Here is a 112,510-nt window from a genome sequence, read left to right as displayed (position 1 = left end):
CGTAGGCCACGCCCATGCGCGCGGCGAGGAAGGGGTCTTCGCCATAGGTTTCCTGGCCGCGGCCCCAGCGCGGGTCGCGGAAGATATTGATGTTCGGCGACCAGGTGTTGAGCCCGGTACCGATGCGGCCGGTGCGCCCCGTCTGCCGCGCCAGTGCATGCAGGCCGCGCACTTCGGTGCTGATCACCCCGGCCACGCGCTGCACCAGCGCATCGTCGAACGTGGCCGCAAGCCCGATGGGCTGGGGGAAGTTGGTGGTGGGCAGCGCGCCCATCGCGCCGTGCAGCGACTCGGTCCACCAGTTGTAGCGGGGCACGTCGAGCCGCGGGATGGCGGGCGCGGTGTTGAGCAGTTGCGCCAGCTTTTCGTCCGTCGTGAGCCGCGCGACGAGGTCGGCGGCGAGGGCCTCCGCATCGCCGCCGACCTGCGCGGGCCGGGCCTGCGCGGCGGGGATCGCGATCGCCAGGAGGGTTGAAACGGCGAGCGCGGTGAACGTGCCGCGCACGGTGTGGCGTGGAGCCTTCATGCAACCTCTCCGGTGGGGGTCCGGCATGGACGGTGGCCTGCGGACCGCAGCATCCCGCATTCCGGCGACCGGGTCCATGCGTGGCGGCCGGGCCAACGGGCGCGATGCAGCGGCGCTCCGTGGCCTGCGCATCGCACCGGGTGGCACGGCGCCGTGCGTTGCCTATACTCCGGCGACCTGCGACGGGGAGCGCGTGCGATGCGGATGGCGGTATTTGGCGCAGTGTGTGCACTGCTGGCGTGGTCGGGCCTGGTACATGCCGCCAAACCGTCTTTCGCATGGCCGAATGGCGCCAAGGCCGCGGTCAACCTGGCCTACGACGATGCGCTGGATTCGCAGCTGGACAACGCCATCCCCGCGCTCGACCGGCATGGCTTCAAGGGCAGTTTCTACCTCACGCTGGGCGCTCAGGTCGTGCGCACGCGCATGGAAGAGTGGCGCGCCGCCGCGCGCAATGGCCACGAACTGGGCAACCACAGCCTGTTCCACCAGTGTTCCGGGCGCGGCGCCGGGCGCGAATGGGTGGCGCCGCAGCAGGACCTGGACAGGACCACCGTCGCGCAGATGCGCGACCAGGTGCTGTTGGCGAACACGATGCTGCAGGCGATCGATGGCAGTACCGAGTTCACCTATACCGCGCCCTGTGGCGACCGGATGGCGATGGACGGCGACTACCTGCCGTCGATTGCCGATGCCTTCCTCGGCATCAAGCTGGTGGAAGGCACGGGTGTGGCGGACATGGCGGGCTTCGACCCGTTGGCCGCGCCGGTGGTGGCGCCGGTCGAGTTCACCGGTGCGCAGTTGATCGCGCTGGTGGAGGACGCAGGGCGCAACGGCACGATGATCGGTTTCACGTTCCATGGCATCGGTGGCGACCACCTGCAGACGTCGGTCGAGGCTCACGATGAATTGCTGGCGTACCTTGCGGCGCACCGCGACGTGTACTGGGTGGATACCTTCCGCAACCAGATGCGCTGGGTGCGCGACCAGCGTGCGACGGGGGGCGCGGACACCGCGGCCACGCCATGACGGGATCGTGATGCGGCGGGCGCTAGGGTGGCGGCCCATCGCGGCGTGGGGTGCACGCTTGCACGCGCCCCGTCCGCAGGTCCTCGAGCCCAACGCCAACCAGGAGCGACTGCATGGCGACCACCCGCGACGACGCCTTGATCCAGCTCGACCAGGTCGATACCGCGCTGGAGCAACCGGAAGCCGACAAGGCCGCGCTGCTGCGCGATGCCGAGGCCTGGTTGTCCGCGCATCCCGACCTCGAGCCTGCCGACGCCCTCTACTATCGCGAACGCCTGCAGGTCATCCGCGAGCGGCACGGGGGCGATTGAGCCGACGTCTGCGCGGCGGGGTGCACGACGCGCACGCTTGCGATCCAGTGGGGCGCCTGCACTGCCCGCATTGGATGGCCCCGCCATGCTGAAGACCTTGCGCCAACTGCTGGGCGGCCCGCGCTCCGCAAGCGCTCCCGTGACGGTTGCCACGCCGGTCGAGCGCGTGCCGGTGGCGATGGCCTGGCGCGCGGGCACCACCGTGCCCATCCCGGACTGGGAGGCGATGCACGCGGTGACGCCGGAGGGCGACGATGCACGCCGCCATGCGTACTGGCGTTCGGCGGCGTGGGGCTGGCTGGAGGCCCTGTCGGAACGCTCGGGGGGTGGATACACGATCCGCGAGTCGGCGGACTTCCTGCTGCTGTCGGCGCTGCCGCCGCGGCAGTCCGAATTGTTCCTCGCCTTCTGCCAGCGCGTGCTCAGGCGCGTGCGCGCCAACCTCGCGGAACTGGCCGACGATGGCGGCCACGGCCCGCACCTGGCGATCGTATTCGCGGACGAGGACGCGTACTACGACTACGTCTCGCATTACTACCCCGAAGGCGGCGAATACGCGATGTCGTCGGGCATGTTCATCCAGGACGGCTACGGCCATTTCGTGATGCCGCAGGGCGAGCTGGGCATGATGGAGCCGGTGATCGCGCACGAGCTGACGCACAGCCTGCTGTCGCACCTGCCGATCCCGGCGTGGCTCAACGAAGGCCTCGCGGTGAATACCGAGCACGCGATCTTCCCCGAGATGGCCGACCCGCGCACCCAGCTGTTCAGCCCGCGCGAACTGGCCGCGCAACACGTGCGCTACTGGGACGACGCCGGCGTGCAGGCGTTCTGGTCCGGAAAGTCGTTCCTGCGCACCGACGACGGCAATCGGTTGTCCTACGACCTGGCCGCCAGGATCACCGCGCTGGCCGCGCGCGACGAGGCCGCGTTCCGCGCCTTCGTGGCGCATGCGCACATGGACGATGGCGGGCTGTCGGCCGAACACCACCTCGGCTATCCGGTCGCCAACCTCGTCGAGGCGGTACTGGGCGAGGGGCCGTGGCAGCCGCGGCCCGCGGAATGGCGCGAGGGCGTGGAGCGCGGCCAGTTCCGGCGGGCGCGTAGCTGACCGGATGCGGTGCGCGCGGGCGTCAGGCCTTGCGCGCCGCCGTCTTCTTCACCGCGCGCTTCCTTGTCGCCGTCTTCTTCGTGGCCTTCTTGCCGGCGGGGGCCGCCTTCTTGCGCGTGGATGACTTGCGGGTGTTCTTCGCGGCCTTCTTCGTCGCCTTCCCGGTCGCATTCTTCGCGGGCGAGCGCTTTCGCGCCGCCTTGCCCGGGTGGTCGCTGCCCGCGGGCTTGCGGCTGCGCCCGGTGCGGACATCGACGATCCGGTTCTCGCCCATCACGTCGTCGTTGCCGGTCACGCGCGCGACGGCGAAGGTGATCGCCTTGCCGATCCAGCTGCCGGGGCCGTCCCAATACTCGATGGTGCGTGCCTGCACTTCGATCAGCACCAGGTTCGGATCGTCCTTGCCCTTGGGGAAGAACGCCTTCATGGCGTCGTTCCAGAACTCCTCGATGCGCGCGCGGTCGCGGCTGATGCGCGCGTCGCCGGCCACGGACAGGTAGGTGTTGGCGTCCTTCGAGGCATAGGCCAGGTTGACCTTCGCGTTGCGGCGGATTTCGGCGACCTTGGGGCTGTCGGCTTCGGTGAAGAACCACACGCGTTCGCCGTCGTAGGTGGCCGACTGCGTGGACAGCGGCCGGCTGGCGAGGATCCCGCCCTTGCCGACGGTGGTCAGCATCGCGATGTCGATCTTCTTCATCAGCCTGGCGAGGCGTTCGGTGTCCTGCTTGCGCGTGGCCATCGGCGTGGCTCCATGTGGGGGTGCGTCGAGTCTGGCGATGCCGTGCGGGGCGAGGCGTGAAGGCGCGATCGTGCGCCTGCGCCGCGGCCGCGTCCGCGATGACGCGCAATGCATTCACGCCCCCAACGATGGACGGATGCGAAGGTGGCGGCACGATGAACGAACCAACGCTCTACCTGGTCCAGCTGGAACCTCCGCCCGAGGCTGTGAGCCCGCCGGATGACATGGTGCGACTCGCTCCGGGCCTGTACCTGGTGGAATCGACGGCGTCGCGTTCGCGTCTCTACCACGCATGGAAACGACGGCACCAGCCGCGGCGATTGCTGGTGGCGGCGCTGGCGGACGCGCCGAAGTTCAAGGGCATGCAGCCGGGTGCGCTTGCGTGGCTGCGCAGGCGCTGCCCGGGATGATGCCTCGGTGCCGTGTGCAGGGGCGCATTCAGTCCACCTGCACGTCGGCGCCAGTACACTCTGCAAGCGTTTCCACCGCCGTCGCGTGCCCGCATGCCCCCCGTTTCCCGCCATCGCCTCTTCGTTTCAGCGCTTTCGCTGGCCGTGCTGTTGTCCGCCTGCGGCAGGGGTGGCAGCCACAAGGCCGGCGCACCGCCCCTGGGCGAGACTTTTGGCGCCGACGATACCTACTCGCGGGCCTACGATGCGCCGCCGGTGACTGCATGCGAGTCCGCGCGGCGCGCGCTGCTGGGGCAGGGCTACGTGATCGCCAAGCAGTCTCCCGAGGGGCTTGAGGCCACGAAGGTGTTCCAGCCGCAGTCCGACGTGCATACCCAGCTCAACGTCCGCGCCACCTGCGTGCCACAGGCCGCCGGCGGCTCGCTGGTGTTCATCAATGCCGTGCAGGACCGCTACGCGCTGAAGACGCAGGCCAGTTCCGCCAGTGTCGGCGTGAGCATGATCGGCTCGGTGTCGGTGCCTCTGCCGATCGGCAGCAACGTCAACCTGGTGCGCGTGGGCAGCAATACCGTGCAGAACCAGGATTTCTACAGCCGCCTGTTCGACCGGGTGGCGTTCTACCTGCCGGGCACGCCGGCCGACGCGCCGCTGCCCGAGGAGCCGGAGGGTCCGCCCGATCCGGTGATCGTGGAGCAGGCCGACGAATCGGGTGACGGTTCGTCCTGAGTCGCGTAGCGCCCGGCGATGTGCGGAGTCGATCCGCTCGGACGCGGACGCGTCTGACGACGGGCCGGTCGCCGGCGCACGGTATGCTGTGCGTCTTTCATTTCCGGGACTGAAGATGCAACAGAAACCGACCGACGAAGACGTGATGGTGGCCAAGCAGGCCGCCATGGAAATCGTGATGTTGACGATGATGCGGCCGCTTGCCGGCAACCCGAGGTTCTGGGCGGACATCGAGGCCATTGCCGATGCCTTCCAGAAGGCCAGCCCGGACGAAATCGCGGCGTTTCCGCAGCGGTGGGAGGCCACGCGCGGCTTCCTGCAGCAGTGGCGTCAAGCGTTGGGCGGTGCTCCGGGCCAGGTGTGATCCAAGGTGCCCTGTATCCCGTGCATCGTTCTACGGGGCGTTGGCCAGGATCGGATCCTGCACCGGGTGGCGACGGCTGTTCGGCGTGGCGGAGACCCGGGCACCTTCGCGCATTCCCTTACGCGGCCGCGTCGGATGGCGGCTCATCCGGCCATATCAACAACCTGACGTCCAGCCCTGCGCGCTTCGCACGTTGCGCGCAGGCGCTGGCGTAGTCGTTCGCGGCCTGCAGGCTGTTGAAATAGCCGTCGATGATGCGGTTCCGGGCAACGCTCCAACCGCCGTCGTGTTCCGGCTGTACTTCGATGTGTGTCGTGGGATTGGACATGGGCTCCTGCCGTTGTTCTCCGTGCGGTGCGCGCATCCTAGGCGCCATGGTGTCAATGCCGCGTTTCGGCGACATGAAAGGCAGATGTCACGGCGTGGACGTGCGCCACCGGTCACGTAGCTGCTACCGTGCGAACAGCCCCCACCGGAGTTCGCCGATGTCGATCCGCCGCACGTCCGTGGCCACATGCCTGGCCAGCGCAGCGCTCATCGCACTGCCTGCGTTCGCCGATGCCGGAAGCGCCGGCGACTGGTGGCAGCGCCTGCAGTCGTTGTGCGGCCATGCGTATGCGGGCGAGCTGATCCGCGCGCCGGCCGGCGACGACGCCTTCCGCAACCGACGCGTGGTGATGCACGTGCGCGATTGCACGGAAGACCGCGTGCGCGTGCCGCTGGCGGTGGATGACGACCATTCCCGCACCTGGGTCTTCACCCGGAACGCCGACGGCATCGAACTCCGGCACGACCACCGCCATCGCGATGGCACGCCCGATGCGGTGACGTTGTACGGCGGCCGCACCAGCAACAGCGGCAGTGCGGATACGCAGGTGTTCCCGGCCGACGACCAGACGCGCGACGCGATCCCCGGCAGCGGCCTGCGCAGCGTGTGGCTGGTCGAGATCCACCCCGGCGAGCGCTTCGTGTATGCCGCCAATCGCGTCGGCACCGAGCGCGGCTTCCAGGTCGACTTCGACCTGTCGCAAACGGTCGATGCGCCGGAGGCGCCGTGGGGCTGGGAGGATTGAGCGGGATGGATGCACGCGCAACGCGCGCTGGGGCGGTGCCGGTTGCAGTCCGGCCGCAGGCAGCGCGCTGGAAGATGGCGCGCGTCGCGTGCATCGCCACCGTCGCCTGCCTGCTGGCCGCATGCACCACGCCGGGCTTGCGTATCGATACGTCGCACACGTCGGTGGTGCAGGCCAGCCGCGTGCAGTTCCTGATCCTGCACTACACGGTGGCCGATTTCGACCTGTCGCTGGACATCCTGGCGCGGCAGGGACGCGTGTCCTCGCACTACCTGGTCCGGGAAGATCCGGTGGAGGTCTACCGCCTGGTGGACGAAAGCCGGCTTGCGCGACATGCAGGCGTCAGCGAATGGCGCGGGGTGACGTCGCTCAACGCGTCCTCGATCGGCATCGAAATCGTCAATCCCGGGTTCACCGACACGCCCGGGGGACGCGTATACGCGCCGTATCCGGAAGCGCAGATCGACGTGGTGGTGGAACTGGTCCGCCAGATCATGGCGCGCCATGACATCCGCCCCGAGTTCGTGCTGGGCCATGCCGACATCGCGCCCGGTCGCAAGCAGGACCCGGGGCCGATGTTCCCGTGGAAGCGCCTGGCCGACGAAGGTTTGGTGCCCTGGCCGGATGCCGCTCAGGTGGCCGCGCGCCTGGCGCACCATGCTGTCCAGCCGCTGCCGGACGTGGCGTGGTTCCAGCAGCAGTTGGCCCGCGTGGGCTATCGGGTCCCACGCCATGGCGAGCTGGACGAGGCGACGCGCGATGTGATCAGCACGTTCCAGATGAAATACCGGCCCGGCGACATCCGCGGCGAACCCGACGCGGAGACGGCGGCGCTCCTCGACGTGGTGGTGACACCAGGTGGGATGCGGGTCGCGCGCACGGCCGCTGCGCATTAGTCGATCGGGGTGCGCGACAGTCGTCGTGCGCTCGGGCATCATCGCGGTAGTTTGGGGGCAGGGGCACGACATGAAGGCATGGTGGCTGGCGACGCTGCTCGCGTTCGCACCGATGGCGGCTGCGCAGGACACGGCGCAGGAGGCAGGGCAGGCGGGTGAAGTGGAATGGCCCTTGCCGTGGGTGCAGGGGCGCACCCTGGTGTACGCCGACGAGTACCGGCAGGTGTCGACCCGCGACGGCATGGAGGTCACGATCGAAGGCACCAGCACGACCCATGTCGAGGGTGCGCCCAAGGGCGACGGCTACCGCCAGCGCTGGCGTAGCGAAAACATGGACATCCAGGTGCGCGGCATGGAGTCGATGGCCGGCGCCATCGACATGCAGGCGGTGATGACCTCGGCCGCCAAGGCGCTGGAAGGCATGGTGGTCGAGGTCGATCTCGACGGCGAGGGCGCGTACGCAGGCATCGCGAACCTCGACGCACTGGTCGGCAGGATGCGCAGCGTGATGCAGGGCATGTTCGACGACATGTTCAGCACGCTGCGCAAGCATGAACCGGTACAGCCCGGGCAGTGGCAGGCATTCGTCGAGGCGCTGCTGGCGCAGATCGCGTCGCCGGAGGTGCTGGAGGCAGGCCTGTCCGAAGCACCGCTGGCCTTCAATTACATGGCAGGTGGTGGCCTGGAGCCCGGCCGGACGTACTCGTTCGAGGATGAGGGTGAATTGCCATTCGGCAACGCGCCGGTCGCGCGCAGCCACCAGGTGCGCGTGGCCGCAGCCGCCGACGCGCCCGGCAAGTACGACGCGACCTGGACGGTTGCGCTGGACCGCAACGCGGTGCGTGACGCCGTGGTGGCGATGATGGACGAAGTGACGGCAGCCACCATGCCGGAACTGGAGGGCCTGGGCGCCGATGCCCTTGCCGAAGGCATCGATGTCAGCACGACCGTGGTCTATCGCATCGATGGCGCTACCGGCATCGTCGAGCGCATGCGCATGAAGACCACCAAGCGCTTCGCGGATCGACTGGAGGTGGAAACCCTTGGCATGACGCTGCGCGAAGTCCGCGGTCCGTGACCTGCACATGGTTGTCTGCGCCTGCACGGTGACCGCGGGCGTTGACCTGGCCATCGCGGCCGGATGGATAGGCTGGTGCCATGCCGGGAAAGCACGACAACCGTTGGCGGTCCCGTGCGCTGATCGCGCTGCTATGCGTATGTGCGTGCGCGACCAGCGCGGCGCATGCACAGCGGGCATGCGCGCGCACGGTGCTGGAATCGCTGGGTTGGCAATTCACCGTGGACCAGGCGATCGACGCGCCGCGAATCGAGGCGGGCCTGCCCTGCGAGCGCGCCGACCTGGATGCGGCACGCGGGGCTGGAGACCTGCGTGCGGTGCTGCCGGCCGGTTTCGGCGGTGCCGCGGCCGAGGCGTGGTACCGCGCGCTGCTCGATCATCCCGCCACCGCCTGCGCCTATGCGTTCGAACTGGGTACGGCGACGCGGCGCGCCGTGGACCGGCTGGTGGCGAACGACGGCTATCGCTTCTCCGCGCTGCAGCTGGGATGGATCGGGTTTGGTGCCGGCGGGTCGGCGCGCGCCGGCTGGCGGCCGATTGCGTCGTTCGGGCGCGGCTACGTGCCGCGCGACGGCAACTGGCGCGCCATCGAAGGCTTCTATACGGGGCACGTACGCGCCGAGTGCGGCGTGGGGCGACAGGTGGCGCAGTATGCCGCGCAGGCCGAACTCTACGGATCCGAGGGGTTCGACGCTGCCTTTGCCGCCGATGAAATCGTGATCGGGCGCTGGCACGTGCTCAATACCGGTAACGGCATCCTGCAGGGTGCGTCGGCCGGCGATTACGTGCGCGACGGCGAGGCACGCAAGGCGTCGTCACTGGGCCGGCAGGCCTTCGTCGGGGTGCCCGGCTACATCGAACACGTGTTTGCGCGGCACGCGCTGGATGACATCAACAACCAGGCCCAGAACTTCGTGGTGTACGACGTGGACGCGGCGGCGGCGTCCTCGCTGCGCGAGGCCGGGGGATTCGCCGCCTACAACGACAAGGCCCGCCTGCTGTGGCAGCTGTCGCAGGCATTCCCGCAGGCCCGTCCGCACGCCTTTTTCGAGCGGCTGCTGGTCGCGCGCGACGAGCGCCTGCACGAGGCGCTGGATGCCGGCCAGCGCGACCTTCTGGCACGCATGGCCGCCGTGCTGGACGATCCGTTCTTCAGCGGGTTCCGCATCTACGTCCACCGCCAGGGCGTGCAGTCGGTGGGGTACCACTTCGTCCGCATGCTCGACCGCAACCCGCGCACGCCCTTCCACATCGCCTTCGCCCTGCACAACGTGCACACCACGCTGCGGCAGCGGTACATGGCCCATCGGTTGGCGGGATGCGACGGCGCAACGCCGCCCGCCACTGTGCGCATGCGCGGGCAGGATGACGTTCGCGTCGCCGTCATCCGCCCGGGACGACCATCCCCGTCCATCCCCACCAACAAGGAGCAGGCCCATGTGGCGTCCCTGGACACTGGTCGGCAGCCTGCTCCTGGCGGTCGCGTCGCCGACGGCGATGGCCGCGTCCAACCTCCCGGTTCCTGAACTGGACATCGAGCGCTATTCCGGCACGTGGCACGAGATCGCGCGCCTGCCGATGTTCTTCCAGCGCAAGTGCGTGAGTGATACGACGGCAATCTATACCGCATTGCCCGATGGCGATATCGAAGTCCGCAATGCCTGTCGGACGCGCGACGGCGGACGCGATGAATCCGTTGGCGTGGCGCGGCGGGTGGAAGGCCATCCCGGTGCCCTGGAAGTCAGGTTCGCGCCACGCTGGCTGTCATGGGCGCCGGGGGTATGGGCCGACTATTGGGTCATCGCGCTCGATCCCGACTATCAGTGGGCGGTCGTGGGCAGCCCGTCGAAGCGCTACCTGTGGATCCTGTCGCGCAGCGCGGGCATGGACAAGCCATTGTTCGAGCGCCTGCTGGGCGAAGCCGAATCGCGTGGCTATGCGTTGGATGAGCTCGTCGTCACCGCGCCGGTGGATTGAACCTTGCGGCACGACTGCGGCAGGCGCTCCTGGCCCCAACCCCGGATCGGTGTCACTGCGGCCGTTCCGACGCCCGCTGGTCTCGCTCCACGCGCACCGCTTCGACTTGCATTGCGAGGCCGCCGCGCGCAGCCGCGGCGTTTTCGGCATGGGCGTCGGGCTGCGGCCACTCGCGCAGCGCGTGCGTGCGCTCCTGTTGCGTGTAGAGCAACGCGGTGAGATCGAAGCCCTGGCGTTCGGCATGGGCGAGGAACTCGTCGCGCAGGCCGGGATCGGGCTGGCGGGCCCGCGACAGCAGCCACAGCCGCCGCCGGTTGCGCGCCCCGATCAAGGCCATGGTGTAGTCCTCGTCGATGCGCAGGATCCAGTAGTCGCGATGGGTGAATGGCAGCCAGCGCAAGCTGTCGGGCACGAAACTCACGCTCAGCTTGGCGCGGCCTACGTCCTTCGTCGTCAACCGGCCTCCGTCGATGCGACTCAGGCCATCCGGGTTGATGCACGACCGCGAGAAACGGAGCGCGCCCTGCTCGTCGAGCGTGTAGTCGATGCGCACGTCGGTGCATTCATCGGACTGGTGTGGATTGGGGAGTCGGGCGATCTCGAACCAGCGCCCGAGGTACCTGCCCAGATCGACGTGCGCCGCCGTCTCGAGCGAATCATTGAACATCGGTCCTGCTCCTGTGTGCAGCTTGTCCATGTGCGCAGCCGGGGTGGGCATGCAGCGGGCGTGCGGAATCCTGATCCGCCGACGCCCGATGTCGTCCCGATGCCTTCGCCACCGCCCATCCAGGGGCATGGAGCGATTGCACCAGTTTGGCTGCGAGGCCGTCGGCCCCTCCTTTCCTGCCTGCGTTTTTTACCAATCCGGGCGTGAAGACACCGTCCGGCGGCCTGCGCGCCCGCGGATCACAGCGCCGCGCGAACTCGGCCGGGCAGCTTGCGCACCGCCTCGCCGTGAGACCAGCGCACCCAGGCGCGGAGGTCGATGGCGGGTACCCGCGCCACCTCGACCACGGTGATCCAGTGGTGACGGCCCAGCCAGCGGGCCGGGCGGATGCCGGGCAGGTCGGTGAGTTCCAGGAACCGGTCGCTGGGCACCTTCAAGCTGAAGCGCCACTGCTCGGGCGTGCTGGTCTTGAAATGCGCGAAGCGCTTGCCGTGCACGGCGTACACCAGGATGTTGGCCGGCGGGCCGACCTGCCTGGCCTCGGCCCCGGGCAGCGAGGCACAGAAGGCCTTCAGTCCCTCGACGTCCAGCCTGTTCACCAGGCGGCCGCGGCCAGCAGGGGCAATGGATGCATCCACCGCGTGCGGCCAGCCAGCGCGGACAGTTCGACCAGTACCGCGGCGCCGGCCACCGCCATCCCCTGGCGCTGGGCGAGGGCGACGGCCGCGGCCAGGGTGCCACCGGTCGCCAGCACGTCGTCCACCACCACCACGCGGCTGTGGGCCGGCAATGCATCGACGTGCACTTCCAGCCGGTCGCTGCCGTATTCCAGCGCGTAATCCTGCGCCAGCACGGGGCCCGGCAGCTTGCCCGGCTTGCGCACCGGCACGAAGCCGCAGCCGAGCGCCTGCGCCATCGCCGCGCCCAGGATGAAGCCGCGCGCCTCCACGCCCAGCACCGCCTGTGGCGGCGCGGCCCGCCACGGCGCGGCCATGGCCTCCACGGCATCGGCAAAGGCGGCTGCATCGGCCAGCACCGGGGAGATGTCCTTGAACACGATGCCGGGCTTCGGGAAATCGGGGATGTCGCGGATCAGGCGGGTCCAGTCGGCCATCGGTGTCGAGTCGCGGGGTGGGGGGGCACGATCCTACCGCCATCGCGCGCGGGCACGGACCGCGCTATCTTGGCGCCCCCGAAGCCCATCACGGAACCCGCCATGCGCCTTGCCGCCGCCCTCGCCCTGTCCGCCATTGCGGTCCTTGCCCATGCCGGCGATGTCGCCCGCCACGGCCAGCCGATGCCCGCCGGGGAGGCCGTGCCGGTGTCGACCGCGCTGGCCGACTTCGATGCGCATGCCGGCGCGCCGCGCCGCTTCAGTGGCCGCATCACCGAGGTCTGCCAGGCCATGGGCTGCTGGATGATGCTGGAGGACAACGGCCAGGCCGCGCGCGTGATGTTCGGCAAGCACGATTTCTTCATCGACAAGGACACCACCGGCACCGCCGTGGTGCATGGCGTGCTGGAACGCAAGGAACTGACGCCCGAGCAGGTGGAACATTTCACCGGCGACAGCGCGACCGGCCAGCAGGCGGCATCGGTGGAGTACCGCATCGTGGCCGACGGGATCGAGATCACGTCCTAGGCCAACCGCCGTCCGTTCGCATCGGCACCGGCCAGGCGCGCAGGGATGCAGGCGCGTCACGTAACCGGCCTTGCGATGATGGCCCTGGCCTGTGCGGGCGTCCTGCTGCCGGCGGACGCCGAGGCGCGCACGGTGTACCGCTGCGTGCGCGATGGCACGGTGAGCCTGGCCACTGCACCGGAACCGGGCTCGAAGTGCGAGCCGCGCGAGATCGACGACAACGCCGTGCAGACCCCCAACCTCTGGGGCGAGATGGGCGTGTTCAGCGGCACCCTGTACGAGCGCGAGCAGGATGGCCGGATGGTGTACAGCACCCGCAACCTGCCCGGGTCGCGCCCGTACCTGCGGTTCACCGTCGAGACGCCGCCCGGCGAACCGGCGCACGAGGGGCTGGGCAACATCGGCGCACCTCGGCTGGAACCCTTCGCAGCGACCTTCCGCGCCGCGGCGCGCACGCATGGGCTGGAGGATGCATGGTTGCGCGCGGTCGCACATGCCGAGAGCGCATTCGATCCCGATGCGGTGTCGGACAAGGGCGCCATGGGCGTGATGCAGCTGATGCCGGACGTGATTGCCGATTACGGCGTGCAGGACCCGTTCGATCCCGTGCAGTCCATCCAGGCCGGTGCCCGCCACCTGCGGGCGCTGCTGCGGCGCTACGACGGTGATCGCACCCTGGCCGCTGCCGCGTACAACGCCGGCATCGGCGCGGTGACCCGCTACGGCGGGGTGCCGCCGTTCCGCGAAACACAGGCGTATATCGCCAAGGTGGAAGTGCTGCGTGCGCGTTACCGAGAGGCAATGGGGCTGGTGGAAAAGCCCGCGCAGTAGCCGGAAACGAAAGAGGCAGCGCTTGCGCGCTGCCTCCGTCTGCCTGCGATGTGGCCGTGGCTCAGCCTTGCGGGGTGAGCTTCAGCAGGCGGCCATCCTCGCCGTCCTCGAGCAGGTACAGCGCACCGTCCGGTCCCTGGCGCACCGCGCGGATGCGATTGCCCATCGAATAGCGCGCGGACTCCCAGGCGCGGTTGCCGTCGAACGACACCCGCACCAGTGCCTGCGACGACAGGCCGCCGATGAACGCGTCGCCCCGCCAGTCGGGGAACAGGTCGCCGGTGTAGAACTCCATGCTCGACGGCGAGATCACCGGCGTCCAGGTGATCACCGGCGCGGCGAACTCGGGGCGTGTGTCGTGGTTGGGGATCGGGCGGCCGTCGTAGTGCTCGCCGTTGGAGACGATGGGATAGCCGTAGTTCTCGCCGCGCTCGACGCGATTGAGTTCGTCGCCGTTCTTCGGTCCCATCTCGTTGTTCCACAGCTGGCCCTGCGGATCGAAGGCGATGCCAAGCGGGTTGCGGTGGCCCAGCGACCAGACCTGCGAGGCGACCTCGCCCTGGCCTGCGAACGGGTTGTCCGCCGGCACGCTGCCATCGTCGTTCAGGCGCAGGATCTTGCCCATGTTCGAGGTCATGTCCTGCGCGGGATCGAACTTCTGGCGATCGCCGGACGCGATCCACAGCATGCCGTCGTCGCCGAACAGGATGCGGTGCGCATAGTGGCCGCGTCCGCTGACCTTCGGCACCTGGCGCCAGATCACCTCCACGTCCTCCAGCGTGCCGCCGCCGGACTCGTCCAGCACCAGCCGTGCTCGGGCCACGGCGCCGCCGGCGGTATCGCCATCGCCGGCTTCGGCATAGCTGATGTAGACCATGCCGTTGTCGGCGAACTGCGGATGCGGCACCACGTCGCCGAACCCGCCCTGCCCGCCATACAGCACGTCAGGCACGCCGGACACGTCGCCAGCCGCGCCGCTACCGAAATCGTAGAGCTTCAGCGCGCCGCGCTTCTCGCTGACCAGCAGGCGTCCATCGGGCAGGAACGACATGGCCCAGGGTTCGTCGAAGGCGGCGATGGCGGTGGCGGCGAACGGATTGGCGCTGTCCATCTTCACCGACGTGTCGGCGGGCTGGTTGCCCTCGCGCGGGCTGTTCGATGCATTGCCATTGGCGCCGCTGCAGGCCGTGAGCAGGGCAAGCGCCACGGCGGCGCACAGGGTCAGAGAGCGGGACATGTCGTCTCCTGGGGAAGTGGATGGGCGCCTTCATCATACGTTGCCGCATGCCAGGCCGCATTCATGCCCGCGGCGCGCGCGGACAGGCACGGTCCCGCAGAACGGAATGCGCAGCGCGTCGCGGTTCCGCACGACGACGCATCGGGCCGTGCAGGTGAAGGTTGCGTTGCCGTTCATGGCCGAGGCGACATGCCGATGTGCGAAAAACCCCTGTAAAACCGCGAGAATCCGGCAATTTCCGATGTCGCGCCGATGGCGCTCGAAGTGGCGCGTACCGCGTCGAACGACGCGTTAACGTTCTCCATGCACATTTCTTTATGCCGCCGCGGGCAGGGTGGCGGCGTGCGGAAGACGACCGATACGCAAACCACCGCGCAACTTGTCCAACTTGGAGACGACACCATGAAGAATGCACGCAAGCCCCTCGCTGGCCTGATCGCCCTGGGCGCCGCCCTCGCCATCCCGATGGCTTTCGCGCAGGACGCGTCGACCATGCAGCAGGAAGACCCGACCGCGACGCATGACGCGACCCCGCAGGAATACACCACGCCTGCACCGGAAGCCGCCTCGCAGCCGCTGACCTGGGCTGACGTGGACGCCGACGGCAACGGTACGTTGAGCCGCGAAGAGGCCGCCAACATTCCGGCCCTGGCCCAGGTGTTCGATGATGCCGACGTGGACAACGACGGTGAGTTGACCCAGGAGGAGTACCGCAACTACGTGGCGCAGGCCGACGCTGCCGCGCCGCAGCCGACCGACGGCGGTGGCGACGACTAAGCCACCCTTTCGGAAGTGAATCCTCCGGCCGGAGGACTCTCTCCACCGATTGGCGGCCTTCGGGCCGCCTTTCTTTTGGCGTTCTTTCGGGACTTCTTCCGAGTCCGGAAGAAAGGGGGTGCGGGCGATGACCCCGGTAGCGACACCGCCGCCCCTTGGCCATTGAAGAACGTGCGACGATTCGTCCAGCGCAGGCTCGATGCCACCGTCGCCAGGCGGGTGCCGAAGTGCGACTCGCAGCGCCACCGCGTGGCGGCGCCTCTCCCGTTTGATCGGGAGTAGCCGGCCGTGGATCGTCGCCGCGTGACCTGCTGAAGCCATGCGTCCGCCAATGCCGTGGATGACGCCAGGCGCACCGCGTGGGCCATACTTCGCCAATGACCGCGATTCGCATGGTCGGCTTCGACGCCGACGACACGCTGTGGCGCAGCGAAGATTATTTCCACGCCGCGCAGGATGAGTTCGAACGCATCGTCGGCGGTTACGTCGACCTTGCCGATGCCCGCGTGCGCGAGCGCCTGTACGAGGTGGAGACCGGCAACCTCGCCATCTTCGGCTATGGCGTGAAAGGCATGGCGCTGTCGATGGTGGAGGCGGCGGTGCAGATCACCGGCGAACGCATTGCCGCAGCCGACCTGCACCGCATCGTCGGCATCGCCAAGGACATGCTTCGGCATCCGGTGGAGCTGCTGCCGGGCGTGCGCGAGGCGGTGGAGGCGATTGCCGCCGAACATGCCATCGTGCTGATCACCAAGGGCGACCTGTTCCACCAGGAAGCGAAGGTGCGCGATTCGGGCATGGCGGCCCTGTTCCGCCGGATCGAGATCGTCAGCGAGAAGGACGACGCCACCTACCTCCGCCTGCTGCAGGAGTTCGAGGTGGGTCCGCGCCAGTTCGCGATGATCGGCAATTCGTTGCGCTCGGACATCGCGCCGGTGCTGCGGCTGGGCGGGTGGGGCATCCACGCGCCCTACCACCTCACCTGGGCGCACGAGGCCCAGGCCGACGTGGCTCCGGGCAGCGAGCGCCTGCAAGTGGTGCAAGCGCCCGCCGAGTGGCCTGCCGCGCTGTGCCGCATCGCCGAAGGCGTGCCGCGCTGACGCGTCGGCATGGGTTCATCCGGTGGCTGCGGGGCCCGCGCTATGATCGGGCACCTGAATACGTTGGTCCGGAGTCACCCATGCGCTCGTCCTTCCTTCTCCTGCCTGCGCTGGTGCTGGCCTTGGTCCTGGCACCTGCGCCTGCTGCCGCCAACACGCTGGAGTGCAGGCTGGACTTCAACATGTCCGGCTGGTCGGTGTTCTACAAGCGGTCCTCCGGCGAAGGCACGGTCCGCTGCAACAACGGCCAGTCGCTGCGCGTGAACATCCATACCGAAGGTGGTGGCCTGAGCTTCGGCAAGTCGCGGATCGAAAATGGCGTGGGTCGGTTCTCCGGCGTGCGTGATATCCGCGACGTGCTGGGTGGCTATGCCACTGCCGAGGCGCATGCCGGCGCGGTGCGCTCGGCCAAGGCGCAGGTGGTGACCAAGGGCCCCATCTCGCTGGCGCTGTCCGGGACCGGCCATGGTTGGGACCTGGGCGTGGCCTTCGGCAGCTTCATCATCTCGACGCGCTGATGCGCATGCCGCGCGCGAAACCCCTGTCGCCGACGCGAGCGCGGCTTGCCGCGGGCGGATGGTGGGTGGCAATCGCGCTGTCGATGCTGCTGCCGGCCTTCGCGCAGGAAACCGTCGAAGGGGACGCATCGCCGCGTACGGGTGACGCCTGGGTCGATACGCAGTTGCCGGATATCGACCGCTATGCGGCACGCCACCCGGATGCGTTCGTCGACGAGCTGGTGCGCTACCAGGGCGCGCCGCGCCTCGTGGTCGAAGAGGCCTTGCAGGCGGGCATGCCTGCGGGGCATCTCTACTATGCCTGTGCGCTGGCGCAGGCGGCTGGCCGTTCCTGCAGGAATGCCTTGGATGCCTGGCCTCCCGCGGGTGACGAGGGTTGGGCAGCCGTGGCGGAGGTCCTGGCGCCGGACCGTCCCGGTGAAGCGCAGCAACGCGTGAAGCGTGGCATCGTCGAAAGTTACACGCGCTGGGCACGTCCGATCACGCTGGATGCGTCCCTGCGTCGCGCGTTCCCGGACCACGCCAGCAGCGGGCGTTGATTCCACCGCCTCGCCTTACAATGCCGCGATGCGTGCGTCGCCCGCCATTCCCGCAGCCGCGTTGAAGCTGTCCGTCGCCCCGATGATGGACTGGACGGATACCCATTGCCGCGTGTTCCACCGGTTGCTGGCACCGAATGCACGGCTCTACAGCGAGATGGTGCACGCCAATGCGGTGATCCACGGCGACCGCGATCGCCTGCTGGCGATGGATTCCTGCGAGCATCCGGTGGCGCTGCAACTCGGTGGCAGCGAGCCAGCGCTGCTGGCGCAGGCGGCGCGCATCGGCGTTGCGCATGGCTTCGATGAAATCAACCTCAACTGCGGCTGTCCCTCCGATCGCGTGCAGGCCGGCCGTTTCGGCGCATGCCTGATGCGCGAGCCCGGGCTGGTGGCCGAATCGGTGGCGGCCATGGTCGGCGCGGTGGACGCGCCGGTGACCGTGAAATGCCGGCTGGGCGTGGATGACGACCATGACTGGCGCCGATTCCTCGCCTTCATCGATACCGTGGCCGATGCCGGCTGCCGCAGCTTCGTGATCCACGCGCGCAACGCCTGGCTCAAGGGGCTGTCGCCGAAGGAAAACCGTGAAGTGCCGCCGCTGCGCTACGACTGGGCCTACCGGCTCAAGCAGGAACGGCCCGAGTTGCAGGTGGTGGTGAACGGTGGCATCGCCGACCACGACGAAGCGCTGGCGCATGTGTCGCAGGTCGACGGCGCGATGCTGGGCCGCGCCGCCTATCACGACCCCTATCTGCTGCACCGGCTGGACGCCACCCTGTTCGGCACCCCGCTGCGCACGCGTGGCGAGCTGTTGCGTGCCCTGCGTCCCCATGTCGATGCGCAGCTGGCACGGGGCGTGGCGTTGAAGCACATTGCCCGCCACCTGCTGGGCCTGTTCCACGGCCAGCCGGGCGGTCGCGCCTTCCGTCAGGTGCTCAGCGAGGGTGCGCACAAGCCTGGCGCGGACTGGCAGCTGCTGGATGCAGCGCTGGCGGTGACGGGCGAAGCGCGCCGGATCGCGGCGTGATCACCCGCGACACCGCCGCATTCGTTGCGTTCGCCCGCGGCTGCCCGGAGGATTTCGGGCCGCCGACGGCGAAGGCGGCGTTTTTGGTGTCGCCCGATGGATTCGCGCGCGCCGACGAGTCCGCGCGCGACAACCACTACATGGCCGCGGATGGATTCGATGCCTGGCGGGCACTGCAGCAACACCGCGCGCTGCACGTGGCGCTGTCGGCGGACTTGCCGGTGGCGTGTTTCGCCGGCGATCCCGGGATGCCGGACGGGTTGTTCCCCAACAATGTGTTCGCCACCGTGCCCGGGCGGCTGGTCATCGGCCGCATGCGCCACCCGGTGCGCCAGCGCGAAGCGCTGCGCCAGGATATCCGCGCCTTCTTCCGCGACGCCTGCGGCTACGTGGAGACCGATCTGTCCACCCAGCCACACCCCTGCGAATTGACTGGCGCACTGGTCATCGATCGCGCCCGAGGCCTGGGTTTCTGCGGCTTGTCCGACCGTTGCGACGAAGAAGGTGCGGCGCTGATGCACGCCGCCTTCGGCCTGCGCGCCACCCTGCTGTTCGACCTGGCGCCGGGCGAGTACCACACCAACGTGGTGCTGGCCCTGCTGGCGGGCCGCGCGGCCGTGCTTGCACCGGGCGGGTTCGCCGACCCGGCCGTGGCCGAGGCGATCGCTGGGCTGTACGCGCCGCACGTTGCCCGGTTGTCGGCTGCGGAGCAGGCCGCCTTCGCTGGCAATGCGATTGCGCTGTCGCCGTCGCGGGCCTGGATGAGCCAGGCGGCCGCCGACGCGCTGTCGCCGGGGTCGCGGCAGGTCATTGGCGGGGCGGGTTTCGGGATCTCCAGCGTGCCGCTGTCAGCGATCGAAGTGGCCGGCGGCTCCCTGCGCTGTTGCGTTGCCGAGATCTTCTGAGCCTCCCGTTCAGTCGCGGGCGGGATCGCTGAACCCGGCTTGGTCAGTGAAAGAAAAGTTAAGGACCGATTCACCGGCGGCTTCCCAGAATCATCTTCCGTTTGCCATCCCGTTGATTTTGCATGTCTGCTGCCCCGCTCCATCGCATCCTGCTCGCCTTCTGCGCACTGGCCCTGCTGTCGGTGGGCTTGGTGGCGCCTGCGTGGGCGCAGGACCCGCCGCGGGACCGCAGCGAGCGTGGCCGTGGCCAGGAGCGTCAGGAAACGCCGCGGCAGGAATCCCGCGCCCGGGGCCAGGACAGCCTGGCCGATTCAGTGCGCCGCTTCGAGCGTGCCCGTGGCGATCGGGTGCTGAGCGCGGAACGGATGCAGGCCGACGGCCGTGACGTGAACCGCATCAAGGCCATGGACGAGCGCGGCCGGGTGCGTGCCTACGTGGACGACCCGCAGGGTCGTGGCGGACAGCCACCGCGGCGTGAACGGTCACGCGACGGCGACGACTGAATCGGCACTCTGTTCAGGAAAGGCTGGCCAAACTGGCCGCATCCAGAGAGACGGAGTCCAATCCATGCGTATCCTGCTCGTCGAAGACGAAGCCCCCCTGCGCGAGACCCTCGCGGCCCGCCTGAAGCGTGAAGGCTTCGCCGTGGACGCCGCCCAGGACGGTGAGGAAGGCCTGTACATGGGCCGCGAAGTGCCGTTCGACGTCGGCATCATCGACCTAGGCCTGCCCAAGATGTCCGGCATGGAGCTGATCAAGGCCCTGCGCGACGAGGGCAAGCAGTTCCCGGTGCTCATCCTCACCGCCCGCTCCAGTTGGCAGGACAAGGTGGACGGCCTGAAGCAGGGCGCCGACGACTACCTGGTCAAGCCGTTCCATGTCGAGGAACTGTTGGCGCGGATCAATGCCTTGGTGCGCCGTGCGGCGGGCTGGAGCAAGCCGACGCTGGAGTGCGGCGCGGTCACCCTGGACCTCGCCGCGCAGACGGTGAGCGTCAACGGCCAGAACGTCGACCTGACCAGCTACGAGTACAAGGTGCTCGAGTACCTGATGATGCACGCTGGCGAGCTGGTCTCGAAGGCCGACCTGACCGAGCACATCTACCAGCAGGATTTCGACCGCGATTCGAACGTGCTGGAGGTCTTCATCGGCCGCCTGCGCAAGAAGCTGGACCCGGAAGGGACCCTGAAGCCGATCGAGACCGTGCGTGGCCGAGGCTACCGTTTCGCCATCCCGCGCAACGGCGAGGCTTGAGCGCGCGGCCATGTCCCGACATGACCCGGACACGAAGGCCGCGCGATGCGGCCTTCGTTCTGTGGGACTCTTCCGTGGGACCCTGATGCGATGACGGCACGAGGCTGACGACAGGACGATGACGGCACGAGGACGCGAACTGCCCTGGCGGCCGCGCTCGCTGCAGGCGCGGCAGCTGATGGCTGCCAGCCTGTTCCTGCTCGGCTTCCTGGCGCTGGCCGGCTACGCGCTGGACCGTGCCTTCCTCGACGTGGCCAGCGACGGCCAGCGCGACCGGCTGCGCAACTACGTGTACGCCTATGCCGGCGAGATCGAGTTCCTGCGCAGTGGCGACATCTATCCGCCCGAGAACGCACCCGACAGCCGCCTGGAGCGCCCCGGCAGCGGCCTGTATGCCGAAGTGGTGCTGCTGGATCGCAACTGGCAGTCGCATTCGGCCAGCGGCCCGCAGCTGCCGCCCGCCGCGATGCTGGACGGTGGCGAAGAGCGGTTCGAAGGCCCGTTGCCGATGGTCCGCAGCAACGGTACGCCCGGCGAGGTGTATCGCTACGGCATCGGCTTCCTGGCCTCCGAAGGCGTGGCGCCGGGCGACGTGGAAATTCCCTACACCATCTATGTGATGGAAGACGCCGGCAACGTGCCGCAACAGGTGCGGGTGTTCCGGGCGGCGCTGTGGGGCTATCTCGGTATCGCCGGCCTGGTGATGCTGCTGCTGCAGGGCCTGGTGTTGCGCTGGAGCCTGTGGCCGTTGCGACACGTGGTGACCGAACTCAAGCGCGTGCAGCGTGGACAAGCCAATCGCATGGGCGAACGCCACCCGCGCGAACTCGAACCGCTGACCGACAGCATCAATGCGCTGATCGAGAGCGAGCGCGAGAACCTCGAACACCAGCGCAACACCATGTCCGACCTGGCGCATAGCCTGAAGACGCCGCTGGCAGTGCTGCGCGCGCGCCTGGACTCCGACACCGATGGCGCCGAGCTGCGCGACGAAGTGTCCACCCAGCTCGACCGCATGAACGACCTGGTGAGCTACCAGCTGGGGCGTGCCGCATCGAGCGGGCACAAGCTGTTCGCAGCGCCGGTGGACATCGAGCCGCACGCCGAGCAGATCGTGCGCGGGCTGGAGAAGATCTACGCGCGCAAGGGCGTGATCTGCGAATTCGAACTGGACCCGGTCGCGCGCTTCCACGGCGAGCCCGGCGACCTGCAGGAATTGCTGGGCAACCTGCTGGAGAACGCGTTCAAGTGGGCGCGCTCGCGCGTGCTGCTGACGGTGAAGGTGGGCGATACCGCGGCCAACCGCAGGCCCGGCCTGCGCATCACCGTCGAGGACGACGGCCCCGGCATTCCCGAGGAGCGCATCGCGATGGTCCTGCAGCGTGGCGTGCGCGGCGACGAGCGCGTGCACGGGCACGGCATCGGCCTGTCGATCGTGCAGGACATCGTGCGCAGCTATCGTGGCCAGCTGGAAGTAGGGCGCTCGCAGGAGTTCGGCGGGGCGTGTTTCTCGGTGAGCTTGCCGCCGGGGTTGTAGGGCGCTGTGCCCGCGTCCCGTCTGTACTCCCTGCTCTCCTTCCCGATCACTGGAATTCTTGCTCCGCTCTTGGTCGAAGGTGCCTCAAGGACAGGCAGGGAAGGCGCAGTGAGTCTGGATGGTCTGGGCGAATGCTGACGAGAGAGCAGGATCAACAGCTTCCGCCCGCGAGCGGGCGGGAAACTTTCTCTTGCTGGCCCAAGAGAAAGTCACACCAAAGAGAAGGGCCTTTCCCCGACGGTGCTCACCGGCCAGGTCGGGCCCGACGGGATTTTTCGACGGGACATCCCTGTCCCGTCGAGAAACGGCTGGCGTCCATGCCAGCCGCCCTCCGGGTCTGCCGGCAGCGCTGCGGCTCGACGTAGATCGATAAACCCCGAGGTGGTCATCCCGGCAACAGCGAAGCGGGACGTGACTATCCAGACCCATCGGCCGGCGCACACGGATGTGCGGCGTTTTCCGACCGAGCCGCGCCAAACGTCGTCTGCCGCCGCGACGAGGATGAGCGCGTCGCCACGCGCGACAGGATCAGCACGCCAGAAGGGCTGCTCTGTACCGAACCTGAAAATCCCGACGCACTGACCGTTGCAACTTGGCTCTTTCGAGGAAGCCCCTTTTCCTTTGTTCGTTTCCTTTGACTCGCACCTGCGGTGCTCGAGCATCGGGCCGACTTCACCGTTCGCATGCGCTGTGCGCATGCAGTGGGCCAGCAAAAAGAAATGAACTCGTCGAAGGCGGAAGCTCTTGCTTCCAAGCGATTCCAAAAGGCGTAAGCGTTCGGTGCATCGAAATCAAACCTGCGCGCCATCCCCATCGCGATTCAGCGGCGAACGCCCGTAGAACCGTTCCAAGTGCGCCGCCACTCGCGGCAGCACATCGCGCAACGTCGCCGGATCGCTGAAGTGGTACTCGCTGCACACGGCGAAGAATTCCTCCGGCGCTTCCGCGGCATATGGGTCGATCGCCACGTCGCGGCCGGCATCGACCGCTTCGACGAAGGCGTCGTAGTCACGCTGGAAGTCGCTCGCCCATGCACGCTGCCAGTCGCGGGGCAGGGCAGGGGTGCCATCGAGCACGCCGTCGAGGGCGTCGAGCTTGTGCGCCATCTCGTGCACGGCGACGCAGAAGCCGGCGTCGGGCTCGGCCAGGTCCGATTCGATGTCGGCCCAGGACAGGACCAGCGGGCCGTGCTCCCAGGCTTCGCCGATCAGTTCGTCCTCCCATTCATGCAGCACGCCGGCGGCATCCATGTGCGTGCGGTGCGCGCGGAAGGCGTCGGGATAGACGATCACCTGCGACCAGCCATGCAGGCCTTCGGCGCCGAACTCGAGCAGCGGCAGGCAGCACAACGCGGCCAGCGTGGTGCGCTGCACGTCGTCGAGCACCAGCCCGCCGACGGGGCTGATGGCCTTCTCGCGCAGGAAGCGCGCGACCAGCGACTGCAGCCGTGCTTCGCGTCCGGGATCGAGCGCCGACACCCAGCGCACGCGCCCGCGCATGGGCTGCCACAGGGCGGGATCGGGAAGGTCGGGGCCGCGCCGGAACAGGCGCTGGAGCAGGCCGGCCACGCGTTGCCGGTGGTCCTAGCGGAACATGCCCGGCAGGAAGCTGTGCCAGCGCGGCGGACGTGCGGCGGATTCGGCTTCGCTGCTGCGCCGCTGTGGCGGGGTGGTGCGCGTGGCCGGCGGTGCCTGCGCCGCGCGCTTGTCGGCCGTGCCGCGGGCAGCCTCGGCGTCGCTGGATTCTTCCTGGGCGATGGCGCAGCTGCCGCCGGGCGACAGCATCGAGGCTTCGCGCGCCATTGCCGGAAGGGCAAGGCAGCACAGCATCATGCAGAGCAGCACTTTGGAAGCCATGGCACTCATCCTGTAGCCGGGCGCGGAGGGAGTCAGCGCCGCACTATACCGTGGATGCGGCGGGGCTGCAGAAGGTTGCAGCGCTTGCACGATGCCGGTACGGCGGGTGCGCGGCAAGCCGTTCGCGACGAGTCGTGGGTCTGCCGCGCCAGACCGGAGTTTGTTGCATGGCAGCAGGGTTGAATGATCGATAATGACCGGCCCTCCCCCTCGAGTGCGCCGTGAATTCGCTGTCCGATCGCGACCTGTTGCAGCGCCTGTCGGCTGGCCCGGTGTCCGGCGACGTGCTGGCGCGCGAGGGTGGGCTGACGCGGGCCGCGGTGTGGAAGCGGATCGAGGCCCTGCGCGAGGCGGGCGTCGGGATCGACGCGCAAGCCGGGCGTGGATACGCGTTGTCGCAGCCGCTGGACCTGCTGGACGGGGCGACGATCCGGTCGGCCTTGCCGGCCGCCGTGCGTAACGGCATCTCGACGCTGGAGGTGGCCTGGTCGCTGGACTCCACCAATGCGCGGCTGCTGGCGACTCCTCCTGTTGGCGCCTTGCAGGTGCTGCTGGCCGAGCGGCAGACCGGCGGACGCGGGCGCCGGGGGCGTGCGTGGGCCTCGCCACTGGCCGCCAACCTCTACCTCTCGGTGGCACGTCGTTTCGATGGCGGGTTGGCAAGGTTGGGTGGCCTGAGCCTGGTGGCCGGGATCGCCGTCGCCGATGCCCTGCATGACCTTGGGGTGTCGCGGGCTCGATTGAAGTGGCCCAACGACGTGGTCCTGCGCGATGGCGACGATGTCCTGCGCAAACTGGGCGGCGTCCTGGTCGAGGGCGGCGGCGAACATGGCGGGCCGGTCCGTGCGGTGATCGGCATCGGACTCAACGTGCGCATGCCGGCACGGGCCGCACGCGCGATCGACCAGCCCTGGACGGATCTCTCAACCGAACTCGGTGGCGCGCTGCCATCCCGCAACGCGCTCGCAGCGGCGTTGCTGGCGCGACTATCGCCGGCATTGCAGCAGTTCGATCGGACCGGGCTGGCGATCTTCCTGCCGGCCTATGCGCGCCACGACGCGCTGGCCGGACTGCGCGTGACCGTGCATGCGCATGATGGCGAACAGTTCGGTACGGCGCTGGGCCTGGCCGACGATGGCGCGCTGCGCGTCCGTTTCGATGCGGGCGGCGAGCGCAGCGTGCATGCTGGCGAGATCAGCGTCCGGCAGGCGGTGCGGCATGGGTGAGTGGTTGTTCGACCTCGGCAACACGCGGCTGAAATACGCGCCCCTGGATGCGGATGGATGCGTGGGAGGGGTGTGTGCGGTTGCGCACGATGGCATTGCCTTTGCCGACGATGCCTGGGACGCCTTGCCATCGCATATCCGCACCGCGCACGTGGCCAGCGTGGCATCGCCTGCGTTGCGTGATGCGTTGCTCCAGGTGTTGCAGGCGCGTGGTGCGGCGGTGAAGTTGGCTGCGACCCAGGTCGAGTGCGATGGCCTGCGCATTGCCTACGCCGATCCCACGCGACTGGGCGTGGACCGTTTCCTTGCGTTGCTGGGCGCGCATGCGCGCGGCGGTGCGTGGCTGGTGGCGGGCGTGGGCACGGCGCTGACTCTGGACCTGCTGGATGATGCGGGGGGGCATCGGGGCGGTCGCATCGCGCCATCGCCGGCGTTGATGCGCGATGCGCTGCAGATGCGTGCACGCCAGCTGCCGGCGCAGGGCGGCGACTATCGCGAGTTCGCCGGCGATACGCTGGATGCGCTGGCATCGGGATGCACGGGCGCGGCGCTGGGACTGATCGAACGCAGCCTGCGCGAGGCGGTCACGTTGTTTGGCAGCACGCCCGGCCTGCTGCTGCATGGCGGCGGGGCCGCTGCGCTGCTGCCGCACCTGCCTGCGGTGGTGCATGCGCCCTCGCTGGTGCTCGAAGGTCTTGCGCGGCAAGCGCTTGCGCGCAGGCTCTAGAATCCCCCCATGCTGACGCGTGCCCTGATCGTCCTGCTGGTGGTACTCAACCTTGGCGTCGCGCTGTGGTGGCTGGCGCGTGGCGATGCAGAGGGCGACGATGCCGGCATGGAGCTGCCGGCGGGAATCGCAAGGCTGCAACTGGCGGACGAGGCGCTTCCCGGCGCGCACGACGCGGCTGCATCGGACGCAGACGCCACCGCTGCCACGGAACACGCACAGGCTGAGCCCGCTGCCGAGCCGGGCACGGCGCCGCAGGGTGAGCCGCAGGCCGACCTTGCACCGGTCGCGTCGGCAACGCCCGCCGGTGCGCGGTGCCTTGCACTGGGCCCGTTTGCAGACGCCGCTGCCGCGACTGCTGCGCGTGCGGCGCTGCCGGTGGGCGCCACGACCATCGGCGTGCGCGAAGCGCTGCCGGCCAATACCCCTTGGCGCGTGGTCATGCCGGCACTGGCGGACCGTGAGGCCGCCACCGCGATGGCCGGGCGCCTCCGCGAGGCGGGCTTCAGCGACCTGTTCATCGTGGCCGAGGGCGCGGAGGCCAACAGCATCGCGTTGGGGCGTTTCGGTGGCGAGACCGCCGCACGCAGCCATGCCGCGGCGCTGGCGCAGGCGGGATTCGACGCACGCGCAGAAGCCGTCACCGGCAATGTGCGGCACTGGCTGGATGCCAGGGCCGGCGATGGCGTGGATGCCGCGGCCCTGCGTCGTGCGACGGGCGCGGCCCAGGCCAACAGCATCGCCTGCCCGGCCGGGACCGGGGGCGCGCGCTAGAATGGCGTCGGGCCCCAGCGGCCGTGAATGCCTCGCCGGCATAGCTCAGTTGGTAGAGCAACCGCCTTGTAAGCGGTAGGTCGTCCGTTCGAATCGGACTGTCGGCACCATCGCGGGGCCCCTCGTCTACAGCAAGGAACATGCATGCGCAGGCAGTATCCCGCCGTCTCGATCTTCGGCGTGCCGACCGACGTTGGTGCCGGCCGGCGCGGAGCCTCGATGGGCCCCGAGGCCCTGCGCGTGGCCGGGTTGGCGGAGGCACTTGCGGCGCGCGGCATCGACGTCGCCGACCGCGGCAATGTCAAGGGCCCGCGCAATCCCTGGTCGGGGCCGGTGGACGGTTATCGCCATCTCGAGGAGGTCGTGGCCTGGAACCGTGCGGTGCTCGAGGCGTCGACGGCGGAACTACGCCAGGGCCGCATGCCGGTGATGCTGGGCGGCGACCATTGCCTGGCCATCGGCTCGATCGCCGCGGTCGCCAACCACTGTCGCGAATCCGGCAAGACCCTTCGCATCCTGTGGCTGGATGCGCACACCGACTTCAACACCCACGCCATCACGCCCTCGGGCAACGTGCACGGCATGCCCGTGGCGTGCCTGTGCGGCATCGGTCCGTCGGTGCTGACCGAACTGGGTGGCACGTCGCCCGCGATCACGCCGGCGCAGGTGCGACAGATCGGCATCCGCTCGGTGGACCAGGAAGAAAAGCGGATGGTCCACGAGCATGGGCTGGACATCTACGACATGCGTTACATCGACGAGGTCGGCATGAAGCGCGTGGTCGAGGAAGCGCTGCATGGCCTGGACGACGACACCCACCTGCACGTGAGCTTCGACGTGGACGTGCTGGACCCGTCGATCGCGCCGGGCACCGGTACGCCCGTCCCGGGCGGCATCAACTACCGCGAGGCGCAGCTGGTGATGGAGATGATCGCCGACACCGGGCGGTTGGGCTCGCTGGATATCGTCGAGGTCAACACCGCGCTCGACACCGGAAATGCCACCGCCGAACTGGCCGTGGACCTCGTCGAAAGCCTGTTCGGCAAGTCGACCCTGATGCGGGATTGAGCCCGCAGCTGAATGCGCGGCCACCGGGTCGCGTGTTCCCGGCATGGCGCCACGCCGTTCCCCACGCGGGCTTCACATCGCCGGTGGCCTGATGGCGCCGACGGTACGCGGGGGGTCCGCGGCCGACATGGAACAGGAGAATCCCATGAAGCGTTTGACTGCCCTGATGTTGCTTGCCATGTTCTCGATCGCCACGCTGACTGCGTGCAACACCGTACAGGGTGTCGGCAGGGACGTGCAGAAGGCCGGTGAAGCGGTCGAGGATGCCGGCCAGAACAACTGAGCCGCATGCCGCCCGCCTCGCGCGGGGAATGTCGCGGAGAAGCCGGCGCAAGCCGGCTTTTCCGTGTCCGGCCCGCGCGCTGTGCGAACCCTGCGGAAGGTGCAGGACGTGTGACGGCCGGCGTGTCGCGCTGAACGAGGTGGAGTACGCGGTTACCCAGATGAAGGCGCGAATTACGTTTCTTCCACGCTTCGCTGATGCGGGGAGATCCATGCTGCACGGACGATCAAGCGGCAGTGATGCAATCGCGACCCGCTTCGCGTCGTACCCCACACCAGAAGGAACAGCGCAATGAACAAAGACATCATTTCCGGCAAGTGGAAGCAGATCAAGGGCAAGGCGCAGGCACGCTGGGGCGACCTGACCGACGATGTGTTCGACGTGGCCGAGGGCGACGGCAAGTACCTCGCCGGCAAGCTGCAGGAGCAGTACGGCTGGGAGCGCGACCGTGCCGAGAAGGAAGTGCAGGATTTCGAGCGCACGCTCAACTGAGATCGCGTACGGGCGATTGGCGGATCAGCGGACGATCCGCGACAGGCGACGGGCCGGCATTGCCGGCCCGTCTTTCGTTGCGTGGAGGTGTTGCAAAGCGTGCGTGATCGGCCGTCGTCACCAGCCGCGGCGCGGCGGCGGATCGGCGACGAATCCCGTCGGGAACGCCTGCGGCGCACGCGGCCCACGCGACGACTGCCACTGCGGTGTGCGCGGCAGGATGCCGGCCGCCACAAGCGCATGCGGTGAGTCATAGCGCAACTGCGTCAGCTGCACGGGTTGCGTGCTGGCGCGCACGAACGAGGTGCCTTGCGTGGGCGACCATTCGCGCTGGCCATGCCCGGTGCCGATGCGCTGCTGCTGTTCGGCGACGGCGCCATGGGCCTCTGCGGCGGGACTGGCGGCGCGCGACTTCGCCATGGAATCGTCGCGTGCGATGGGCGGCGATGGCATCGGCATCGGCCTTGCCACGCGACGTTCGCGGAACACCGCGATGCCGATCGTGCCCACGTTGTCCGGGCGTCCGGTGCGCGCGGCATAGCTGTCGGGCAGGGCGGTGAACACGAATTGCGCGATGTCGCTGTACGACTTGCGCCAGCCGTTGACCTCGGCGCTCTGCCAGGGCTCCAGCACGTAGCCGGCCTGCGAGGGATGCGCGGTCTGGCCGCTCACGGCGTTGACGCCGTCGACCGACAGCACCACCAGCACGCGCTCGCCGGTGGTATTGGTCAGGCGCACGCCATAGCGGTGGCCGGGCATGCCGGCGATCCAGGTGTCGCGGCGATGGCGGTACTCCGGCATCCACTGGCCGGTGTCGCGATCGACCACCTCCAGCCGGACCGGCGATTGCGCCGATGCGGGGAAGGCCGCAGCGGCAAGCAGGGTGGACAGCACGAGTGCGGCGAGGGCAGCGGGACGGCGCATGGCAGTGGCTCCGGAAGGGTCATGTGGGCGAACGCACCGGACGCGGCAACGGGGTTGGCGCGCCGGTACCGGCAACCGCCAACGGTTAAACTGCGGTTCCGTTTCCCGCCGTCGCCAGCGCATGTCGCAACGTCCCGCCCGCATCCTCACCGGCATCACCACGTCCGGCACGCCGCACCTGGGCAACTACGTGGGGGCCATCCGCCCGGCGATTGCCGCCAGCCGCGCGCCGAACACGGACAGCTTCTATTTCCTCGCCGACCTGCACAGCCTGATCAAGGCGCAGGACCCCGCGCGCACGCAGCGATCCACGCTGGAGATCGCCGCCACCTGGCTGGCCGCCGGGCTGCAGCCGGACAAGGTCTGGTTCTACCGCCAGAGCGACATCCCCGAGATCACGGAGCTGACCTGGCTGCTGACCTGCGTCGCCGGCAAGGGCATCCTCAACCGCGCGCACGCCTACAAGGCGGCGGTGGACAGGAACCGCGCCGATGGCGAGGACGACGATGCCGGCGTGACCGCCGGATTGTTCATGTACCCGGTGCTGATGGCCGCCGACATCCTGATCTTCAACGCCGACAAGGTACCGGTGGGCCGCGACCAGGTGCAGCACATCGAGATGGCGCGCGATTTCGGCCAGCGCTTCAACCATGTGTACGGGCGCGACTACTTCACGCTGCCCGAGGCGGTGGTCGACGACAACGTAGCCACGTTGCCCGGGCTGGATGGCCGCAAGATGAGCAAGAGCTACGGGAACACCATCCCGCTGTTCGCGCCGACGGGCGAGTTGAAGAAGTTGGTTTTCTCGATCCTGACCGATTCGCGCGCGCCGGGGGAGCCGAAGGATGCGGAAGGCTCGCCCCTGTTCCAGCTGTACCAAGCGTTCGCGTCGAAGGAAGAAACCGCCGCGTTTGCGCAGGCCTATGCCGATGGCATCGGCTGGGGCGATGCCAAGCAGCAGGTGTTCGCTCGGGTCGAGCGCGAGATCGCCCCGATGCGCGAGCGGTACCTTGCGCTGGTGGCGCGTCCCGGCGACATCGAAGACACCTTGCGCGATGGCGCGCGTCGCTTGCGCGAGGAATACGCGACGCCGCTGCTGGCGCAGCTGCGCGAGGCGGTGGGCCTGCGCGACCTCTCGAACATGCAGCTGGGGGCGATGGAGGCCGAATCGACCGTCGACAAGCCGCCGCTGGCCACGTTCAAGCAGTACCGCGAGGGCGACGGCAAGTTCTACTTCAAGCTGGTCGAGGGCGATCGCGTGTTGTTGCAAAGCGCAGCCTTCGATGCACCGCGCGATGCCGGGCAGGCGATCGCTGCATTGAAGCGCGGCACGCTGGCGATTGCCGATGCGCCTGCCGCACTGGGCGACGGCGTCGATGTCGCGCAGGTGCAGGCCGCCCTCGATGCGCTGTCTGTCGCTGACGCCGACAAGGCGGCGAAGGCTGGCGTAGCGTGAACCCGCTGGTCGAGCTCAACCTGACGCTCATCCTGTTCCTGCCGTGGTTCGCGATCCTCGGCACGCTGTACTGGCTGTTCCCGCGCAAGCCGCGCGGTGCCGCGCGGGTGGTGTTCGATGCCATGGCGCTGCTGCTGTCGCTGGCGGCGTTCCTGTGGAGCGTGCATTGGTCGATGGCCAATGCCGATACCGGGCACGGCAAGCTCTGGCCGCAGATTCTCGCCACCGCGCTGGGATATGGCGTGTTCCTTGCCGCATTGGGCCTCGCGTCCTGGGTGCGCTGGCTGTGGCTGCGTCCGCGGCGCTGAACGCGAACGCTTGATCACGCGTCGTGCGCCGCGCACACGGCTTTGCTGGCGTTGTCCAGGACTTTCTTCGTTCCCGCGGAGACGGAGTTTCTTGATAGAGCGTCGCCCGGTCAGCCAACGGGATGTTGGCTCCAGCGTGCATGTAATGGGTCAACGTCCACGCGACCAAAGCAGCATCGGCCACTCGCCGCCGATCCCCTAGACTGCGATCAATTCATCGCACGGTGCACGCCATGTCCCACCAGCCGATCATCATCGACACCGGCTATCTGCGCCCCGGGCTCTGCGCGGCCTACCTGCTGCAGGAAAACCGGCGTGCAGCCCTCATCGATTGCGGCACGGCCACCTGCGCCGGGCGCGTGCTCGCCGCGCTCGAAGCGGCCGGTGTGGCACGCGAGGCGGTGGACTGGCTGCTGGTGACCCATGTCCACCTCGACCATGCCGGTGCTGCGGGGCCGCTGATCCGCGCGCTGCCCAATGCGCGGCTCGTGGTGCACCCGCGCGGTGCGCCGCACATGATCGACCCGACCCGGCTGATCGCCGGCGCCCGTGCCGTCTACGGCGAAGCGATGTTCGAACGCGATCATGCGGGCATGTTGCCGGTGCCGTCCGAGCGCGTGGTGGTCGCAGGGGATGGCCATGTCGTTGATCTCGCCGGCCGCGAACTGCTGTGCGTCGATACCCCCGGCCACGCCCGGCATCACTACAGCGTCTGGGACGCGCGCACGCGCAGCTGGTTCGCGGGCGATGCCTTCGGCCTGTCGTACCGGGAGTTCGACAATGACAACGGCGCTTTCATCGTGCCGACCACCTCGCCGGTGCAGTTCGATCCGGACGAGATGAAGGATTCCGTGCGCAAGCTGGTGGCGCGCGATCCTGCCGCGATCCATGTCGCGCACTATGGCGCGGTGACGGAATGCGCGCGGCTGGCCGATGACATGCGGGTAATGGTCGATGCCATGGTGTCCATCGCGCAGGCTGCGGATGGTCACGAGGATCGCCACGCACGAATGGTGACGGGCCTCACCGACCTGTGCGTCGAGCGCGCACGGACGCATGGCGTTGCCGATGCACAGGCACGCGTTGCCGAGGTGCTCGGCAACGATATCGAGATCAACGCACAGGGGCTGGGCGTCTGGCTCGATCGGCTGGCGAAGACGCGCGCGGGCTAGGACCTACTTCCATGCATTGAGGTGCGGGCCGAACGGCTTGGTCTGCTGCCGCACCACGCAGAAGCGATGGCCACTGGGTGCTTCCATCACGCACCACGTATGCACGCGTTCGACTTCCTTCGCGCCCAGCGCGACCAAGCGTTCGACTTCGGCATCCACGTCATCGGTTTCGATGTCGAGGTGGATGCGCGAGGCGTGCGACACCTTCTGCAGCAACAGGATCGGTTCGTCGGACGCCGTCTGCAAGCGTGCGTACCTGCCGTCGCCATCCTCGTCCATCGCATCCACGCGCTTGCCGAGTGCCTGGCTCCAGAATGCAAGGTGCGGGGCGAGGTCATCGACCTCGCAATCCAGGACGAAACCGCACACGCGGCTGTGGTGTGTCATGGCGGTTCCTCGGTTTCGTGATCAGGGGTGTCCGGGCACGGCCGGTGCCCCGAACTGCAGCAGGTAGCCGTTGTCGTCGTAGATGCCGAATTCGCGCATTCCGTAGGGGAAGGTCTCCGGCGGGTAGCAGGTGTGCACCTTGCCCTGCACGGACGACCAGAGTGCATCGATCGCGGGGCCGTCGTCCAGCCGGAAATACAGCGAACCGGTGAAGGCGGGCTTGGCGTGCCCGGTGTGCGCATTCGGCGTGGCGAGCATCAGCTCGATGTCGTCGCGGCGCAGCGATGCCCAGCCATCGGTCTCGCTGTGCGAATGCAGCGTGAAGCCAAGCCTGTCGACGTAGAACGCGATCGATCCGTGCAGGTCCGGCGTGCGTAGCATTGGCGTGAGGCCGCGGAAGCGCATCGTGGTCACCGTGTCACTGCGGCAGCGCCAGGTCGTCCAGCATCGCCTTCAGGAAGCGCGCGGCCTCGCCGCCGGTGCAGGCGCGATGGTCGAAGGTCAGCGAGAGCGGGATCACCTTGTGCGATTCGAAACCACCCACGACCGGGATCATCTGGTGGCGGCCACGGCCCGCGGCGACGATCGCCACGCAGGGCGGCACCACCACCGGCGTCGCGTAGCGGCCGGCGAACATGCCGAAGTTCGACAGCGAGATCGTATAGCCGCCGAGTTCGGATGCCGGGATGCTGCGGTCCTCGACCTGCGCGCGCAGGCGGTTGATGCCTTCGCGCACGCCGTTGGCATCGAGCATGTCGGCGTTGCGCAGGGCGGGGACGAACAGGCCGTCGTCGGTATCGACCGCGATGCCGATGTCGACCTGCGGGTGCAGGGTGCGCACCAGCTTGTCGCCATCGAACCAGGCATTGAGTGCAGGCACCGCTTTCGCCGCGACGCATATCGCGCGCACCAGTCGCGCGGTCAGGTCGTTGCCGTGCGACCAGGCGTGGATGTCGGCATCGTCGGTGAGCGTGGTCGGCACGACCTTCGCATGGGCATCCGCCATGACCCGCGCCATGTTGCGGCGCACGCCCTTGAGCTGTTCGGGCTGGCCACTGGCGCTGACCGATGGCGGCTGCGTGCGCATGGGCTTGCCGGAGGCGGACAAAGCCGTTCGTTGGCTGGACGTGCGCTCAAGAGCCGAACCCCCACCCGCTCGCGCTGCGCGCTCGCCTCCCTCCCCCGCGCGCGGGGGAGGGTTGGGATGGGGGCTGCCGGGCGCGACACTACCGTCCGCCGCCGCACGCTTCACGTCTGCCATCGTCACCACGCCATCGGCGCCACTGCCGCGCACGCGTGCGATGTCGACCTTGAGCTTGCGCGCCATCGCGCGCACCGCAGGCATCGCCTTGACGCCGCCCACCGAGACCGCGGCTTCGTTGTGCACGGCATCGGAGGATTGCATGGCGCCGACCACGGTGCCGCTGTCGGCGCGGTCGCCGCCGGCTTCGGATGTCGCTTCCGGTGGCGCCTTGCCGGTCTGTTCGATGGCGCCGCCTTCGGTGGAGGCGACCACCTTGTCATCGGGCGCGGGATCCTGGCTGCCCACGCCTTTTGCAGGCGCATGGCCGTGGTGGTGGCCGGTGTCCTGGCCCTCGGCGCGCTGTGGCTGCGAGGCGTCGATCTCGAACTCGGCCAGCATGCTGCCGGTGACGATGACGTCGCCCACGCCGCCGGCGAGCTTCAGCACCTTGCCGGAGACCGGCGAAGGCACGTCCACCACCGCCTTGGCGGTTTCCATCGACACCAGGTTGTCGTCGAGGCGGATGGTGTCGCCTTCCTTGACGAACCACTCGACCACGGTGGCATCAGGCAAGCCTTCGCCAAGGTCGGGGAGGTTGAAGGTTTTCTTGTCGCCCATGTCGTGATTCCGTCGGGCGGGCCTTGGCCCGCCGTTGATGTTGCATCCGATTGAAGTGGTCGCTTCCCGAATCGCCCTTGCCTCCGATCGGCCAGTGGCTGATCGAAGGCGGGCCAGGGCCCGCCCCTACGAATGCGCCAGCGTGCGTTTCGCCGCAGCGATGATCTTGTCCACGTTCGGCAGGTACTTCATTTCCAGCCGGAACAGCGGGATGTGGGTGTCGTAGCCGGTGACGCGCTCGACCGGCGCCAGCAGGTCGTACATCGATTCGCTGGCCAGGCGCGCGGCGATCTCGGCGCCGAAGCCCGCCGTCTTCGGGGCTTCGTGCACGATCACGCAGCGGCCGGTCTTGGCGACGGACTCGGCGATGGTGGCGAAATCCAGCGGCTTGAGCGTGGCGACGTCGATCACGTCCGCACTGATGCCTTCGCCCGCGAGTTTTTCCGCGGCTTCCAGCGTCTCCTTGACCTGCGCCCCCCAGGTGACGAGGGTCACGTCGCTGCCGTCGCGCAGCACGTAGCACACGTCCAGCGGGAGCGCCTCGCCATCGTCGGGTACCAGTTCCTTGTACTGGCGGTAGATGCGCTTGGGCTCCATGTAGATCACCGGATCCTCGTCGCGGATCGCCGCCAGCAGCAGGCCGTAGGCGCGCGCGGGCGAGGACGGCATCACCACGCGCAGTCCGGGCACGTTGGTGAAGATCGCCTCGTTGGCTTCGCTGTGGTGCTCCGGTGCGCGGATGCCGCCGCCCCATGGCACGCGCAGCACCATCGGGCAGTGCAGGCGGCCGCGCGTGCGGTAGCGCATCCGCGCGGCGTGGCAGACGATGTGGTCGACCATCGGGTACACGAAGCCGTCGAACTGCGCTTCGGCGACGGGACGCATGCCCTGCGCGGCGAGGCCCACGGTGAGGCCGGCGATGGTGGTTTCGTCCAGTGGCGTGTCCAGCACGCGCTCCGGGCCGAAGGTCGCCTGCAGTCCGGCGGTGGCACGGAACACGCCGCCATTGACGCCCACGTCCTCGCCCAGCACCAGCACCGAATCGTCGTGGCGCATCTCCCACGCAAGTGCCTGGGTGATCGCTTCGATCAGGGTGATGGCCGCCGGGGTTTCCGTCTTCGCCGCGGGCTTGCTGCCCGCCATGGTTTGCGTCTCCAGTACGGCACTCATGCGCGGCCCTCCGCCGCCAGCACCGCGGAGCGCTGCTCCATTACGTCCGGCGGCATGTCGGCGTAGAGGTAGTCGAACATCGCCTCGACCGGCTGCACCGGCAGTTCGAGGTATGCGTTGATCTCCTCGTCGATGTGCTTGCCGCACTCGTCGGCCCAGGCCTTTTCCTGCGCTTCGTCCCACAGGCCCTGCGCGGTGACATACGCGCGCAGCCGCGTCATCGGGTCGCGCTGCCAGGCCGCCTTGACTTCAGCCTCATCCCGATAGCGGCGGGCGTCGTCCGCGGTGGTGTGGTCGTGCAGGCGGTAGGTCATGAACTCGATCACGCTGCCGCCCTCGCCATTGCGCGCGCGCTCCATCGCGCGGCGCATGCCCTCCATCACCGCGAACAGGTCGTTGCCGTCCACCTGCAGGCAGTGCAGGCCGCCGGCGATGCCCTTCTGCGCCAGCGTCCTGGCGCCGGTCTGCGCGCTGCGCGGCACGCTGATCGCCCAGCCGTTGTTGATGATGCATTGCACGAACGGCAGCGTGTACGCGCCGGCGGAATTGATCGCTGCATAGGTGTCGGTCTTCGATGAGCCGCCATCGCCGCAGCAGGTCACCGCGACGCGCTTCTCGCCGCGCAGCTTGAACGCCAGCGCCGCGCCCGCCGCATGCAGGCATTGCGTGGCGATCGGCACGCACCACGAGAAGTCGTGGCGCGGGACCTGGAAGTCGTTGCCGCGCTCGTCGCCGCCCCAGTACATCAGGATTTCGCGCAGGCGCACGCCGCGCACGATCTGCGCGCCGTACTCGCGATAGCTGGGCGCGAACACGTCCTCGGGCTCCATCGAGGCGCCGATGCCGACGTGGGTGGCCTCGTGGCCCAGGCAGCTGGCGTAGGTACCCAGCTTGCCGGTGCGCTGCAGGGCGATGGCCTTGCCGTCGAACTGGCGCACGAACAGCATCTGCTTGAACAGCGGCAGCAGCGCTCTGGGGTCCGCAAATGCTTCCGGCAGTTCGCCGACGGGCTTGCCGTCGGCGCCGAGGTATTGCAGGGATTCGATCTGGAATGTGGCGGCGACGCCCATGTGTCGCTCCGTGTCGTCGTTGGCCGTCGATGATAGCCGCGGCCCCGTTAAGAGCCGTTGCGCATTGCGGCAAGTATCTGATCCACAAGCGGGAGGCCGGTGGCGCGGTTCTCGCCCACTTGCGGACGTGTGCGCGCTCTCCGGCAAGGCGCGCAAGGCGCAGGTCCGGTGTCGCCGCAAGTCGCGGCCCGATATCCGCTTGGTTGCGGCGACACCGGACCTGCGCTGGAACTCACATCGGTGCGTCGAGAACAGCCGTCGATTCCACGCCTGCTTTCCGCTTTCCGTACCGGGCGCCAGAACCATGAGGCGGCGGTCGGCCACCGTGCCGACCAAGCGGACATCGGGCCGCGACTGGGCGGCGGTGGCCGACCGCCGCCCCACGCCTGTCCTGCCTTGGGCAATGCATCAGAAAATGGTGTTCCTCCTGACCGAGGGGAAGGCACCCGTGGCGGTGCAAATCCGATGCCACCGCAGGTCGCGGCCCGATACCCGCTTGCTTGCGGTGGCATCGGGCCCGGGCGGACAGGTCATCGCCGGTTCGGCAGAAGAGCGGAACGACGTGGTCCCGGCAGGCGCCCTCGGCATCCTCGGACTTGGAGAAGAAACAAAAAAGACCCCGGCATTGCCGGGGTCTGGATGATGCGGATCGCCGTGCGGGCGATCAGGGATTGAAGTTGCCCCGCAGCGAGACGTTGGCGAAGGCGCGCACGCCCACCAGCTTCACGTACCACGTGCCCGGCTGCGGCGCGGTGATCGTGATCGTCTCGTTGTTGCCCGGACGCAGCGAGCGCGCGTCGTAATCGGCCGTGGTCGGGATTTCACCGCGGCTGGCGTACAGCGTGACGTCGCCGCTGCCGCCGTAGCTCATCAACCGCAGCATGGTCGCGCCGGCCGGAAGTTCGATGCGATAGACGACCTCGCCGCCTTCCGCACCCGACAGGCCGGTGACCGGTACGGCGTTGAACAGCTCGGGGATCGCCGAGACCGGGTCTTCGATCACGTTCACCGACGTCGAGGCGGCGTTGTTGGCCTCGTCCGGATCCTCGGTCTGCGAGGTCGCCGCGGCGGCCAGCGTCACGGTGCCGCCGATGCGGCTTTCCGGTGCGGTGGCCACCAGGGCGAACACCGCTTCACCGCCTGCCGCCAGGGTGTCGGTGGCACAGGCGACGGTGGTGTTGCCACCGGCGATGTCCGGTGCGTCGCAGTCCCAGCCTTCCGGCGCGGACACCAGCACGTCGGCCAGTTCGGCATCCAGCACCAGGCCGACACCCGGGAAGGTCGCATCGTCCGTACCGGCGTTTGCGACGATGGCACCGAACTCCATCGTCTCGCCTGCGACCACTTCGGCCTCCAGCGCTTCCACCTCGACCGATATATCGGCGAAGGCCACGGCCGCGATCCGCATCAGCAGCATGGTCGGGTCGTGGTCGGACAGACGCGTCGGCGTATCGGCATCGTTGCGCGCCACCTCCGGGAAGTCGGCGTTGATCCGCGCATGGCTGATGTCCAGCCCGGTGACCAGCGGCGATGCGAGGATCGCCTCGTTCACCAGCACGTGGTCCAGCGTCTGCGCCTGGTAGTCGAAGACGAAGGAGTAGCGGTCCTCGGCAGCGGCCATCAGGGTAAGGTTGAACAGGTTGGGCTCGACCAGGTCGGCGCCATCGCCCTCGACCGCGGTCTCGTCATCGGCCGAAGGCAGGCCGGTGACGGTGCCCATGGCGTCGACATAGCCGTCGTTGAACTCGAAGGCGTTGAAGTCGCCCAGCACCACGATCTTGCGTGCCGGGTCCGCGTCCTGCATGTCGTTGACCAGGGTGGCCAAGTAGTCCGCCTGCGCCTGGCGCTTGGCGCGCACGCGCTCGCCGGTGCTGGACCAACCGCTGCTGCCGCCGGTGTCGTCGGCGACCCCGCTCAGCGAGCGCTGGTGCACCACGATGGTGGTTACGGGCACGCTGCGGCCGTCGGCGAAGTTGACCACGGCGTCGAGCACCAATGGCGGCCGGTCGTTGAGCACGCTGGTGCTGCCGTTCGGGTTCTGCAGCACGGCATCCGCGCCGACCTGCTCGACCGACAGCACCTCGACGCGCGCCACGCCCGCGGCAACCTCGCCAGCCTTCACCAGGAAGCCCACGTCGATGCCGCCGACGTCCAGGCCTTCCTCGAGATAGGCCACGTAGCCCGGGTCCGGCTGGCCGTTGGCGATGGCGTCGGCATTGATGCGGTCGGCCAGCGCCTGCAGCACCGACTGGTTCTCGGTCTCGGTCACGCCCAGGATGTCGGGCGCGTGCAGGTAGTCGCGGATGCCGATGGACGCCTTGTTGAGGCGTCGTTCCAGTGCCGCCGCGGTCAGCACCGGCTCGCTGGTGCCGGGATTGCTGACCGTGTCGAAGAAGCGTTCGAGGTTGTAGGTGGCGAAGGTGGCATGGTCGGGCGTGGGGAGCGTGGCGGGCGTCGGCGCCGCGTTGCTGCAATCGCTGGCCAGCTCGCCTTCGGGGTAGATCACGAAGCGGCGGAAGGTGTAGTCCAGCGGCCCGGTGAGGGTGCCGTCGGTGATGGTGCAGCCAGCCGCCAGGTTCGCCGTGGGCGCGCCGATGGTCGTGCTGTTGACCGCGATGGTTTCCGGGTTGTAGTCCCAGCGCGGGATGTTGGTGGCGGTGCTCCCCAGCGGGTCGGGGTCGGGCACCTGGATGCCGGGTTCGCGCATCGGGCGCGCGGTCCCGGTCACCACCACGGCGAAGCGGCCGTTGCTGGTGGCGGTGGCCTGCGTCTCGTTGGTGTTGCCGCCTGTGGGCGCGACCACGGTGGCGCTGGGGATGGTGACGCGCATGCCTTCGAGGTGCTCGAGCTGGTCGAGCCCGCCCTCGGCAGTGGGCATGTCGACGGTCAGCACCACCGGCGTTGGCAGCGGGTGGCCGGTCGACAGTTGGGTGACCGTGGCGTTGACGATCTCGGTCAGCGGCAACTGGTGCGGATCGGCCGCGGGCACGTACTCGGTGACGGTGCCTTGCACCAGCACCAGGCTGCCGACTTCGGCCGCCGCGGGCGGCGTGCTGCTGGTGAACACGAACAGGCCTTCGGAGGTGGCCGGGTCGCCATCGTCCTGGCCATCGGGCGTCTGGATGAAGAAACCGTTGTTCTTGCGGCCGGTGACGATGCCGGTCGTGGCCACCTGCAGGCCGTCGTACGGCGAGATCTGGCCGCTGCCCTGGATGGCGTGGATGGCGACGGTGGCGACGTCGTCGTTGAGGATCGTGCCCACGCCCTGTGCGACGAAGATCTCGGCGCCAACGGGGTTGGTGAGGTTGACGAAGAAGGTTTCGTCGGGCTCGGTGGTGTCGTCGCCGACCACGTCGACGCTGATCGTCACCGAACTCTGGCCCTCGGCGAAGGTCACGGTGCCGCTGCCGGGGATGTAGTCGTCGTCGGCGACGGTGGCGGTGCCATCGGCCGTGGCCCAGTCGACGCTGGCGCCGTCCTCGCCCGCGGGCTGGTTGAGGCTGATGGTGAAGAAGAAGGGGGTGGTGCCGCTGTTGCCCTCGGCGGCGCTGGTGTTGCCGATGCTCAGGAACAGCGTGCCGCCGCCATCGCAGGGATTGGGCAGGGCGCTGCCGTTGCGTGGTGCCGGCGCCAGCGCGGCGAAATCGGCGGCATTGTCATTGGTATCCGTGCAGCCGTCTGCATCACGGAACGCGGCCAGTGTGTTGCTGAGTGTCGGCGCCGCGCCGGCACCTTCGAAGAAATTGGCATTGCCGAAGCCGACCAGGTCGACGATCAGCGCCTGTTGCGACGCATCGCAGGGCGTGCTGCTGCCGTTGCAGCCCAGCGAGACGGTGCTGTTGACCAGTGCCACCTTGCCCGCGGCCCCGGCCATGTTGATGGTGCCGGTGGCGTCAGGCGTCGGTAGCGCGACGCCGTTGGTACCGCCGGCAAGGCCCACCAGAAAATAAGCGCCCGGGTCCAGCGTCGCCGCCGGCAGTACCACGATCAGGCCGGTATTGGCGCCGAAGTTGCCGGTGCCGGTGGCGCTGGTGTACTGGACCGACAGTCCGGAGAGCGACGCAGGGGTGCTGCCGCTGTTGAACAATTCGACGTAATCGTTGGTGTACGGGGCGCCGCTGTTGCCGCCGCCGCCATAGACCTGGCTGATGACGACCTGGGCGGATGCCGGCGCGGCGAACAGCCCGCACAGCACGACGAGGGCCGGCCACAGCCGGCGGACGAGCGAATGGCTCACTGCATGCTCCTTTGGAATCAATCCGTTGGACTGGCGCACCCCCGGCCAGCCACGGGAGTTTGCACGGATCGGGTTGCGTTTGCATGACGCCCTGCGGCGGCGATGCGGTACGCTCGCAGGCCATGGCCATCGACAAGAACGAACGTCCGTTGGAGGAAGGCATCCATACCGACCTCGACGGAAGAATCACTTACGGCGGATACCTCAGGCTCGACCAGCTGTTGTCGGCGCAACATCCGCTGTCGGATCCACCGCACCACGACGAGATGCTGTTCATCGTGCAGCACCAGGTGTCGGAGCTGTGGATCAAGCTGGTCATCCACGAGCTCAGCGCCGCCATCGGCTTCCTGCAGCGCGACCAAGTCTGGCAGTGCCAGAAGGTGCTGGCGCGCTGCAAGCAGGTGTTGCGGCAGCTGACCGAACAGTGGGCGGTGCTGGAAACGCTGACGCCATCGGAGTACATGGAGTTCCGCGACGTGCTGGGGCCGTCGTCCGGCTTCCAGTCGCTGCAGTACCGGCAGATGGAGTTCCTGCTGGGCAACAAGAACGCGTCGATGCTCAAGGTCTTCGCCCATGACCCGGACGGGCAGGCGCGGCTACGCGATTCGCTGGAAGCGCCCGGCCTGTACGACGAATACCTGCGCTACCTGTCGCGCTGGGGGCACGCCATCCCCGAGCGCCATTTGCAGCGCGACTGGGCGCAGCCGCACGTACGCGACGATGCACTGCTGCCGGTGTTCGAGTCGATCTACGAGAACACTGGCCGCTATTGGCGCGAGTACGCGCTGAGCGAGGACCTGGTGGACCTGGAGACGCAGTTCCAGCTGTGGCGCTTCCGCCACATGCGCACGGTGATGCGCATCATCGGTTTCCGCCGCGGCACCGGCGGCTCCAGCGGCGTCGGCTTCCTCAAGCAGGCGCTGGAACTGACCTTCTTCCCCGAACTGTTCGACGTGCGTACCCGCGTCGGTCCCGGCCGCTAGCCGCGGCCGGCGTTGCGCACTGCTAGCATGCCCCCGCACCACTGCCCACCCTGGAGCCCGTGATGAACCAACCCGCCCCGGACGCGCTGCCACGCGCCACCCTGGTCACCCGATTCCTCGATGCGGTCGAACGCGTCGGCAACAAGCTGCCCGACCCGGCGGTGCTGTTCCTGCTGCTGATGCTGGTGGTATGGGTGGTGTCGGCGCTGCTGGCGAACGTCAGCTTCAACGAGCTCGATCCACGCAGTGGCGACCCGATCCAGATCCGCAACCTGCTGGCGGGCACCAGCTTCACCCAGTTCATGGCCGACATGGTGCGGACGTTCGTGAACTTCGCGCCGCTGGGCGTGGTGCTGGTGGCGATGCTGGGCCTGGGCGTGGCCGAGCACACCGGCTTCATCAACGCGGCGCTGCGTTCGATCCTGTCGATCACGCCGAAGATGCTGCTCACCCCGATGCTGATCGCGGTGGGCGTGTTCAGCCATGTCGCGGTCGATGCGGGCTACGTGCTGGTGATCCCGCTGGGCGCGGTGATCTTCTACGCCGCGGGGCGGCATCCGCTGGCCGGCATCGCGGCGGCGTTCGCAGGCGTGTCGGGGGGCTTTTCGGCCACCTTCATTCCGTCCAGCCTCGATCCGTTGCTGTCCGGCCTGACCCAGGAGGCCGCGCACCTGATCGATCCGGCGGTGGTCGTCAATCCCTTGAACAACTACTTCTTCACCACCGCATCGACGGGCCTGGTGATCCTGGTGGGGTGGTTCCTCACGGACCGCGTGATCGAGCCGCGCCTGCGCAACACCGTGGTCGATGGCGATGCCGCCGACATGCCGAAGATGGCGACGCTGACCGCGCCGGAACGCCGCGGCCTGCTGCTGGCGGTGCTGTCGATGTTCGTGCTGACGGCCCTGCTGGTCGTGACCGCGTATCCGATGGGTTCGCCCTGGCGCGCGCCGGCCGATGCCGCGAGTGGCGCGGGCGAACTGCTGGTCGCCACCGCGCCGCTGATGCAGTCGATCGTGCCGCTGATCTTCATCCTGTTCGTGGTGCCGGGCATCGTCTACGGCTATGCGTCGGGCTCGGTGAAGTCGCACCGCGACATCATCGCCGGCATGAGCAAGGCGATGAGCGGCATGGGCTACTACATCGTCATGGCGTTCTTCGCCGCGCAGTTCATCTACGCCTTCGGGCAAAGCAACCTCGGCGCGCTGCTGGCGATCAAGGGGGCGAACGGGCTGCAGGCGCTGGGCATGCCGACCGGCGTGACCCTTGTGGGCATCGTGCTGCTGTCGGGCTTCGTCAACCTGCTGGTCGGCTCGGCCTCGGCGAAATGGGCGCTGATCGGCGCGATCATGGTGCCGATGCTGATGCAACTGGGCATCTCGCCCGACCTGACGCAGGCGGCCTACCGTGTCGGCGATTCCAGCACCAACATCATCACGCCGCTGCTGCCGTACTTCCCGCTGATCGTCGTGTTCTGCCAGAAGTACGTGAAGGGAAGCGGCATCGGTACGTTGCTGGCACTGATGCTGCCGTTCTCGATCGCCCTGCTGGTGGTCTGGACCGCGTTCCTGCTGGCGTTCTGGGGCTTCGGCATTCCGCTGGGGATCGGTGCGAGTTACGTGTACCCGACGCCCTGACGGGACGGGTACGCAGATCAAAAAAAGACGGGCGCTTCGGCGCCCGTCTTCATTCATGCGTGTTGGAAAGCAGGGCTTGCTGGCATCACGGTCCCGGCATCGTCACGCGTATCCGATCCACACCGCGATCACCAGCGCCGCTGCCGCCGCGAGCATCAGCTTCAGCAACAGCGGCCAGGCGAACCTGAACCAGCGGTCGTAGGAGATGCCGGCGATGCCGAGGATCGCCATCAGGATGATGTTGGTCGGCAGCAGCATGTTCGAGAAACCGTCGCCGAACTGGAACGCCAGCACCGCGACCTGCCGTTCGATGCCGACCACGTCGGCCAGCGGCGCCATGATCGGCATCGTCGCGAACGCCTGCCCGGAGCCGGACGGCACGAAGAAGTTGATCAGCGTCTGCATCAGCAGCATGCCGACCGCGGCCAGCTCGGTGCCCACCCAGCCCAGCGGGATCGACGCACCATGCACGATGGTGTGCAGCACCTGTCCGTCCTCGAGGATCAGCGCGATCGAACGCGCGAAGCCGACCAGCAGTGCAACCACCGCCAGCTCCGCGGCACCGGCGGCGAACTTCTTCGCCGTGTCGTCCAGGCCCAGCCCGCCGATCACGCCGGCCAGGAGCGCCACCGCCAGCCAGATCGCGCCCAGCTCGTCCAGGTACCAGCCGCGCTGCGAGATGCCGTACACCATCGCCACCAATGCCACCAGCACCACTACGCCAATCAGCGTGTGGCGGCCGTTGAAGGCCGGATACTCGAACGCCTCGTCGCGTCCCGGCGTGTCCACGCCGGCCATCAGGCTGGCGGACGGATCCGCGGCCACCTTGCGCGCGTAGCGCCAGACGTGGTGCACCACGATCGCCACGAACGGCACGAACAGCGCCAGCCGGAACCACAGGCCCGAGCCGGGCGGCAGTTCGGCGATGCCCTGTGCCACCACCACGGTGTACGGATTGGTCCAGGCCACGCCGTAGCCCACGCAGTAGCCGCCGATCATCACGCCCATGGCGGTCATCGCGTCGAGGCGCATCGCCGCGCACAGCGACACCAGCACCAGCGCGAACGGGATGTATTCGGTGGACACGCCCAGCGTGCCCGAGCCGGCGGCGAAGGCGGCGGTGCCGAAGATGATCAGCAGCGCCGGATTGTGGCCGATGCGCTTGAGCAGCCAGCCCAGCAGCGCGTCGATCACGCCGGTGGCGCGCAGCACCGCGATGGCGCCGCCCACGATCAGCAGGAAGAAGATGATGGCCTGCGCGTCGGCCAGTGCGCGCGGCACCGCGGTGAACAGTGCCGCCGGCGACAGCCACACGCGTTCGGCGTGCACTTCGTAGCTGCCGGGCACCACCATCATCCGCCCGGCCTCGTTGGGCGCGGTCTGGAAGCTGCCCTGCGGCAGCAGCCAGGTGGCCACGAGGGCCAACACCATGATGCCGAACAGCAGGACGAGGGTATGGGGGATGCGGACGCTTCGGGGCATGGGCAACTGGTTCCGGTACGGCGGTCCCGGCCCATGCTACCCCAGCCCTCGGATGGGCCCGGGGTGCCTGCGACGCGCTGCAGCTTTCCCTGCGGGGCGGCATGGGCGTAAGTTACGCGCCGCCACGACCGCCGATCCCGGCGGTCGTCACCGTCCAGGAGCTGACCCACGTGTCCAACCCTCCGCACGCCACCGAGGCGGGCAAGACCTTCCTCGGCCATCCCCGCGGCCTGTTCATGCTGTTCTTCGCCGAGATGTGGGAGCGCTTCTCCTACTACGGCATGCGTGCGTTGCTGGTGCTGTACCTCACCAAGCACTGGCTGTTTTCCGATGGCGATGCATCGATGGTGTATGGCGCGTACACCGCGCTGGTGTACATCACGCCGGTGATCGGCGGCTACCTCGCCGACAAGTACCTCGGCCAGCGCAAGGCGGTGCTGTACGGCGCGGTGCTGCTGGTGATCGGCCACTTCCTGATGGGTTTCGAGGGCAGCGGCGACCAGGGCAGTCCTGCGATGAACGCGTTCTGGCTGGCGCTGGCCTTCATCATCGTCGGCTCGGGTTTCCTCAAGGCCAACATCTCGGTGATGGTGGGGCAGCTGTATCCGCGCACCGACGTGCGCCGCGATGGCGCGTACACCATCTTCTACATGGGCATCAACCTGGGTGCGTTCCTGGGTTCGCTGCTGTGCGGCTACCTCGGCGAAACCTACGGCTGGAAGTACGGCTTCGGTGCCGCGGGCGTGGGCATGCTGCTGGGCCTGATCGTATTCGTGGTCGGCAAGCCGCTGCTGGAGGGTAATGGAGAATCCAGCAATCCGGTCAAATTACGCGAGCGTGTCGCAGGCATCCCGTTCGAGTGGACGCTCTACCTGCTGGGCATTGCCATCGTCGCTGCCTGCTGGTGGATGGTGCAGAACCAACAGATTGTGGGTTGGGCGCTTGGCATCTTCGGCGCGATTCTACTTCTGTACGTAGTGGCTCTAGCGGTTTTCAAGTTGCCTTATGGCAGCTTCGAAGCGGCGCCAAGAATGGCCTTCTCATTGTTTCTCCTTGGGGGTGCTGCGGTAGTGGCGAGTCTCGCTGTCATCTTGATCACCGCTGGGGCGTTGCCCGTACTGATCTGGCTGGCTATCGGTGGCTTGATTCTGGCGATAGGCATCGTCGTTCACCAGTTCGTGATCAAGCGTGACGAAGTTCGTGACCGCATCTTCGCGGCGATGATCCTGATGATCGGCTCGGTGCTGTTCTGGGCGCTGTTCGAGCAGGCCGGTTCTTCGCTCAACCTCTACACCGACCGTTACGTGGACCGGAACATGCTGGGCTGGGAGGTGCCGGCGTCGATGTTCCAGTCGATCAACGCGATGTACATCATCCTGCTGGCGCCGTTCTTCGCGATGCTGTGGACGTGGCTGGGCAAGCGCGGGCTGGAACCGTCGGCGCCCGCGAAGTTCGGCCTGGCGATGATCCAGCTCGGCTTCGGCTTCCTGGTGCTGGTGGCCGGCGCCGCGGGCGTCGCCACCGGCAACATGACGCCGGTGCTCTTCATCTTCCTGATCTACCTGCTGCACACCACCGGCGAGCTGTGCCTGTCCCCGGTCGGCCTGTCGGCGATGAACCGGCTGGCGCCGGCGCACCTGGCCAGCCTGATCATGGGCTGCTGGTTCTTCGCCTCGGCGACCGGCAATTTCGTCGCGGGGCTGATCGCCGCGGCCACGGGTTCGGAAGCGGCGTCCGGCGAGGACGCGGCGCAGCAGGTGGTACTGGACGTGTACAGCACGGTCGGCTGGGTCGCGGTCGCGGTCGGCGTTGGCTTCATCCTCGTGTCGCCGCTGATCCGCAAGCTGATGCACCTCGATACGCTGAAGGACGACGAGGTGCCGGGGCAGGCGGAGCTGGCCGAGCCTGCGGCCGGTGGCATCGACCCCACGGGGCAACGCCGGGTGTAAGTGCCACGGCAGGTCGGACACGCGGTCCGACCTGCCAGTCGCCATCGGGCAGTAGAGCGCATGTCTCCGGCGGCTCGACGCTTGCGAGGGGGTCGATGCAAGAAGATGCCAGGGCACAAGGTCCCGGCGTTCGCCGGGATGACGAGCGCGCGCGCGTCCGACGCCGAGGGCAGACTTCAACCGTCGCGACGCATCCCATTCGCTGACCGTCATCCACGCGCAAGCCGGCACCCGGCGCCTTGGCGTTCCCACGCCGGATTCGCGCCGAGGGCAGGCATGTGCGGAGGGTCGCGGTGCGGAAGCGATGGCTTGCCCGGCGCGCGTGCCGTGTAAAGTGCGCCATCGACGATTGCAGGGGGCACGCCACCGATGACGACCACGAACGCAGGCGCATTGCCGCGTCCCACGCCGCTGCAGCGCTGGCTGGTGCTGCTGTTCGTCAGCGTGGCGATGTTCGCCAACTATTACATCTACGACTCGTTCGGCCCGGTCGTGGACCTGCTGCGCGAGCAGGAAGGTTTCAGCTACGACCAGATCAGCATGATCTTCAGCGCCTACAGCGTGGCTGCGGTGCTGGTGCTGCTGGCGGGTGGCTACATCATCGACCGCTGGGGCACCAAGGTCGCGATCACCGTGTTCGCGGCGATCTGCCTTGGGGCTGCGGCGCTGATGGCGTCCACCGCGAAGTTCGAGACCATGCTGGCCGGCCGCTTCCTGCTGGGCGTGGGCGCGGAGCCGCTGATCGTGGCGGCCACGGCGGTGCTGGCGAAGTGGTTCAAGGGCAAGGAGCTGAGCTTCGCGTTCGGCCTCAACCTGTCGATCGCGCGCCTGGGCTCGGCCTCGGCCGACTGGTCCACCTCGTTCGCCGAGCCGCTGTACAGCAACTGGCAGGATCCGCTGTGGCTGGCCACCGGCGTGGCCGGCGTGGGCGTCGCCGCGGCGATGCTGTACTGGATGATGGAGGCGCGCACCGAAGGCCGCGTGGACCTGGGTGCGCCGCCCGAGACCGACAAGCTCGACCTCAAGCGCATGTACGCCTTCAGTGCGTCGTTCTGGTACATCGTCGGGCTGTGCGTGGTGTTCTACGCCACCGTATTCCCGTTCCGCGCGTTCGCGATCGACTACTTCCAGCAGGCGCACGGGCTGGACCGCGCCACCGCGGGCATGCTCAGCAGCCTGCTGCCGGTGGCGGCGATCGTGGCCACGCCGTTGTTCGGGCTGTGGGTGGACCGCGTGGGCCGGCGCTCGCTGTTCATGGCGATCGGGTCGCTGGTGATGCTGCCGCTGTTCCTGCTGGTGACCTATGCGCCACCGGGGCCGGACGTGGGCATCTGGATTCCGTTCGCCGGTAGCGCCGAGGTGCCGCTGACGCTGCTGGTGGTGATGCTGCTGCTGGGCGGCGTGTTCTCGCTGATCCCGGCGGTGATGTGGCCCTCGGTGGCCTACATCGTGCGCGAGAACCGGCTGGGCGCGGCCTATTCGATGATGACGCTGTGCCAGCAGGTGGGCGTCTTCCTGGTGCCGCTGGTGGTCGGGCGGCTCAACACGCATTTCCTCGCCGGGCCGGAGAACGCGGGCGGCTATGCGCCGGGCATGTGGTTCTACACCGCGCTGGCGGCGCTGGGCCTGCTGTTCTCGTTCCAGCTGTGGCGCACCGAGTCCGGGCCCGGCGGGCATGGGCTGGAGCGCGGGACGAAGGACGCAGCGGGGTAAGGCGACGCGCCGGTCGCGCCGCGAAGGCAGACCCTGGAAGGTGGCACCTGCCTTCGTCCAGTCCCTGCCCGATGCCGTCGCCGCGGAGAGCCGCGTCGCCCCGAACCCTGAAGTCTATGGGTCCCGCCTGCGCGGGGATGACGAATCGAAGGTTCCGCCTGGCGTCGGCCGTTTACACCACGTATTTCTTCGACAGCTTGGTCAGCAGGCGGTCGAGCATCGCGCGTTCGTCCTCGTCGAGCACCGACAGCAGGTCGCGTTCGAAGCCCTGCGCGAGCGGCACGACTTCGTCATAGACCTTGTAGCCGGCCTCGCTGAGCTCCAGCACCGAGCGGCGGCGGTCGTCGCCGTGGGTGTCGCGCTGCAGCAGGTCGCGTTCCAGCAGCTTGGCCACGGCGCGGCTCACCGCCACCTTGTCCATGGCCGTGCGTTCGGCCACCTGGTTGGCCGACAGGCCCGGCTGCAGGCCCAGCACCGCGATCACCCGCCATTCGGTGATGCCGATGCCGAAACGCTCGCCGTAGGCCGTGGCGATCGCCTGGCTGACCCGGTTGGACAGCACGCTGAGGCGGTAGGGCAGGAAGCGGTCGAGCTCCAGCCGGGCATGGGCAGGGGGCGTGGCGGCGGTCGGGGTATCGCTGGACATACGACGTGATCCTTGCAATTGGTTGCACGTGTAACTATAAAGGTCATTCCACCCGGCAGATCGCGCCGGTCCCACCGTCCCCCAGCGCAGCGCAGGAGTGTCCCCCGATGAACGCACAGCCCAACCTCGGCATGCAGGTCACCACGTTCGAGAACCCGATGGGGATCGACGGCTTCGAGTTCGTCGAGTTTGCCGCACCCGAGGGCCAGCGCGACATGCTGCACGATTATCTGCGCAAGCTGGGCTTCACGGCAGTGCGCCGGCACAGGTCGCGTCCGATCACCGTGTACCGCCAGGGCGGGGTGAACTTCCTGGTCAACGACGACCCCGATTCCTTCGCCGCCGATTTCGCCGCGCAGCACGGCCCCAGCGCCTGCGGCTTCGCGATCCGCTTCCGCAAGCCGGTCGCCGAGGTGTTCGAGGCGGTGCAGGCCAACGGCGGCGCCGCCATCGACCACAAGGCCGCCAGCAAGGCCATCGACGTGCCGGTGGTGAAGGGGATCGGCGATTGCATGCTGTACCTGGCGCCGGCCGAGGGCGACGCCTATGCCGATGATTTCGTGGCCATCGAGGGCGTCGACCAGAACCCCGCCGGATTCGGCCTGACCTTCATCGACCACCTCACCCACAACCTCTACTTCGGCAACATGCAGAAGTGGAGCGACTACTACGAGAAGCTGTTCAACTTCCGCGAGATCCGCTACTTCGACATCAAGGGCGCCAAGACCGGCCTGGTGTCGAAGGCGATGACCGCGCCGGACGGCATCGTGCGCATCCCGCTCAACGAGTCCAGCGACCCGAAGAGCCAGATCAACGAATACCTCGACGCGTACAAGGGCGAGGGCATCCAGCACATCGCCTGCTTCACCGACGACATCTACAGCACCGTGGAGAAGATGCGCGGGCAGGGCGTCGCCTTCCTCGACACGCCTGACACCTATTTCGACGTCATCGACCAGCGCATCCCCGACCATGGCGAGGACGTGGCGCGGTTGCAGAAGAACAGGATCCTGATCGACGCCGACCCGGAAACCAAGCAGCGCAAGCTGCTGCAGATCTTCACCCAGAACGCGTTCGGCCCGATCTTCTTCGAGATCATCCAGCGCAAGGGCAACGAAGGCTTCGGCGAAGGCAACTTCCAGGCCCTGTTCGAAAGCATCGAGCGCGACCAGATGAAACGCGGGGTGCTGTAGGGCGGGCCCTGGCCCGCCATTGCAGCCCGACCGTCGCGTCCGCTGGCCCCCGCCACGCATCGTCCGTTCCGCATTCCCCAAGCCGGTGGGCCAAGGCCCACCCTATGGATCACCGATGAAATCCAACGGCTACCAATCCGGGTTCGGCAACACCTTCGCCACCGAGGCCATCCCCGGCACGTTGCCGGTCGGGCGCAATTCGCCGCAGCGGGTCGCGCACGGACTGTATGCGGAGCAGTTGACCGGCACCGCGTTCACCGCGCCGCGCGGCGAGAACCGCCGCAGCTGGCTGTACCGCATCCGCCCGGCGGCGATGCACGGCGCGTTCGAACCCTACGCGGCATCGCTGGCGTCCGGACCGGCCTTCCACGACGATTTCGGCGATGCGCCGGTGTCGCCCGACCAGCTGCGCTGGAGCCCGCTGCCGATCCCGGACACGCCGGTCGACTTCATCGATGGCCTGTTCACCATGGCCGGCAATGGCGGCACCGATGCGCATGCCGGCGTCGGCATCCACCTGTACGCGGCCAATGCCGACATGCAGGGGCGCTACTTCTACAGCGCCGATGGCGAGCTGCTGATCGTGCCGCAGCAGGGCCGGCTGCACATCGCGACCGAGCTGGGCGTCATCGAACTGGAGCCGCAGGACATCGCGGTGATCCCGCGCGGCGTGCGTTTCCGCGTCGCGCTTCCGGACGGCCCTTCGCGTGGCTATGTCTGCGAGAACTTCGGCGCGCTGTTGCGCCTGCCGGACCTCGGGCCGATCGGTTCGAACGGCCTGGCGAACCCGCGCGACTTCCTCACCCCGAATGCCGCCTACGAAGACCTCGACGGCGAGTTCGAACTGGTCGCCAAGTTCGGCGGTCGGCTGTGGCGCGCATCGATCGACCATTCGCCGCTGGACGTGGTCGGCTGGCACGGCAACTACGCGCCCTACAAGTACGACCTGCGCCGCTTCAACACCATCGGCTCGGTCAGCTTCGACCATCCCGACCCGTCGATCTTCCTGGTGCTCACTTCGCCCACCGACGCGCCCGGCGTGGGCAACCTGGACTTCGCGATCTTCCCGCCACGCTGGCTGGTGGCGCAGGACACGTTCCGCCCGCCGTGGTTCCATCGCAACGTGGCCAGCGAATTCATGGGCCTGGTGCACGGGGCCTACGACGCGAAGGCCGACGGCTTCGCGCCAGGCGCGTGCTCGCTGCACAACTGCATGACCGGCCACGGGCCGGATGCGGCGACGTTCGAGAAGGCGAGCAAGGCCGACCTGTCGAAACCCGACGTGATCGGCGACACCATGGCCTTCATGTTCGAGACGCGGTCGGTGATCCGGCCGACGCGGCAGGCGATGGAGGCCGGGCACCGGCAGCGCGACTACCAGGAGTGCTGGGCCGGGCTGCGCAAGCACTTCGTCGCGCCCTGAGCGGGCGCCGTTGACGCGGGAGCGGATTGCACACAATGTTGATCGTGCGGATGCGAGAGTCGCCGCGACCCTGACAGGAGCTTCCCATGCGCCAGCCGCTGTTGCCGATCCTCGTCCTTGCCGTGTCGCTGGCCGCCTGCGACCGCCAGCCTGCAGCGCCCGTCGATGGCGATGCCGCCGCGGACGCTGCGACCGCGGCGGGCGCAAGCGCGCCGGGTGACCTGCATGCCGACCAGCCGATGGAGGAAGTGCCGCCGGCAACCGCATCGCCCGAGGCGCTGGGTTCGCTGCGGGTGGGCTCGCCGGCCGAAGGCACCATCAGCTACGACGGCTTCGGCCCGGCCCGGTTCGGCGGCACCCAGGAGGATGTGCGCATGTCCTGGGGCGGGGATCTCGGCGACGCGCAGCCGTCCGAGCCGGGTGGCTGCTACTACCTGATCCCGCAGCCGCTGACGCAAGGCGGTTACCGCGTGGCGTTCATGATCGAGGGCGACCGCTTCGCGCGGATGGACGTGCGTGCCGACGATGTCACCGCCCCCGGCGGCGGCAAGGCCGGCATGACCATTGCCGAGATCGAAGCCCTGTACGGCGGGCGCGTCGAACAGCGCCCGCACAAGTACGATCCCGACGGCCGCTACCTGCGCATCACCGACCCGGCGGGCGGTAACGGCGTGCTGGTGTTCGAGACCCATGCCGAAGGCCGCGTGGATGCATGGCGCGTCGGCGTGCCGCCGCAGGTGGATTACGTGGAAGGCTGCTCCTGACGCCATTGCGCTGGCGCAAGCCTGCGCGCGACGTCGCCTTGTCGGCGCTTCAATGCCGTCATCCCGGCGCAAGCGCACTGCTGTCTAGAGACGTCGATGTGATGGTGCTTCCATCTTCGATGGCATCGAGTGGAGCAAGGTCAGAAACTTCGATCGGGGAAAGGCATTTCTTTGGCTGCTTTCTTGACCGGCTGCGCCGTCCGCTTCGCAGTGTGCCAGCAAAGAAAACAACCCGCCCATTCATGGGCGGAACGCTCTTGCCTCAACGAGATTCGCCGCTCGCTTCGCATTGGGCCGCATGCGGGACTTGTCGCGCAGACGTGGAACTACCGCCTGACGTCAGCCGCAGGCGTGGTTCTGCGCCGGGCGTTTCAAGACCGCGGCAATCTTGCCGGGAGGCTACTGGCCGGTCGATGTGTCCGGCGCCGTGCCGGTCTTGCGCCGGGCTTCTTCTGCGTCCTCGCGGCGCTCGCGCTCGCGCTGGTCGGCGCGCTCGTCGGCGTCGTCGCGGATGTGGCCTTCCGGGTCCGGCGTGGTGGACGGGTCCTTCGGCCGATTGTCCATCAGTGACAGCGCCGCGCGCGACATCATGTGCGCCGCGACCGGTGCGGTCAGGAACAGGAACACCGTGATCAGCAGTTCGCGCGGCTGCAGGCCCACGCCATGCGTCGCGTGGTAGAGGATGGAGGCCAGCAGGATGCAGCCCACGCCCAGCGTGCTGGCCTTGGTGGGGCCGTGGACGCGATGGAAGAAACTGCTCAGCTTGACCAGCGCCAGGCTGCCCAGCAGCACGAAGAAGCAGCCCGCCACGAGCAGGAAAACGGTGGCGGCGTTGGCGATCATGGTGATGGTGGCGGTCATTCGACGATGTCCCTGCGGATGACGTACTTGCTCAGCACCACGGTGCCGAAGAAGCCCAGCATGGCGATGATCAGCGCGGCCTCGAAGTAGACCTCGCTGGCCAGGTACATGCCGAACAGCACCAGCAGCGCGATGGTCGCGATGTACAGCGTGTCGAGCGCGAGGATTCGGTCGGGCGCGGTCGGGCCGCGGACCAGCCGCCACAGCGACATCAGCATCGCGATGCCGACCAGGGCCATGGCGGAGACGATGGCGATGTCGATCATGGGAACACCTTCAGCATCGGCGCCTCGTAGCGGCGCTTGAGGTCGGCGATCATGGCCTGCGGGTCGTCGACGTCAAGGCAGTGCACCAGCAGGTACCTGCGGTCTTCGGACAGTTCCGCGGTCAGCGTGCCGGGCGTCAGCGTGATGATGCTGGCCAGCGCGCTGATGCCATGGATGTTGGTCAGCTCCAGCGGCACCCAGACGAAGCCCGGGCGCAGCCGCTTCTCCGGCCCCAGCACCTGGCGGGCGACGGTGAGGTTGGCGAGCACGATGTCGCCCAGCAGGCGCAGTCCCAGCGGCAGCAGCGCCCAGACGTTGCCCAGCCGTGCGAACTCGCGCTCCAGCCGCGCCGCGATCTGCGGCATCAGCCAGGCCAGGAACGCCGCCATCAGCAGGGTGCCGGGCGAGGTGTCGCGCGCCATCAGCACCCAGAAGATGAAGACGGTGATGCTTTGCGGGAACGAGGGGAACAGGCGTCTGCGCATGGTCATGGCTCCCGCAGCGACGGCACGGCGTCCTGGACGTGGCGGATGTAGTCGCCGGGCGACAGCAGTTGCTCGGCGGTGGCCTGGGTGTAGCGCAGGATCGGTGCCGCAGCGACCGTCATCGCCACGCCGAAGGCCAGCAGCAGCAGGGTCGCTGCGATCTCGATGCCGCGCACCTTGCGCACCGGCGCCGGCGACTCACCGGCGGCGGCGGCCACGTCGCGGGCGTCGCCATCCTCGGCCTCCGCCGCGGCCTCGGTGCGCCAGAACAGGCGGGTGCCGGTGCGGCTGAGTCCGATCAGCACCAGCAGGCTGGCACCCAGCACGGCGGCGTAGACCCACGCCGTGTCGTCGGAGGGCGTGGCCTCCAGCAGCACGAACTTCCCGATGAAGCCCGACAGCGGCGGCAGGCCGATCAGCGAGATCGCCGCCACCATGTACAGCATGCCGGTGAGCCGCGGCATCGGCGGGGCCGGGTCCAGCAGGCGATCGCCGACCGCGCCCCGCTCGCGCTGCACGATGTGCGCGATCAGGAACATCGCCGCGCCCGCGAAGCAGCTGTGCGGCAGGTAGTACAGGCCGGCGGAAATCGTGCCGGGCTCGCCCAGCGCGAAGGCGACGAACAGCGTGCCCGCCGACACCAGTACGAGGTAGGCGGCACCGATGCGCAGGCGCAGCGCACCGACCACGCCCAGGCCGCCCAGCACCAGGGTCACCAGGCCGAACGCCAGCAGCACGTCGCGGCCAAAGCCCGCCAGCGCACCCGCATCCTCGCCGAACACCAGCGTGGTCACGCGCAGCATCGCGTACAGCCCGACCTTGGTCATGATGGTGAACAGCGCCGCCACCGCCGCCGGTGCGCGCGCGTAGGTGTCGGGCAGCCACAGGTACATCGGCAGCAGCGCCGCCTTGGCGCAGAACACCACCAGCAGCAGGCCGGCCGCCGCGCGCACCATCGCCAGGTCCTGCGGCGGCACCTCGCGGATGCGCACCGCGATCTCGGCCATGTTCAGCGTGCCCAGCAGGCCGTACAGGAAGGCCAGCGCGATCAGGAACAGCGTGGACGCGGCGATGTTGAACACCACGTAGTGCATGCCCGCCGCCATGCGTTCGCCGCGGCCGCCGGACAGCAGCAGGCCGTAGGAGGCGATCAGCAGCACCTCGAAGAACACGAACAGGTTGAAGATGTCGCCGGTCAGGAACGCACCGTTCAATCCGGCCAACTGGATCTGGAACAGCGCATGGAAATGCAGTGCGCGCCGGTCCCAGCCGGCGCAGGCGTACATCAGCGCCGGGATCGCCAGCAGGCTGGTGGTCAGCACCATCAGCGCGGACAGCCGGTCGGCCATCAGCACGATGCCCAGCCGCGAGGGCCAGTCGCCCAGCAGGTAGACGTCGACCTCGCCGGTCGCCGCGCGCGCGAACAGCGCCAGCGACGCCGCCAGCAGCAGGGCGATGCCCAGCCACGCGCCATTGCGCTGCACGACGATGCTGTGGCTGCGCTCGAGCAGCAGCAGGATCGAACCGGCCAGCAGCGGCACCAGCACCGGGGCGAGGATCAGGTGCTGCATCATCGCGTGCGCTCCGGTTCGCTCTCGGGCGAGTAGCCGGGCTCATGGCCGTCGACGTGGTCGCTGCGCAGGTCGGCGTGGTTGCGCATCGCCACCACGACGACGACGACGGTCATCGCGAACGCGATCACGATGGCGGTCAGGGTCAGCGCCTGCGGCAGCGGGTCGGCGTGGTTGGCGGGGGTGTGCGCCACGCCCTCGCGCAGCACCGGTGGCAGGCCCACGGCCAGGCGACCGGCCGAGAACAGCAGCAGGTTGGTGGCGTACGACAGCAACGTCAGCCCCAGGATCACGTCGAAGGTGCGCGCGCGCAGCAGCAGGTACACGCCTGCGCCGGCCAGCACCCCGATCGCGGTGGCAATCGCGAATTCCATCAGCGGGTCTCCTCCATCGCGCGCTGGCGGTGCTTGACCGTGCCCATCGTCGACAGCATCAGCAGCGCGCCGGCGAACACCACCATGTACACGCCGGTGTCGAACACCAGCGCGCTGGCCAGCGGCAGGTAACCGATGACCGGCAGGTCGAGGTCGAGGTGGCCGCTGGTCAGGAACGGCAGCCCGAACAGCAGCGAGCCCAGTCCGCCGACGGTGGCCACCAGCAGGCCCACGCCCAGCCAGCGCAGGTAATCGAAGCCGAAGGTCGCTTCCACCGCGCGCGCGCCCTGCAGCGTGTACTTGATCAGCACCGGCACCGCGATCGCCAGGCCGGCGATGAAGCCGCCGCCGGGTGCGTTGTGGCCGCGCAGGAACAGGTAGATCGACACCGTCAGCGCCAGCGGGAACAGCAGCTGGGTCAGGTCGGCCGGGATCGGCAGCTGGACCGGCGGGCCGGGCATCACTTCGTCCGGCTTCAGTCGCGCCCAGCGCAGCAGCGCGTGCACCACCAGCGCGGCTACCGCGAACACCACGATCTCGCCGTAGGTATCGAAGCCGCGGAAGTCCACCAGGATCACGTTGACCACGTTGCTGCCATAGGCCTCGGGCAGCGAGCGCGCCAGCATCTCGCCGGAGATCGTCTGCGACGGCCGCACCAGCATCGCGTAGGCCAGCCCGGCCACGCCGGCGCCGGCGAACACCGACAGCGCCGCGTCGCGCCAGCGGCGGAACGGGCGCCGCGCCTGCTTCGACTGCTTGGGCAGGTAGTTCAGCGCCATCATCAGCATCGCGATGGTCACCATCTCCACCAGCAGCTGGGTCAGCGCCAGGTCGGGTGCGGACAGCAGCGCGAAGATCACGCTCACCAGCAGGCCCACCGCCCCGATCACGATCAACGCGGTCAGTCGACGGCCGTGCACGGCCACCGTGGCCAGCGTGGACACCACCAGGATCGCCCACAGCATCCAGCCCAGCACCGGCATCGGTTGCGGTGCGGGCAGGTCGGCGAACAGCGCGCCTGCCGGACCGATGAAGGGCAGGGCCGCCACCAGCACCACCACCGCGATCATCCAGAACAGGCTGCGGCGGATGCCGCCCGCGGCCACGCGCGAGGTGAACCTGGCGGCGGCGCGGAACAGGGCTTCCACGTTGACCTGGAACAGGTGCCGGCCCCAGGTGCGCAGCATCGCGTCATGCAAGGCGAACAGGCGGCGCAGGCCGAAGTAGAACGCCACGCCACCCACCAGGCCGGCGAAGCTCATCGCCAGCGGCAGGTTGAAGCCGTGCCACAGCGCCAGCTTGAAGTCGGGCGCGGCGGCGCCCAGCGTGCCGTCCACGGCGGCCTTCAGCGTCGGCTCCACGATCAGGCCGGGCGCGATGCCCACCGCCAGGCACATCACCACCAGGATCGCGACCGGGATGCGCATCCAGCGCGGCGGCTCGTGCGGCTCGACCGGCAGTGCACGCGGGCCGCGGCCGAAGAAGGTGTCGTGCACGAAGCGCAGGCTGTAGGCCACCCCCAGCAGGCCGGCCAGCATCGCCACGATGGAGACCACCAGGCGCATGCCGCCGTGCTGCTCGATGTCCAGCGCCTCGGCGAAGAACATCTCCTTCGACAGGAAGCCATTGAGCAGCGGGATGCCGGCCATCGCCAGCGAGGCCACGATCGCCAGCACACTGGTCCAGGGCAGGTAGCGCCGCAGGTTGCCCAGCCGTCGCATGTCGCGGGTGCCGCACTCGTGGTCGATGATGCCCGCGGCCATGAACAGCGACGCCTTGAACGTGGCGTGGTTGATGATGTGGAACACGCCGGCCACCACCGCCATCGGCGTGGACAGGCCGAACAGCAGGGTGATCAGGCCCAGGTGCGAGATGGTGGAATACGCCAGCAGGCCCTTGAGGTCGTGCTGGAAGATGGCGTACCACGCACCGACCAGCAGGGTGATCGCGCCGGCGGTGGTGACCACGTAGAAGAACAGGTCGGTGCCGGCCAGTGCCGGGTGCAGCCGCGCCAGCAGGAACACGCCGGCCTTCACCATCGTGGCCGAATGCAGGTAGGCCGACACCGGCGTGGGTGCCGCCATCGCCTGCGGCAGCCAGAAGTGGAACGGGAACTGCGCGCTCTTGGTGAAGATGCCGGCCAGCACCAGCGCCAGGATGGCGGGGTACTCGGCGCTGGCACGGATCAGGTCGCCCGAAGCCAGCACCACGTCCAGCTCGTAGCTGCCGGTGACCCGGCCGATCAGCAGCACGCCACCCAGCAGCGCCAACCCGCCCATGCCGGTGATCGACAGCGCCATGCGCGCGCCCTGGCGTGCGTCCTGGTTGTGGGTCCAGAAGCCGATCAGCAGGAACGAGCTGATGCTGGTCAGCTCCCAGAACACCACCAGCAGCAGCAGGTTGCCGGCCAGCACCATGCCCAGCATCGCGCCCATGAACAGCAGCAGATAGGCGAAGAAGCGCGACGAGCAGTCCTTCTCGCTCAGGTAGTAGCGCGCGTACATCACGATCAGCGCGCCGATGCCCAGCACCAGCCCGGCGAACATCCACGCCAGCCCGTCCAGGCGCAGGGTGAACATCAGGCCGACCTGCGGGATCCACGGGAAGCTTGACTGCGGGATGGCGCCGGCGAACACGTCCGGCGTCATCGCGGCCAGCAGCGCCAGGCCCAGCAGGGGTGCGGCCGCAGCCATCCACGCGATGGTGCGACGGGACGCGCCGCGGCTCATCGCCACGGCCAGCGCCGCCAGGAAGGGCAGGGCCAGGAGCAGTGTCAGCATGGGGGGTTGTCCGGTGAACCATTCGCAATGCCGCGGCATCGCACCGTCCCGAGTTTACCCGATGCCGTGTTCAGCTCCGCGCGAAGTATCCTGATGCGATGCCCCGCGAGCACCGCACACACCGATTAATACACGCGTGCGCGAAAGGCGCGTGCGCATGAGCGCTGCGCGCGTGGCGGTGGTGTTCGGCGGCAGCGGGCAGATCGGCGTGCCGCTGCTGCGGCGGCTGGCCGCGGACGGCTGGCAGGTTGTGGCCGTGTCGCGATCACCCCGGCCCGCGGTCGCAGGCATCGACTGGGCGCTGGGGAGCCTTGAACGGATTCCGGACTTGCCGCGACACGCGGATGCGATCTTCAGTTGCGGCCCCTCCGATGCCTTCGCCCGCTGGCTCGCGCGTGGAGACGCGTCCACTCCGCGCGTGGTGATGTTCGGGTCGACCAGTGCTGAGGTGAAGCGCGACTCCAGCGACGATGCCGAGCGCGCCGTCGCCGCGCGCCTGCGCGAGGCCGAGCGGCTGCTGTTCGACGCGGCCTCGCGCATGGACATCGCCGCGACGGTGCTGCGTCCCACCCTGGTCCATGGCGCTGGCCGCGACCTCAACGTGACCCGCATCGCGCAGCTGGCGCGGCGCCTGCGCGGGTTCGCGCTGCCGTCCGATGCGATCGGGCTGCGCCAGCCGGTGCACGTCGAGGATCTGGCCGCGGCGGCACTTGCCTGCATCGCCGCGCCCGCCACCGCCGGCAAGGTGTACGCCGTGCCCGGCGGCGAGACCTTGCCGTATCGCGAGATGGTGGCGCGCATCCTGTCGGCGCTGCGACCCTCGCCGCGCCTGGCGGTGCTGCCGCCCGGCCTGTTCCGCGCCCTGCTGTCGGCGGCTCGCATCGCAGGCGTGGCGCGCGATTTCAACGACGCCGCGCTGGCGCGGATGCGCGAGGACCTGGTGTTCGATGCCGCGCCTGCAATGCGCGACTTCGGCTACGCGCCGCGCGGCTTCGCGCCCACCGAGGCCGAACTCACACCTCCGGCGTAACCTCGGCGATCGGCGGGCGCGCCTTCTGCAGCGTGCGGATCGCGATCAGCAGCACGCCGCCCAGCACCATGGCGCCACCGATCCACAGCGCCGGCCCCGGCCGGTCGCCCCAGAACACGATGCCCAGCCCCACGGCCAACACCGGCGTGAGCAACAGGTAGGGCGTGACCTGCGCCACCGGATGCCTTTGCACCAGCCAATAAAACACGCCGTGGCCCAGCAGCGAGGCGAACACCGCCGCGTACAGCGCGCCGCCCCAGCCGATCCAGCTGGCGTTGCGCAGCGCCTCGAAGCTGCCCGGCTCGAACATCGCGCTGATCGCCAGCAGCGGCAACAGGCTCAGCACCGCGGTCCAGCCCTGCTGGTCGACCATCGACACGCCCTTGAGCTTGCGCATCAGCACGGTGCCGATGGCCACCATCAGCGACGACCCCATCATCACGAACAATGCTGCCGGGCGCTCCAGCACCATCGGGTCGAAGCCCAGCACCAGCACGCCGGCGAAACTGATGCCGATGCCCAGTCCCGTGCGCCAGCCGAAGCGCTCGCCCAGCACCCACCACGCCAGCAACACCGCCATCGGCACGTAGACCTGGGTGACGATGGCCGGCGACGACAGGTTGCCGGCCAGCTTCAGCGCCAGGAAGCTGGTGCCGAAATGCAGCACGCCGTTGAACAGCGCCACCGCGCCCAGCCGGCCCCACTGTTCGCGTGGCGGCACGCGCATGAACAGCCCCAGCATCGCCGCCAGGATCGCCATCCGCATCGCGGTGAACAGGAACGGCGGCACTTCCTGCAGCGCATGCGCCGAGGTGAGGAAGTTCACTGCCCAGAACAGGCAGACCAGCAACACCAGCGCGAGGTCGCGCCCGCGCAGACCCGGGGACGTCATGGCAAGAACCTGTGGAGGAGGGCCGCCGCGACACGCGTGGGGCCGGGGCACGCCGACCGACGCCGGCGGAGGCGACAGTTTACGCCTTCAGGTCCGCGCCATGGCCTGCCACATGCGTGGCAGGTGGATTGCCTACCAGCGCCAGCCCAGCTTCCGGTACAGCTTCGACAGCACCCACGCCGGCCCGATCAGCAGGTAGCGCAGGTCGGTGAAGAAACTCGGCTTCTTGCCTTCGAACAGCTTGCTGTGGCCGACGAACTGCGCGATCCACGCCGCCACGAACACGCCCACCGACAGCCACAGCAGGAACTGCGTGCCCTGCGTATCGTGGATCCAGCGCGTGAGCCACGACAGCGACACGAAGATCGCCAGCATGCCGAAGCCGATCCGTCGCGAGGCATGGAAATAGAACATCCACGCCGCGAACATCGCCAGCGCCGCCCACAGCCCCTGCCGGAAGAAGTGGCCCGGCACAGGCACGCACCACAACAACCCGATCACGCTCCACAGGATCAACGGCACCGCGAACACGTGGATCCACTGGTTCGCATCATTGCGATGGTCCGCGGAATAGCTGGCGAACCAGCGGTCGATGGGACGTGCTTCGGAATCGTGGGTCGGCGTGTTCAACGCAAGGCTCCCGGTCTCCAGGTGCGGAAAGACAACATGGCGCTACGCGCGGCGCACGTCAATCGACATGGATGCCCGCCAGCCTCTGCAACGCCTCCGCATACCGCGCCCGCGTGCGCTCGATCACTTCCGCAGGCAACCGCGGGCCGGGCGGGGTCTTGTCCCAGTCCAGCGTTTCCAGGTAATCGCGGACGATCTGCTTGTCGTAGCTCGGCGGGCTGGTACCCACTGCGTACTCGTCGGCGGGCCAGTAGCGGGACGAATCCGGCGTGAGCATTTCGTCCATCACGTAGAGGCGGCCGGTTTCGTCGGTGCCGAACTCGAACTTCGTGTCGGCCAGGATGATGCCGCGCTCGGCGGCATGCGCCGCGGCGAACGTGTACAGGCGCAGCGTGGCGTCGCGCACCTGCTCGGCGAGGTCCGCGCCGGCCAGCTTGACCGCGGTGTCGAAGTCGATGTTCTCGTCGTGGTCGCCGACGGCGGCCTTGGTGGACGGGGTGAAGATCGGTTCCGGCAACTGTTCTGCCTGGCGCAGGCCGTCGGGCAGGGCAATCCCGCTGACGCGCCCGGTGCGCTGGTAGTCCTTCCAGCCGCTGCCGATGACGTAGCCGCGGGCGATGGCTTCGATCGGCACCGGCTTGAGCTTCTTCGTCACCACCGCGCGCTGGGCGTACAGCGCTGCGTCCACGCCTTCGGGAAGTACGCTGGCCACGTCGATGCCGGTCAGGTGGTTGGGCATCAGCGAGGCGGTCTTGCCGAACCAGAAATTGCTGATCTGGCACAGCATCTCGCCCTTGCCGGGGATCGGATCCGGCAGCACCACGTCGAACGCGCTGAGGCGGTCGCTGGCGACGATCAGCAGCTTGTCGTCGCCGAGGTCGAACACGTCGCGCACCTTGCCGCGATGGCGCAGCGCCAGGCCGGGCAGGTCGGAGGACAGCAGGGTCGTCGCCAAGGCAGGTTCCTGCGGGCGGGCGGGCAAGTGTAGGGCCATCGACGGCCAAATGCAGTCCGGATGGAGGCAGGCGGCCCGGGCTGCGACCCGGCAGGCGATCAGCGGCCCGCGCGGGCTACACTGTGGCCATGACGCGCTGGTACGGAAAACTCCTTGGCTTCATCGCGGGCTGGCTGCTGCTGCGGCACCCGGGTGGTGGCGTGATCGGCCTGATCATCGGCCATGCCTTCGATGCCGACTGGATCTTCCCGAAGAAGGCCACGCCCTGGCGCGTGCTGGGGGTGGAGCGCGATGCCAGCGACGCCGAGATCGACCAAGCCTATCGCCGGCTGATGTCGCAGTACCATCCGGACAAGCTGGGCGAGGCCACGCCGGAACAGCGCGCCGAGGCGGAGAAGAAGGCGCGCGAGATCAACGCCGCCTACGATCGCATCAAGGCCGCGCGTCGTCGCGGGTGAACCGGGGCGGCGCGCGGCCGCGCCCGGTGGTGTTCACCGCACCGATCAGAAACGCCAGCTGGCCGTGACGCGCAGGCTGTCGAAATCCAGGTCCTCGTCGCTGCGGCGGAAGTCCGTGCCGTCCGCGTCGACGAGGATGAAGGGATTCGTGGCAGGTGCCGGGCCGGACGCACGCACGCGGTAGTCGCGATCGCGCAGTTCGGTCATCAGGTACTCCACGCCGATGCTGAAGTTGTCGCCGATCAGGCGCTCGTAGCCCACGCCCCACTGGCGCCCGGACACGGTGTGGTCGCCGCTGTCGGTGAAGGTGTTCACGCCGTTGCTGGTCAGGTGCACATTCTCGACGCGCGCACGCGCCGGACCGGCGGTGGCATAGACGAGGTTCTCGCCGCGCTCGCCGAACGCGAAGCCGCCTCGCGCGCGGATGGCGTACATGTGGTCCACCTTGCGCAGCATGGTGTAAAACGCCGGCGTGGTGCTGTAGGCGGTGACGCCATCGCGGATGTCATTCATGGCGTACTCGCCCACCACGCCGAACACCCAGGCATCGCCCACCTGCCAGTCGTAGCCCGCGCGCAGGCCCCAGTCGGCACCGCCACTGTTGCCGCGGCAGCCTTCGGCCGGGGTGGCGCCTTCGGCAACGCCATTGCAAAAGCCGGGGGAGAACGCATCCGCGCCTGCCGCGGTGCGCACGACGTCGTTGAAGTTGCCGTCGAGGTTGGTGTCGAACAGGAAACGATCTTCGCCGTCGTCGGGCTTGCTGGCGCGGCCGACATGGCCACCGACGTAACCGCCGGTCCATCCGTCGGCGGATTGCGCGAAGGCGGGTGCGGCGGTGGCCGCGACGGCGAGGCCGATGCCGAGTGCGAGTGTGTGCTTCATGGGTTGCTCCTGCGTCTGGGCCCTCATGGACCCGGGTGGGTATCCACCCCGGCGTGGTTCCTGGCCGGTGGCGGTGTGCAAGCGGAACTGTGTCCGCTGTTCGACGCTACGTCCGCGGATGTGCATCCCGATGCATGCGTTCAGGCCCGTGTTGCGCCGGGTTCACGCCCGTGCACACGGAGTGACGAGTGAAAGGCGCGCCTTGTCGCACTAGAATCGTGCGCTGGCGCGCTGCGCGTCGGGTCCACCCGGGAAACCACGATGTCCGATTGCCTGATCGCTCCATCCATCCTCTCCGCCAACTTCGCGAAGTTGGGCGAGGAGGTGGACGACGTGCTGGCGGCTGGCGCCGACTGGGTGCACTTCGACGTGATGGACAACCATTACGTGCCCAACCTCACCATCGGCCCGCTGGTCTGCGAGGCGCTGCGCAAGCATGGCGTGACAGCGCCGATCGACGTGCACCTGATGGTCGAGCCGGTGGACCGCATCGTCCCCGACTTCGGCAAGGCCGGCGCCAGCCTCATCAGCTTCCATCCCGAAGCCAGCGCGCACGTGCATCGCACCATCCAGCTGATCAAGTCGCACGGCTGCCAGGCCGGCCTGGTGCTCAATCCCGCCACGCCGGTGGAGGTGCTGGACTGGGTGCTGGAAGATTTGGACCTGGTGCTGCTGATGTCGGTCAACCCGGGGTTCGGCGGGCAGGGCTTCATCCCGTCCGCGCTGGACAAGCTGCGCAAGGTGCGCGCGCGCATCGACGCGAGCGGCAAGCCGATCCGGCTGGAGATCGACGGCGGCGTGAAGCCGGACAACATCGGCCAGATCGCGGCGGCAGGCGCGGATACCTTCGTGGCGGGGTCGGCGATCTTCGGCCAGCCCGACTACAAGGCGGTGATCGACCGGATGCGTGCCGAGGTGGCCGACGCACGCGGCCTGCGTGCCTGAGCAGAGTCGAACCTGCTTGGCATTGCCGTACCGAGCGATGCGGAGCAGGCGTGGAGCGCCCAGGGAAAAAGGGCGTCGCCATTGCTGGCGCCGCCCTGGAGAAGTGGGGCCATCCCGCCCCGGTCGTCCATCCCTGCTATGGCCTTCCATTCTCCGGATGCGCCATGACGGTTGCGTGACGCCATCGCAACAACTTGTGCGGCAGAGTGCGCGCCAGCCATCCCCTGCAGGCCTGCCATGACCCACCCGCGCTGGCGTTTGATCCTCAACGGCAAGTCCGCGGGCGACGAGGACCTGCGCGAGGCCGTGCACGTGATGCGCAGCCGCGGCATCGAGCTGGGCGTGCGCGTCACCTGGGAAGGCGGCGATGCGGACCGCTATGTCGCCGAAGCCATCGACGATCGCATCGACGTGCTGCTGGCGGCGGGCGGCGATGGCACCCTGAGCGAAGTGGTCTCCGCGCTGGCGCATGGCGAGCGCGACGCGTCGTCGCTGCCGTCGCTGGCGCTGGTGCCGATGGGCACCGCCAACGACTTCGCCACGGCGACCGGCGTTCCGCTGGACCCGCTGCCGGCGATGGAGCTGGCAGCCTCGCGTCCCGCCCATGCCATCGACGTGCTGCGCATCGACGCCGGTGGCCAGGTGCACTGGTGTGCCAACCTCGCCAGCGGCGGCTTCGGCACGCGGATCACGGTCGAGACCAATGAAGGCCTGAAGAAGATGCTCGGTGGCCTGGCCTACGTGCTGACCGGTCTGTCGAAGCTGGGCCGGATCGAGCCCGTGCAGGCCGCCTTCCGCGGACCGGACTTCGCCTGGCAGGGCGACTTCATCGCGCTGGGCATCGGCAACGGCCGGCAGGCGGGTGGCGGGCAGGCGCTGTGCCCGGATGCCCTGCTCGACGACGGACTGCTGGACCTGACCGTGGTGCCGCCGCTCGAGGGCGAGGTGGCCGCGACGCTGCGCGCGGTCCTGTCGGAAGGCAAGGACGCCGCACTGGACCGGATCGCCACCCGTGCGCGGCTGCCCTGGGTGGAGATCGAGTCCACCGAGCCACTGAGCCTCAATCTCGATGGCGAGCCGGTGGAAGCCACGCGCTTCCGCATCGAGTGCGTACCGAAGCGGGTGCGGATGCACCTGCCCGTGGATTGCCCGCTGCTGGCATAGCGCGCGGTCACTTGCGTGCGGGCGACGATGCCGGGCACGGCGCAGGTGCCGGCGCAGGAGCCCTGTAAAAACAGGGGCCGAGCGGTTACATTGCCGCCCATGGACGCGCCTGCACTCCCGCATTTCCCTGCCGCCGGCGAAGGCTGGCGATGGTGGCCCGATGCCACCCTCGCCATCGCCCGTTCGCACCCCAAGGAAATGCCGCGTGACCACGCAAGACGAGTTCCAACGCGCCACCGCTGAAGGCTTCACCCGCATCCCCGTGGTGCGCGAGGTGCTGTCCGACCTCGACACCCCGCTGTCGGTGTACCTGAAGCTCGCCGACGGCCCGCACACCTACCTGTTCGAATCGGTCGAGGGCGGCGAACGCTTCGGTCGCCATTCGATCATCGGCCTGCCCGCCACGCGCGTGTACGCCTTCCACGGCCACACGCTGACGGTGAGCGAGCATGGCGAGGTGGTCGAAACGCGTGAAGTCGCCGACCCGTTCGCCGAAGTCGAGCGCCTGCGCATCGAGCATTCGGTGCCGAAGCTGCAAGGCTTGCCCGGATTCACCGGCGGCCTGGTGGGCTGGTTCGGCTTCGAATGCATCGAATACATCGAGCCGCGGCTCAAGGCGAATGCCAAGCCGGACGAACTGGGCACGCCCGACATCCTGCTGATGCTCAGCGAGGAAGTCGCCGTGTTCGACAACCTCAAGGGCCGGCTGTACCTCGTCGTCCACGCCGACCCGCGCCAGCCGCAGGCCTGGGCGCGCGCCAACCGTCGCCTGGATGCGCTGGCGCATCGCCTGCGCCATGCGGGCGCCGGTTATCCCGAGATCCTCCGGCCCGAAGCGCTGGACGAAGCGCACTTCGAATCCGGCTTCACCCGCGAGGGCTTCCTCGACGCGGTGGCGAAGGCCAAGGACTACATCGCCGCGGGCGATGCCTTCCAGGTGGTGCTGTCGCAGCGCATGAGCGTGCCGTTCGATGCGCGCCCGGTCGATGTATACCGCGCGCTGCGCGCGATGAACCCGTCGCCGTACATGTATTTCCTCGATACCGGCGAGACCCAGGTCGTGGGTTCGTCGCCGGAAATCCTGGTGCGCCTGCAGGCGGGCGACGTCACCGTGCGCCCCATCGCCGGCACCCGCCCGCGCGGGGCCACGCACGATGAGGACGTGGCACTCGAAGCCGAACTGCTGGCCGACCCCAAGGAACGCGCCGAACACCTGATGCTGATCGACCTGGGCCGCAACGACGTGGGCCACGTCGCCGAGGCCGGCAGCGTCGCGGTGGGCGAGAGTTTCGTGATCGAACGCTACAGCCACGTCATGCACATCGTCAGCGAGGTCACCGGCCGGTTGCAGCCGGGGCTGAGCTATGCCGACGTGCTGCGCGCGACGTTCCCGGCCGGCACCGTCAGCGGCGCGCCGAAGATCCGCGCGCTGGAGATCATCCGCGAACTGGAGCCGGTGAAACGCAACGTCTATGCCGGCGCCATCGGCTACCTCGGCTGGCACGGCGATGCCGACACCGCCATCGCCATCCGCACCGCGGTCATCCAGGACGGCAAGCTGCACGTGCAGGCCGGTGCCGGCATCGTGTTCGACTCCGATCCGCAAAAGGAGTGGGAGGAGACGATGAACAAGGGGCGCGCGCTGTTCCGCGCGGTGGCGGAAGCGGCGAGGGGGTTGTGATCACTCAATCGAGGGGGCAGGGCATGAAAAGCATCATTGCGGTGGTTGTGCTGTCGCTGGTGGCGCTGGGCGCACAGGACCAGTCGATCGGGGGGGCGCCTTTCATTGCCGTGCAAGGCAAGGCGAAGGCAGAGGTCGCGCCGGATATCTTTCCGCTGGACATCACGCTGTCGGAAACCAGCAAGGATGCGGCCAGGACGCAGGCGTTGATCGAAGGTCTGGCGCGAGAGGTCGTCGACCTGGCGCAAGCCATGGGCATGGCCGACCGGGATGTCACCGTGTCGAATCTCGATGTCTCCCCCGAGTACCGCTACAACGAGCGGAACGACACCGAGGTCTTCCTCGGCAACACCTACCAGCGCGAGATCAAATTTCGCTTCCGTTCGCTGGCCGATCTGCAAAAGATGATTTCGTCGCTGCCGCAAACCAGCCAGGTGCGCCTGAACACCCGCAGGTTCGAAACGTCACAAGCGGAGGAGTTGCGCCGGCAGTTGCTGATGCAGGCGGTGGAGGATGCGCGGAGGACGGCCGACATCATGGCGTCTGCCGTAGGCAAGCGCATCGGCACGGTGCACAACATCTCGAACCAGGGGTTCAACATGCGCTATGCGGCGGGCGACGATTATTCACAACTGGATCGCGTCACGGTGACGGGCGCGCGGGCCGCGCCGCCACCTGCCGTATTGCGGGAAGGCAGCATCCAGCTCGACCAGAACGTCTACATCATCTACACCCTGATCGATTGAGATCTACCGATGCTGCTGATGATCGACAATTACGACAGCTTCACCTGGAACCTCGTGCAGTACCTGCAGGCGCTGGGCGCCGAGGTGCGGGTGGAGCGCAACGATGCGTTGACGGTCGATGCCATCGAGAAGCTGGCGCCGCAGCGCATCGTGGTGTCGCCCGGGCCGTGTACGCCGAACGAGGCGGGGGTGTCGCTGGACCTGATCGCGCGGCTGGGTGCGACGACGCCGATCCTGGGCGTGTGCCTGGGGCACCAGGCCATCGGCCAGGTGTATGGCGGCAAGGTGGTGCGCGCCGGGCGGATCATGCACGGCAAGACCTCGGCGATCCGCCACGAGGGCAAGGGTGTGTTCGCGGACCTGCCCGATGGCTATGAGGCCACCCGCTACCACTCGCTGGTGGTCGAGCGCGGTTCGTTGCCGGATTGCCTGGAGGTGACGGCGTGGACCGAGCACGAGGATGGCTCGTTCGAGGAGATCATGGGCCTGCGCCACCGCGAACATCCGGTCGAGGGCGTGCAGTTCCATCCCGAGTCGATCCTGACCGAGCATGGCCATGCGTTGCTGAAGAATTTCCTGGAGCGATGACGCCTGATGCCGTCATCCCGGCGAAAGCCTGGACCCAGCGACGTTTGCATGGCGCGTTGATCCGTCACCGGTCGAAAACACGGGGCTGCGGCTCCCGCCGGGATGACGAGCAAAAGCGCTACGCTCTTCCCGATTCCCGATTCCCGATTCCCGATTCCCGGACACGCCATGCCCTTCAGCCCGCACGAAGCCCTGCAGCGCACCATCGAGCATCGCGAGATCTTCCACGACGAGATGGTCGAACTGATGCGCCAGGTCATGCGCGGCGAGGTCTCGCCGGCGATGACCGCGGCCATCCTCACCGGACTGCGGGTGAAGAAGGAAACCGTGGGCGAAATCGCGGCGGCGGCCAGCGTGATGCGCGAGCTGTCGAACAAGGTGGACGTGCCCGACCGCACGCACCTGGTCGACATCGTCGGCACCGGCGGCGACGGCTCGCATACCTTCAACATCTCCACCGCCAGCATGTTCGTCGCGGCGGCCGCCGGCGCGCGCGTGGCCAAGCACGGCAACCGCAGCGTGTCGTCGAAGTCGGGCAGCGCCGACGTGCTGGAGGCGCTGGGTGCGCACATCGAACTGCAGCCGACGCAGGTCGCCGCCAGCATCGACCAGACCGGCGTCGGCTTCATGTTCGCGCCGATCCACCATCCGGCGATGAAGGCGGTGGCGCCGGTGCGCCGCGAGATGGGCGTGCGCACGCTGTTCAACATCCTCGGGCCGCTGACCAATCCCGCCGGCGCGCCGGCGATCCTGATGGGCGTGTTCCACCCCGACCTGGTCGGGATCATGGTGCGCGTGCTGCAGCAGCTGGGTGCCGAACGCGCACTGGTGGTGTGGGGGCGCGATGGCATGGACGAGATCTCGCTGGGCGCGGCCACGCTGGTGGGCGAACTGAAGAACGGCCAGGTATGCGAGTACGAAATCCATCCGGAGGACTTCGGCATCGCCATGGGCGGCAGCCGCAACCTGCGGGTGGCCGATGCCGACGAATCGAAGGCGATGCTGCTGGGCGTGCTGGACGGCACGCCGGGCCTGCCGCTGGAGATCGTGGTGCTCAATGCCGCGGCGGCGCTGTACGTGGCCGGCGTGGCCGATTCGATCGCGGCAGGCGTGCCGATGGCGCGGGAGGCCATCGCCTCCGGGGCGGCCGCAGCCCGATTGGGCAAGTTCGTGGCGGCCACGCGCCGGCTGGGAGGCGCGGTGAAAGCCTGAGCCCGGCGCTCGGGTCGGTCCGGGCGGCTGCGGCCGGGCGTGATATTTTGTGACCCTTGTCAGGTTGGTGAAGGAAGCAGGGAATGCCGAGCAAGACCCCCGAAGGCGAAGCCAGGGGCTGGATCGTCCCCATCGGCGGGGCGGAAGACAAGGACAATGGGGCGAAGATCCTGCGCAGGTTCTTCGAACTGTGCGGCGGCAAGGGCGCCGGGATCGCCGTCATCCCGACCGCCAGCCGGCTCAACGAGACCGGCGACCGCTACGAGCAGCTGTTCTCGGAGATGGGCGCGGGCAGCGTGACCGTGCTGGATTTCGACACCCGCCGCGATGCGCACGAGCGCAACCGCGTGGCGCGGATCGAGCAGGCCTCGGGCATCTTCATCACCGGCGGCAACCAGCTGCGCCTGTCCACCATCCTCGGCGGCACTCCGGTGGCGCAGGCGATCCGCACCTGCAATGCGCACGGCGTACCGGTGGGTGGCACCAGCGCTGGCGCCGGCATCCTGAGCGAGCACATGATCGCCGGCGGCGACAGCGACACCTCCACGCCCCATGCCGATGGCGTGCGCCTCGCGCCGGGGCTGGGGCTGACCAACCGCTTCGTGATCGACCAGCATTTCCGCCAGCGCGACCGCCTCGGCCGCCTGCTGTCGGCGCTGGCCTACAACCCGTTCGCGATCGGCCTGGGCGTGGACGAGGACACCGCGGCCTTCATCGGCCCGGACAACACCGTGGAAGTGGAAGGCAGCGGCGCCGTCACGGTGGTCGATGCCGAGGGCCTGCAGTATTCGTCGATGGCGCAGGTGGGCGGCCATTCCCCGGTCTGCATGCTGGGTGTGCAGGTGCATATCCTCACCGCCGGCGCCACGTTCAACCTCGATACCCGCAAGGCCTCGGCCGGCAGCCTGGCGCCGACCAAGAACTGATGTCCTGCCGCACTCTTGCCCCCTGAGGGAGAACCATCCATGCGCATCCTCGAACGCAACGTCTACGTCGGCCCGTCGCAGTACGCGCACTTCCCGGTCATCCGGCTGCTCCTGGACCTCGAAGCGCTGGAGCAGTGGCCGACCGGCCGCCTCGGGCGCGAGTTCGTCGATGGCCTGGTCAAGGCATTGCCCGGCCTCGCCGAACACGGCTGCTCGTACAAGACGCCCGGCGGCTTCATCCGCCGCATGCGCGAAGGCGAGGGCACGTGGCTGGGGCATGTGATGGAGCACGTGGCCATCGAACTGCAGAACGTCGCCGGCGAGGACGTGACCTTCGGCCGCACCCGCAGTGTCGGCGAGGACCGGCCCGGCGTGTACACGGTGGTCTACGAATACGCGCAGCGCGAGGAAGGCATCGCCGCGGGCGAGCTGGCGATCAAGCTGCTGTCGTCGCTGCTGCCCGCCGACATCCGGCCGGCGGGCAGCGTGCCCGAGGGCTGGGAATGGGAAGAAGCGCGCGACGACTTCATCCGCTATGCGCAGAAACGCGCACTCGGGCCGTCGACCGCTTCGCTGGTGCGCGCGGGCGTGGAGCGCGGCATCCCGTGGCTGCGGCTCAACAACCAGTCGCTGATCCAGTTCGGCCACGGCAAGTACCAGCAGCGCATCCAGGCCACGATCACCGGTCGCACGCCCTACATTTCGGTCGAGTTGGCGAGCGACAAGGAAGAGACCAACAAGATCCTCGGTTCGCTGGGCCTGCCGGTACCGCGCCAGCAGCTGGTCACCAGCCAGGTCGATGCGCTCAAGGCCGCGCGCCGGCTTGGCGGACCGGTGGTGCTGAAGCCGTACAACGGCAACCATGGCCGCGGCATCACCATCAACATCACCGGCGACGACGAGATCCGCGCCGCGTTCGACGCCGCGCGCGAGCATTCGCGTTCGGTCATCGTCGAAACCTTCCAGGACGGCGCCGACCATCGGCTGCTGGTGGTCAACGGAGAGCTGATCGCGGCCACGCGGCGCACGCCGGGCCACGTGGTCGGCGACGGCACGCATACCATCGCCCAGCTGGTGGACATCGTGAACCAGGACCCGCGTCGCGGCGTGGGCCACGAGAAGGTGCTGACCCGCCTCGAGCTGGATCGCGAGGCGGGGCTGATGATGGAACGCGTCGGCTACGCCGCCGACAGCGTGCCGGAGGAAGGCGAAGTGGTGTTCCTGCGGTCCACCGCCAACCTGTCCACGGGCGGCACCGCCACCGACGTCACCGACATCATCCATCCCGACAACCGTGAGATGGCGGTGCGCGCGGTGCGCGCGATCGGGCTGGACGTGGGCGGCGTGGACTTCATCAGCCCCAACATCGCCGAGAGCTACAAGAACATCGGCGGCGCGATCTGCGAGGTCAACGCCGCGCCCGGCTTCCGCATGCACGTGGCGCCCAGCGAGGGCACGCCGCGCGATGCTGCCGGTCCGGTGATCGACATGCTGTTTCCGCCGGGCACGCCGTCGCGGGTGCCGATCGCCGCGGTCACCGGCACCAACGGCAAGACCACCACCGCGCGCATGCTGGCGCACGTCACCAAGATGGCCGGGTACACGCCTGGGCTGACCACCACCGACGGCGTGTACATCGACGGCCAGCGCACGGTGGAAGGCGACATGACCGGGCCGGTGTCGGCGCGGATGGTGCTGAGCGACCCGCACATCGACATCGCCGTGCTGGAAACCGCGCGCGGCGGCCTGCTGCGCGCGGGCATGGGCGTGCCTGAAGTCGACGTGGGCGCGGTGCTCAACATCGCCGCCGACCACCTCGGCCTGAAGGGCATCGACACGCTGGAGCAGCTGGCGGCGATCAAGCGCATCGTGGTGGAAGTGGCCAAGGATTGCGCGGTACTCAACGCCGACGATCCCAACGTGCTGAAGATGTCCGGCTACACCGACGCGAAGACCATCTGCTACGTGACCATGAACCCGTCGCATGCGCTGGTGCGCGAGCACATCCGCGCCGGTGGCCGCGCCTGCGCGCTGGAGAACGGCGTCAACGGCCACATGATCACGCTGTACGACAAGGGCAGCCATATCCCGCTGATGTGGACCCATCTCATCCCGGCCACCATGGAGGGCCGCGCGCTGCACAACGTGCAGAACGCGATGTTCGCCGCGGCGATGGCGTTTTCGCTGGGCATCAAGCTCGACGCGATCCGCCAGGGCCTGCGCACCTTCGACACCACCTTCTTCCAGGCGCCGGGCCGGATGAACGTGTTCGACGAGCACCCGTTCAAGGTGGTGATGGACTACGCGCACAACGCGCACGCGGTGGGCATGATGGCCGACCTGGCGCAGCGGCTGGACGTGGCCGGGCGGCGCATCGTCGCCGTCGCCGCGCCCGGCGACCGCCGCGACGAGGACATCGTGTCCATCGCGCAGGCCGTCGCCGGAAAATTCGACCATTACGTGGTCAAGCGCGACGACAGCCTGCGCGGCCGCGATGGCGACGAGGTGCCGCGGATCATCGCCCGCGCACTGGAGGACGCCGGCATCGGCAGGGACGCGATGACGGTGATCCCCGACGAGCAGGAAGCGGTGGATGCGGCGCTGCGCATGGCCCGGCCGGGCGACCTGCTGGTGGTGTTCGCCGATGCGCTGGCGCGCACCTGGAAACAGATCACCAAGTTCACGCCGGAAGGCGCGGAGCCGCGCGCGGCGAAGAAGGTCGAGCTGCCTTCGCTGGAGGCCACCATGACCGCCGACGAGGCCGCGGTGGCGGCGATGGAGGGCGTGGTCCGCGACGAACGCGGACTGGTGTTCGAGCGCGAAGAGAACGATTAGCCGTGCTGCGTCGCTGCGCCACAGCTCCCCATCCGAACCTTCCCCCGCGAGCGGGGCAAGGGGCCAGCACGGCATCGCTCCTTCCCCCGGCAGCAGGGGAAAGGACCAGGGCTGCATCGCTTCCCCACCCGTCAGTGGGGGAGGGTGCCGGTACAGCATTGCGCCCTCCTCCGCTTGCGGGGGAGGGCTGGCGTGGGGGCCGCAGGCGTTCCACATCGGCGGGCCATTGACGCATGCGACCAGAACCCTTTGAAGAATCCCGCCGGCTGACCGGCTGCAACGTCTACTTCGCCGGCACCGGTGCCGCGTTGGAGACGGCGCATGGGCTGTCGTTCGACGAGTCGACGGTCGAGCGCTGGCAGGCGAACGTGCGCGAAGCGCGAGCGGCGCTCGGCTGGCCGCAGGGCGAAATCGCGGTGCGCGCGCATGCCAGTGGCGCCTCGCTCGCCTTCGCCGCGCCGATGGACCAGCTGTACGCCGCCACCGAAGTCAACGAGTGGGCCTGGTACGACGCGCTGGGCCTGCGCGCAGCGTCCACGGGCGATGTCGATGAAGCGGGCGAACCGGTGCAGCCGCATGTCGCTGCGTTCGCACGCGACGTGGCGCTGCGGATGCTGCGCGACCGCGCCGTAGCCGAGGCGAATCCGGCCCTGCTCGCGCTGCAGCAAGCCGCCGATGCGCATGGCGTACCGCTGCTGGCGGACGACGACGTGGTGTCGATCGGCGCCGGTGCCCACGGCCAGGAATGGGCCGTCAACGCCCTGCCTTCGCCGGACCAGGTGCCGTGGGCCACGCTGCGCGCGATCCCGACCGCGCTGGTCACCGGCTCCAACGGCAAGACCACCACGGTGCGCCTGCTGGGCGCGCTCTGCCGCGCGCACGGCTGGCCGGCCGCGCACAGCTGCACCGATGGCGTGTTCTTCGATGGCGCATCGCTGGAAACCGGCGACTTTTCCGGCCCGCAGGGCGCGCGCACCGCACTGCGCCAGCCGAAGGCCGAAGCCGCGATCCTGGAAACCGCGCGCGGCGGCATGCTGCGTCGCGGGCTGGCGCTGTGCCGCGCCGACGCGGCCATCGTCACCAACATCAGCGTCGATCATTTCGGCGAGTACGGCGTGCACGACCTCGACGACCTGGCGACGGTGAAGCTGACCGTCGCGCGCGCGGTCGCCGATGGCGGCCTGCTGGTGCTCAACGCCGATGACGCGGTGCTGCAGCGCCACGCGCCGCGTTTCGTCGGCCAGCGGCTCGGCTGGTTCTCGCTGGACGATGGCCACGCGACGCTCGTTGCGCATCGCGATGCGGGCGGCGACACCTGCGGCGTGCGCGACGGCCGCCTGCTGCTGCACGTTGCCGGCGCCACGCACGATCTGGGCGCCATCGCCGCGATGCCGCTGTCGCTGGGCGGGCAGGCGGCGTACAACGTCGCCAACCTCGCCGGTGCGGCGCTGGTCGCCTCCGCGCTCGGCATCCCGCCGCCGACGATTGCCGGCGTGCTGGGCAGCTTCGGCGCGTCGCGCAGCGACAATCCCGGCCGCCTGCAGCGCTGGCAGGTGGGCGGCGTGGAGGTGGTCATCGATTACGCGCACAACCCCGACGGCCTGCACGGGCTGCTGCGCGCGGTGGGTGCCGACCGCCGCGAAGGACGGTTGGCCATCGTGGTCGGCCATGCCGGCAACCGTGAGGAAGCCGACCTGCGCGCGGTGGCCGCCACCGCAGCCGCATACGCGCCGGAGCTGGTGCTGCTGAAGGACGTGGAAGGCTACCTGCGCGGGCGCGCCTCGGGCGAGGTGGCGCGGATCATGCACGACGAGTTGCTGCGGCGTGGCGTGCCCGCCGCCGCTGCGCTGGTCTCGCTGGACGAGATGACCGCAACGCGGCATGCATTGGCGTGGGTGCGCCAGGGCGACCTGCTGGTGCTGCCGACCTTCGACCGCGACGCGCGCGAGCGCATCGAGGCGATGCTTGCGACAATGGCCGATGCCGGCTGGCAGCCGGGTGACGCGCTGCCGCCCGCCCCGATGACCGAACCGGTGCCCGAGAGTCCGTGAACAAGTTCCTGTTGCGTCCCGTGCCGCCGCGCGCGGACATCCTGCGGACCATCCTCGCCCGCAAGGCCGAGGAAGTGGCCGCGCGCTCGGCCGCCAAGCCATTGGCCGATGTGGTGGCGCGTGCCGCCGACCAGCCACCCACGCGCGGCTTCGCGGCGGCCATCGAAGCGAAGATCGCGACGGGTGCGCCGGCGGTGATTGCCGAAGTGAAGAAGGCCAGCCCCTCGAAAGGCGTGATCCGCGCCGATTTCGATCCGGCCGTCATCGCGCGCAGCTACCAGACCGGCGGTGCGGCCTGCCTGTCCGTGCTGACCGACGTGGACTTCTTCCAGGGCGCCGATGCCTACCTGCAGCAGGCGCGCGCCGCGTGCGCATTGCCGGTGCTGCGCAAGGACTTCACCATCGACCCCTACCAGGTGCATGAGGCCCGCGCGCTGGGTGCGGACTGCATCCTGCTGATCGTGGCCGCGCTGTCCGACGACCAGCTTGCGGAACTGGCCGGCGTGGCGATGCAGCTCGACCTCGACGTGCTGGTGGAAGTGCACGACATCGACGAACTGGAACGCGCCATCCAGGTGCCGGCACCGCTGCTGGGCATCAACAACCGCAGCCTGCGCACCTTCGAGGTGTCGCTGCAGACCACGTTGTTGCTGCAGCATGCGGTGCCGGCGGACCGGCGGCTGGTGACCGAAAGCGGCATCCACGGCACCGACGACGTGGCGCGGATGCGCGGCGCGGGCATCGATGCCTTCCTCGTGGGCGAGGCCTTCATGCGCGAGGCCGACCCTGGCATCGCGCTGCGGCGGCTGTTCTTCCCGGCATGAGCGGCGTGACGGACAGTGCCGCGCCCGGTGCGAAGGTGGTCGTGTTCGACTTCGACCACACGCTGTACGACGGTGATTCCGGCAGCCACCTGTTCGCGTGGCTGATCCGCCGCAGCTGGTGGCGCACGGTGCTGGCGCTGCTGGCCGCGCCGCTGTTCGGGCCGATGGTCGCGTTCCTGCCCACGCGGCGCTACGGCATTTCCGGTTTCGTCTGGATCGGCACCGTGGGCATGCCGCGGCGGCGCACGCTGGACGACGCCATCGATCGTTACGTCGCCACCCACACCGAGGCGATGAAGGCGCGATTGCTGCCGGTCGCGCTGGACGTGCTGCATGCCCATCGCGAGGCCGGCGACGACGTGGTCATCGCCACCGGGGCGCCGCCGGAACTGGCACGCGCGATCCTGGCGTTCGTGGCCCATGAAAGCGTGCCGGTGATCGGCACCGCGGTCGGCCCGCGTTTCGGCGCGATCATCGCCACCCGGCACTGCCATGCCGAAGAGAAGATGCGGATGCTGCGCGAGCGCGGCTACGCCCGCATCGACATCGCCTATTCCGATTCCAGCGCCGACCTGCCGCTGCTCAAGGCTGCACGGGCGCCGGTCGTCGTGAATCCGAAGCACGGGGCCGTCGAGATGTTCCGCCGCGTATTGCCATCGGGCACGCCGATCCTCAACTGGGGCTGCGCCGATCGAGGCGGCGACACGCCGTCAGCCTGACAGCACCGCGCGCCCGATCTGCCAGGTGCTGATGGTAAACACCAGCACGCCGACCGCCAGCAGCACCCAGCGCTCGTCGACGTACTTCACGAACACCGCCGCCAGTGGCGCGGCGACCATGCCGCCGACCAGCAGGCCCAGCACGATGTCCAGGCGCTGCAGGCCCAGCGTGAGCAGGAAGGTCATCGAGATCGCCAGCGTCACCAGGAACTCCGCCGCGTTGACCGTGCCGATGGTGGTGCGGGCCTTGCCGCCACGCGCGAGCAGGGTGGCCGTGGCCACCGGCCCCCAGCCGCCACCTCCGCTGGCGTCGAGCAAGCCGGCGAAAAAGCCCAGCACCGGCACGCGTTTCACTTCCTGCTTCGGCACCAGTCGGCCGATCGCGCGCAGCAGGATGAGCAGAGCGAGCAACAGCAGGTAGCCATAGATGAAGGGTCGGACCAGGTCCCCCGGCAGCTGCGTCAGCACGTAGGCGCCGATCACGCCGCCGACCATTCCGGGGATGGCGAGGCGCAGGAACAGGCGCTTGTCCACGTTGCCCAGCGCCAGGTGCGAAGCGCCGGATGCGCCGGTGGTGAAGACCTCGGCGGTGTGCACGCTGGCGCTTACAGCCGCGGGCGGCAGCCCGAGACTGAGCAGGATCGACGACGACACCAGTCCGAAGGCCATGCCCAGCGCACCGTCGACCAATTGAGCCCCCAGGCCCACCAGCACGAACCATCAGAAACCGTCCGCCAGTTCCATGTCCACTCCGTCCGGCGTCGTCGCCGGGAAGCGGAGCATAGGGCGGCGCGAGGACGTGCGACGTGGCGGTCGGTCATGGCGGCATGACGGTTTTGCATGACGGGCACGGGGGGCAGACAGGGCGGGGTTCCCCCCGCCGTCACTGGAATCCACCGGCTTGGGCGCCGAGCAGGGAGCGTCGCTGGGATCCATGCCCCATTCAAGTCGTCGGGGACGGGCTCTGCGCGGCAGGCATCACGAGAGGTGGCGATGCGGTTCGTTGCAGGGTCGAGACCCACCATTGCAACCTGTCCGGATCAACGTTCGCTTGTTTCGCGAGGACCAGCTTGCAGTCCAGCCGTGACGATGCGACGGCGGGTTGAAACCCGCCCTACGCGTCGCCGAGTCGTTTGATGAAACGCACGGTGCCGTCGCTGAAACCGCAGGCCTTGTAGAAGGCATGGGCATCGCTGCGCTGCGACCCGCTGGCCAGCTCCAGCCGGGCGGCGCCGCCGGTGCGCGCGCGGCGCTCGGCTTCGCGCAACAGCTGCCGCCCCAGTCCCTGGCCGCGCGCCGAGGAGCTGACCACCAGCGCGGTGATGCGGCAGGTGGTGGTGCCCAATGGCAGGTAGTACATGAAGTCGAGCGCGATCAGCCCCGAAACGATGCCGCCGACCCGTGCGACCACCAGGGCCTGGCGGTCGTTCTCGGTGATGGCGGCGATCCGCTGCACCGCATCCAGTCGTTCGCAGGGGTAGCCGAGTTCGGACAGCAACGCCGCGACGTCGTCGGCGTCGATCAGGGAAGCACTGCGCAGGTCGGCGTCGGGCAGGTCGCCGCGCGGAGCGAAGTGCAGCACCGTCATCGCGTGCCGTAGAGCACGACGGTCTTGCCGCGGGCGTGCAGCTTGCCGTCGATCTGCAGCTTCTTCAGCACGCGGCCGGCCATCTCGCGCGAGCAGCCGACCAGCCTGGCCAGTTCCTGCCGCGACACGCGCAGCTGGGTGCCCTGCGGATGGCTCATCGCCTCCGGCTCGCGGGTCAGGTCGTGCAGGGTGCGGGTGATGCGGTCGGTCACGTCGAGGAACGCCAGGCGCCCGGCCTTGCGGCTGGTGTCGAGCAGTCGGCGCGAAAGCTGTGCGCCGATGGCGTACATGATCGACGTGGCATCGTTGGCGAGGGTGCCTTCGAACAGCTGGTACAGCCGCTCGTAGCTGATTTCGGCCAGTTCGCACTGCACGCGGGTGCGCAGGATCACCTCGCGGGTGTCGGATTCGATGAACAGGCCCATCTCGCCGACGAACTCGCCGTTGCCGAAGTAGCCCAGCACCAGCTCGCGGCCGTCGTCTTCCTCGGTAATGATGCTGACCGAGCCGCTCACCACGAAGTACAGCGTGCCGGCCGGGTCGCCGGGACGGAACACTTCGGTGCGCGGCGGGTAGCGGCGGCGGTGGCAATGGGCCAGGAAACGCTCGATGGTGGCGGGCGAAGGGGCCATCGGATGCGCAGGGCGTCGGTAGCTACTGATGAGTGCCACGGGAGTAGGGTTCATGATGGCAGGGTACGGGGGAAGCACAGAGAGTAGGACGTCGCAGCCCCGGGAGCAAACCGGGGCACGGGACGCGGGCAGCGGCTATGCCGCATAATCGACCTTTCGCCTGCCGGACTGGACAATCGCCACCGTGGTCAAGCCGCTCCCCCGCTTGAAGCTGCAGGGCTTCAACAACCTCACCAAGTCGCTCTCCTTCAACATCTACGATGTCTGCTATGCGGCGTCGGAGGACGAACGCCGGCGCTACATCGAGTACATCGACGAGCAGTACGACGCCGACCGGCTCACCCAGATCCTGACCGACGTGGCCGAGATCATCGGCGCCAACATCCTCAACATCGCCCGCCAGGACTACGACCCGCAGGGCGCGTCGGTGACCATCCTGATCTCCGAGGAGCCGGTGATCGACAAGTCCGCGGCCAAGGGCGTGATCTCCGATGCCGTGGTCGCGCACCTGGACAAGTCGCACATCACGGTGCACACCTATCCGGAGACCCACCCCGACAACGGCATCGCCACCTTCCGTGCCGACATCGACGTGTCCACCTGCGGCGTGATCTCGCCGCTGAAGGCGTTGAACTACCTGATCGAGAGCCTCGAGTCCGACATCGTGGTGATGGACTACCGCGTGCGCGGCTTCACCCGCGACATCAAGGGCAGGAAGCACTACATCGACCACAAGATCAACTCGATCCAGGACTACCTGCACAAGAACATCAAGTCGCGCTACGAGATGCTCGATGTGAACGTGTACCAGGAAGCCCTGTTCCACACCAAGATGCACCTCAAGGACTTCGACCTCGACAACTACCTGTTCGAGGAAAAGGCGAAGAACCTGTCGTTCAAGGAGCGGATGAAGATCGAAGCGCGCCTGCGCCGCGAGATCGAGGAGCTCTACCACGGACGCAACCTGGTCGATTGACGGGCAAGCCGGCGCTAGTACATGCGGGTGGCGCCGCCGCCGTCCACGGCCAGCACCGCGCCGTTGATGTAGCTCGCTTCGGGCGAGCACAGCCAGACGATGGCGTTGGCCGCCTCCGCGGCCTCGCCCAGCCGGTTCATGCCCGAGTGGCGCGCCACCATGCGCGCATAGTGTTCGGCACCGCCCGGACGGCCCGGATCGACCATCTCCGAGCGGGTGAAGCCCGGGGCCACGGCATTGATGCGCAGCGCGCACTGGCCGTAGTCGGCCGCGGCCGAGCGGGTCAGGCCGATCACGCCGTGCTTGCTGGCCGCGTAGGTCGAATGGCCGACGTCGCTGGGCTTGAGGCCGTAGATCGAGGCGACGTTGACGATCGCGCCGCCATCGCCGGCGAGCATCGCCGGGATTTCGTGCTTCATGCATCGCCAAGTCCCCTTGAGGTTCACGTCGATCACTGCGTCCCAGTCCGCTTCGGAGACTTCCGCCAGCGGCGTGCGCATCGGCCCGGCGACGCCGGCGTTGTTGACCGCGCAGTCCAGCCGTCCGAAGCGTTCGAGCGTGGTGGCGACCATCGCCTGCACGTCCGTGGCGCTGGCCATGTCGGCGCGCACCGCATGGGCGATGCCACCCGAGGCCACGATCCGCGCGGCAAGCGCCTCGCAACGTTCGGCGCGCCTGGCGGCGAGCACGACGCCTGCCCCGAGTTCGGCGAACCTGAGCGCGGTGGCCTCGCCCAGTCCGGAACTGGCACCCGTGACCAGGGCAACCTTGCCGGTCAGCGGTCCGGGATCGGTCCTCATGGCATTGCCCGTGCGGGTCGTCGAAGGTTTGCAGCGACGGGGAGGCGGCCGCTGGCGGGCACGGCGCTGGCCTGCGCAGGCGTGCCGGTCATGCAGGTTCGGCAGCGGACAGCTGCGCCCGCGCGCTGGCCACTTCGCGCTCGGCCTGGGTGAAGCCGTACTCGGGCACCCGTTGTCCGGCCGGATCGGACACCGCGTTCCAAGCCGCGATCAGCCGTTCGCCGGCGTCGCCGCCCGCGCCGATGTACCGGCCCTCGGTCAGGGTCACGTAGGCACGGGCGACATGGCCGGCACCGGCGCAGACGATGCTGCGCGTCGGCGCGGCATCGACCACCAGCGGCAGCAGCGCGGGACTCACCAGCGCGGGATCGAGCATGCGCAGGCTGTCTTCCGGCAGCACGCCCGCGGTCATGCCGGTCGATGCGGTCGGCGCCAGGCAGTTGACGCGGATGCCGTACTTGGCGCCTTCGATCGCCAGCGTCTGCATCAGCCCCACCAGCGCCATCTTCGCGGCGCCGTAGTTGGCCTGGCCGAAGTTGCCGTAGAGGCCGCTCGACGAGGTGGTCATCACGATGCGGCCATATTGCTGCGCGCGCATCGTCTCCCACACCGCCTTGCAGCAGGTCGCGGCGCCCATCAGGTGCACCTCGACCACCTGCCGGAACGCCTCCAGGGTCATGTTGCCGAAGCTCCTGTCGCGCAGGATGCCGGCATTGTTGACCAGGATGTCGATGCGGCCCCATTCCGACAGCGTGCGTTCAGCCATCGACTCCATCGCGGAAACGTCCGTCACCGAGCCGGCGAACGCGATCGAACTGCCGCCACGCGCACGGATCTCGGCAGCGACCGCGTCGGCCGGTGCGGGGTCGAGGTCGTTGACCACGACCTGCGCGCCCTTGCCCGCGAGGTAGAGCGCGTGCTGGCGCCCCAGCCCGCCGCCGGCGCCGGTGATGATGGCGATGCGTCCCGTCAGTGGCATGTACCGGTTCCCCGTGTGTCGGAATGGTGCGACGGGGAACCGGCGGCGCTCAGCGCGCCTCGTCGTCTCCCCGCGGTCTGTTGATGGCGCGGAAGCCGGCGGCCATGAACGTGGCCATGCGCGCCTTGATCGCCTCGTAATCGTCCGAGCGGCACAGCCCGCCGGAGAGGCGGTCGATGCGGCCGGTACGCGCTAGGGTCAGCATCAGCGCCCCGGTGACGAAGTGGTAGCCCCAGAAGATGTCCTCTTCGGCGCAGTCGGGCATGGCCTTCTTCAGCAGGCCGACCAGGCGCAGGACCACCGGGTCGAAGTGCTTGTCCATCAGCTCGCCGCCATGGCGCGTGTTGGACATCAGCGCGCCGAGTGCGCCGTAGTTCTTCCAGGCCTCGCCGCCCTGGCTGTAGAGATCCAGGTCGGTATCGAGGAACGCATGCAGGGCGCCTTCCAGCGTCGGCTTGCCGCCAGTGGCGGCCTCGTACGCGTCCAGCGCCTGCATGCGCGCGCTGCTGGTCACGCCGGCGCGGCGCGCGATCACCGCATCGAACAGCGTCTGCTTGTCGGTGAAGTAGTAATTGAGCAGGGTATGGTGCACGCCGACGCGCTTGGCCACGTCCTTGAGCGTCACCCCGTATAACCCGTCGCGCGAGAACAGATGCTCGGCCGCGTCGAGGATCTGCTCGGTCATCTCCGCCCGCTGCTCGGCCTTGGTGGGCCGCTTCGCAGGCGTGCCGGTGCCCTTCTTCGCCCTGCTGGCCCGCTTGCCCCGCGGCGTCGCGTTCGCTGGCATCTTGCCGCCTCCATCGCCGCGTCGGGCATGCCTTGCGCCGGGAGGTCATGCCCCCGGCTCTCCATGCATGCCGCCGAATTCGGCCTTGAGGCGCATTTTGTCAATTTTCCCGGTGGCTGCCAAAGGCATGCGCTGGAGCCGGATGATCGCGTCGGGCAGCCACCACGACGCGACGCGGCCACGCAGGGCCCCGATCAGTGCGTCGTCGTGGACGGCGCTGCCTTCGCGCATTTCCACCATCAGCACCGGGCGCTCGCCCCACTTGGGATGCTCGCGGCCAATGACCGCGGCCAAGGACACGTCCGGTAGTTCGCCGACGATCTCCTCGATCTCGGCGGGATTGATCCACTCGCCGCCGGACTTGATCAGGTCCTTTGCGCGACCGGTGATGACCAGGTGGCCGCGTTCGTCGATGCGGGCGAGGTCGCCGGTGGCGAACCAGCCGTCGGCATCGACTGCGGGCGTGGTTTCGCCGAAGTAGCGTTGCACGGTGCTGGCACCGCGCACGCGCAGGTGCCCTTCGACGCCGCGTTGCACGGGCAGCGGCTCGCCATCCGCATCGGTGAGCAGCAGGTCCACGCCGATCGACGGGCGACCGGACAGGTGCGCGGCACGGGCCGGATCGCCGGGCGGCATCACCGTCCCGGTCGGCGAGAGCTCGGTCATGCCCCAACTGGTCTGCACGTTCACGCCCAGGCGCTGCTCGATGCGCTGCATCAGCGCTGGCGCCAGCGGCGCGCCGCCGACGATCACGCGTTCCAGGGTCGGAGTGTCGCCACCGTGCGCCTCCAGGTGCTCGACCAGCGACAGCCAGACCGTCGCCACGCCGACGGCCACCGTCACCGCCTCGGCGTTGACCAGCGCCGCGAGGCTGGCGCCATCGAGGTGGCGGCCGGGCAACACCAGCCGCGCGCCGACCGCGGGCGTGGCGAACGGGATGCCCCAGGCGTTGGCGTGGAACATCGGTACCGCCAGCAGCACGCTGTCGCGGTGCGACAGCGCCATGCAGTCGGCCTGCAGCGTGCGCAGCGTGTGCAGGAAGCCGCCGCGGTGGGTGTAGCTGACGCCCTTCGGCGCGCCGGTCGTGCCGGAGGTGAAGCACAGGCCGCAGGGCGCGGTTTCGTCGAACGCGCCCCATGCGATGTCGTCGCGCGCCGGCGCGATCATCGGTTCCAGCGCCTGGACGGCGACGTCGCCCTCCGCGACGCTGCTCTCGCCGTCGATCGTCAGCACGCGCACGTCCGCGGTCGATGCTTCCACGACGCGGCTCGCCAGTGGCACCAGGTCGGCGGAGACCACCAGCACGCGCGCGGCCGACTGCCGGAGCATCGATGACAGGTGCGCTTCGCCCATCCGCGGGTTGAGCGTGTGGCAGACCGCACCCATGCCCATCACCGCGAACCAGGTTTCGAGATGCGCGCGCGTGTTCCAGGCCAGGGTGGCGACGACGTCGCCTGTGCCGATGCCCATGCCCGCCAGCACCGACGACAGCTTGCGGCTGCGCTGGCGGAGCTGCGCATACCCCATCCGCTCCACCACCGCGCCTTCGCGCGCGGTGACGACCTGGACATCGGGATGCCACTTGGCGCCGTGCTCGAGGAATTTGTCCAGGGTCAGCGCATAGGGCTGCATCTCGCCGTGGATCAGCGGCATCCATCCGTCTCCGGCGGCAGGGGCGGCGACGCGATGCCGACGTTCCAGTGCCAGGGCTGGTCGCCCTGCGCACGGCGCCGGCACACCACGGTCTCGAGCAGTTCGAACATGCCCGGCAGCAGGTGCGTGCCGGGGAGGGGCGTGCCGGCGAACGCCATGAAGGCGCGCGCGTCGCCATAGGCCGGCCAGTCCGGTCGACCGGCTGCGGTGGGCCGGCCGTCGGCGGCGAACGAGGACCAGTAGCCCTGCAGCGCATCGGCGAGCGCGCGCTCGGCGTCGGTGTCCGGACTCTTCGGCCAGCCCGGCGGGGTGCCGTGCAGCGTGCCCAGCGCATACGGGATCTCTCCGGCATGGAAGGCGTGCAGGCCGGCTTCGGTGGCGGCGGGGTAGGCGTGGTCCCAGAAGTAGAGGTACGACGCCTGCCCGAGCACGGTCTGGCTGCGCACCAGGCGCTCGGCGGTCCAGCCGTACAGCGCGTCGCGGGTGGTGGCCAGCATCGCCGCGTCCAGGTCGGTGGACGGGTAGCGCTGCAGCATCGCGTCGGCAAGATCGGCGTAGGCCGCGCGGATCGCGGTGTCGTAGGCGGCCGCGTCCGCCGGTTGCGGCGGCAGCAGGAAGCGCAGCGAACGGATTTCGCCTTCGTTGAACCCGGCCAGGATCGGCACCGGGGCCTGCTGGCGGCGGTCGAAGACCTCCACCAGTTGCGCCGGCAGGGTCTTGCCATCGACATTGCCAAGCGGCATGAAGCCGGCCGTGGCGGCCTGGACGGTGAGGCTCTGCGCGTCGGCCGCGCGCAGCCGCGCCAGCCCCCGGATCCCGAGCGTCCGGCTCAAGGCCAGGCCCGTCTCCTCGGCCGCGGGCATGCCGTGCGCCGTCTCGCGCAGCGCGGGCATGGACATCATGTAGGCGCTCTGCGCCACCGCCTTGTGGAACAGGTCGCGCGCGGCGGGAGCGGCCATCAGGTACATCACGCTGAGCGCGCCGGCCGATTCCCCGGCGATGGTCACGTTGCCCGGATTGCCGCCGAACGCGGCGATGTTGCGCTGTACCCAGCGCAGCGCTTCGATCTGGTCGAGCAGGCCGTAGTTGCCGGACACGCCATCGGCCGACTCGGCGCTGAGATCCGGATGCGCCAGGTAGCCCAGCACACCCATGCGGTAGTTGATCGAGACCACCACCAGGCCGCGCGCCGCCAGCGCAGCGCCGTCGTACATCGGGTCGCTGCTGGTGCCGCCCGAGAGCGCGCCGCCATGGATCCACACGAACACCGGTGCGTCCCGCGCCCCGGCCGGCGCCCAGATGTTGAGCGACAGGCAGTCCTCGCTCATCGGCGGGTCCTGCGCCGGCGCATAGATGCTGCCGGGCCGCGACGGCGGCTGGTGGCAGGCCGGGCCGAACCGCGTGGCGTCGCGCACGCCGGTCCAGGCCGACGCCGGAACCGGCGGACGCCAGCGCAGCTGCCCGACGGGTGGCCGTGCGTACGGAATGCCGCGGAAGACCGAGATGCCATCCTCCGCCAGCCCCCGCAATGGGCCGACCGGGGTCTCGACGACGGGTGATGCATCGAGCGTGGTGGCGACGGTCGCGCTGCAGTACAGCGCAGCGGACACCGCGCAGGCGCGGATGAGGGAACGGATCATGGGGTCACCGACGATTCCTGGCGGCGGATGGTGCGCGCCAGCCCCAGGAACATGGCGATGGCCAGCGCGTAGAACGGAAGCAGGGTGTAGAACGCCATCTGCAGCGAGTTGTCCGGGTGCGAGGCGCGGAAGAAGTCGCTGGCCAGGCCGAGGTAGGTCGGCCCGAAACCGAGCCCGATCAGGTTCATCACCAGCAGCAACAATGCGCCCGACAGCACGCGCTGGTCGGGGCGCACCTCCTCCTGCACCAGGGTGACCGCGGGAGAGAGGTAGAAATAGTTCAGCCCGGTGGGCAGGAACAGGAACACCAGGGCCAGCTGCCAGCTGCCGGCCCACACGAACGCGGCGAACAGCGGCATCGCCAGCGCCAGGCCGATGGCGGGCAGGTACGCGTAGGCGGTCTTCGAACGCCGCGCCATGCGGTCGATCAGGCGGCCGGAGACGAACATGCCGATGCCGATGCCCAGGCCAACCAGCAGCGCATACCAGATCGCCACCTCTTCCAGCGTCATGCCCTTCTCGCGCATCAGCAGCAGCACGGTGAAATTGAGGATCGCGTAGGTCACGAACTGGGTCGCGCCGCAGGCCAGGGCCATGCCGCGCAGCACCGGGTTCGCGAAGAAGCCGCGGAAGGTGACCCAGAATCCCGGTGCGGGAACGTCCGGCGCCGGCTGCACCGGCGCGGCATCCAGTCCGCCCTTCCTGGGTTCGCGCACGCCGAACCACACCACCACGGCGGTGACCACGCCCACCGCGCCGATCCACACGAAGGCCAGCCGCCACGAATAGGCCGCCGCGATCGACGCACCGAAGGCCACGCCCAAGGCCTGGCCGATCGGAGGGCCCAGGTTGAACAGGCTGAGTGCGGTCCCGCGCATGCCCGGCGGGAAATAATCGGAAATGATCGCGTACGACGGCGGCACGCCGCCGGCCTCGCCGACGCCCACCGCCATCCGCGCCAGCACCAGTTGCGGATAGTTGGAGGCCATGCCGCAGGCCGCGGTGGCTGCGCTCCACAGGCCGCAGGCGAAGGCCAGCACCTTGACCCGGTTGGTGCGGTCGGCCAGCCAGCCGACCGGGATGGCCAGGATGCAGTAGAACAGCGCGAAATACAGGCCGCCGATCAGGCCGAGCTGGCCATCGGTGACGCCCAGTTCGTCCTGGATCGGCTTGGCCAGGATGGATAACAGTTGCCGGTCGAGGAAGTTGAGGACGTAGACGAAGCACAGGATCGCCAGCGCGATCCAGGCCCTTGCGCCCGGTCGCGCCGTCGGCGCACCCGGGAGCGGGGGCGAGAGACCCGGCAGGCCCATCAGAACGAATACCCGAAGCGCACGCCGAAGGTGCGTGGCGGGACGCGGGCATATCTTCCGTCGAGGAAGGCCTCGGGATGGACATACGTGATGGAACGATCGTCGAAGATGTTCTCGACGTAGGCCCCCACCGTGAAGCGGTCGAAGGCGAAGGACAGGTTGGCGTTCGCGATGGTGTAGGACTCGGTGTAGTCGAACATCGGGCTCACCGTCCCCGGCTGGCCGGGGACGTTCGGGAACATGCCCGGGAACCCGCCCACGTGGACCAGCGAGAACGAGGCGTTGCCCGCCGCGTCGCCGAAGGCGTCGAAGCCGTAGTCGACCACCATCGAGCCCTGGAAGCGCGGCGCCGACAGGCGTGCGCCCAGCACGGCGCCGGAGATCGCGGCTTCCTCGGGCGTCAGGCTGTCGACCTCGGTACGGTTGAACGAGCCGTTGAGCGAAAACGTCCAGCTGGCGCTGGGCCTTGCCATCAGTTCGAACTCGAGCCCTTGGCTGATGGCGCCGCCGATGTTGGTGGCGAACTGCACCGAGTCCGAGACGCGGTTGGCCTGCACCTGGATGTCGTTCCAGTCGATGTGGTACAGCGCGAGGTTGGCGGCCAGGCGACCGTCCAGCCAGCGGCCTTTCAGGCCCAGTTCGTAGTTGATCAGTTCGTCGGAGTCGGCGCCGAAGGGGATGATGATGTCCTCGGCGTTGACCAGGCTGGGCGCACCGGCGCGCGCGTTGACGATCGGTGCGCGGAAGCCGGTGGCCACGGCGGCGTAGGTGGTGATCGCCGGCGTGGGCCGCCAGGACAGGCTCAGCCGGTAGGACGGACCGGTTTCCTTCGCCTCCAGGCCGACGATCTCCTCGATCGGGATGATGGTCAGCGGCCCGGTGGCGCCGGTCAGCGCGGCCACCAGGTAGTTGCTGTTGTAGCCGCCGGCCTGCTGGGTGGCCTGGGCCTGGGTGCTGCCGTAGCGCAGGCCGCCGGTCGCCCACAGGTCGTCGTTGAAGCGGAAGGTGAGTTCGCCGAACAGGGCGCGCTCGCGCTGGTCGATGGTGTTGCGGAAGCGGAGGTAGTAGGGGTTGACGGGCAGGTTGTTCATGCCGCGCGCGTCGAGGAATGCCTGCGACGACCGGTAGTAATAGTCGGCGTTGCGCTGTTGTTCGAAGTAGAAGCCGCCGAGCACCCAGTCCACGCGCCCGCCGCTGTCGGACACCAGCCGCACTTCCTGCACGAAGCGGTCGTCCTGGTACGGCACCTCGAGGCCGAACGGGATGAGGTGGCCGAAGGTCGCGGCGAGGTCCACGTCGAAATGGGCCCGGTAGTCCGACCAGGTCGAGGAGCTGGTCAGCCTGGCGCCGTCGAACTGGTAGCCGATGGTCGCGTTGTAGTTCGTCATCTTGCCGGCGAAGCGGTCGGGCCGGTCGGAGTAGCGGACATCCTCGCCCAGGTCGGGGTTGGTCAGCCCGGAATCGCGCGGGTTGCTGTCTTCCTGGGAGGCGCGCAGCTGGACCGACAGGCGGTCGTTGGGCTCCCACAGCAAGGTCGCGCGCCCGCCCCAGGTGTCGATGGTGTTGGCGTTGTCGACGCCGGTGCCGATGTTGTCGACGTAACCTTCCTCGTGCCGCTTGAAGGCGACCACCCGCAGCGCCAGCGTGTCTTCGGCCAGCGGCACGTTGACCATCGCGTTGTAGCGCTGGCGCAGGGATCCCGAACCCCGGATGCCGAGGTCGCCGAGGAACGAGGCCTCGAACACGTTCGGGTCGGGTGCGCGGGTGAGGATGCGCAGCGCGCCGGCCAGCGACCCGGAACCGAACAGCGTGCCCTGCGGGCCGCGCAGGAATTCCACCCGCTCCACGTCGTACAGGCTGGGGTCGAGGATGGTGGAGTTGCCGTTGGAGGAGATCGGCAGTTCGTCGATGTAGATCGCCACCGTGCTCTGCAGGTTGGCGTTGTAGCCGTTGGTGGCGATGCCGCGCGCGGTGAAGTTGTTGAAGTTGGCGGTGGGGCGGTTCAGCACCACGCCCGGCGTCGTGTGGGCCAGGCCCTCGTAGCCGACGATGCCTTTCGCGTCGAGTTCTTCCTGCGACAGGACGGTGACGCTGAGCGGTACGTCCTTCAGCGGCTGGCTACGGCGCGTGGCGGTGACGATGACCCGGTCGAGTTCCCTTGCATCGGCGGGCGCCTGCGCTTGCGCCTGGCCGGTTTCGGCCTCCAGCGCTTCGGTGGTGGCCTGGGCCAGGGCGGAGACAGGTACAGCGAGCAATGCGGCCACGGACGCGGTCGCGATCAAACGACTTCCCATACAGATCCCTCCCACAGGATGCTGGTTCAGTAAGACGCGTGCGCCGGATACTGCGCGGGAAATCCGCTGGTGTCAATACTCACTCACTAGACTGTGAATATCTTTCCGAATGATCCGGGGCCGCTCCAGCCCGGGCCTGTTGCGGGATTCGGGAGAGGGGGTGGGATCTGGAGTGGCCGACGGCTGCGCTGTCTCCAACCCTCCATCCCGAATTCCGAATCCCCCGTGTGCAGGGCAGCGCCCTACAACCGGTACGCCACTGCCTTCATGACCTTCGACGCGGCCGCCATCAGCGTCGGGATGGGCTGGGGCAGGATGCGTGCGCCAGCCAGTTCCGCGTTGTCGGCGTGGCGGGCCTCGTCTTCCTTCATCGTGCGCAGGATCTCGCGGCTGCGCTGGTCGGCTTCGGGCAGCGTCTGCAGGTGTTCGTCCAGGTGGGCCTCGACCTGGCGCTCTGTCTCCACCACGAAACCCAGGTTCCAGCCGTCGCCGCGCAGCCCGGCCAGGACGCCCAGCGCGTAGCTGCCGCCGTACCACAGGGGGTTGAACAGGCTGGGGCGGCTGTCCAGCTCGTGCAGGCGGTCGGCGCACCAGGCAAGGTGGTCGGTTTCTTCCTGCGCGGCTTCCAGCAGGTGGGCCTTCGTCCCCGGTTCGCGTGCGACCGCGGCTTGGCCGAAGTACAGGCCCTGGGCGCAGACTTCGCCCACATGGTTGATCCGCATCAGGCCGGCCGCATGGCGGCGTTCGACGGGATCGAGCTCGATGTCCGGGGTGTCCGCGGCCGGATTGGGCCGGGTGGCGGCTGGCGTGCCGAACACGGTCTCCAGCGCGCGCTGGGCCTCGATCATGAGCTGGTCGACGGGGGTCTGGACGCGGCTGGCGGGCATGGTCGCCTCCGGAAGGGGAAGCCTATGTTGCGTCCGGAGGCGTCGCGATGCCAGCCCGGCCCTGGCGTCCGCGGTGGGGCGGGCTTGCGATGGTACCGGGGCCAGCTTACAATCCCGCTTCTTTGTCCCGCCGTACCCAACGCGAGGCGCCGTTCCAGCCCCTTACCACCGCGGGCGGGAACCAGCCCGACCATGCACCCCGAGAAGCCAGAGCGCACATGAAGACCTTCACCGCCAAGAACGAGACCGTCCAGCGCGACTGGTACCTCGTCGACGCCACCGGCAAGACGCTGGGCCGTCTGAGCTCCGAGCTCGCCCGCCGCCTGCGCGGCAAGCACAAGCCCGTCTATACCCCTCACGTCGACACCGGCGATTACATCGTCGTGATCAACGCCGAGAAGATCGCCGTCACCGGCAAGAAGCTGACGGACAAGCTGTACCACCGCTTCACCGGCCACATCGGCAACCTCAAGACCGAGAGCCTCGGGCAGGCGCTGGAGCGCCATCCGGAGCGGGTCATCGAGATCGCCGTCAAGGGCATGCTGCCGAAGAACACCCTCGGCCGCGCGATGTACAAGAAGCTCAAGGTCTACAAGGGTGCCGAGCACCCGCACGCCGCCCAGCAGCCCCAGGTTTTGGATATCTAACGATGGCTACCACGCAGAATTACGGCACCGGCCGTCGCAAGTCCTCCACCGCCCGCGTGTTCCTGCGCAAGGGCTCTGGCAACATCACCGTCAACGGCCGTCCGCTGGACGAGTTCTTCGGCCGTGAGACCGCGCGCATGATCGTGCGCCAGCCGCTCGAACTGACCAAGAACGTCGAGACCTTCGACATCATGGTCACCGCGTCCGGCGGCGGCACCACCGGCCAGGCTGGTGCGATCCGCCTGGGCATCGCCCGCGCGCTGGTCGAGTACGACGAGACGCTGAAGACCGAGCTGCGCAAGGCGGGCTTCGTGACCCGTGACGCGCGCGAAGTCGAGCGCAAGAAGGTCGGCCTGCACAAGGCACGTCGCGCCACCCAGTTCTCGAAGCGTTAATGCGTCACTGGCGCCATCGCGTTGCGGTGGCGCTACAATCCGCTGCATAGCCCCGTCGCCAAGCGGTAAGGCACCTGACTCTGACTCAGGCATTCGGTGGTTCGAATCCATCCGGGGCTGCCATACCCCGCCGCGTTCCCCGAAGGGTTCGCGGCACCCGCAAGGCCCGCTTCGGCGGGTCTTGCGCGTTTCAGCCGGCGTAGAATCCGCCGATGACACAACCATTCACGCCTACCTATTCCGATCCGGCGCGGGTGCTGGACGACATCCGCGTCAACGGCTCGGCGACGCTGACGCCCGAGTCCGTGGCTGCCGTTGCGGGTGTATCGGAAGGCGACCTCCAGGCGCTCATGCCCGGCTGGGACGATCTGCCGGCGGACGAATACCTCAAGGACGGCGGGCGCTACCGCAGCCGACGGCACGCTTGCTTCATTGCCGAGGGCGGTCGCATCGCGCTGCAGCCGCATCGCGCGCACTGGCAGTCGCTCGACTACAACGCGCTGCACGGCGGCATGGCGCGCTGGTTCCAGCCGGTGGTGCCAGAAATCCTCGCCAAGCCTGCCTGGACCGCTCTCATCACTGCGCTGGCGGGTTGGTGCTCGGCGCTCAAGGGCGAGCAACCCTGGTACGTCGAAGCGCACCAGTTCCGGATCGATACGGCCGACGGCATCGGCCGCCCCACGCCCGAGGGGGCGCACCGTGATGGCGTCGACTTCGTGGCCGTCATCCTCGTGGCCCGCGTGGACATCAAAGGCGGCGAGACACGCGTCTTTGACGCCGATGGTCCGCGTGGCCAGCGTTTCACGCTGTTGGAGCCGTGGTCGATGCTCTTCCTGGACGACCAGCGCGTGATCCACGAATCCACGCCCATCCAGCCCGCCGGCGACGCGCCAGGGCATCGCGACACCCTGGTGCTGACCTTCCGTGCGGGTGGATTCCAAGGCGATGATTGAGGCTGCAGTCGCTCCAGAGACGGCGTCGTGCGCGATGAGTCGTTACAATTGAAACAATAGGACACAGCCCGGAGCGGCCATGAAACTCGGATCCCTGAAGGAAGGCGGCCGCGACGGCACGCTGATCGTCGTCTCCCGCGACCTGGCCCGCGCCGTGCGCGCCACAGGCATCGCGCCCACCCTGCAGCGTGCGCTGGAGGACTGGGACAACGCCGCGCCGCGCCTGAATGCACTATATGCATCGCTCAACGCGGGCGACGCCGATGGCGTGTTCGACGTCGACTTCGCCGCACTGGCGTCTCCGCTGCCGCGTGCCTACGAGTTCGTCGATGGCAGTGCCTACCTGCCGCACGTCGAACGCGTGCGCCGTGCGCGCGGTGCCGAGGTGCCGGAAAGCTTCTACACCGATCCGCTGATGTACCAGGCCACCAGCGCCGGCTTCCACGGCCCGCGCGATGCGGTGAAGGTGGTCAGCGAGGACTACGGCATCGACCTGGAAGCCGAGATCGTGGTGGTGACCGACGACGTGCCGATGGCGGTCACGCCGGAGCAGGCGGCCGCGCACATCCAGCTGGTTGGACTGGTCAACGATGTCTCGCTGCGCAACCTCATCCCCGGCGAGCTGGCCAAGGGGTTCGGCTTCCTGCAGTCCAAGCCGCGCTCGGCCCTGAGCCCGGTGTTCGTGACGCCCGACGAGCTGGGGGATGCGTGGCGCGACAACAAGCTGCACCTGCCGCTGCTGACCCACGTCAACGGCGAATGGTTCGGCGCGCCAGAAGCGGGCGTGGACATGCAGTTCGATTTCGCACAACTGGTCGCGCATGCGGCCAGGACGCGGCCGCTGTCGGCCGGCACCATCGTCGGGTCCGGCACCATCGCCAACGAGGACACGTCGAAGGGCGCGTCCTGCTTCGCCGAACGGCGCACCGTGGAAGCGCTGCGCGACGGCAAGCCCAGCACGCCCTTCATGTCGTTCGGCGATACCGTGCGCATCGAGATGCTGGACCGTGAGGGCGCCAGCATCTTCGGCGCGATCGAGCAGCGTATCGAACGCCAGCCAGCGCCCTGACGCAGGCTCCGGAGCGTCGGGCGGGTGCTTGGCCGCGACCGGCGGTCTGGCGCAGCGATAACGCGACGGCTATCGTGCAGGGCGCGGCGTTGGGGACGTCGATGGGGAGGGATGGTGTGAGCGAAGCGTTGTGCCTGCACTCCTACTGGCGTTCCAGCGCGGCCTACCGCGTGCGCATCGGCTTGAACCTCAAGGGCCTGCGCTACGAGATCATCCCGGTGCACCTGCTGCGCGATGGCGGTGAGCAGCGCAAGCCGGCATTCGCGGAGGCCAACCCGCAAAAGCTGGTGCCCGTGCTGCAGCACGGCAAGCGGATGCTGCGCCAGTCGCTCGCCATCCTCGAGTACATCGATGAAGTGTGGCCGGAAACGCCGCTGTTGCCCGCCACGGCGCGCGATCGACAGCGCGTGCGCGCACTGGCGCAGGTGGTGGCCTGCGACGTGCATCCGCTCAACAACCTGCGCGTGATCCAGTACTTCGAACACGAGTGGAACGTTCCGCAGCCCGAGCGCGATGCCTGGGTGCGACACTGGATCGAGGAAGGCTTCGAGGCCTTCGAAACCATGCTGCAGAACCATCCGGCCACCGGCGATTTCTGCGATGGCCATGCCCCCAGCCTGGCCGACTGCTGCCTGGTGCCGCAGGTCTACAACGCGCGTCGCTTCGGCGTGGATCTCACGCCTTATCCGACGATCGTCCGCATCGAGCAGGCATGCCTGGCCTTGCCCGCTTTCGATGCCGCAAGGCCCGAGCGCCAGCCGGACGCACCCGGATAACCACTTTCAGAAGTGCGTTGAAACGCCATGATCGCGATGACGTAATTGGCGTAACTACTGCGTGGGTGCGAACTCACCTCGCCCGCTTGCGGAGGAGGGTGGGAGGGGGACGACCAGCTGGACTTCGATGGGAGCACTTCCCATGGACTTCCCTCGGGCAAATTCCGCCGTTCGTCGCCGATCAGCGAAAGCATCGCGCCCATGAGGCGCTCCCGCAGGGGAGCGGGGTTCGTTGCCGCTCAGCCGTCGTAGGGCGGGTCTCGACCCGCCGCGAAATTCCCGCCATCGGTGATCGGCGGGTTACGACCCGCCCGACGCTCCGTGTTTCAGTGCTGCGCGCTGCCGAACACATCCGCGTAGGGGTCGTGTTCGCCACTCGCGCCTTCGGACAGCCGGAACTTCAAGTCCAGGCCTTCGCGTGAATCCGCCGCGCGCAGGGCGGTCTCGCGCTCGATGCGGCCTTCCTTGTACAAGCGGAACAGGCACTGGTCGAAGCTCTCGATGCCTTCTTCCAGCGATTCTTCCATCGCCTGCTTGATCTGGTGCACCTCGCCGCGACGCAGCAGGTCGCGGATCATCGGTGTGTTGATCAGCACTTCCGTCGCCGGCAGGCGGCGACCGTCGGTGCCCACCACCAGTCGCTGCGAGATCACCGCACGCAGGTTGAGCGCGAGGTTCATCAGCACGTTCTTGTGCGCGGCCTCGGGGAAGAAGTTGAGGATGCGCTCGATGGTCTGGTCGGCGTTGTTGGAGTGCAGTGTCGCCAGGCACAGGTGGCCGGTTTCGGCGAAGGCGATGGCGGCTTCCATCGTGGTGGCGTCGAGGATCTCGCCGATCAGGATGACGTCGGGTGCCTCGCGCATCGCGTTTTTCAGCGCGTTGTGGAACGCGTGCGTGTCCAGTCCTACCTCGCGCTGGTTGACGATCGATTTCTTGTGCTTGTGCAGGTATTCGATCGGGTCCTCGATGGTGAGGATGTGGCCCGACGACGTGGTGTTGCGGTGGTCGATCATCGCCGCCAGCGAGGTCGACTTGCCCGAGCCGGTGGAGCCGACGATCAGCACCAGCCCGCGCGGGGCCATGATGATGTCCTTCAGCACCTCCGGAAGCTGCAGCTCCTGGATGCTCGGGATGGTGCTGCGGATCGCGCGGATCACCATGCCCACTTCGCCGCGCTGCTTGAACACGTTCACGCGGAAGCGGCCGGAATCCTGCAGCGACAGGGCCATGTTCAGCTCCAGGTCGCGTTCGAACTGCGGCACCTGGCCTTCGTCCATCAGCGAATAGGCGATCTTCTTCACCATTCCCGGCGGCAGCCCGGTGTTGCCCAGCGGGTAAAGCTTCCCCTCGACCTTGATGTACACCGGCGCGCCCGTGGTCAGGAACATGTCCGACGCGTTCTTCTCGGTCATCAGCTTCAGGAAGTAGCCGATATCCATGTATGAATCCCCAATGCCCAAGGCCCGTGCCGAGCCGTTGCGTAACCATCCTTGGGTGATGACAATGGCCGTAGTTCCCTGTACGGCGCTTCCCCTTATGCAGCCAAGCTTCGCACAAATCAGAACCGTCCTGCAGGCACTGGCATGCGGATGCGTGCTCGCGCTCACGGCTTGCGCCAGCACGCCGCCCCCGACCGGCGAAATCAACGCTGCGCAGCAGTCGGTGGCACGCGCCAACGATGCCGATGCCGACCAGTACGCGCCCGACGAGATCCGCCGCGGGCGCGACGCGCTGGCAGCCGCGCAGGCGGCGATCGCCTCCGGCCGTGACCAGGATGCCCGCGCGCTGGCGACCCGCGCCACGGCGCTGGCCGACCTGGCCCACGCGCGCAGCCGCGAAGCGGCTTCACAGAACGAGCTGTCGCAACGGCGCGCCGAGATCGACGGCCTGCGCCAGCGCCTGCGACTGGAGGACTGAAGATGGCACGCCCGTTTGCAATTGCGCTTGCGGCAGCACTGTTGCTCGCCCCAGCCGCCCATGCGCAGCAACAGGAAGACCCCGACCGCCAGCGGCTTACGCTGCGCCTGCAGGCGCTGGAGGCCGATCCGGCGACCCGCGGATTCGCATCCTACGAACGGTTGCAGGCCCGCCAGGCCCTTGAGGCGTTGCCATCGCCCAGCAACCGCCGCCGGGCCGATGCGCTGCAGGTGGCCGAATGGCGTGTGGAGACTGCCGAGCTGGCTGCCCGCACCGAAGGCGTGCGGCGGCAGATCGACCAACTGGATCGCGAGCGCAGCGACCTGCTGGTGGAAGCCAGCCGGCGCGAGGCGGCGCGGGCCCGCGCCGAGGCCGAGCGCCTGCGCATCCAGGCCCAGATCCAGGCCGAGGAGACCCAGCGCCTGCGCCTGGCGGCCGAGTCCGAAGCCACTGCGCGCCAGGAGGCCGAGACGGTGCTGGAGGGCGTGTCCTCCCGCGAGGCCGCGCGCCTGCGTGCCGCCCGTCAGCGCGAGGCCGAGCTGGCGCGTCAGGAAGCCGAGCTGCTCAGGAGTCTCGAATCCAATCCCTAGCGCCAGCGGGTGCTTTGCGTTGACGGCAACTTTTTGTTAACAAAATCAATCAGTTGTCATTCATTCTGCGCGATTTGCGACAGCCGCGTGAACGCCGGTGACGGAGAATCAGCGACTTGCGCAGGCACGCTTGCCGGCTCGGAAGGGGAGGAGTAGGGTCGGTGGTCCAGGCGGTGGTCATTCCGATCCCGTCTGGTGAGAGAGCCAGACCTGATGAACGATGCCGACCTGCCCAGGGAACCCGACGACGCGATTGCATCCCGCGCGGCCGTTCCTGCAGGAACCCGTCGCGCCGGTCTGGAGAGCCCCACGATGACGCCCCGTGCCTGACCGCCGGGGCGTTTGCATTTGCTGAAGGAGGATTCCATGTTCGAAGGGCAATCGCAGGCGGAAGTGGACACCCTGATCCAGGGCAACGCGGAGTTCAAACAGCTGTATCGGCGCCACCAGGAGCTGAACAAGAAGGTGCTGGATGCCGAACTTGGCGTGTTGCCGATCGACGATGTCACGCTTTCGCAAATGAAGCGCGAGAAGCTGGCGGCCAAGGATCGCCTGACCCGGATGTTCGATACCCTCAAGCACTGAGTTCCGTCATCGCGGGCGGCGGCGGCCATCCTCGTCGGTCGCCGCCGCCCGCGAGCTGTACCTGCTTCGAGGCGCCCTACAGCGGATGCGATAATCGCGGCCTGTCCCGCCAGCGACCGCCCGCATGTCGATCAACGCCTCCGTCCTCGAGCTCATCGCCGACACCCCCATTGTCAAGGCGCAACGCCTCGATGCCGGCACCTGCGAGCTGTACTTCAAGCTGGAAAGCCAGAATCCCGGGGGCTCGATCAAGGACCGCATCGGCCTGAGCATGATCGAGGCCGCCGAGCGCCGAGGGGACATCCAGCCCGGTGCCACCCTGGTCGAAGGCACGGCCGGCAATACGGGCATCGGCCTGGCGCTGGTGGCGCAGCAGAAGGGCTACAAGCTGGTGCTGGTAGTCCCGGACAAGATGAGCCGGGAGAAGATCTTCAACCTCAAGGCCATGGGTGCCGAGGTGGTGCTGACCCGCTCGGACGTGGCCAAGGGCCATCCGGAGTACTACCAGGACCTGGCCGAGCGCATTGCCCGCGAAACCCCGGGCGCGTATTTCATCAACCAGTTCGGCAACCCGGATAACCCGGCGGCTCACGAGCACGGCACCGGTCCCGAGATCCTGCGGCAGATGGCCGACGTGGGCGGGCTGGATGCCATCGTCTTCGGCTGCGGCAGCTCCGGCACCATGACCGGCCTGTCGCGCTGCTTCGCCGAGCATGCACCGCAGGTCGAACTGGTACTGGCCGATCCGGTGGGTTCGATCTTGGCCGAATACATCAACGACGGCACGCTCAACGAGAAGTCGGGCAGCTGGATGGTGGAGGGCATCGGCGAGGATTTCCTGCCGTCGATCTCCGACTTCAGCCGGGTGAAGCAGGCCTACGCCATCAGCGACAAGGAGAGCTTCCTGGCCGCGCGCGAGCTGCTGCAGAAGGAAGGCATCTTCGGCGGCTCGTCCACCGGCACCCTGCTGGCGGCCGCCCTGAAGTACTGCCGCGCCCAGACCACGCCGAAGAAGGTGCTGGTGTTCGTGTGCGATACCGGCAACAAGTACCTGAGCAAGCTGTACAACGACTACTGGATGCTGGACAACGGTTTCCTCGAACGCGAGCAGCACGGCGACCTGCGCGACCTGATACTGCGTCCGTACTCGCAACGCGACACCGTGGTGCTGGCGCCGACCGACCTGCTGACCACCGCGTACCAGCGCATGAAGCTGTACGAGATCTCGCAGTTGCCGGTGATGGAGGGCGACCAGATCGTCGGCATCCTCGACGAGAGCGACGTGCTGCTGCACGTGTACGGCGACGAGGCCCGCTTCCGCGACCCCGTATCCACCGCGATGGTCAGCAAGCTGGACATCCTGGACGTTAAATCGCCGGTGGAGTCGTTGTTGCCGGTGTTCGACCGCGGCCACGTCGCCATCGTGGTGGACGGCACCCGTTTCCTGGGCCTGATCACCCGGATCGACCTGCTGAACTGGTTGCGAAGGCGGGTCCAGTAGCGTCAGGCCCGGCGGGTGGGGTGGGGTAGAATCCCCGCCCTGATTCCAGGATCCGATGCACATGACGCAAGACCGCAAGGACGGCGGCGACGGCACGGCGCAGTGGGGGCTCGGGACCAAGGCGATCCACGCCGGGCAGTCCGTCGACCCCACCACCGGCGCGGTCATGCCGCCCATCTACGCCACCTCGACCTACGCCCAAGCCAGCCCGGGCGTGCACCAGGGCTTCGAGTACTCACGCACCCATAACCCCACCCGCTTCGCGTATGAACGCTGCGTGGCCGGGCTGGAGGGCGGCAGCCGCGGCTTTGCCTTCGCCTCGGGCATGGCGGCGACCGCGACCCTGCTGGAGCTACTGGACAGCGGCGACCACGTCATCGCCATGGACGACCTGTATGGCGGCAGCTACCGACTCTTCGAGCGCGTGCGCCGGCGCAGCGCCGGGCTGGATTTCAGCTTCGTCGACCTGACGGATGCGGCGGCATTCGAGACGGCCATCACATCGAAGACGAAGCTGGTCTGGATCGAGACCCCGACCAATCCCATGCTGAAGATCGTCGACATCCAGGCGATCTCGGACATCGCGCACAAGCGCGGCCTGATCGTGGTGGTGGACAACACCTTCGCCTCGCCGATCCTGCAGCGCCCGCTGGAGCACGGCGCCGACATCGTCATGCACTCGGCCACCAAGTATCTCAACGGCCATTCCGACATGGTCGGCGGCATCCTGGTCGTCGGCGACAACACCGAGCTGGCCGAACAGCTCGCCTTCCTGCAGAACTCATGCGGGGCGGTGCAAGGGCCGTTCGACAGTTTCCTCGCGCTGCGCGGGCTGAAGACGCTGCACCTGCGCATGAAGGCGCATTGCGAGAATGCGCAGGCGCTGGCGGAATTCCTGGAAGGCCACGCCGCGGTGGAGAAGGTGATCTATCCCGGGCTGGCGTCGCATCCGCAGCATGCGTTGGCGAAACGACAGATGGATGGGTTTGGCGGGATCATCTCAGTCGCATTGAAGGGCGGCTTCGACGCTGCCAAGCGGTTCTGCGAACGCACTGAGTTGTTCACGCTGGCGGAATCGCTGGGCGGGGTAGAGAGCCTGGTCAACCATCCTGCCGTGATGACGCATGCATCGGTGCCGGTTGAGAATCGTGCGCGGTTGGGGATTGCGGACGATCTTGTGCGGTTGAGTATCGGGGTAGAAGCGGTGCATGATCTCAATGCCGACATCACACAGGCATTGGCCGCGGCAAAAAATTTGTTTCAAAAGAAGTAAGCAATGCGTGATGGCACCAACACCGCTTATTTATTCCGGCAATTGCTGTCGAGGGAGCTGGCTGCCCGATACAAGTCGACGATCCTTGGTTCGGGCTGGATCGTCATGCAGCCCCTGCTGATGTTGTGCGTCTACACAGTCGTCTTTAACTACATTTTTCAGGTGCGTTGGGCCGGGGTTGAGTCGACCACTGGGTTTGCGATCATGCTTTTTGCAGGACTGATAGTTTTTAACTTTTTTGCGGAAGTGTTGACTGCGTCTCCCACCTTGGTGCTGGGGCAACCAAACTTGGTGAAGAAGGTGGTGTTCCCCGTAGAAATGCTGGCTGTCGTGCGCGTGTCTGCTGCGTTCATCACAGCCCTCATTGGCGTCCTGATCCTTTTCGTGGCGCACCTGTTGTTTGTTGGGCTGCCGACGGCTTGGTTCGCGGCCGTGTTTCTACCGTTGGTTGTGATGTTTCCGATGCTTCTCGGGATAGCGTGGTTGTTATCTGCTTTCGGAGTTTATCTTCGGGACATCTCGCAGTTCACCGGTATCACCGCGAGCGTCATGCTATTTGTCAGCCCCATCTTCTTTCCAGCAACCGCCATGCCGGATTCCTTCTCCCTGATCCTCAAGATCAACCCCCTGGTTACTCCAATGCAGGAGCTTAGGGCTGTCGCGCTTTCCGGTGTTGCGCCGGATTTGGTCGCACTTTCCTATTACTTCTGCGTTTCCTGCGTCTTTGCGCGCATGGCACTGGCTTGCTTTCGACGCCTTTCCACCGGCTTCGCTGACGTTCTATGAATGGCCCCGTCATCTTTTCTGCGGAATCTGATCCGGCGATCCGGTTCCATGAAGTCACCAAGGACTTCAGCACGTTTGATGATCCCAAGCACCGCTTGGCCAAGGCGCTAGGGTTCGCTACTGATGCGGGGCGGCGGTTTCGGGCCTTGGACGGCGTCTCCTTTGAGGTCCGAAAGGGGGAAACGCTCGGAATCATCGGTAGAAACGGGGCGGGTAAGTCTACGCTTCTGCAAATTTTGTGCGGAACATTGGAGCCGACCCAAGGTAGTGTCTACATCCAAGGGCGCTTCGCCGCGCTGCTTGAGCTTGGTGCAGGATTCAATCCGGAGTTCACGGGCCGCGAGAATGTCTATCTGAACGCTTCACTGCTCGGCCTGTCCGAGGACGAAATCGATGATCGCTTTGATGCGATCCGGGAGTTCGCCGACATAGGTGATTTCTTTGATCGGCCGGTCAAGACATACTCCAGCGGCATGTACGTCAGGCTTGCGTTTTCGGTAGCCGTGCATACGGAGCCGGATGTGCTTGTTATCGACGAAGCGCTCTCGGTCGGGGATATCCGGTTTCAGATGAAGTGTCTGGCGCGTATCGAGCGCTTGCGTGCAAGTGGAGCAACCATCCTTTTTGTTTCCCACTCGCTCGAACAGATCAAGCGCTTCTGTCAGACCGCGGTCTGGCTGGAGAGCGGACGGGTCAAACTGCGCGGTGATGCGAGTTTCGTTGCGGACCGCTTTCGAGATAGCGAACTCGGTGCCGAAGTCCCAATCGATAATGTGGGGAACGCGCGTGTACCGCAGTCTTTGCCCGCTCGCATCCAGTCCGTTTCGGTTTCGCGCGAATACATGGAGCCGTTCCAAGATCTGTCAGTGGAGGTGCGCTATTCAGTTCTGGATCCGGCGATCGAAGGATTGCTGGTCGGTGTGGCGATCAAGACGCTCGACGACCTGCACATCTTCGGTCCCAACACCTATCTTGAGCGGATCGTGATTCCGCAGCTCCAAGGGGAGCATCGCATCGAGTATCGAATCCCCGCGCTTCCATTGCTGAGCGGCACTTACCGGATCGATGTCGGGCTGTTCACCGACAAGGGGCTGGTCTGTCTCGACTACATCTCTGGTGCAGGGAAGCTAATCGTATCCGCGCCATATTTCAGCGAAGGGCTTGTTTATATCGAGCACCAGTGGAGGGTTCATGAAGGGTGAACTCACACGTCTGCCATTCGATCACTTCCAGCGATATGGTACTGCCGCGGCCCTGATCGGTCAGCTGAACACAAAACGGCTGAGGATCCTTGAGGTTGGGGCAAACCGACAGAGGCTGCTTTCGCAGGCATTTCCTGACGCGGACATTGTCTTCACCGATGTCACTGCATGTGGCGACGATGCCGACCTTGTGCTTGCAAGCGCGGCCGCCTTGCCGTTCGGTGATGCCACGTTCGACGTGGTGGTCTGCTTGGATGTCCTTGAGCACATTCCAGCCGATCTCCGACGCGACGCCGTTAAGGAAATGGCGCGCGTCGCCGCGCGGCTCCTCATTATCGGGTGTCCTGTCGAAGCCCCTTGGGTCAAGGACGCAGAGTCCGAGGCGAACGCATGCTGGTCTGAGCTGTTTGAGGGAGGTTACCCATGGCTGGCCGAACACCAAGAATTCGGCCTTGTCGACGCGGATGCAGTGGACGCGGTGCTTAAGACGCAGATGCCTAGTCTGCGCCGCGTCTCCCAAGGAGCGCCCGAGATCTGGTCAGCCTTGATGGCTGCGCATTTCATGAAGGAGCGGGTGCCCAGCCTTGGGCCGTTGGTTGCGAGCCTCGATTATCTCTACAACACCGCGGCGTTCGACGGAGACTTCCCCGCGCGGGGCTATAGAGAGTACTTCATCGGTGTGCGCCATGAGGCGGATGCAGCGCGCGTGTCCGAGTGGCTGGCGCGGCCGACGGAGATCGACGGCCGCGTAACGGATTTCCTCCGAACGATTCCTTCGCTCATCCGCCCTGTTGTTGACGGCATTGTGCGCACGGAGGCGGCTTGGGCGTCCACCGTGGGCATGTACCAAGATCAGTTGAGGGACTTGGAGGCGACGAAGCAAGAATGGGGCAACACAGCTGACGCACTCGTACGGGCTCGTGAGGACGCGGTTCGTCTGGGACGCGACTTGGCTGCCGCACAGGCGGGTTGGGATGAAACGTTGGCGGCACTCGTGTTTCTGCGTGAAAGGGAGGCGGCATTGACCCGTGACTTGAATGTCGCGAAAGCCGGCTGGGAGGAGGCGGTTGCGACGCTGGAAGAGTCAAGGCAGCAGGAATCGATCGCAAGCCGGGATCTGGGCATTGCGAGAGCCGGCTGGGAAGAGGCCGTGTCAACGCTAGCGCAGGTGAGAGAGCGAGAGCTGGTATTGGATCGGGATCTGGGCATCGCGAGAGCCGGCTGGGAGCAGGCCGTGTCGACGCTTGCACAAGTGAGAGAGCGAGAGCTGGTATTGGATCGGGACTTGGGAATCGCAAGGGCGGGCTGGGAAGAATCGGTAGCAGCATTGCGTGCGACGCAAGCCGACCTGCTACGCACGCGAGACGATGTCGATTACCTGCGCGCCGACTTGGACACAGCGAAACGCGAATGGTCCGCTACCGCCCAGCTTCTAGCGACCTTCCAAGCCGAGGCAAGGGCACACATTTCAGGCCTCGAGGTCGAACTTGAACAGACGGACACCCGGCGGCGGCACGCGGAACGCATGGCTTATGCGGCTGATGTGGGTCGCAGGCGCGCCATGCGTGCACTTGCGATTGTCGCAGTCTTTTCGATCGTTGCAATCATTGCGATCTTGCTCTCATGACACTTCGCTGCACTCAATCACGGATCACTTAGATGGCGTCAGAAGGAATTTCTAAAAAAATCAGGTCCATTGTCACGGCAGCCGTCCATTCAATGCGCAAGGCCAGGTCGGATGGACGCTCGTATTTGTCAATGCTGCTCGCTGCGAAGGTGAAATTCAAGACCGGTCCGCGGCATTTTGTCCGAGCACTGATTGCCTATTCCCAGCCGGAAATCCAGCCGCCGGTTGCGACGACCAGCGAGTCGGACGAGTACCAAACGTGGTTGATCGAGTGCGAGCGGGTCGCGCCCGAAGTTCTCGATGGTGGGCTGGTGAGCGTCGTAATGCCGGTGTACAACCCTCCGATTGAGTTTCTGCGCGCGGCCGTGGAAAGCGTACGCGCCCAGTCGTACCGCAACTGGGAGCTGTGCATCCACGACGATGGTTCCACGTCAGCTGAAGTCCGTGCGTTGCTGACCGACCTGGCAGCAGACCCGCGGATCAAGGTTGACCTCGGGAAGGGCGGAGCCGGGATCGCGGACGCGACGAACGCAGCGCTAGCCTTGGCGAGCGGGGAATGGGCTTGTTTCCTGGATCACGACGACCTGCTTCACCCAGCGGCCCTGTCAAGCGTCGTGGCGGCATTCCTCAAGGATGCGCCCGGAGTCGTCTATACCGATCACGACATTATCGACGAGCGGGGGGCGCGTGCATGTCCGTTCTTCAAGCCGGACTGGAGCCACGACCTATTCATGTCCCAGATGTATTTAGGCCATCTGGTCGTGGTCGAGATGGCACTAGTAAGAAAAATTGGAGGTCTGCGTCGCGATTTCGACGGCTCCCAAGACTACGATTTGGTGCTGCGCTGCGTCGCCGCCGGAGCGCGTGTCTCGCATGTCTCGCGTGTGCTCTACCATTGGCGCGCGCATGCGGGCTCCACCGCGGCAAATGCATCATCCAAGCCATATGCACACCATGCCGGCCGCGCCGCGATTCAAGCGCACGTCGACGAGATGTTTCCAGGTGCGCGTGTGAGTGATGGGAAGTACACGTTTTGCTATGACGTCCGCTATCCGGTCCCCGTGCCGCCGCCGCTCGTGAGTATTATTATTCCAACCAGGGACGGCTTGGAGTTGCTCAAGACATGCATCGACTCGATTCGTACGAAAACATCATATTGCCATTATGAGATATTGATCGTCGACAACGGGTCCACCCAGCCCGAGACGATCGCATGGCTGGCGGAGATCGATACCGCTGTCGATACACGAGTATTGGCGGCTCACGTCCCGTTCAACTGGTCGCGCCTCAATAACATCGCCGCTCGTAGCGCAAACGGTGACGTGCTGTTGTTCCTGAATAACGACACTGAAGTGATTTCTGGCGAATGGCTCGGTCGCTTGGTGGAGAACGCGCTGAGGCCTGAAATTGCAGTGTGCGGCCCGTTGCTGCTTTACGGGGACGGGTCAATTCAGCACGCCGGCGTGGTTGTTGGGATGGGAGGGTGGGCCGACCATGTTTTCAAGGCGGCGGCTTCGATCCATCACCAGCATCTCTTCGTTTCGCCCGCACTCCGGCGAAACGTGCTTGCAGTCACCGGTGCGTGCATGGCGATCGAACGAGGGAAGTTCGAATCGCTTGGCGGTTTCGACGAACGGTTCGCTGTCTGCGGGAGCGACGTCGAGTTGTGTCTGCGTGGCTTCAGGGCGGGATATTCCAATTTGTACGTAGCGGAGTCGGTGATGATTCACCACGAGTCCAAGACAAGGGATCCCCGCGAGGTCCCGCAGGGCGACTTCGAGATGTCGATGGCTGCCTACGCGCCTTATCGTGAAAAGGGCGACCCGTTCTTCAGCCCCAACCTCGATCCGATGTCTCCGTTGCCCCGGTTCCGTCCGGCAGCTGTTCCATGATGCGCTCGACGTTGATTCGTGCATTGCGGTGGGCGGCCGCGCGGCTCGATGGCCCGGCGGCGTCGACGCAGGTCCCCACGAGCATCGCGGAGATCGTGCCATGCCACGCTCGCGTGTCCGAACGCGGCGGCCCTCGGCTTAATCTTCTGTTGCCCTCGATCAATTCGCGCCACTACTTTGGCGGTATCCACACCGCGGTTGTGCTCTATCGCGAGATGCTCGAGCGTTTTCCGCGGAGCCGCATCATCCTTACCGACGCGGCACCCGAGGCAGATGCGCTGCTGGGTTTTCCAGACCATCGCATGGTCAGCCTTGAGGACGATGATCCGGTGCCGCGGCAGATCGTTGCTTTCAATGACCGCTACGCCCGCACACTACCGGTGTCAGCAGATGACCTTTGGTTATCGACTGCATGGTGGACCGCGTATGCGGCTCAACAGCTTTCCGCTTGGCAGCAGGCTGCATACGGTACCTGCGGGAAATCGTGCTACCTGATCCAGGATTTCGAGCCGGGATTCTATCCTTGGTCGTCGCAATCTTACGTGGCATTGGGCACTTACCGTCCGGAACATGACATCGCCGTGTTCAACACGTCCCAGCTTTCCGACTACTTTGATCATTGCGGCATCGGGTTCCGGGATCGCTTTGTGTTCGAGCCGACGTTGAACGATGGACTGCGGCGCGCACTGTCGTCGCTGAGCGAAGCACCATCTGCACGACGTAGGCAGATTCTTGTATATGGCCGTCCGTCCACGCCCCGAAACGCCTTTGAGCTCATCTGCGAGAGCCTTCGGATCTGGGCGGCGACGATGCCCGACGCCGCCGAATGGGAGGTGGTCTCAGCAGGTGAACTGAGGGAAGACGTGGATCTGGGCGGCGTACGTATCCGTGCGCTCGGCAAGCTCCATATCGACGCATATGGCGAGCTTCTGAGCACGAGCGCCGTTGGTCTGAGCCTGATGGTCTCGCCGCATCCCAGCTATCCGCCGCTGGAGATGGCGGCTTTTGGAATGGGCGTGGTGACAAACCCATTTCATAACAAGGACATGGGAGGTGTGTTTCCGGGTCTGAAGTCTGCGACCGAGATGTCTCCGGTTGGAATTGCGGCGGCACTCGTGGCTGAATGCCAAGCAGCGCTCGCGCGGAATCTTCGACCTTACAGCATCGCCGACGCGGCGCATGCGTTCGTGAACGGAGAGGGCATCGCGGCGGTTGCACCCGGCCTCGCAACTGCGATGCTCGGGAGGTGACTGAGATGTGGGCCACACTGGCATCCACCATCGGTCGCGTCGCGAGGGAGGCGCGGACAGTCTTCCGCAAGTCGCCGTGGCATTGGCTGGCCCTCGTGACGACCGCCACGTTGGCCGCACTACTGACACTCTATCCGGCTACCCGGATATCTTTCGAGCTTCGAGGCGACGGCGTCTACCAAGTGTTTCATGATGACGGTGTCGGCTTCAGCGAGGCAAGGTCTGGGTGGCGCAACAGTGGGCCCGTGGATCTGACCGGGGGCCTAGCGGCTCGCGCTTTCCGCGTCGATCCGCCCGCTGACTCATTTTTCTCGGTATGTGCGCCCGTCCGTTCGTTGCGTTGGCTGCCCGGGATCGGCGGGCGCATGGGCTTCGCACCAGAACCTGTCGCGTCGCTTGGCGTGCAGCCGGCGCCCGGTGCCCCCGGTTGTGCATCCTGGGATGTGGAGGCCGGACACCCCGACCCGCAGGTCGTGTTTGCAGTACCTCCGGCGTTTGGCGGGTCAACACTAGCCAAGGCGCTGACCATCGCCCGTTACTTTCTGTGGACGCTCGCATTCTTCGCCGCCGCGGGTGCTGCGGGGCGTATGGGGGCTGGCGACCGACAGCGCATCGCTAGATGCTCATACACTATATATGGCTGGCTTGACCGGCGCCTTGCCCACTTGTTTCTGGTCTTGGGACTCGCCATTGGCGTCGCTTTCATCGCCATCCGGCCGCCGGGCGCCGTTCCTGACGAGTTCGCACATGCTAGCAAGATCGCATTAATGGCAGCCGGCCAACTGGTCGGCGCGGATGAGGGACGCGAGCGCCCAAATCTGCTCGACAACTATGGGCCGTTTCAGGAGGTGTACGGCCGGAAGTTCTCGCCGGCAGAGCTCGAAGCGGTTGTTACGGCCCCGCTAGCGTGTGCAGACACGGCGCGCAAGGGCGTAGCGGCGCCGGCAGGGGCCTCACCTTTGATGTATCTCTCGCCATGGGCCGGCCATACGCTCACATGCAGGCTTGATGGGGGGTTCGGGCTTTACTATTACGGCTCGCAGCTTGTGAACCTGTTCCTGTTCCTGTTTCTCGGCTTCATCGGGCTCAAGTGGGCAGGGTTTGGCCGATGGCCGTTGTTCGTGATCGCATCACTTCCAATGTCGCTATACCTGGCGACATCGCTCTCGTACGATGCGAACATGCTTGCCCTGTGCATCGCATACTTGGGCGTGGTCTCGGGAGCATGGAGCCGCCGCATCTCAATTGTGCGTGCGCAATGGGCTCTACTCGGTCTGGGGCTGTTGCTGGCCCTGTCCAAACCGTTGATGGGATGGATTTTCTTCGCCCCGTGGATATGCTTTGCGGTAGTGCGAGGCGGTTGGCTGATCCGATTGCGTTGGCTGCTGCTTAGCTCTCTCCTTCCGGCTGCCGTCCACGCGTCATGGATATTTCGCCTTTCACGCGGCAGTGATGGTTACGTCCGGCCGGACGTGGAGAGCGTGAATGGCATGGAAGCGCTCATCGCCTCCCCGCTCTCCTACCTGCAAATGATCGCTAGCACCGCGTTCTCCAATACGGGAGCGGTAATCCTCAAGGGCGTGGTTGGCGTTTTCGGATGGCTTGACACATATCCGCCGAATTACTTCTATTCCACTGCTGCTTTGGCCATCTTCGGATCACTTGCGCTTAATTCCCAGGCCAAGCCATCGGGATTGAAAGCTGGAGTGTTTGCGTGGAGCATTGCGATTATGGTTATTGCCATCATGTGCATCCCTTTCTACGCATACTGGACGCAGCCACAAAGCCCAGTGATTGAGGGGCTGCAAGGCCGGTACTTCATTCCGTTGCTCGCATTCGTTGCGATGTTCTGCTCGTTCTCTGTGCCGATCGCATTGAGAGGTGTGGCCGCGGCGCTTGTCATCGTGTCCATCCCCGTCATGTCTGCAATCGCCCTCACTTCCATAATTTCCAGATACTACTGATTTTTTTAAGGAGACGAGCCGGCGTGTGGAAAGAACTTTTGATGATTTTATTTGTAACTTGCTCTACCTTGGGTAGCCAGCTATTGGTGAAGCAGGCAGTGACGAACATTGCGATGCGAGACCCGGTCCCCACGGGATTGCAATGGCTACTCGCTGCATGTTTTTCGCCAGGGGTGATTGCTGCCGTGGCGATTCAGGGGCTTGGGTTCATTGTGTGGATCGTTGTGGTCAGTCGCGTCAAGCTCGGCATCGCGTTTGCAATTTCGGGTTCACTTTTCTATGTCTTCGTTGCGGCTGCTAGTTGGATGCTATATGGCGAACGGCTCGCTCCGCTGCAATGGCTTGGTCTAGCCTTGGTGTCGTCAGGTGTCCTGTTTATGACGCTCGCTGGCAAGACGGCTTGAGACTGCGAATATGACAGCGCATAGTTTTGTAGTACCCGCTTACGGTCCTTCGCCGTATCTCCGAGAGTGCCTTGAGTCACTTGCTTCGCAAAGTCTTTCTGGTTCTGAGATCATCATATCTACTTCGACGCCCGAGGATTCGCTATTTCGGCTTGCGGAACAATTTGAGGTGCCTGTAAGGGTGCATCGTCCGAACGCTGGCATCGGGCGTGACTGGAACGCTGCGCTCGAATGCGCGAGCCGTGACTGGGTAACCATTGCGCATCAGGATGATGTCTACTTGCCAGATTTTGTTGCCAAGACCATGGATGCAGCTGGAAGCAATGCTGATGCCACGTTGGTATTGACGGGGTATTCGGAGCTGCTGGATGCTATGCTTCGTGAGCGCACGACGACATTGAGGATAAAGTCGTTCTTGCTTGAGTTGGGATTCTTAGGGCGAGCCGCGATTACGAGCGAATCCGCGAAGATCCGGCTGCTGCGGTTCGGCTGTCCAATCGCGTGCCCCACCGTGACACTTGGTCCTGGCCTGTCTGGGTTGCGTTTCCGTGAAGATCTGAAAGTTGATCTTGATTGGGAGGCATGGGTCCGCGCGGCCCGCTCGGATGGAGCGTTCTGCTACGTTCGTGATCGACTCGTGCTGCACCGTATACATGGAGCAAGTGAGACGAGTGCGGGCGTTAGAAATGGTGTTCGGGCGCGGGAGGATCTGGAAATGTTTCGAATGCTGTGGCCGAGGCCAGTTGCTTTGGTTCTTTCTCGTGCTTACGCATCCTCTTATGAGGAGGGCGCCAGTGACTGAATATGCTCCGATGGCCCTTCAAGACGGCCTACGATCTACTCCGAACGTGGCGGTTGTCGTACCTTCGTATCGTGTTGCGCGACACATACTGGATGTCATTTCCGGTATACCTCGCTGGATATGGAGAATCTATGTCGTGGATGACTGTTGTCCTGAAAAGAGTGGGTATCTAGTGCAGGAAAATTGCAGCGATCCACGTGTGGTAGTGATATTCAACGATAGGAATTCCGGGGTTGGTGGTGCAGTCATTGCCGGCTACCTGAAGGCGGCGGCCGATGGTGCCGACGTCATTGTGAAAATGGACGGCGATGGTCAGATGGACCCCGAGCTGCTGCCGCGTTTCATCGCGCCGATTGTGGCAGGGGAGGCCGATTATACGAAAGGGAACCGGTTCTACGATCTTGCGCAGATCGGTAGAATGCCACGCATCCGCATTCTAGGGAATGCGGGTCTGTCGTTCATGACGAAGATATCGTCAGGGTACTGGGATCTCTTCGATCCGACCAACGGATATACGGCCATTCACGCGCGTGTTGTTGAAAAGTTGCCAATGGCCAAGATCAGTCGGCGATACTATTTTGAGACCGACATGCTCTTCAGGCTTAACACTTTGCGAGCCGTTGTCGTTGACATTCCGATGGACGCGAGGTATGGGGATGAGAAAAGTGGCCTGCAAATTGGACGAATCTTCTTTGATTTTCTGATCAAGCATGTCCGCAATACCGCTAAACGCCTCTTCTACAATTACTTCCTTCGCGACATGTCGCTGGCCACGATCGAACTTGTCGGCGGAATTTTGCTTGTGACAGGCGGTTTTATCGTCGGCACCGTGTTTTGGGTTCATGCGTCCTCGGTGGGTGTCCCCACTTCAGCTGGGCGGGTTATGCTCGCTGCTCTGCCGGTGATACTGGGTCTCCAACTCCTCTTAGGTTTCGTAGCTTTTGATATTGCTTCAGTGCCGAAGCGGGCGATTCATCGGATGTTGAGGTGACGGCAGCTGATGGGCCCGCATGACTAATGCCGAATCAGCGTTAGTGTGATGTGATCAGCTCGAAAGCTACCCCCGAAGAGTGAGGTAGTTTGTCTGCGTTCTGGACCAGCTTAGGCTGGTTCTCATGCGCAGATGCATAGGCTGTCGACCTGCCCGGCTCTGGGCCTTGGCTGCCGGCCGATACAAGTGCAAGGCTTGTGGCCGTCGCTCGCCAGCGCGATGCTTTCTCGGCTTGAGACAGCCTCTGGCTTAACGATGCGTGAAAGTGTAATGACCCAGCGGTTTCTGCACAGGTCAGGCCGCTAATGCATATGCCTCAGCGGGTGTCTTCATGCCCAGCGCCTGGTGTGGGCGCCGGTGGTTATAGAACTGGATCCAGTCGCC

General features: G+C 67.4%; 112 protein-coding genes, 2 tRNA genes and 2 pseudogenes (1 of these 116 cut by a window edge). 75 read left to right on the top strand and 41 right to left on the bottom strand.

The annotated features are described in order from the left end of the window. On the bottom strand, positions 1-526 hold the 5' end (the start) of the coding sequence (locus tag E2F46_RS08800; RefSeq protein WP_133321703.1) for a glycoside hydrolase family 3 C-terminal domain-containing protein. The gene continues 2,162 nt to the left of window position 1, outside the view; the window shows 526 of its 2,688 coding nt (coding positions 1-526); its start codon is at positions 524-526; the stop codon falls past the left edge of the window. A gap of 198 nt (positions 527-724) precedes the next feature. Between E2F46_RS08800 and E2F46_RS08795 the strand changes: the two genes are divergently transcribed. From E2F46_RS08795 to E2F46_RS08785, 3 genes are all read left to right on the top strand, one after another. After that, complete coding sequence (locus E2F46_RS08795) at positions 725-1,555, top strand: polysaccharide deacetylase family protein (RefSeq protein WP_133321702.1); 831 nt, start codon at positions 725-727, stop codon at positions 1,553-1,555. A gap of 113 nt (positions 1,556-1,668) precedes the next feature. Next, positions 1,669-1,866, top strand: coding sequence for a hypothetical protein (locus tag E2F46_RS08790; protein ID WP_133321701.1), 198 nt, complete (start codon positions 1,669-1,671; stop codon positions 1,864-1,866). Positions 1,867-1,951: 85 nt separating this feature from the next. Beyond that, positions 1,952-2,977, top strand: a complete 1,026-nt coding sequence (locus E2F46_RS08785; protein WP_133321700.1) for a hypothetical protein — start codon at positions 1,952-1,954, stop codon at positions 2,975-2,977. Between the two features lie 244 nt (positions 2,978-3,221). Here E2F46_RS08785 and E2F46_RS08780 read toward each other — a convergent pair. Then, positions 3,222-3,716: pseudogene (locus E2F46_RS08780) on the bottom strand (pyridoxamine 5'-phosphate oxidase family protein); the annotation flags it as partial. 155 nt (positions 3,717-3,871) lie between these two features. Between E2F46_RS08780 and E2F46_RS08775 the strand changes: the two are divergent. The 3 genes from E2F46_RS08775 (at position 3,872) to E2F46_RS08765 (ending at position 5,216) form a co-directional block, all read left to right on the top strand. Further along, the gene (locus E2F46_RS08775; protein ID WP_133321699.1) at positions 3,872-4,126 is read left to right on the top strand and encodes a hypothetical protein; all 255 of its coding nucleotides are present in this window, start codon (positions 3,872-3,874) and stop codon (positions 4,124-4,126) included. A 93-nt stretch (positions 4,127-4,219) separates the two neighbouring features. Further along, positions 4,220-4,852, top strand: a complete 633-nt coding sequence (locus E2F46_RS08770; RefSeq protein ID WP_133321698.1) for a DUF2242 domain-containing protein — start codon at positions 4,220-4,222, stop codon at positions 4,850-4,852. A gap of 115 nt (positions 4,853-4,967) precedes the next feature. Further along, entirely contained in the window at positions 4,968-5,216 is a 249-nt protein-coding gene (locus tag E2F46_RS08765; protein ID WP_133321697.1) for a hypothetical protein, read from the top strand. Between the two features lie 118 nt (positions 5,217-5,334). Here E2F46_RS08765 and E2F46_RS08760 read toward each other — a convergent pair whose 3' ends face one another. After that, complete coding sequence (locus E2F46_RS08760) at positions 5,335-5,544, bottom strand: hypothetical protein (protein ID WP_133321696.1); 210 nt, start codon at positions 5,542-5,544, stop codon at positions 5,335-5,337. Between the two features lie 157 nt (positions 5,545-5,701). Between E2F46_RS08760 and E2F46_RS08755 the strand changes: the two genes are divergently transcribed. From E2F46_RS08755 to E2F46_RS08735, 5 genes are all read left to right on the top strand, one after another. Further along, on the top strand, positions 5,702-6,289 hold the full coding sequence (locus E2F46_RS08755) for a hypothetical protein (protein WP_133321695.1): 588 nt from the start codon (positions 5,702-5,704) through the stop codon (positions 6,287-6,289). A 5-nt stretch (positions 6,290-6,294) separates the two neighbouring features. Then, the gene (locus E2F46_RS08750) at positions 6,295-7,185 is read left to right on the top strand and encodes an N-acetylmuramoyl-L-alanine amidase (RefSeq protein WP_279512683.1); all 891 of its coding nucleotides are present in this window, start codon (positions 6,295-6,297) and stop codon (positions 7,183-7,185) included. Between the two features lie 70 nt (positions 7,186-7,255). Beyond that, positions 7,256-8,263 (top strand): hypothetical protein, encoded by a 1,008-nt coding sequence (locus E2F46_RS08745; protein WP_133321694.1) that lies wholly within the window; start codon positions 7,256-7,258, stop codon positions 8,261-8,263. A gap of 80 nt (positions 8,264-8,343) precedes the next feature. Continuing rightward, positions 8,344-9,789 (top strand): hypothetical protein, encoded by a 1,446-nt coding sequence (locus tag E2F46_RS08740; protein ID WP_133321693.1) that lies wholly within the window; start codon positions 8,344-8,346, stop codon positions 9,787-9,789. After that, complete coding sequence (locus E2F46_RS08735) at positions 9,761-10,240, top strand: lipocalin family protein (protein ID WP_243720368.1); 480 nt, start codon at positions 9,761-9,763, stop codon at positions 10,238-10,240. Before E2F46_RS08740 ends, E2F46_RS08735 begins: the two co-directional genes overlap by 29 nt. Positions 10,241-10,292: 52 nt before the next feature. Here the strand turns inward: E2F46_RS08735 and E2F46_RS08730 are convergent, their stop codons facing one another. The 3 genes from E2F46_RS08730 to E2F46_RS08720 all read right to left on the bottom strand — a co-directional run bounded on the left by E2F46_RS08730 (position 10,293) and on the right by E2F46_RS08720 (position 12,021). After that, positions 10,293-10,907, bottom strand: coding sequence for a lipocalin family protein (locus E2F46_RS08730; protein WP_165967407.1), 615 nt, complete (start codon positions 10,905-10,907; stop codon positions 10,293-10,295). Between the two features lie 239 nt (positions 10,908-11,146). Beyond that, a complete protein-coding gene (locus tag E2F46_RS08725) occupies positions 11,147-11,506 on the bottom strand; it encodes an MmcQ/YjbR family DNA-binding protein (RefSeq protein WP_207949554.1) in 360 nt (119 codons plus the stop codon). Beyond that, the gene (locus tag E2F46_RS08720) at positions 11,503-12,021 is read right to left on the bottom strand and encodes an adenine phosphoribosyltransferase (RefSeq protein WP_133321690.1); all 519 of its coding nucleotides are present in this window, start codon (positions 12,019-12,021) and stop codon (positions 11,503-11,505) included. Before E2F46_RS08720 ends, E2F46_RS08725 begins: the two co-directional genes overlap by 4 nt. 102 nt (positions 12,022-12,123) lie before the next feature. Between E2F46_RS08720 and E2F46_RS08715 the strand changes: the two genes are divergently transcribed. Beyond that, positions 12,124-12,549 (top strand): DUF4920 domain-containing protein, encoded by a 426-nt coding sequence (locus tag E2F46_RS08715; RefSeq protein WP_133321689.1) that lies wholly within the window; start codon positions 12,124-12,126, stop codon positions 12,547-12,549. Positions 12,550-12,624: 75 nt separating this feature from the next. Continuing rightward, entirely contained in the window at positions 12,625-13,380 is a 756-nt protein-coding gene (locus E2F46_RS08710; RefSeq protein WP_133321812.1) for a lytic transglycosylase domain-containing protein, read from the top strand. 61 nt (positions 13,381-13,441) lie between these two features. Here E2F46_RS08710 and E2F46_RS08705 read toward each other — a convergent pair whose 3' ends face one another. Then, entirely contained in the window at positions 13,442-14,617 is a 1,176-nt protein-coding gene (locus E2F46_RS08705) for a PQQ-dependent sugar dehydrogenase (RefSeq protein ID WP_133321688.1), read from the bottom strand. Positions 14,618-15,019: 402 nt separating this feature from the next. Here E2F46_RS08705 and E2F46_RS08700 point away from each other — a divergent pair, with 402 nt between their 5' ends. From E2F46_RS08700 to E2F46_RS08660, 9 genes are all read left to right on the top strand, one after another. Beyond that, entirely contained in the window at positions 15,020-15,394 is a 375-nt protein-coding gene (locus E2F46_RS08700) for an EF-hand domain-containing protein (protein WP_133321687.1), read from the top strand. A gap of 377 nt (positions 15,395-15,771) precedes the next feature. Continuing rightward, on the top strand, positions 15,772-16,494 hold the full coding sequence (locus tag E2F46_RS08695; RefSeq protein ID WP_133321686.1) for an HAD family hydrolase: 723 nt from the start codon (positions 15,772-15,774) through the stop codon (positions 16,492-16,494). Between the two features lie 80 nt (positions 16,495-16,574). After that, positions 16,575-17,012 (top strand): hypothetical protein, encoded by a 438-nt coding sequence (locus E2F46_RS08690; protein ID WP_133321685.1) that lies wholly within the window; start codon positions 16,575-16,577, stop codon positions 17,010-17,012. Then, positions 17,012-17,551: a hypothetical protein gene (locus E2F46_RS08685; RefSeq protein ID WP_133321684.1), complete on the top strand. Its 540-nt coding sequence runs from the start codon at positions 17,012-17,014 to the stop codon at positions 17,549-17,551. The genes E2F46_RS08690 and E2F46_RS08685 overlap by 1 nt, the downstream gene beginning before the upstream one ends. Before the next feature lie 28 nt (positions 17,552-17,579). Further along, positions 17,580-18,581 (top strand): tRNA dihydrouridine(20/20a) synthase DusA, encoded by a 1,002-nt coding sequence (gene dusA / locus E2F46_RS08680; RefSeq protein WP_133321683.1) that lies wholly within the window; start codon positions 17,580-17,582, stop codon positions 18,579-18,581. After that, a complete protein-coding gene (locus E2F46_RS08675; protein ID WP_133321682.1) occupies positions 18,578-19,486 on the top strand; it encodes an arginine deiminase-related protein in 909 nt (302 codons plus the stop codon). The genes dusA and E2F46_RS08675 overlap by 4 nt, the downstream gene beginning before the upstream one ends. A 122-nt stretch (positions 19,487-19,608) precedes the next feature. Further along, positions 19,609-19,989 (top strand): hypothetical protein, encoded by a 381-nt coding sequence (locus E2F46_RS08670; RefSeq protein WP_133321681.1) that lies wholly within the window; start codon positions 19,609-19,611, stop codon positions 19,987-19,989. A gap of 64 nt (positions 19,990-20,053) precedes the next feature. Beyond that, a complete protein-coding gene (locus tag E2F46_RS08665; protein ID WP_133321680.1) occupies positions 20,054-20,740 on the top strand; it encodes a response regulator transcription factor in 687 nt (228 codons plus the stop codon). A 160-nt stretch (positions 20,741-20,900) separates the two neighbouring features. Beyond that, entirely contained in the window at positions 20,901-22,277 is a 1,377-nt protein-coding gene (locus E2F46_RS08660; protein WP_207949557.1) for an ATP-binding protein, read from the top strand. Positions 22,278-23,068: 791 nt separating this feature from the next. Here the strand turns inward: E2F46_RS08660 and E2F46_RS08655 are convergent. Together E2F46_RS08655 and E2F46_RS08650 are read right to left on the bottom strand one after the other, a co-directional pair. Next, positions 23,069-23,776 carry a M90 family metallopeptidase gene (locus tag E2F46_RS08655; RefSeq protein ID WP_133321811.1) on the bottom strand — a complete coding sequence of 236 codons (708 nt, stop codon included), beginning with the start codon at positions 23,774-23,776 and terminating at the stop codon, positions 23,069-23,071. 84 nt (positions 23,777-23,860) lie between these two features. Next, complete coding sequence (locus E2F46_RS08650; protein WP_133321678.1) at positions 23,861-24,133, bottom strand: hypothetical protein; 273 nt, start codon at positions 24,131-24,133, stop codon at positions 23,861-23,863. 230 nt (positions 24,134-24,363) lie between these two features. Here E2F46_RS08650 and birA point away from each other — a divergent pair, with 230 nt between their 5' ends. The 7 genes from birA (at position 24,364) to E2F46_RS08615 (ending at position 28,703) form a co-directional block, all read left to right on the top strand. Next, positions 24,364-25,359: a bifunctional biotin--[acetyl-CoA-carboxylase] ligase/biotin operon repressor BirA gene (gene birA, locus E2F46_RS08645; RefSeq protein ID WP_133321810.1), complete on the top strand. Its 996-nt coding sequence runs from the start codon at positions 24,364-24,366 to the stop codon at positions 25,357-25,359. Beyond that, positions 25,352-26,086 (top strand): type III pantothenate kinase, encoded by a 735-nt coding sequence (locus tag E2F46_RS08640; RefSeq protein ID WP_133321677.1) that lies wholly within the window; start codon positions 25,352-25,354, stop codon positions 26,084-26,086. Before birA ends, E2F46_RS08640 begins: the two co-directional genes overlap by 8 nt. Before the next feature lie 9 nt (positions 26,087-26,095). Beyond that, positions 26,096-26,860: an SPOR domain-containing protein gene (locus tag E2F46_RS08635; protein ID WP_133321676.1), complete on the top strand. Its 765-nt coding sequence runs from the start codon at positions 26,096-26,098 to the stop codon at positions 26,858-26,860. Between the two features lie 34 nt (positions 26,861-26,894). Next, positions 26,895-26,970, top strand: a tRNA-Thr gene (locus E2F46_RS08630). Between the two features lie 34 nt (positions 26,971-27,004). Further along, positions 27,005-27,928 carry an arginase gene (gene rocF / locus E2F46_RS08625; protein WP_133321675.1) on the top strand — a complete coding sequence of 308 codons (924 nt, stop codon included), beginning with the start codon at positions 27,005-27,007 and terminating at the stop codon, positions 27,926-27,928. A 145-nt stretch (positions 27,929-28,073) separates the two neighbouring features. Continuing rightward, on the top strand, positions 28,074-28,211 hold the full coding sequence (locus E2F46_RS08620; protein ID WP_133321674.1) for an entericidin A/B family lipoprotein: 138 nt from the start codon (positions 28,074-28,076) through the stop codon (positions 28,209-28,211). Positions 28,212-28,502: 291 nt separating this feature from the next. After that, positions 28,503-28,703: a CsbD family protein gene (locus tag E2F46_RS08615; RefSeq protein WP_133321673.1), complete on the top strand. Its 201-nt coding sequence runs from the start codon at positions 28,503-28,505 to the stop codon at positions 28,701-28,703. Positions 28,704-28,820: 117 nt separating this feature from the next. Here E2F46_RS08615 and E2F46_RS08610 read toward each other — a convergent pair whose 3' ends face one another. Continuing rightward, entirely contained in the window at positions 28,821-29,627 is an 807-nt protein-coding gene (locus tag E2F46_RS08610) for a hypothetical protein (RefSeq protein WP_133321672.1), read from the bottom strand. Between the two features lie 121 nt (positions 29,628-29,748). On the opposite strand from E2F46_RS08610, the gene E2F46_RS08605 reads away from it, so the two are divergent. The 3 genes from E2F46_RS08605 to E2F46_RS08595 all read left to right on the top strand — a co-directional run bounded on the left by E2F46_RS08605 (position 29,749) and on the right by E2F46_RS08595 (position 32,563). Continuing rightward, positions 29,749-31,083: a tryptophan--tRNA ligase gene (locus E2F46_RS08605; protein ID WP_133321671.1), complete on the top strand. Its 1,335-nt coding sequence runs from the start codon at positions 29,749-29,751 to the stop codon at positions 31,081-31,083. Beyond that, a complete protein-coding gene (locus E2F46_RS08600; RefSeq protein ID WP_243720362.1) occupies positions 31,080-31,391 on the top strand; it encodes a hypothetical protein in 312 nt (103 codons plus the stop codon). Before E2F46_RS08605 ends, E2F46_RS08600 begins: the two co-directional genes overlap by 4 nt. A gap of 233 nt (positions 31,392-31,624) precedes the next feature. After that, positions 31,625-32,563 carry an MBL fold metallo-hydrolase gene (locus tag E2F46_RS08595; RefSeq protein WP_133321670.1) on the top strand — a complete coding sequence of 313 codons (939 nt, stop codon included), beginning with the start codon at positions 31,625-31,627 and terminating at the stop codon, positions 32,561-32,563. Positions 32,564-32,566: 3 nt separating this feature from the next. Here E2F46_RS08595 and E2F46_RS08590 read toward each other — a convergent pair whose 3' ends face one another. The 5 genes from E2F46_RS08590 to pdhA form a co-directional block, all read right to left on the bottom strand. After that, a complete protein-coding gene (locus tag E2F46_RS08590) occupies positions 32,567-32,950 on the bottom strand; it encodes a VOC family protein (protein ID WP_133321669.1) in 384 nt (127 codons plus the stop codon). 21 nt (positions 32,951-32,971) lie between these two features. Continuing rightward, positions 32,972-33,355, bottom strand: a complete 384-nt coding sequence (locus E2F46_RS08585) for a VOC family protein (RefSeq protein WP_243720366.1) — start codon at positions 33,353-33,355, stop codon at positions 32,972-32,974. 13 nt (positions 33,356-33,368) lie between these two features. Then, positions 33,369-34,811 (bottom strand): dihydrolipoamide acetyltransferase family protein, encoded by a 1,443-nt coding sequence (locus tag E2F46_RS08580; RefSeq protein ID WP_133321667.1) that lies wholly within the window; start codon positions 34,809-34,811, stop codon positions 33,369-33,371. Positions 34,812-34,937: 126 nt separating this feature from the next. Continuing rightward, positions 34,938-35,954, bottom strand: a complete 1,017-nt coding sequence (locus E2F46_RS08575) for an alpha-ketoacid dehydrogenase subunit beta (RefSeq protein WP_133321808.1) — start codon at positions 35,952-35,954, stop codon at positions 34,938-34,940. Positions 35,955-35,977: 23 nt separating this feature from the next. Continuing rightward, entirely contained in the window at positions 35,978-37,051 is a 1,074-nt protein-coding gene (gene pdhA, locus E2F46_RS08570) for a pyruvate dehydrogenase (acetyl-transferring) E1 component subunit alpha (RefSeq protein ID WP_133321666.1), read from the bottom strand. 127 nt (positions 37,052-37,178) lie between these two features. On the opposite strand from pdhA, the gene E2F46_RS08565 reads away from it, so the two are divergent. Further along, positions 37,179-37,694, top strand: a complete 516-nt coding sequence (locus tag E2F46_RS08565) for a hypothetical protein (RefSeq protein ID WP_133321665.1) — start codon at positions 37,179-37,181, stop codon at positions 37,692-37,694. A gap of 21 nt (positions 37,695-37,715) precedes the next feature. Here E2F46_RS08565 and E2F46_RS08560 read toward each other — a convergent pair whose 3' ends face one another. After that, positions 37,716-41,288, bottom strand: a complete 3,573-nt coding sequence (locus E2F46_RS08560) for a pre-peptidase C-terminal domain-containing protein (RefSeq protein WP_133321664.1) — start codon at positions 41,286-41,288, stop codon at positions 37,716-37,718. 122 nt (positions 41,289-41,410) lie between these two features. Between E2F46_RS08560 and E2F46_RS08555 the strand changes: the two genes are divergently transcribed. Then, entirely contained in the window at positions 41,411-42,271 is an 861-nt protein-coding gene (locus tag E2F46_RS08555) for a tryptophan 2,3-dioxygenase (RefSeq protein ID WP_133321663.1), read from the top strand. Positions 42,272-42,333: 62 nt separating this feature from the next. Next, complete coding sequence (locus E2F46_RS08550) at positions 42,334-43,908, top strand: AbgT family transporter (protein WP_133321662.1); 1,575 nt, start codon at positions 42,334-42,336, stop codon at positions 43,906-43,908. Between the two features lie 102 nt (positions 43,909-44,010). Here the strand turns inward: E2F46_RS08550 and E2F46_RS08545 are convergent, their stop codons facing one another. Continuing rightward, on the bottom strand, positions 44,011-45,390 hold the full coding sequence (locus E2F46_RS08545) for a YfcC family protein (RefSeq protein WP_133321661.1): 1,380 nt from the start codon (positions 45,388-45,390) through the stop codon (positions 44,011-44,013). Between the two features lie 170 nt (positions 45,391-45,560). Here E2F46_RS08545 and E2F46_RS08540 point away from each other — a divergent pair, with 170 nt between their 5' ends. After that, on the top strand, positions 45,561-47,339 hold the full coding sequence (locus E2F46_RS08540) for a peptide MFS transporter (RefSeq protein WP_207949553.1): 1,779 nt from the start codon (positions 45,561-45,563) through the stop codon (positions 47,337-47,339). A 369-nt stretch (positions 47,340-47,708) separates the two neighbouring features. Beyond that, the gene (locus E2F46_RS08535; protein ID WP_133321659.1) at positions 47,709-49,052 is read left to right on the top strand and encodes an MFS transporter; all 1,344 of its coding nucleotides are present in this window, start codon (positions 47,709-47,711) and stop codon (positions 49,050-49,052) included. Between the two features lie 172 nt (positions 49,053-49,224). Here the strand turns inward: E2F46_RS08535 and E2F46_RS08530 are convergent, their stop codons facing one another. Continuing rightward, a complete protein-coding gene (locus E2F46_RS08530; RefSeq protein ID WP_133321658.1) occupies positions 49,225-49,698 on the bottom strand; it encodes a MarR family winged helix-turn-helix transcriptional regulator in 474 nt (157 codons plus the stop codon). Between the two features lie 107 nt (positions 49,699-49,805). On the opposite strand from E2F46_RS08530, the gene hppD reads away from it, so the two are divergent. The 3 genes from hppD (at position 49,806) to E2F46_RS08515 (ending at position 53,078) form a co-directional block, all read left to right on the top strand. Then, positions 49,806-50,891 (top strand): 4-hydroxyphenylpyruvate dioxygenase, encoded by a 1,086-nt coding sequence (gene hppD, locus E2F46_RS08525; RefSeq protein WP_165967405.1) that lies wholly within the window; start codon positions 49,806-49,808, stop codon positions 50,889-50,891. A gap of 115 nt (positions 50,892-51,006) precedes the next feature. After that, positions 51,007-52,314 (top strand): homogentisate 1,2-dioxygenase, encoded by a 1,308-nt coding sequence (gene hmgA / locus E2F46_RS08520; protein ID WP_133321657.1) that lies wholly within the window; start codon positions 51,007-51,009, stop codon positions 52,312-52,314. A gap of 86 nt (positions 52,315-52,400) precedes the next feature. Continuing rightward, positions 52,401-53,078 carry a hypothetical protein gene (locus E2F46_RS08515; protein ID WP_133321656.1) on the top strand — a complete coding sequence of 226 codons (678 nt, stop codon included), beginning with the start codon at positions 52,401-52,403 and terminating at the stop codon, positions 53,076-53,078. Between the two features lie 399 nt (positions 53,079-53,477). On the opposite strand, the gene E2F46_RS08510 is transcribed toward E2F46_RS08515, so the two are convergent. The 6 genes from E2F46_RS08510 to E2F46_RS08485 are packed head-to-tail and all read right to left on the bottom strand — an operon-like array spanning position 53,478 to position 59,415. After that, the gene (locus E2F46_RS08510; protein WP_243720361.1) at positions 53,478-53,939 is read right to left on the bottom strand and encodes a Na+/H+ antiporter subunit G; all 462 of its coding nucleotides are present in this window, start codon (positions 53,937-53,939) and stop codon (positions 53,478-53,480) included. Further along, positions 53,936-54,205, bottom strand: coding sequence for a K+/H+ antiporter subunit F (locus E2F46_RS08505; RefSeq protein WP_133321655.1), 270 nt, complete (start codon positions 54,203-54,205; stop codon positions 53,936-53,938). Before E2F46_RS08505 ends, E2F46_RS08510 begins: the two co-directional genes overlap by 4 nt. Continuing rightward, on the bottom strand, positions 54,202-54,696 hold the full coding sequence (locus tag E2F46_RS08500) for a Na+/H+ antiporter subunit E (RefSeq protein ID WP_207949552.1): 495 nt from the start codon (positions 54,694-54,696) through the stop codon (positions 54,202-54,204). The genes E2F46_RS08505 and E2F46_RS08500 overlap by 4 nt, the downstream gene beginning before the upstream one ends. After that, complete coding sequence (locus tag E2F46_RS08495; RefSeq protein ID WP_133321805.1) at positions 54,693-56,261, bottom strand: monovalent cation/H+ antiporter subunit D; 1,569 nt, start codon at positions 56,259-56,261, stop codon at positions 54,693-54,695. Before E2F46_RS08495 ends, E2F46_RS08500 begins: the two co-directional genes overlap by 4 nt. After that, positions 56,261-56,635, bottom strand: a complete 375-nt coding sequence (locus E2F46_RS08490; protein WP_133321653.1) for a Na+/H+ antiporter subunit C — start codon at positions 56,633-56,635, stop codon at positions 56,261-56,263. Before E2F46_RS08490 ends, E2F46_RS08495 begins: the two co-directional genes overlap by 1 nt. Continuing rightward, a complete protein-coding gene (locus E2F46_RS08485) occupies positions 56,635-59,415 on the bottom strand; it encodes a monovalent cation/H+ antiporter subunit A (protein WP_243720360.1) in 2,781 nt (926 codons plus the stop codon). Before E2F46_RS08485 ends, E2F46_RS08490 begins: the two co-directional genes overlap by 1 nt. 157 nt (positions 59,416-59,572) lie before the next feature. Between E2F46_RS08485 and E2F46_RS08480 the strand changes: the two genes are divergently transcribed. Continuing rightward, complete coding sequence (locus tag E2F46_RS08480) at positions 59,573-60,445, top strand: NAD-dependent epimerase/dehydratase family protein (RefSeq protein ID WP_133321651.1); 873 nt, start codon at positions 59,573-59,575, stop codon at positions 60,443-60,445. On the opposite strand, the gene E2F46_RS08475 is transcribed toward E2F46_RS08480, so the two are convergent. The 3 genes from E2F46_RS08475 to E2F46_RS08465 all read right to left on the bottom strand — a co-directional run bounded on the left by E2F46_RS08475 (position 60,429) and on the right by E2F46_RS08465 (position 62,922). After that, positions 60,429-61,337 carry a DMT family transporter gene (locus tag E2F46_RS08475; RefSeq protein WP_133321650.1) on the bottom strand — a complete coding sequence of 303 codons (909 nt, stop codon included), beginning with the start codon at positions 61,335-61,337 and terminating at the stop codon, positions 60,429-60,431. The genes E2F46_RS08480 and E2F46_RS08475 overlap by 17 nt on opposite strands. Before the next feature lie 132 nt (positions 61,338-61,469). Next, entirely contained in the window at positions 61,470-61,967 is a 498-nt protein-coding gene (locus E2F46_RS08470) for an Mpo1 family 2-hydroxy fatty acid dioxygenase (protein WP_133321649.1), read from the bottom strand. A gap of 58 nt (positions 61,968-62,025) precedes the next feature. Further along, positions 62,026-62,922 carry a phosphoribosylaminoimidazolesuccinocarboxamide synthase gene (locus tag E2F46_RS08465; protein WP_133321648.1) on the bottom strand — a complete coding sequence of 299 codons (897 nt, stop codon included), beginning with the start codon at positions 62,920-62,922 and terminating at the stop codon, positions 62,026-62,028. A gap of 128 nt (positions 62,923-63,050) precedes the next feature. Here E2F46_RS08465 and E2F46_RS08460 point away from each other — a divergent pair, with 128 nt between their 5' ends. Further along, positions 63,051-63,380 (top strand): J domain-containing protein, encoded by a 330-nt coding sequence (locus tag E2F46_RS08460; RefSeq protein WP_133321647.1) that lies wholly within the window; start codon positions 63,051-63,053, stop codon positions 63,378-63,380. A 45-nt stretch (positions 63,381-63,425) separates the two neighbouring features. On the opposite strand, the gene E2F46_RS08455 is transcribed toward E2F46_RS08460, so the two are convergent. Further along, entirely contained in the window at positions 63,426-64,262 is an 837-nt protein-coding gene (locus E2F46_RS08455) for an outer membrane protein (protein WP_133321646.1), read from the bottom strand. 261 nt (positions 64,263-64,523) lie between these two features. Between E2F46_RS08455 and rpe the strand changes: the two genes are divergently transcribed. From rpe to E2F46_RS08400, 11 genes are all read left to right on the top strand, one after another. Continuing rightward, complete coding sequence (gene rpe, locus E2F46_RS08450) at positions 64,524-65,207, top strand: ribulose-phosphate 3-epimerase (protein WP_133321645.1); 684 nt, start codon at positions 64,524-64,526, stop codon at positions 65,205-65,207. A gap of 237 nt (positions 65,208-65,444) precedes the next feature. Next, positions 65,445-66,371: a lipid kinase YegS gene (gene yegS / locus E2F46_RS08445; protein ID WP_133321644.1), complete on the top strand. Its 927-nt coding sequence runs from the start codon at positions 65,445-65,447 to the stop codon at positions 66,369-66,371. A 160-nt stretch (positions 66,372-66,531) separates the two neighbouring features. Next, the gene (gene trpE / locus E2F46_RS08440) at positions 66,532-68,052 is read left to right on the top strand and encodes an anthranilate synthase component I (RefSeq protein WP_425599815.1); all 1,521 of its coding nucleotides are present in this window, start codon (positions 66,532-66,534) and stop codon (positions 68,050-68,052) included. Positions 68,053-68,075: 23 nt separating this feature from the next. After that, a complete protein-coding gene (locus tag E2F46_RS08435) occupies positions 68,076-68,798 on the top strand; it encodes an SIMPL domain-containing protein (protein WP_133321642.1) in 723 nt (240 codons plus the stop codon). Positions 68,799-68,807: 9 nt separating this feature from the next. Then, on the top strand, positions 68,808-69,386 hold the full coding sequence (locus E2F46_RS08430; protein ID WP_133321641.1) for an anthranilate synthase component II: 579 nt from the start codon (positions 68,808-68,810) through the stop codon (positions 69,384-69,386). Positions 69,387-69,554: 168 nt separating this feature from the next. After that, positions 69,555-70,598: an anthranilate phosphoribosyltransferase gene (trpD, locus tag E2F46_RS08425; RefSeq protein ID WP_133321640.1), complete on the top strand. Its 1,044-nt coding sequence runs from the start codon at positions 69,555-69,557 to the stop codon at positions 70,596-70,598. A gap of 83 nt (positions 70,599-70,681) precedes the next feature. After that, positions 70,682-71,524, top strand: a complete 843-nt coding sequence (locus tag E2F46_RS08420) for a cyanophycinase (protein WP_133321639.1) — start codon at positions 70,682-70,684, stop codon at positions 71,522-71,524. Between the two features lie 39 nt (positions 71,525-71,563). Then, a complete protein-coding gene (cphA, locus tag E2F46_RS08415) occupies positions 71,564-74,359 on the top strand; it encodes a cyanophycin synthetase (protein WP_133321638.1) in 2,796 nt (931 codons plus the stop codon). 233 nt (positions 74,360-74,592) lie between these two features. Further along, a complete protein-coding gene (locus E2F46_RS08410; protein ID WP_133321637.1) occupies positions 74,593-76,410 on the top strand; it encodes a Mur ligase family protein in 1,818 nt (605 codons plus the stop codon). Then, on the top strand, positions 76,407-77,234 hold the full coding sequence (gene trpC, locus E2F46_RS08405) for an indole-3-glycerol phosphate synthase TrpC (protein WP_243720359.1): 828 nt from the start codon (positions 76,407-76,409) through the stop codon (positions 77,232-77,234). The genes E2F46_RS08410 and trpC overlap by 4 nt, the downstream gene beginning before the upstream one ends. Continuing rightward, complete coding sequence (locus E2F46_RS08400) at positions 77,231-77,953, top strand: haloacid dehalogenase-like hydrolase (RefSeq protein ID WP_133321636.1); 723 nt, start codon at positions 77,231-77,233, stop codon at positions 77,951-77,953. The genes trpC and E2F46_RS08400 overlap by 4 nt, the downstream gene beginning before the upstream one ends. Here the strand turns inward: E2F46_RS08400 and E2F46_RS08395 are convergent. The 3 genes from E2F46_RS08395 to crp all read right to left on the bottom strand — a co-directional run bounded on the left by E2F46_RS08395 (position 77,945) and on the right by crp (position 80,173). Further along, positions 77,945-78,667: a sulfite exporter TauE/SafE family protein gene (locus E2F46_RS08395; protein WP_243720358.1), complete on the bottom strand. Its 723-nt coding sequence runs from the start codon at positions 78,665-78,667 to the stop codon at positions 77,945-77,947. The two genes, E2F46_RS08400 and E2F46_RS08395, sit on opposite strands and share 9 nt — an antisense overlap. 400 nt (positions 78,668-79,067) lie before the next feature. Then, the gene (locus tag E2F46_RS08390; RefSeq protein WP_133321635.1) at positions 79,068-79,541 is read right to left on the bottom strand and encodes a GNAT family N-acetyltransferase; all 474 of its coding nucleotides are present in this window, start codon (positions 79,539-79,541) and stop codon (positions 79,068-79,070) included. After that, on the bottom strand, positions 79,538-80,173 hold the full coding sequence (gene crp, locus E2F46_RS08385) for a cAMP-activated global transcriptional regulator CRP (protein WP_425599818.1): 636 nt from the start codon (positions 80,171-80,173) through the stop codon (positions 79,538-79,540). The genes E2F46_RS08390 and crp overlap by 4 nt, the downstream gene beginning before the upstream one ends. 184 nt (positions 80,174-80,357) lie before the next feature. On the opposite strand from crp, the gene speD reads away from it, so the two are divergent. Beyond that, positions 80,358-81,149 (top strand): adenosylmethionine decarboxylase, encoded by a 792-nt coding sequence (speD, locus tag E2F46_RS08380; protein WP_133321633.1) that lies wholly within the window; start codon positions 80,358-80,360, stop codon positions 81,147-81,149. Between the two features lie 14 nt (positions 81,150-81,163). On the opposite strand, the gene E2F46_RS08375 is transcribed toward speD, so the two are convergent. From E2F46_RS08375 to coq7, 8 genes are all read right to left on the bottom strand, one after another. After that, entirely contained in the window at positions 81,164-81,949 is a 786-nt protein-coding gene (locus E2F46_RS08375; protein ID WP_133321632.1) for an SDR family NAD(P)-dependent oxidoreductase, read from the bottom strand. A gap of 88 nt (positions 81,950-82,037) precedes the next feature. Continuing rightward, positions 82,038-82,928 (bottom strand): SDR family NAD(P)-dependent oxidoreductase, encoded by an 891-nt coding sequence (locus E2F46_RS08370; protein WP_133321631.1) that lies wholly within the window; start codon positions 82,926-82,928, stop codon positions 82,038-82,040. A 49-nt stretch (positions 82,929-82,977) separates the two neighbouring features. Further along, entirely contained in the window at positions 82,978-83,715 is a 738-nt protein-coding gene (locus E2F46_RS08365) for a TetR/AcrR family transcriptional regulator (protein WP_243720357.1), read from the bottom strand. Positions 83,716-83,760: 45 nt separating this feature from the next. Next, positions 83,761-85,368 carry an AMP-binding protein gene (locus E2F46_RS08360; protein ID WP_133321630.1) on the bottom strand — a complete coding sequence of 536 codons (1,608 nt, stop codon included), beginning with the start codon at positions 85,366-85,368 and terminating at the stop codon, positions 83,761-83,763. Then, a complete protein-coding gene (locus tag E2F46_RS08355) occupies positions 85,359-87,008 on the bottom strand; it encodes a carboxylesterase/lipase family protein (protein ID WP_133321629.1) in 1,650 nt (549 codons plus the stop codon). Before E2F46_RS08355 ends, E2F46_RS08360 begins: the two co-directional genes overlap by 10 nt. Next, on the bottom strand, positions 87,005-88,321 hold the full coding sequence (locus E2F46_RS08350) for a spinster family MFS transporter (RefSeq protein WP_133321628.1): 1,317 nt from the start codon (positions 88,319-88,321) through the stop codon (positions 87,005-87,007). Before E2F46_RS08350 ends, E2F46_RS08355 begins: the two co-directional genes overlap by 4 nt. Next, on the bottom strand, positions 88,321-90,615 hold the full coding sequence (locus E2F46_RS08345; protein ID WP_133321627.1) for a TonB-dependent receptor: 2,295 nt from the start codon (positions 90,613-90,615) through the stop codon (positions 88,321-88,323). The genes E2F46_RS08350 and E2F46_RS08345 overlap by 1 nt, the downstream gene beginning before the upstream one ends. A 242-nt stretch (positions 90,616-90,857) precedes the next feature. Next, the gene (gene coq7, locus E2F46_RS08340) at positions 90,858-91,502 is read right to left on the bottom strand and encodes a 2-polyprenyl-3-methyl-6-methoxy-1,4-benzoquinone monooxygenase (protein ID WP_133321626.1); all 645 of its coding nucleotides are present in this window, start codon (positions 91,500-91,502) and stop codon (positions 90,858-90,860) included. A 218-nt stretch (positions 91,503-91,720) separates the two neighbouring features. On the opposite strand from coq7, the gene rplM reads away from it, so the two are divergent. The 6 genes from rplM to maiA all read left to right on the top strand — a co-directional run bounded on the left by rplM (position 91,721) and on the right by maiA (position 95,342). After that, positions 91,721-92,149 carry a 50S ribosomal protein L13 gene (gene rplM / locus E2F46_RS08335; protein WP_133321625.1) on the top strand — a complete coding sequence of 143 codons (429 nt, stop codon included), beginning with the start codon at positions 91,721-91,723 and terminating at the stop codon, positions 92,147-92,149. Positions 92,150-92,151: 2 nt separating this feature from the next. Further along, on the top strand, positions 92,152-92,544 hold the full coding sequence (gene rpsI / locus E2F46_RS08330; protein WP_133321624.1) for a 30S ribosomal protein S9: 393 nt from the start codon (positions 92,152-92,154) through the stop codon (positions 92,542-92,544). A gap of 48 nt (positions 92,545-92,592) precedes the next feature. Further along, positions 92,593-92,667, top strand: a tRNA-Gln gene (locus E2F46_RS08325). An 89-nt stretch (positions 92,668-92,756) separates the two neighbouring features. Then, positions 92,757-93,497, top strand: a complete 741-nt coding sequence (locus tag E2F46_RS08320) for a 2OG-Fe dioxygenase family protein (RefSeq protein ID WP_133321623.1) — start codon at positions 92,757-92,759, stop codon at positions 93,495-93,497. Between the two features lie 79 nt (positions 93,498-93,576). Continuing rightward, entirely contained in the window at positions 93,577-94,566 is a 990-nt protein-coding gene (locus E2F46_RS08315; protein ID WP_133321622.1) for a fumarylacetoacetate hydrolase family protein, read from the top strand. 116 nt (positions 94,567-94,682) lie between these two features. Then, on the top strand, positions 94,683-95,342 hold the full coding sequence (maiA, locus tag E2F46_RS08310) for a maleylacetoacetate isomerase (RefSeq protein ID WP_133321621.1): 660 nt from the start codon (positions 94,683-94,685) through the stop codon (positions 95,340-95,342). A 326-nt stretch (positions 95,343-95,668) separates the two neighbouring features. Here maiA and E2F46_RS08305 read toward each other — a convergent pair whose 3' ends face one another. Further along, positions 95,669-96,781 carry a PilT/PilU family type 4a pilus ATPase gene (locus E2F46_RS08305; RefSeq protein WP_133321620.1) on the bottom strand — a complete coding sequence of 371 codons (1,113 nt, stop codon included), beginning with the start codon at positions 96,779-96,781 and terminating at the stop codon, positions 95,669-95,671. Between the two features lie 154 nt (positions 96,782-96,935). On the opposite strand from E2F46_RS08305, the gene E2F46_RS08300 reads away from it, so the two are divergent. The 15 genes and pseudogenes from E2F46_RS08300 to E2F46_RS08240 all read left to right on the top strand — a co-directional run bounded on the left by E2F46_RS08300 (position 96,936) and on the right by E2F46_RS08240 (position 112,126). Beyond that, complete coding sequence (locus E2F46_RS08300; RefSeq protein WP_165967404.1) at positions 96,936-97,259, top strand: DUF4398 domain-containing protein; 324 nt, start codon at positions 96,936-96,938, stop codon at positions 97,257-97,259. Positions 97,260-97,261: 2 nt separating this feature from the next. Then, complete coding sequence (locus tag E2F46_RS08295; RefSeq protein WP_133321618.1) at positions 97,262-97,849, top strand: hypothetical protein; 588 nt, start codon at positions 97,262-97,264, stop codon at positions 97,847-97,849. Between the two features lie 366 nt (positions 97,850-98,215). After that, positions 98,216-98,434: an HP1242/YdcH family protein gene (locus tag E2F46_RS08290; RefSeq protein WP_133321617.1), complete on the top strand. Its 219-nt coding sequence runs from the start codon at positions 98,216-98,218 to the stop codon at positions 98,432-98,434. Between the two features lie 124 nt (positions 98,435-98,558). After that, a complete protein-coding gene (locus E2F46_RS08285) occupies positions 98,559-99,935 on the top strand; it encodes a pyridoxal-phosphate dependent enzyme (RefSeq protein WP_133321616.1) in 1,377 nt (458 codons plus the stop codon). A gap of 61 nt (positions 99,936-99,996) precedes the next feature. Next, positions 99,997-101,208 (top strand): cystathionine gamma-synthase, encoded by a 1,212-nt coding sequence (locus E2F46_RS08280; RefSeq protein WP_133321615.1) that lies wholly within the window; start codon positions 99,997-99,999, stop codon positions 101,206-101,208. A 3-nt stretch (positions 101,209-101,211) separates the two neighbouring features. Next, entirely contained in the window at positions 101,212-101,994 is a 783-nt protein-coding gene (locus E2F46_RS08275) for an ABC transporter permease (RefSeq protein WP_133321614.1), read from the top strand. After that, a pseudogene (locus E2F46_RS17905) lies at positions 101,991-102,750 on the top strand (ABC transporter ATP-binding protein); the annotation flags it as partial. The gene E2F46_RS08275 and the pseudogene E2F46_RS17905, both read left to right, overlap by 4 nt. 17 nt (positions 102,751-102,767) lie before the next feature. Then, positions 102,768-103,196, top strand: coding sequence for a Wzt carbohydrate-binding domain-containing protein (locus E2F46_RS17900; protein WP_486624440.1), 429 nt, complete (start codon positions 102,768-102,770; stop codon positions 103,194-103,196). Beyond that, positions 103,186-104,823, top strand: coding sequence for a class I SAM-dependent methyltransferase (locus tag E2F46_RS08265; protein ID WP_133321612.1), 1,638 nt, complete (start codon positions 103,186-103,188; stop codon positions 104,821-104,823). The genes E2F46_RS17900 and E2F46_RS08265 overlap by 11 nt, the downstream gene beginning before the upstream one ends. Positions 104,824-104,855: 32 nt before the next feature. Next, positions 104,856-106,715 carry a glycosyltransferase family 2 protein gene (locus E2F46_RS08260; protein WP_243720356.1) on the top strand — a complete coding sequence of 620 codons (1,860 nt, stop codon included), beginning with the start codon at positions 104,856-104,858 and terminating at the stop codon, positions 106,713-106,715. Beyond that, positions 106,712-107,965, top strand: a complete 1,254-nt coding sequence (locus E2F46_RS17450; RefSeq protein WP_165967403.1) for a rhamnosyltransferase WsaF family glycosyltransferase — start codon at positions 106,712-106,714, stop codon at positions 107,963-107,965. Before E2F46_RS08260 ends, E2F46_RS17450 begins: the two co-directional genes overlap by 4 nt. A gap of 5 nt (positions 107,966-107,970) precedes the next feature. After that, positions 107,971-109,929, top strand: a complete 1,959-nt coding sequence (locus E2F46_RS08255; RefSeq protein WP_165967402.1) for a DUF2142 domain-containing protein — start codon at positions 107,971-107,973, stop codon at positions 109,927-109,929. 23 nt (positions 109,930-109,952) lie between these two features. Continuing rightward, a complete protein-coding gene (locus tag E2F46_RS08250; RefSeq protein ID WP_133321610.1) occupies positions 109,953-110,333 on the top strand; it encodes a DMT family transporter in 381 nt (126 codons plus the stop codon). Positions 110,334-110,343: 10 nt separating this feature from the next. Next, a complete protein-coding gene (locus tag E2F46_RS08245; protein ID WP_133321609.1) occupies positions 110,344-111,135 on the top strand; it encodes a glycosyltransferase family A protein in 792 nt (263 codons plus the stop codon). Next, on the top strand, positions 111,113-112,126 hold the full coding sequence (locus tag E2F46_RS08240; RefSeq protein WP_341777554.1) for a glycosyltransferase: 1,014 nt from the start codon (positions 111,113-111,115) through the stop codon (positions 112,124-112,126). The genes E2F46_RS08245 and E2F46_RS08240 overlap by 23 nt, the downstream gene beginning before the upstream one ends. 294 nt (positions 112,127-112,420) lie before the next feature. Here the strand turns inward: E2F46_RS08240 and E2F46_RS08235 are convergent. Then, positions 112,421-112,510: integrase core domain-containing protein (locus tag E2F46_RS08235; protein WP_165967401.1), on the bottom strand; the 90-nt coding region annotated here is incomplete at its 5' end.

It is taken from the genome of Luteimonas aestuarii, from assembly GCF_004357985.1.
Classification (GTDB): Bacteria; Pseudomonadota; Gammaproteobacteria; order Xanthomonadales; family Xanthomonadaceae; genus Luteimonas; species Luteimonas aestuarii.
The sequence above is the reverse complement of the archived record's forward strand: the minus strand, read 5'-3'. Positions and strand labels throughout refer to the sequence as shown.

Coding starts and splice junctions, on each gene's coding strand:
- pdhA (WP_133321666.1), bottom strand. CDS start 37,051: ATGGGCGTCGCCGCCACATTCCAGATCGAATCCCTGCAATACCTCGGC.
- E2F46_RS08705 (WP_133321688.1), bottom strand. CDS start 14,617: ATGTCCCGCTCTCTGACCCTGTGCGCCGCCGTGGCGCTTGCCCTGCTC.
- E2F46_RS08755 (WP_133321695.1), top strand. CDS start 5,702: ATGTCGATCCGCCGCACGTCCGTGGCCACATGCCTGGCCAGCGCAGCG.
- E2F46_RS08455 (WP_133321646.1), bottom strand. CDS start 64,262: ATGAAGCACACACTCGCACTCGGCATCGGCCTCGCCGTCGCGGCCACC.
- E2F46_RS08590 (WP_133321669.1), bottom strand. CDS start 32,950: ATGACACACCACAGCCGCGTGTGCGGTTTCGTCCTGGATTGCGAGGTC.
- E2F46_RS08635 (WP_133321676.1), top strand. CDS start 26,096: ATGCTGACGCGTGCCCTGATCGTCCTGCTGGTGGTACTCAACCTTGGC.
- E2F46_RS08795 (WP_133321702.1), top strand. CDS start 725: ATGCGGATGGCGGTATTTGGCGCAGTGTGTGCACTGCTGGCGTGGTCG.
- E2F46_RS08760 (WP_133321696.1), bottom strand. CDS start 5,544: ATGTCCAATCCCACGACACACATCGAAGTACAGCCGGAACACGACGGC.
- E2F46_RS08640 (WP_133321677.1), top strand. CDS start 25,352: ATGGGTGAGTGGTTGTTCGACCTCGGCAACACGCGGCTGAAATACGCG.
- E2F46_RS08475 (WP_133321650.1), bottom strand. CDS start 61,337: ATGACGTCCCCGGGTCTGCGCGGGCGCGACCTCGCGCTGGTGTTGCTG.
- E2F46_RS08715 (WP_133321689.1), top strand. CDS start 12,124: ATGCGCCTTGCCGCCGCCCTCGCCCTGTCCGCCATTGCGGTCCTTGCC.
- E2F46_RS08420 (WP_133321639.1), top strand. CDS start 70,682: ATGCCGAGCAAGACCCCCGAAGGCGAAGCCAGGGGCTGGATCGTCCCC.
- E2F46_RS08410 (WP_133321637.1), top strand. CDS start 74,593: ATGCGACCAGAACCCTTTGAAGAATCCCGCCGGCTGACCGGCTGCAAC.
- E2F46_RS08595 (WP_133321670.1), top strand. CDS start 31,625: ATGTCCCACCAGCCGATCATCATCGACACCGGCTATCTGCGCCCCGGG.
- rocF (WP_133321675.1), top strand. CDS start 27,005: ATGCGCAGGCAGTATCCCGCCGTCTCGATCTTCGGCGTGCCGACCGAC.
- E2F46_RS08750 (WP_279512683.1), top strand. CDS start 6,295: ATGGATGCACGCGCAACGCGCGCTGGGGCGGTGCCGGTTGCAGTCCGG.
- E2F46_RS08345 (WP_133321627.1), bottom strand. CDS start 90,615: ATGGGAAGTCGTTTGATCGCGACCGCGTCCGTGGCCGCATTGCTCGCT.
- E2F46_RS08775 (WP_133321699.1), top strand. CDS start 3,872: ATGAACGAACCAACGCTCTACCTGGTCCAGCTGGAACCTCCGCCCGAG.
- E2F46_RS08260 (WP_243720356.1), top strand. CDS start 104,856: ATGGCGTCAGAAGGAATTTCTAAAAAAATCAGGTCCATTGTCACGGCA.
- E2F46_RS08360 (WP_133321630.1), bottom strand. CDS start 85,368: ATGCCGCTGATCCACGGCGAGATGCAGCCCTATGCGCTGACCCTGGAC.
- E2F46_RS08610 (WP_133321672.1), bottom strand. CDS start 29,627: ATGCGCCGTCCCGCTGCCCTCGCCGCACTCGTGCTGTCCACCCTGCTT.
- E2F46_RS08375 (WP_133321632.1), bottom strand. CDS start 81,949: ATGAGGACCGATCCCGGACCGCTGACCGGCAAGGTTGCCCTGGTCACG.
- E2F46_RS08460 (WP_133321647.1), top strand. CDS start 63,051: ATGACGCGCTGGTACGGAAAACTCCTTGGCTTCATCGCGGGCTGGCTG.
- rpe (WP_133321645.1), top strand. CDS start 64,524: ATGTCCGATTGCCTGATCGCTCCATCCATCCTCTCCGCCAACTTCGCG.
- E2F46_RS08620 (WP_133321674.1), top strand. CDS start 28,074: ATGAAGCGTTTGACTGCCCTGATGTTGCTTGCCATGTTCTCGATCGCC.
- E2F46_RS08710 (WP_133321812.1), top strand. CDS start 12,625: ATGATGGCCCTGGCCTGTGCGGGCGTCCTGCTGCCGGCGGACGCCGAG.
- E2F46_RS08435 (WP_133321642.1), top strand. CDS start 68,076: ATGAAAAGCATCATTGCGGTGGTTGTGCTGTCGCTGGTGGCGCTGGGC.
- E2F46_RS08490 (WP_133321653.1), bottom strand. CDS start 56,635: ATGGAATTCGCGATTGCCACCGCGATCGGGGTGCTGGCCGGCGCAGGC.
- E2F46_RS08730 (WP_165967407.1), bottom strand. CDS start 10,907: ATGTTCAATGATTCGCTCGAGACGGCGGCGCACGTCGATCTGGGCAGG.
- E2F46_RS08575 (WP_133321808.1), bottom strand. CDS start 35,954: ATGGCGGGCAGCAAGCCCGCGGCGAAGACGGAAACCCCGGCGGCCATC.
- E2F46_RS08305 (WP_133321620.1), bottom strand. CDS start 96,781: ATGGATATCGGCTACTTCCTGAAGCTGATGACCGAGAAGAACGCGTCG.
- E2F46_RS08350 (WP_133321628.1), bottom strand. CDS start 88,321: ATGGGCCTGCCGGGTCTCTCGCCCCCGCTCCCGGGTGCGCCGACGGCG.
- E2F46_RS08320 (WP_133321623.1), top strand. CDS start 92,757: ATGACACAACCATTCACGCCTACCTATTCCGATCCGGCGCGGGTGCTG.
- E2F46_RS08580 (WP_133321667.1), bottom strand. CDS start 34,811: ATGGGCGACAAGAAAACCTTCAACCTCCCCGACCTTGGCGAAGGCTTG.
- E2F46_RS08315 (WP_133321622.1), top strand. CDS start 93,577: ATGAAACTCGGATCCCTGAAGGAAGGCGGCCGCGACGGCACGCTGATC.
- E2F46_RS08545 (WP_133321661.1), bottom strand. CDS start 45,390: ATGCCCCGAAGCGTCCGCATCCCCCATACCCTCGTCCTGCTGTTCGGC.
- E2F46_RS08765 (WP_133321697.1), top strand. CDS start 4,968: ATGCAACAGAAACCGACCGACGAAGACGTGATGGTGGCCAAGCAGGCC.
- E2F46_RS08550 (WP_133321662.1), top strand. CDS start 42,334: ATGAACCAACCCGCCCCGGACGCGCTGCCACGCGCCACCCTGGTCACC.
- E2F46_RS08430 (WP_133321641.1), top strand. CDS start 68,808: ATGCTGCTGATGATCGACAATTACGACAGCTTCACCTGGAACCTCGTG.
- E2F46_RS08515 (WP_133321656.1), top strand. CDS start 52,401: ATGCGCCAGCCGCTGTTGCCGATCCTCGTCCTTGCCGTGTCGCTGGCC.
- cphA (WP_133321638.1), top strand. CDS start 71,564: ATGCGCATCCTCGAACGCAACGTCTACGTCGGCCCGTCGCAGTACGCG.
- E2F46_RS08245 (WP_133321609.1), top strand. CDS start 110,344: ATGACAGCGCATAGTTTTGTAGTACCCGCTTACGGTCCTTCGCCGTAT.
- E2F46_RS08615 (WP_133321673.1), top strand. CDS start 28,503: ATGAACAAAGACATCATTTCCGGCAAGTGGAAGCAGATCAAGGGCAAG.
- E2F46_RS08255 (WP_165967402.1), top strand. CDS start 107,971: ATGTGGGCCACACTGGCATCCACCATCGGTCGCGTCGCGAGGGAGGCG.
- E2F46_RS08500 (WP_207949552.1), bottom strand. CDS start 54,696: ATGACCATGCGCAGACGCCTGTTCCCCTCGTTCCCGCAAAGCATCACC.
- E2F46_RS08365 (WP_243720357.1), bottom strand. CDS start 83,715: ATGCCAGCGAACGCGACGCCGCGGGGCAAGCGGGCCAGCAGGGCGAAG.
- trpE (WP_425599815.1), top strand. CDS start 66,532: ATGCCACCCTCGCCATCGCCCGTTCGCACCCCAAGGAAATGCCGCGTG.
- E2F46_RS08485 (WP_243720360.1), bottom strand. CDS start 59,415: ATGCTGACACTGCTCCTGGCCCTGCCCTTCCTGGCGGCGCTGGCCGTG.
- E2F46_RS08495 (WP_133321805.1), bottom strand. CDS start 56,261: ATGCAGCACCTGATCCTCGCCCCGGTGCTGGTGCCGCTGCTGGCCGGT.
- E2F46_RS08665 (WP_133321680.1), top strand. CDS start 20,054: ATGCGTATCCTGCTCGTCGAAGACGAAGCCCCCCTGCGCGAGACCCTC.
- crp (WP_425599818.1), bottom strand. CDS start 80,173: ATGGCCCCTTCGCCCGCCACCATCGAGCGTTTCCTGGCCCATTGCCAC.
- E2F46_RS08370 (WP_133321631.1), bottom strand. CDS start 82,928: ATGCCACTGACGGGACGCATCGCCATCATCACCGGCGCCGGCGGCGGG.
- E2F46_RS08605 (WP_133321671.1), top strand. CDS start 29,749: ATGTCGCAACGTCCCGCCCGCATCCTCACCGGCATCACCACGTCCGGC.
- E2F46_RS08735 (WP_243720368.1), top strand. CDS start 9,761: ATGGCCGCGTCCAACCTCCCGGTTCCTGAACTGGACATCGAGCGCTAT.
- E2F46_RS08400 (WP_133321636.1), top strand. CDS start 77,231: ATGAGCGGCGTGACGGACAGTGCCGCGCCCGGTGCGAAGGTGGTCGTG.
- E2F46_RS08555 (WP_133321663.1), top strand. CDS start 41,411: ATGGCCATCGACAAGAACGAACGTCCGTTGGAGGAAGGCATCCATACC.
- E2F46_RS08530 (WP_133321658.1), bottom strand. CDS start 49,698: ATGTCCAGCGATACCCCGACCGCCGCCACGCCCCCTGCCCATGCCCGG.
- yegS (WP_133321644.1), top strand. CDS start 65,445: ATGACCCACCCGCGCTGGCGTTTGATCCTCAACGGCAAGTCCGCGGGC.
- E2F46_RS08670 (WP_133321681.1), top strand. CDS start 19,609: ATGTCTGCTGCCCCGCTCCATCGCATCCTGCTCGCCTTCTGCGCACTG.
- hmgA (WP_133321657.1), top strand. CDS start 51,007: ATGAAATCCAACGGCTACCAATCCGGGTTCGGCAACACCTTCGCCACC.
- E2F46_RS08480 (WP_133321651.1), top strand. CDS start 59,573: ATGAGCGCTGCGCGCGTGGCGGTGGTGTTCGGCGGCAGCGGGCAGATC.
- E2F46_RS08585 (WP_243720366.1), bottom strand. CDS start 33,355: ATGCGCTTCCGCGGCCTCACGCCAATGCTACGCACGCCGGACCTGCAC.
- E2F46_RS08770 (WP_133321698.1), top strand. CDS start 4,220: ATGCCCCCCGTTTCCCGCCATCGCCTCTTCGTTTCAGCGCTTTCGCTG.
- E2F46_RS08265 (WP_133321612.1), top strand. CDS start 103,186: ATGAAGGGTGAACTCACACGTCTGCCATTCGATCACTTCCAGCGATAT.
- E2F46_RS08745 (WP_133321694.1), top strand. CDS start 7,256: ATGAAGGCATGGTGGCTGGCGACGCTGCTCGCGTTCGCACCGATGGCG.
- E2F46_RS08390 (WP_133321635.1), bottom strand. CDS start 79,541: ATGACGGTGCTGCACTTCGCTCCGCGCGGCGACCTGCCCGACGCCGAC.
- E2F46_RS08275 (WP_133321614.1), top strand. CDS start 101,212: ATGCGTGATGGCACCAACACCGCTTATTTATTCCGGCAATTGCTGTCG.
- trpD (WP_133321640.1), top strand. CDS start 69,555: ATGCCCTTCAGCCCGCACGAAGCCCTGCAGCGCACCATCGAGCATCGC.
- hppD (WP_165967405.1), top strand. CDS start 49,806: ATGAACGCACAGCCCAACCTCGGCATGCAGGTCACCACGTTCGAGAAC.
- E2F46_RS08285 (WP_133321616.1), top strand. CDS start 98,559: ATGTCGATCAACGCCTCCGTCCTCGAGCTCATCGCCGACACCCCCATT.
- E2F46_RS08510 (WP_243720361.1), bottom strand. CDS start 53,939: ATGACCGCCACCATCACCATGATCGCCAACGCCGCCACCGTTTTCCTG.
- E2F46_RS08700 (WP_133321687.1), top strand. CDS start 15,020: ATGAAGAATGCACGCAAGCCCCTCGCTGGCCTGATCGCCCTGGGCGCC.
- E2F46_RS08785 (WP_133321700.1), top strand. CDS start 1,952: ATGCTGAAGACCTTGCGCCAACTGCTGGGCGGCCCGCGCTCCGCAAGC.
- E2F46_RS08535 (WP_133321659.1), top strand. CDS start 47,709: ATGACGACCACGAACGCAGGCGCATTGCCGCGTCCCACGCCGCTGCAG.
- E2F46_RS08650 (WP_133321678.1), bottom strand. CDS start 24,133: ATGGCTTCCAAAGTGCTGCTCTGCATGATGCTGTGCTGCCTTGCCCTT.
- E2F46_RS08685 (WP_133321684.1), top strand. CDS start 17,012: ATGCGCATGCCGCGCGCGAAACCCCTGTCGCCGACGCGAGCGCGGCTT.
- E2F46_RS08505 (WP_133321655.1), bottom strand. CDS start 54,205: ATGATCGACATCGCCATCGTCTCCGCCATGGCCCTGGTCGGCATCGCG.
- E2F46_RS08690 (WP_133321685.1), top strand. CDS start 16,575: ATGCGCTCGTCCTTCCTTCTCCTGCCTGCGCTGGTGCTGGCCTTGGTC.
- rplM (WP_133321625.1), top strand. CDS start 91,721: ATGAAGACCTTCACCGCCAAGAACGAGACCGTCCAGCGCGACTGGTAC.
- E2F46_RS08740 (WP_133321693.1), top strand. CDS start 8,344: ATGCCGGGAAAGCACGACAACCGTTGGCGGTCCCGTGCGCTGATCGCG.
- dusA (WP_133321683.1), top strand. CDS start 17,580: ATGCGTGCGTCGCCCGCCATTCCCGCAGCCGCGTTGAAGCTGTCCGTC.
- E2F46_RS08720 (WP_133321690.1), bottom strand. CDS start 12,021: ATGGCCGACTGGACCCGCCTGATCCGCGACATCCCCGATTTCCCGAAG.
- rpsI (WP_133321624.1), top strand. CDS start 92,152: ATGGCTACCACGCAGAATTACGGCACCGGCCGTCGCAAGTCCTCCACC.
- E2F46_RS17450 (WP_165967403.1), top strand. CDS start 106,712: ATGATGCGCTCGACGTTGATTCGTGCATTGCGGTGGGCGGCCGCGCGG.
- E2F46_RS08790 (WP_133321701.1), top strand. CDS start 1,669: ATGGCGACCACCCGCGACGACGCCTTGATCCAGCTCGACCAGGTCGAT.
- E2F46_RS08655 (WP_133321811.1), bottom strand. CDS start 23,776: ATGCGCGGGCGCGTGCGCTGGGTGTCGGCGCTCGATCCCGGACGCGAA.
- E2F46_RS08695 (WP_133321686.1), top strand. CDS start 15,772: ATGACCGCGATTCGCATGGTCGGCTTCGACGCCGACGACACGCTGTGG.
- E2F46_RS08355 (WP_133321629.1), bottom strand. CDS start 87,008: ATGATCCGTTCCCTCATCCGCGCCTGCGCGGTGTCCGCTGCGCTGTAC.
- E2F46_RS08290 (WP_133321617.1), top strand. CDS start 98,216: ATGTTCGAAGGGCAATCGCAGGCGGAAGTGGACACCCTGATCCAGGGC.
- E2F46_RS08240 (WP_341777554.1), top strand. CDS start 111,113: ATGAGGAGGGCGCCAGTGACTGAATATGCTCCGATGGCCCTTCAAGAC.
- E2F46_RS08280 (WP_133321615.1), top strand. CDS start 99,997: ATGACGCAAGACCGCAAGGACGGCGGCGACGGCACGGCGCAGTGGGGG.
- E2F46_RS08295 (WP_133321618.1), top strand. CDS start 97,262: ATGGCACGCCCGTTTGCAATTGCGCTTGCGGCAGCACTGTTGCTCGCC.
- coq7 (WP_133321626.1), bottom strand. CDS start 91,502: ATGCCCGCCAGCCGCGTCCAGACCCCCGTCGACCAGCTCATGATCGAG.